The organism is Billgrantia montanilacus, assembly GCF_003336675.1.
Taxonomy (GTDB): domain Bacteria; phylum Pseudomonadota; class Gammaproteobacteria; order Pseudomonadales; family Halomonadaceae; genus Halomonas; species Halomonas montanilacus.
Genome location: NZ_QPII01000003.1, coordinates 165,555 through 280,897, shown reverse-complemented (window position 1 = coordinate 280,897; position 115,343 = coordinate 165,555). Strand labels below are relative to the sequence as shown.

The window sequence follows — 115,343 nt, the reverse complement described above, 5'->3', positions numbered from 1 at the left end:
GTCTAGCGATCGGAATGCTGACCCTGAGTGGGTGTGTCGGTATGGTGACCTCGCCTGAAGGACTGGAAGGCGCTCCGGCGACCCTGACCCCAAGGTCCGGTACCTATAACGACCTGGTCAGCCTGCCACGTCCCAGCTCACCCATCTATACCGCCGTGTACGACTTCCGGGATCAGACCGGACAGTATCGACCCCAGCCAGCCAGCACCTTCTCCACTGCGGTCACGCAGGGCGGAGCCGCGATGCTGAGCTCGGCGCTGGCCGACTCCGGCTGGTTTGTCCCGCTCGAGCGCGTTGGCCTGCAGAACCTGCTGACGGAGCGTCGGATCATACGCGCCAACCTCGAGCGTACCGGCCGCACGGATGAGCTTGGGTCATTGAACGCCGCCCGTGTGCTGATGGAAGGCGGGATCATTGCCTACGACTCCAACATGAAGACCGGGGGCGCCGGAGCCGAATATTTCGGTATCGGGGCATCAGGCCAGTACCAGGTCGATCAAGTCACGGTGAACCTGCGAGCCGTGGATATAGCAACCGGGGAAGTGCTGGGCAACGTAACGACAAGCAAGACCGTCTACTCCTATGAAGTCCGGGCGGGTGTCTATCGTTTCGTCAGCTTCCGACGCTTGCTGGAAGCGGAATCGGGATACACGCATAACGAGCCGGTACAGATGGCGGTGATGTCTTCCATCGAGTCGGCTGTGATACATCTCATCGCTCAGGGCGTGGATCGAGGCCTATGGAATCTGGCAAACCCGGGCGATAGTGATAATGAGATCCTGGCTGCATACCGGAACGCACCGATTCCCATGCTGTAATAACCGCCGACGTCCTCTACTTGCGATTGGCGCCATCACGGCGCCTTTCTTTCCTTGCATTGCTCCTGTTTCTTCCCTTCCCGGCACGTAGCCAACGCTGCCGGAAGCGACCCGTGGGTGTTCTGTTCAGCCAAACATTGATGAAGCATGAGAATTCTCATCCTGTTGCTGACATCACCTACCGTCACACAGGGTCTGTCGCTACCAAAAAAGTCACACTGCAAAATGGCTATTTATTACGATGGATGACTGCCCGTTTTGTGTCGAGACTGTAACTGCCAGTAACCGGAACTCAAGAGTGTCTTGTCATGAAAACACGAATAATAACTGCTTTGATCGCTGGTGGGCTTTTTGTCCAGACAGTATCAGCAGACGATATCATGCAAGGCCTGGAGCACGATATTGCTCCTTATCAGCAAACTGCCACTATCCTGCAGTCCGGCTATGGCAACGATGCCGGGATCGTCCAGCAAGGCAGTTATAACGATATCACTATCCTCCAGCAGGGCCTAGGCAACCATGCCACCGCCAGGCAAGCAGGTAGTGGCCATGATGCACGTATATTGCAGGGTGGCGGTTACCTGGATGCATCAATCATCCAGAGTGGATATGGCCATGATGCCAGTATCGTTCAATCAGGCTACGGCAAGGAGGCTGCAATACAACAACATGGAGTCTATGGAAGAGCAGAAATTCAACAGCTCGGTACTTCTCACGCGACGCCCGTAAGCATCACACAGATTTCGCGTGGCCGAGCGGCTATTCAGGTAATACAGCACTAACAATCGTAACACGCCTTGACAAGTGAATTACTCGCAACTGTTCATTCACGAAGTGGAAATCTAAGATCGATGATCGCAGATTTCCGAACAACCACCTGGCAGCGCTATCTATAGCGGCTTTCCAGGGGACTCATAAAAGGGGAATACCATGAAACTCAAGATGACTGTTCTTGCCGCCGCAATCGCCTTCTCTGGTTCCGCCATGGCAGCCGACAACGATTCCGACGTCGATCAGACCGGCTACTATAACGACGCCACTGTCTTCCAGACCGGTAATGATCACGAATCCAATATCACTCAGGACGGCATCAGCAATGAGGCCGATGTTTCCCAGTACGGCAGCAATCAGCTGTCAGATATCGAACAGGACGGCTGGGGCAATGAGGGGGTTGTCGTCCAGCATGGCTCAGGCAATGAATCCTCCATCGACCAGACCGGCAAGAACAACTTCGCCGATACCTACCAGAATGGGAAATACAACGAAGTCAGCCATTTGCAGGTCGGCTGGGGCAATAGCTCCATCAGCGTCCAGAATGGCCGGCAAAACACTGCTAGCATTTCCCAGACCGGCTGGAACCTCAGCTCCGACGTGGCCCAGAACGGTTACAAGAATGATGCCGACGTCACCCAGACCGGCGTCAGCAACTCATCCACTATCGTCCAGGGAGGTGGCGGTTACACTCCCGGTTGGTGGATATTTCCGGGTTACTGGAGCGGTGGCCAGAACTCCGCCACCGTCAATCAGAGCGGCTACATGAACGACTCTGATATCTCCCAGTCCGGCGATTTCAACGTTGCCGAGACCACTCAGAGTGGCAAGTTCAACGAGGCAATCGTTGTACAACAAGGCAAGTCTAACGACTCAACTATCGACCAGTCTGGCTACAACGACCTGGCCGATGTCTATCAGAATGGCTACAACCACACCTCAACCGTGACCCAGACCGGCTCTGGCTGGGGTGCCTTGGCCCAGAACACAGCAACCGTGGTTCAGACTGGCAACAGCAACATGTCCAATGTGACACAGACCGGTGGCGGCAACAGTGCCTCGGTGACTCAGCAGTAAAAAGGGCACTGCAAACCCTGCAGAAAGCCCTGTAATAAAGAAAGCCCCGCCCGCTTTGGCGGGGCTTTTCTCTGTTCGCCGTATTTAATACACTCAACGTAATAACTCTGATTGACATGACATACTTTTTATTTAGTATTTCCCCCTCCGCTATTGCATTTTTCCTTGTTCTTTCTGCTCGCCACTTCTATACACTATAGAAGATACGTTTTTTTACAAACCGTTCATCATTATCTCTCTGCAGGAAGATTTTCATGCTTCGTCGCCTTGACTCCCTATGGTTGGCTTGTCTACTTACCTGCCTAATAGCGGGTACAGCGCACGGGCAGACCGCTACCGATACGCAGCGCGAGAGCCTGGTCGTTCAGGCGCGTCAGGGAGCTCTACAGAGCGCGATCGAAGGCCTGCAGACGCTCTATCATCAGACTCGCGACGAGCGTGTCCGCGAGGATCTGCTCACCCTGCTGGTTCGTGCAGACCGATATGAGGATGCCCTGGCCGCCTGCCCGTGGTGCCAGCCAGCAGATTACAGCGATGCAGAGCTGATGCATCTGGGTGGCGCGGCACGTAACGCAGGGGACTATGAGCAGGCACTGTCGCTTTTCCAGGCGTTGACACGTCGCGATCCATCCAATGTCGAAGGATGGCTTGGCCAGGCCCTGGTGCATACCGACATGGGTAGTTACACCCTGGCGGATATCACGCTACAACAGCATGACCAGGTGGCCGGGGTCACGGCCGCAGGCCTGGAAGCCCGGGGCTACCTCGCCGCCCGTACCGCCGATGCCATGCAGGAGCTGCAGGTCCGCCAGGCTCTGGTAGAGCAGAGCCCCGACAACATCGGGGAACTTCGCGCACTCTATCGGCTTGCCGTGGGCCTGGGGGCCAGCCCCGCTGCACGCCGCATTATGGAGACCAATCCGGATGTGTTCACGCAGAATGATCGCCTATGGCTTACCTACTATGAAGCCGTTACCGACATACGCCTGGGCATCCACACAGAACAACCGGAGAGAGTCCGCAGCGGATTGATGGCGTTGAATGCGGTACTCCAATCGGAGGAGGCGTCCCAGGAGCTGATCACCATCGCCGAGTACGACAAGGTCGTGGCACTCGCAGAGCTGAGACGTTTCTCCGAAGCTGAAGCGCTCGCAACGAGGCTGGAACGTCAGCATGGCCAGTTGCCCGGTTACGTGACACGCGCCAGAGCTCATGCATTGAACGGTCTAGGCCGACCAGGTGAATCCATCGCACTCTATGAAGGCCTGATACGTCAGAACCCCGAGCGTGGAACCGACCCTGACGATCCCCTCTACGAAGGGCTCTTCTACAGCTATGCCGACGCAAGGCGCTACCGAGAGGCCGACGAGCTGCTGACCGAGTGGCTCGCAGATGAGCCGGAACAGCGCTGGGATTTCACCGGAACGACACGCATAGATAACCCCAACTACCAGAAAATCCTGTCCCTCAATATCCTGCTCGATGCCTGGCGTGGACGGGCAGGAAAGGCCAGTGAACGCTTGGCCACCTATCAGAGCCAGGCCCCTGCCGATCCCTTTCTCTGGCTGCTGAAGGGTGACGTGGAGCGTGGCAGAGGCTGGCCTAGGCAAGCTGAGGAGGCCTACACGCAGGCCGAGCAACTGCTTGCACCATATCATCGGGATGCTGCCCGTCATGGTGTATTGCTCTCTCGGCTGCAGCGCGGCCAGTGGAGAGGCACGACAGCAGAGATCGCCAGGGAGCTCGACAAGGCAAGACCCAGCACGACGCGCGACAACCTGGAACGGGAATGGCGCGAGCAGCGGGCTGCCCAACTGAGTAGCTCACTCACACGCAGCGATGGCGATAGTAGCGGCTCTCAGGCCTCCCGTGACTGGCAGTATGAAGTTCTACTGGAAGGTCCGCGCAACGACAAGGGCTCACGCCCGTTCGTGCAGCGCATCGGCCATCATGGCGAGTTCAACGGCGACAGTCTCTATGCGGCCTATACCCTGGCCGGCTACGAATGGAACCTGTACCCCGCCACCCTGACATTATCAGCCGGGCAAGGAGCACAGCTCAACGACGATTTCCTCGCCATGGCAGAATTGCGATACGACGCATCGGACCATCTGTCGGCGACGCTCGGCCTCGAACTCAATACCACCAGCACCCCCCTGCGGGCGCTGCGCGATGGTGTCAACGCCGATCGTTACCGTGGAGAGCTAGCCTATCGCCGTGACGAGCGGGGATCAGGCGCGATGGGATTCATGGCAACCGACTTCGACGATGGCAACCTTCGCCAATCCCTTTACGGCTACTGGAACCAGACGCTCTACCACCTGGACCGCTGGCAGATCGAAGGGGAGATACGAGCCTCCGGATCACGCAACGATGAGGTCGAAGCCAGCTATTTCAACCCGCGGCGGGATACCAGCCTTGGCGGTATCCTGTCTGTCCATTATGCGCTTCCGCTCAAGTACCGTCACTCCTTCATCCAGACAGTCTCCCTCGGCTCAGGCCGCTACTGGCAGCAGGACTACGACAGCGAAAACACCTGGTCGCTGGGCTACCGGCATCGCTGGGATCTGGCTCCTGCGTTGAGCATCGAGTACGGCATCGCCAGAGAAAGGGCCATCTATGACGGCGTACCGGAATACGACAACATCGTCTCGGCAAGCCTGGTATGGAGGTTTCTGTGACACATAGACGCATCTTGGCCTTGTGCATTGCCCTACTGGTCATGGTCAGTCTCCAGCAGGCCCATGCCGCACGCTCGCCGGGTGACTTCGTCGTCATCAGCTACCATGATGTGGTGGACATCAGCGTCACACCGGACCGGCCCATCTACCCCCAGACCATTACACGCAGCCGGCTGATAGAGCATTTCAACCTCATCGCCGAGGGCGGGTACCAGCCCGTCAGCCTGCAGCAGATACTGGACGCCAGGTCGGGTCGGCGGCCACTGCCGGACAAGGCGGTGTTGCTGACCTTCGACGATGGATATCGTAGCTTCTACGACGTTGTCTTTCCCCTGCTCAAGCTCTATGGCTTTCCCGCCATTCAAGCGGTGGTGGGCAGTTGGATGGATGTCCCTCCCGGTGGACAGGTGCCCTATGGGAACATCTCCCTGCCCCGCGAACGCTTCCTCACCTGGCAGCAAGTCGAAACGCTACATGAGTCGCCTCTCGTGGAGGTCGCCTCCCACACCTATGACCTTCACCATGGGGTTATCGGCAACCCCATAGGCAACCAGCAGGCTGCCGCCGTCACCAGCATATGGAAGCCCCAAGGCGGATACGAAAGCGAGGAAACCTATCTCGAGAGGGTAAGGCAGGACATGGCGCAAACGCGTCAGCAGTTCCAGGAGCGAATTGGCCAAGTCCCCAGAATCATGATCTGGCCCTATGGGGCCTATAGTGAGGCAACGCTGGATATGGCCGCCGAGTATGGCATGACCTATACCTTCAGTCTGCTGAGTGCGCCCAACCAGCTCCATGATGAGAAGCGCGTCATGAATCGCTATCTCATCAGTCAGGAAACCAGCCTGCAGACCTTCGACGAAATTCTCTCCAACCGCGTATGGGAACGCGAAGACCTCCGTATCGTTCATGTGGATCTGGATTACGTCTACGACCCTGACCCGCAGCAGCAGGAGAGAAACCTGGACAAACTGGTCGAGCGTATTGCCCAGTATGGCGTCAGCACCGTCTATCTGCAGGCCTATGCGGATCCGAACGGGAATGGCGTTGCCGAAGCGCTCTACTTTCCCAATCGCCACCTGCCCGTGAGGGCCGACCTCTTCAATCGCGTGGCATGGCAGCTAAAGAAGCGCGCCGAAGTCAAGGTCTATGCATGGATGCCGGTACTTGCCTTTGATCTTGGCGCCGGTCATCGCTACGTCACCGATGTGAGAACTGGCCTCGAATCGCCGGAACATTATCGTCGGCTCTCGCCCTATGTGGAAGAGAACCGCAGGATCATTCGCGAAATCTACGAGGATCTCGGCAGACTCACCAAATTCGATGGCCTGCTGTTTCACGATGATGCCTTTTTCACTGACTTTGAGGATGCCAATTCCGAAGCGCTGGCGCAGTATGCCCATGCCTCACTGCCGGAGAGCATTGGTGCCATTCGCGATAATGATGGCCTGATGGCGACTTGGGCCAGCCACAAGACGGAATTTCTCACGGATTTTACCGAAGAGCTAACGCAATCCGCCAACTATTATCGCCAAGCTGACTACGAGACATTCACAACATCACGAAACCTCTATGCCATCACGATAATGAATCCACGCAGCGAGCTTTGGTTTTCCCAGAATATAGAGATCTTTTCCGATGCCTACGATTATGTCGCCGTCATGGCCATGCCCTATATGGAGGAAGCCGACAACCCCGATGCGTGGTTAACGGAACTCGCACAACGATCCCTTGAAAGGGTGGGAGCCGAGCAGCTGGTTTTCGAATTGCAGACACAAGATTGGCGTAGCCAGACTCCAATTCCCAGTGAAGAAATAGCGCGATGGGTACGCTTGCTGCGCAATCAGGGTATCAAGCATATAGGCTACTATCCGGATGATTTCCATCAAAATCATCCTGACATGAATGTCATGGTGCCTCATTTTTCCATTGGTCGTCGCTTTAGAGACCGCCCATGAACATACTCGACCTCCTGGCCATATTTACCTTATCCTATCCCAGCCTCATGGCTACCATATGGATATGTGGGGGGGTCTATTTTTATGTTCATTGGGAGCGTCAGCAGCCGTGGCCTGATGAGCATATTTCAGAATGGAACAAGAAAGCACCCAGGGTGACTGTTCTCGTGCCGTGCTATAACGAAGGGTATACTGTCGATGAAACAATAGACCATCTATTCAAACAAAACTATCCCAACATGGAAGTTATCGCCATCAATGATGGCAGCCGAGATGATACTGCCAGCCGTCTTGAAAAGCTGGTTTTATCCTACGACGGGTTGAAAGTTCTGCATCAGTCTAACCGTGGAAAGGCCAGCGCCTTGAATCATGGATTGAGTGAGGCCGAAGGCGATATTATCGTGGGCATCGATGGTGACGCCATACTCGACTACGACGCCATCAGCTATATGGCCCGGCATTTCCTCACCAGCCCGAAGGTCAGTGGAGTAACTGGCAATCCTCGGGTAAGAACACGTTCCACTACCATCGGAAAGATACAGACAGGCGAGTTTTCTGCCATTATCGGTCTGATCAAGCGAGCCCAACGCATCTATGGCATGGTGTTCACTATCTCGGGTGTGATCTGTGCATTTCGACGCACCGCACTGAATGAGATCGGTGGTTGGAACACCGATATGATAACCGAAGATATCGATGTCAGCTGGCGACTTCAGTTGGCTGGAGGCCAGGTTCGGTACGAGCCTAGAGCCCTGTGCTGGGTACTGATGCCCGAAACGCTCCGCGGACTTTTCAAGCAGCGACTAAGGTGGTCCCAGGGAGGCGGTGAAGTTTTTTTCCGCTATTTCTCTCAATCCATTCGCTGGAAAAATCGGCGCTTCTGGCCCTTGATGCTCGAATATATCATCAGTGTTGTCTGGTGCTATTCAGTGATTATCCTCCTTGTTTCCTGGGCAGTGTCTCAAGTTATCATGCCCATGTCGTGGCCAATAAATGCACATATATTATCCTACTTTGGTAGCGTACTCGTGGCCATTAGTATCATCCAATTTTCCGTCAGTTTTTATATCGATAGCCGTTATGACAAGAAAATTATACGCTGCGCCTACTGGAGCATCTGGTACCCTTTCGCCTACTGGATACTCAACATGACAACAGTGGTTATTGCTTTTCCAAAAGCAATGATGCGGCAAAAAGGGAGACTCGCCGTCTGGAACAGCCCTGACCGAGGAGAGCCATTTCATGAGAAATAAACTAGCGACTGTCATCATCGAAAATCCACGACAGATAGGCTGGGGTTATCGAATCCGTGACACCTTGATCACGCTTGCTACACTGACACTGTGGGCTCTGTTGTTGACAAGACTCTATGCCTTCTTCACTGAAGAAGGAGCCTTTCTTGAGCAAATTTATTCACTAGTGATGCTTCGAGTAGTCATTGTAGGCTTCATCGTGACATTCCTGATTTTTCACTGCTGGGCCATCTACAACCGACATATTTACACGCGCAATCTAAAGTGGCAGCATCCCGATATCGAACATTCATTTGAACAAAATACCGTGCAAACGCTAGAAGAGGCCGTGCACTGACAGTCAACCGAAATCCCATTCAGTCCAGCACGTTGATTCTGGACCGAATGGGTTCTTTTTGAAGCAACCTTACTTATTCTCACGCGGGATTATCTGACACGCAGGCGAATCTGGCTATCCTTTCCGCTTGAAGAAGAGCGACTGACATTTCCTGCCTTGCGTACTTCCACTGTCAATCGGCCTTCCGTACTGGTCTGTCGAATTTCGGCTTCAACTTCACTGCCACTGTACTCGAGGTGTCGGGGTACTTCACCCGAGAACGCGTGCGTCTCGGTTTCATCATTGTTATGTACAACCAAGTTGGCGGTAAAGTGCGTTCCGGGATCGCCATCGATGATAACAGTAATCCCACCTTGATCAGCGCCAGAACGTGAAGGATCTACTTCCTGCATGCTGGTTGCTCCTGTCGCACTTCCCGATAAGCCCATGACACTTGCCAAAAACCATGTCAGCCAAGTCTTCATACTCAATCTCCCGGTAAAGGCTAAGCGTTATGATTGATTAGGGTACAGCTTATAACCTTAGACGCTCCCGAATCAGGGCCACAAGGGTGTCCGTTGCATTCTTGGCGGCGGTGTCCAGATGAACCAGGTGCTGACGCTCTTCATCGTCGAAGGGTTCGAAGTTTGACTGCTGGCGTCGCAGTACTTCCAGGCTGCCCAGCGGCAAGGCGCCCTGCCGCTGGGCACGCCTGACAATACGCGATTTAAGGGTTTCGTCATCGGCCTCGAAGCTGACGATCAGCACCGGCAGGCCTCGCGCCTCGGCCTGCTGGCAAAGCAGCTTGCGCTGCTCGCGGGTCAGGCAGGTGGCATCCAAACAGGTGGTGAAACCGGCATCGAGCAGGGTTCCGGCAAGACCTGCCAGGCGTTGATAGGTACGAGCGGTGGCATCGGCGGTAAAGATATCCACAGGCGGCTCCTGGCCTACCGCCTGTGGATCGATCCCGTGCAGGCGCCGCCTCTCGACATCCGAGCACAGCCTGACGGCGCCCAGGTTTTCGGCCATATTGGCAGTGAAGCGGCTCTTGCCACTTCCGGATACGCCTACGCCGATGATCAGAGGAGGAAAACGGAACACCGAGATCGTCTCGGCCAGGGCGAGATAACGCCGACTCTTCGCCATGGCATCGGCCATATGGGCCAACGGCTCCCCTTCGACCGCCTCCGGGCGGCGCTGCAAGGCACGTCGGGCACCGGACAGGGCACAGGCAACCTGAAATACCGGCAGTAGCCTGGTGAGTGCGTAATCGCCGGACAGACGTAGATATCGATCCAGGGCGCGATTGGCCAGCCGAGTTTCACCGCGAATCGCCAGTCCCACCAGTAATGCTGCCAGATCGAAACCGCGGTCGAGGGGACGCATGGTCTGAGCCTCCGCTGGAGGGAGATCGAGGGCATTGACCATGACCAGGCGCCGATTGTCGCAAAGTCCCGTCGGTGAATGCCCAGACGCCCAGCTGGGCCTCGGATCTCCTCGCTCGGCAAAGCAGGCTTGAAGTCGCACCAGCTCCTGATCCAGCCATTCGCGCAAACGATCGAGCTGTACCATATCCTCCTCGCCGCGCATCCGTGAGACCAGGGCACCCAGCTCTTCCTCGACCAGGGTGCGAGTCGAGGCCAGGCATGTGGAGGGGCCGGAAAAAGGCAGCGGGTCGGCGCTCGACCGGTGCGCCACCACCAGTGAGTCGATCAGCTCATCCAGGCTGAGGGCGCCGGATGTGTGAAATGTCGACGTCACTGATGGCTTGGCCATGATGGCTCCTCGAAAGGATCGTCCCGCATCCGGTCAGCCCTGACGCACCTGATCGAAGGCCTTGACCGCAGCATCCAGGGTAACCTGGATGTCTTCCGGACTGTGGGCGCTGGACATGAAACCCGCTTCATAGGCCGATGGGGCCAGATAGACACCCTCGTCGAGCATCGCCGAGAAGAACCGGCGAAAGGCATCGGCATCGCAGGCCGTGGCCTGGGCGAAGTTGTCGACCCGCGTCTGCCCAGTGAAGAAGAGCCCGAACATGCCGCCGACACGCTGTGTAATCATATCGACACCGGCCGCATCGGCGCGTTCCTGGAGGCCATGGCAGAGTGTCTCCACCCGCTGTGCCAGCGCATCATGGAAGCCTGGTGCACGCAGCTTTGTCAGTAGCGCAATACCGGCGGCCATGGCCAGCGGGTTGCCCGACAGCGTGCCCGCCTGATAGACCGGCCCCAGCGGCGATATCTGCTCCATGACTTCGCGCTTGCCGCCGAAGGCCCCCACCGGCATGCCGCCGCCGACGATCTTGCCCAGGCAGGTCAGATCGGGGGTAATGTCATAATGTGCCTGCGCACCGCCCATGGCTACCCGAAAACCAGTCATCACCTCGTCGAAGATCAGCACGCTGCCGTTTTCAGTGCAAACCCGACGCAGGGTCTCCAGGAAGCCCGGCTGTGGCGGAATACAGTTCATGTTGCCGGCCACCGGTTCGACGATGATGCAGGCGATCTCGCTGCCGATCTCCTCGAAGCACGCCTCGACGGCATCGAGATCATTGTAGGAGAGGGTAATGGTGTGCTCGGCCAGCGAGGCGGGTACGCCGGGTGAGCTGGGCTCGCCGTGGGTCAGGGCGCCGGAGCCGGCCTTGACCAGCAGTGAGTCGGAGTGGCCATGGTAGTTGCCCTCGAACTTGACGATCTTGTCACGGCCCGTGTAGCCCCGCGCCAGGCGAATGGCCGACATGGTGGCCTCGGTGCCCGAGTTGACCATGCGCACCATCTCGATGGAGGGAATCATGTCGCAGATCAGATCGGCCATGGTGGTCTCAATGGCGGTCGGGGTCCCGAAGGAGAGACCGTTGTCGAGCCGGTCCCGCACCGCTCCAAGAACGTCAGGGTCGGCGTGGCCGGTGATCATCGGCCCCCAGGAACCGACATAGTCCACATAGCGCTTGCCTTCGACGTCGTAGAGATAGGCCCCCTGGGCCCGTTCCATGAACACCGGTGGCCGATGCAAGCCCTTGAAGGCACGCACCGGGGAGTTGACGCCTCCGGGTATGTGACGGCAGGCCTGTTCGAAGAGCTGTGCGGATGTGGTCATGAAAGCCTCTTTGCTGTCGCTGAAAAGAAGATCGAAAGGGTTCCTGCCTGACGCTGCCAGGCTGTGGATAGAATCTTGGATAACCTTGTCGTGAGTGTTGGATAACACCTGATTCACCAGCATCTCACGCGAATCGGCTATCCCTGATGTCATTCTGTCTGCCCCGGCGGGGCATGGCCAGTCCGAACGACTGCCAAGCCGCCTCTCCTTGCCACCGGTCAAGTCGAAGGAACACCCGCCGCCACTGTCCATGCGTCGGGGCAAAGACTGGTGGCTGCCCGGACGCCAGCCATTGGCCAGTGCCTGCCAGGTGAACGACTGTGCCTGCTCACAGGCAAGCGGCAGCGGCTCCCCCCACGCCAGGCGCGCCGCCAGCGCTGCGGCAAGGGTGCAGCCCGACCCATGATAGTGCCCCGGCAGCCGAGGCCATTGCCAGCGGCAGCTCTGTTCACCGGTGTAGAAAACCTGCTGTACCTGATCGGGTGCCACCTGCTCCTCGGGGTCATCGGTGCCCGTTACCAACAGCGCACGGCAGCCGAGCGCCAGCAGTCGCTTCACCCGGGCAGTATCGTCGCTCGCCTCGCTACCCGCCAGCCGGGCCAATTCCAGCCGATTGGGCGTCAGAATATCCACAAGTGGCAGCAGGCGGACGCGGAAGGCATCCAGCAGGGCGGTTGTGGATAACTCGCTTCCTCCCCCCGCCTTGAGCACCGGATCCACCACGACAGGTACACCGGGGTGAGCGCGCACGATATCCACCACCGCATCGAGCACGTCCTCGCTCGCGATCAAGCCTACCTTGATGACCGCGATGGAGAATTCGTCCAGCGCGTTGGCCATCTCGCGGATCAGTCGAGCCTCGACCGGCACTACCCGCTCGACATCGCGGCAGTTCTGCACCGTGAGCGCGGTCGGAATCGTGACGCCCCAGCCGCCGCAGGCCGCCACGGTTTCGCTATCGGCGACCAGGCCGGCGCCCCCGGAGGGGTCATGTCCCGCCAATATCAGCACGACCGGCGGAGTCTGCATACGGTCGCCCATGTCAGAACGGCTTGAGGACGGCGAGGATGACGATGGCCAGCAGAGCGATCACCGGCAACTCATTGAACCAGCGAAAGTAGACGTGGCTGCGGCTACAGCGCCCGGCGGCAAACTGTTTCAGGTAGATCAGACAGACATGGTGGTAGATCACCAGCAGCAGGACCAACAGCAGCTTGACGTGCATCCAGCCCATGCCGAGCCAGTGTGGCATCAGGTAGAGCAGCCAGATACCCAGCCCCAGCACGGCGACCATGGAAGGTGTCATGATGCCACGATAGAGCTTTCGCTCCATCACCGTGAAGTACTCGATGGCCTGCTGCTCGCCCTTGTCGCGGGCCATGGCATGGTAGACGTAGAGCCGGGGCAGGTAGAACATCGCCGCAAACCAGGTGATCACGGCAACGATATGCAGAGCCTTCAGCCACAGGTACATGGGGTCTCCTGACGGGGGCGAGTCGATAACGTATCGACTACGTGAGCGAATGCCTACTTGAGCTACTTGAGCCACAAACTATTTGAGCGAATAGTAACGCTCGATTGCGCCGCGGGTGATGATACCGGAAATCCGCTTCTGCTTCGGCCGATGTCCGTGCTCCACGAATAGCGCATCCACCGCCTGGTCGTTGAGCCGCTCGAAGGCCTCCGACAGCGTCGCCTGAAGGTGGATCGGCGCCATCTCCAGACGCTGGCCGGGCACCTCCAGCAGGTCGATCAGCTCGCTTGCGGTTTCGACCTCCTCGGCCAGCTGCTCGTCCATCAGCGCCCGTGCAAGGTCCGCTGCCTTGAGCGCCAGGGTCGGCTTGTCATCGGTCGAGCGCATGATCAGTATCCATACCGGTTTTGCATCGAGCAGGGCGCGGGCCTGCTCCCTGGTCACCATGCGTTGAGTACGCACCAAGCTGCGTTCCATAACGGCCGGCACCGATACCCGGGAGAGCGCTTGCATCAGTGGCTGCTGTAGGGGGTGAAGCCCCTGGCGGGTCACGCTGACGAAGAAGCCGTCGCAGCGGCATAGCTGCCGGGCGGTCAGCCCCGAAACGACCACCGCCAGCATGCCGGGCAAAATGATATTGGGATTATGGGTGAGCTCAAGCAGCGCCATCAGGGCGGCAAGCGGTGCCTGGAGCACCGCGCCCATCATCGCCGCCATGCCAAGCATGGCATACAAACCCGGCTCGGCGGCCAGCTGCGGCCACAGCTGGGCCCCGGCCAGTCCAGCAAGGGCTCCCGCGGCGGCACCCACCACCAGAACCGGGCCGATGATGCCGATAGGAATGCCGCTGGCTACGGTAAGGCCGGTGAGCAGCAGCTTGGCCACCACCAGGGCGAGCAGCACATCCACGGCCAGGTGACCGGTCAGTGACGCATCCAGGCTGTCATAGCCTATCCCCTGCACCTCGGGATACCACCAGGCCACGCCGGCCGTGGCTACTGCCACCAGAATCAGTCTCAGCCAGAACGGCAGTCCCCTGATGGCGGTACTCTTCGCCACATGAATGAAAAGACCGGCCAGCAGACCGATGAACAGTGCCGTAACCACGATCCAGGGCAGGTTCATCAGCGACCCCATGCTGACGCTGGGCACCTGGAAGGCCGGTTCCGAACCATAAACCAGCATGGCGACCAGGGCTCCCATGGTGGAAGCCAGGATCACCGGCATGAAACCGACGATGGTGTACTCCAGCATCACCACTTCCATGGCGAAGATGACGCCGGCGATGGGCGTGTTGAAAGAGGCCGAGATACCCGCCGCGGTACCACAGGCCACCAGCACCCGCAGGCTGTTGTGGGGCAGTCGCAGGCGCTGCCCGATACCGCTGGCTGCCGCCGCACCGAGATGGATGGCGGGGCCTTCACGGCCCGCCGACAAGCCACCGATCACTGATATCACCCCCACCCACCACTGGTTGATCCAGTTGCGCAGGGGGAAACGACCCTGGTGATAGGAGAGGCGCTCGATGACGTGGCCCACCCCCATCTTGCGAGCGGCCGCGGGCTGGCGCCACAGGAAGAGGCCGATGATCAGTACTGCCAGCAGCGGCAGTGACGAGCGCAACAGCGGCGACAGCCCCTCGAAATTCTCGGGGTCGCCGTCTGGCATGAAGGTCAGCGCACCCAGGTCCAGCAGCAGGCGGAACCCGACCATGACGGCCCCCGTCAACAGACCCGAGAGTACCCCCAGCACGCAGAGCTGGGGCAGGGCGTCCACATTGGCCAGCTTGCGGCGAAAGCCTTCCAGGGTGAGGTCGGGCAGCGACGGGAACGGCACGGCGATTTTCCTGTGCGAAGAGTTTTCCGGGGCGGCTGGGAGGTGGCCCTCTCTCTTGTGTATCATATTCGGAGACCCAACAAGAGGAGTCCATCGTGATCAAGGTCGGAATCGTCGGCGGCACCGGTTATACCGGCGTCGAATTGCTCAGGCTGATGGCCCAGCACCCCGATGTCGAGGTCGAGGCCATCACCTCGCGATCCGAGGCGGGCATGGGTGTCAGCGAGATGTACCCGAACCTGCGCGGCCATTACGACGACCTGGCCTTCAGCGTACCCGATGCCGAGCGGCTGGGAGCCTGCGATGCGGTGTTCTTCGCCACGCCTCACGGTGTGGCTCATGCACTGGCCGGGGAGCTACTGGCGAAGGGCACCCGTGTCATCGACCTCTCCGCGGATTTCCGCCTGCGTGACGCCGAGGAGTGGGCGAACTGGTACGGTCAGCCCCACGGCGCACCGGAACTGCTCGATGAAGCTGTCTATGGGCTGCCGGAAATGCATCGGGAGCGCATCCGCAAGGCGCGCCTGATCGCCGTGCCCGGCTGCTATCCCACCGCCGTGCAGCTTGGCCTGCTGCCGCTGCTCGAAGCCGGCTTGATCGATGTCGACCACATCATCGCCGACTGCAAATCCGGCGTCACCGGCGCCGGCCGGGGTGCCAAGGTGCCGTCACTGATGGCCGAGGCCAGCGAATCGATGAAGGCCTACGGCGCCGCCGGCCATCGCCACCTGCCGGAGATTCGCCAGGGTCTCGGCGACGCCGCCAGGGGGCCGGTGGGGCTGACCTTCGTGCCGCACCTGACGCCAATGATCCGCGGCATCCATGCAACCCTCTACGGCAAGCTGACCCGGGACCCCGGCGATCTGCAGAGCCTCTTCGAGTGCCGCTTTGCCGCCGAGCCCTTCGTCGACGTGATGCCGGCCGGCAGCCACCCGGAGACCCGCAGCGTCAAGGGAGCCAATGTCTGCCGCCTGGCGGTTCATCGTCCGGGCGACGGCGACACCGTGGTGGTACTGGCGGTGATCGACAACCTGGTCAAGGGGGCCTCCGGCCAGGCGATCCAGAACCTCAACCTGATGTTCGGATTCGACGAGCACGCAGGACTCGCGGCGCCGGCACTGATGCCCTGAACCGTGTAGCCTGATTAGTATGAATAGTTGACCCTTTTGCTAGGGATTAGGGATAATCCCCTGTTACCCATTCATTCAGCTCAAGGAAATGCTGAACAAATCGGCGAACGAGATGAAACGCAAGGCGCACGGAGCGCAAGAACCGGAGCATATGGGGTATATGTGAGGATTCTGAGCACCGCGCAACGCAGCGAATCGCTCGTGCAGCCATTTGAGCGGCGTTTCCACAGGGGAGGATGCCCATGAGCGGCGCAGAAACCTTCGTGCCCACTCCCATGATGCTCTCCGACAGTGCCAGAAAAAGGCTGCAGGCGCTCATCGCGGAGGAAGGCAAACCGGGACTCAAGCTGCGGGTCTACGTGACCGGTGGCGGCTGTTCGGGCTTCCAGTACGGTTTCGACTTCGCCGAGGATGTGGCGGAGGACGACGCCTTGATCGAGTTCGGTGAAGTGGCCCTGGTGGTCGACGAGCTCTCCTACCAGTATCTGGTCGGTTCCACCGTGGATTACGAAGAGGGCCTGGCCGGCGCCCGCTTCCTGGTCCAGAACCCCAACGCCACCACCACCTGCGGCTGCGGTGCTTCCTTCATGGTCTAGCCTGCCATCATTTTAGCGCTTTCTTCCTCTCCGACTTGACGCTTTTCGGGATTCTAACCATGTTGAATGGGGTGAATCCCATGAAAAACGTCCTATAACGGGGAGCTCAATGAAACGTTCTTGCTTCACTTCAGCCCGATTCAAGCAAACCCTCCTGGTCTCTTCCCTCGCGTTCGGCCTGGGTTTTTCCGCGGTCGCCCTGGCCGACAGACCCGTCGTCAAGGTGGTCACCGACCCCAGTTTCGTACCCTTCGAAATGCTGGATCCCGATACCGGTGAAATGATCGGTTTCGACATGGACATCATCAATGAGGTCGCCGACCGGGCCGGTTTCGAGGTCGACCTGACCACCATGGAGTTTGCCGGCATCATCCCGGCGGTACAGACCGGTAGCCAGGAAATCGCCATCGCCGGCGTCACCATCACCGAAGAGCGCGCCGAGATCGTCGACTTCTCGGACCCCTACTACGACTCCGGCCTGCAGATCATCGTGCGCGCCGAAAACGACAGCGTCGAGACCATAGAGGACCTCGAAGGGCTCTCTGTCGCCACCCGCATCGGCTCGACCAGCTACGACTTCCTGCAAGAGACCCTGGGCGACAGTGCAGACATCACCCCTTACCCGGGCAATAGCGACATGTACATGGCGCTGCTGGGGCGTAACGTGGACGCCGCCTTCTATGACGCCCCCAACGTCTCCTACTTCTCCCAGACCCGTGGCGAAGGCCGTACCAAGGTCGTCGGTCCCCTCTACGAAGGCCAGCAGTACGGTATCGTCTTCCACAAGGGCAGCCAGTGGGTCGAACCGGTGAACGAGGCCCTCGCCGAGATGCAGGAAGACGGCACCTACGACGAGATCTACCAGAAGTGGTTCGGCGAAGCCCCCGACGACGAATGATCCCCCAGGGCTGATCGGCCCATCCAGCGGGGCCGGGTGGCAAGACCCCCCGGCCCCGCCTGCGTCTACGTTTCAGCCTCTGCGTTTCTGGAGTGACACCCGTGGAAGTGACCTTTCAATTCGACTGGGCGGCAGCGTTCCGTTCGATCCCCCATCTTCTGCCAGGCATTCCCTGGACACTGCTGATCTCCTTCGGCGGACTGGCCATCGGCTTCTTCATCGGCATCTTCTTCGGCCTGTTGCGCATCAGCCCGATACGCTGGCTGCGCTGGCCCGCCATCCTCTATATCGAGGTGTTTCGCGGCACCCCCATCCTGGTTCAGGTGCTGTTCATCTTTTACGGCCTGCCCCAGCTTCTGGGAGGCCCCATCAATGCTCTCACCGCCGGTATCGCCGCCATTGCGGTGAACTCCGGTGCCTATATCTCGGAAGTGGTGCGCGGTGGCGTGCAATCCATCGAACGGGGGCAGCGGGAGGCTGGCCTCTCGCTCGGCCTGTCACGCAGCCAGGCATTTCGCTACATCATATGGCCCCAGGCGTTTCGGCGCATGATTCCGCCGTTAGGCAATCAGGGCATCATCAGCATCAAGGATACCTCGCTGTTCTCGGTGATCGGTGTCGGCGAACTGGTCCGCCAGGGCCAGATCTACATCGCCACGACCTTCACCGCCCTGGAGGTCTACTTCATGGTCGCATTGATGTATCTGGCCATCACCTGGAGCCTGTCCATCGCGTTGCGCATGCTCGAGCGCAAGGGCCTGGTCGGTCAATAAAGAGAAGCAAGGGAGCTTTGCATGACAGCGTCCACATCCGATCCCATCGTGCGCATGGAACGGGTCAACAAGCACTTCGGCGACCTGCATGTGCTGAAGGACATCAAACTGGCGATAAAGCCCGGCGAAGTCGTCGTCGTCATCGGCGCCAGTGGCTCCGGCAAGTCCACCCTGATTCGCTGTATCAACGGCCTGGAAGAATTCCAGCAGGGTCATATCGAGGTCGACGGCAACGAGCTGGTACCCGATGGAAAGAGTAGCAAGGCGCTGCAGCGGATTCGTACCGAAGTGGGTATGGTCTTCCAGCAATTCAACCTCTTTCCGCATCTCAGCGTGCTCGACAACGTGACCCTGGCCCCCATGAAGGTGCGCGGCTGGAACCGGGCGGATGCCACCGAGACGGCGGAAAGGCTGCTCAACAGGGTCGGTATCAGCGACCAGGCGTCCAAATACCCCAGCCAGCTGTCCGGTGGCCAGCAGCAGCGGGTTGCTCTGGCCCGGGCACTGGCCATGGAACCCCGGCTCATGCTGTTCGACGAACCCACCTCGGCACTCGACCCCGAGATGATCGGCGAGGTTCTCGATGCCATGCGTGAACTGGCCCGCGAGGGGATGACCATGATCATCGTGACCCACGAAATGGGTTTCGCCAGAGAAGTCGCCGACCGGGTGATCTTCATTGATCGAGGCGAGATCGTCGAGGAGGGACCGCCACAGCAGGTCTTCGATTCCCCTCGCAATGAGCGCACCCAGAGCTTTCTGTCGCGGGTGCTCAAGCACTGAATCTGCACAGCTTGCTTGATGAACGCGGTGAAAAAGGCCCTGTCGGGTTATCGACAGGGCCTTTTTCGGGCTGTGGATAAGATTTTTTCCGCAGGCTGACTTTTCGCTCTGCAAGCCCCATCGCAGGGGCATAGACTCATCATCGATGAGCTTGTTCACAGCCATGGTGACAAGGCGGGTAGCCGCCGGTGGACAAGCGGTGCAGGATCTCGCTTGTGCGTAACCTGCCATTTCATCCACAGCCTCGCCACCGGTAACCCTCAGGAGACGCGCCGCTTCTCACGGCACTAGTCAACAATTCAATGTGTTGAAAAATGGTGACTTTATTTAGTTACCCACAGATTTTGTCCACACTAGTAGTAACAACATCAACAGAACTACCTTTAAATCATTCTATTTATTTTATAGAAATACCGAAGAACGAGCTCTCTCGACGGACCCCGTGTGGAAAACCCCTGACGCTTACCCACAGGAGGTTTATACTGCCAGGCTGATTTTCATCCCTTACGCAATATCCGCGCATAAGCGCAACGAGGTGTACCTTGGATTACCCCGACCGCTTTGACGTCATCGTCATCGGCGGCGGCCATGCGGGAACCGAAGCCGCTCTGGCCTCCGCTCGCATGGGCTGTCAGACCCTGTTGCTGACCCACAACATCGAAACCCTGGGGCAGATGTCCTGTAATCCCGCCATCGGCGGGATCGGCAAGAGTCATCTGGTCAAGGAAATCGATGCCCTGGGCGGCGCCATGGGCTTGGCTACCGATCGGGGCGGTATCCAGTTTCGTGTGCTCAACGCGCGAAAGGGCCCCGCGGTGAGGGCGACAAGAGCCCAGGCTGATCGGGTGCGCTACAAGGCCGCCATTCGTGGCATGCTGGAAAATCAGCCCAATCTGACGCTGTTCCAGCAGGCCGCCGGTGACCTGATCGTCGACAACGACACCGTACGTGGCGTGGTAACAGAAACCGGCATCCGTTTCCTCGGCGAAACGGTGGTGCTCTGCACAGGGACCTTTCTCGGCGGCGTAATCCATATCGGTCTCGACCAGAGCCGCGGGGGTCGCGCCGGAGATCCACCCTCCAATGCCCTGGCCCAGCGGCTGCGGGCACTTCCTTTCCGGGTTGATCGTCTCAAGACCGGAACGCCGCCGCGACTCGATGCCAAGAGCGTCGATTTCTCGATACTCGAGGAGCAGCCCGGTGATACACCGACCCCGGTGATGTCCTACCTGGGAAGTCGCGAGATGCATCCGCGGCAGGTGAGCTGCCACATCGCCCATACCAACGAACGCACCCACGAGATCATCCTGGCCAACCTCGATCGTTCGCCGATGTATTCCGGGGTGATCGAAGGGGTCGGGCCGCGCTATTGCCCCTCGATCGAGGACAAGTTTCACCGCTTTGCCGACAAGGCGAGTCACCAGATATTCATCGAGCCGGAAGGGCTCGACACCAATGAGCTCTATCCCAACGGGATCTCCACCTCGCTGCCCTTCGACGTGCAACTGCAGGTCGTGCGCTCGATTCACGGGCTGGAAAACGCCCATGTCACCCGGCCCGGGTACGCCATCGAATACGATTTCTTCGATCCCCGTGACTTGAAGCACTCGCTGGAAACGAAATTTATCCACAACCTGTTCTTCGCCGGGCAGATCAACGGTACCACCGGCTACGAAGAGGCCGGCGCCCAGGGCCTGTTGGCGGGACTCAACGCCGCACGTCGGGCCAGGGAGTTGGACGCCTGGTGGCCACGCCGCGACGAGGCCTACCTGGGTGTGCTGGTGGACGACCTCATCACCATGGGCACGAAAGAGCCCTACCGCATGTTCACCTCCCGGGCCGAATATCGGCTGCTGCTGCGTGAGGACAATGCCGACCTGCGCCTCACCGAGACCGGTCGCGGACTCGGCCTGGTCGACGATATCCGCTGGGCGGCTTTCACCACCAAGCGGGAGGCGATCGAGCGCGAAAGCGCCCGGTTCGCGGCAACCTGGGTGCAGCCCGGCACCGCCGCTGCCGAGGCCATCGCCGAGAAGACTGGCAAGGCGCTTTCGCGTGAGTATTCTCTGATGGACTTGCTCAAGCGCCCCGAACTGGGCTATGACGATCTCGCCGACATGGACGGAGAGCCGGTGGTAGACGAGGCGGTGGCCGAACAGGTGCAGATCCAGGCCAAGTACAAGGGCTACATCGACCGCCAGCAGGACGAGATCGACCGGCTCAAGCGCCACGAAGCGACGCCGCTGCCGGCCGAGCTCGATTATGACCGGGTCGAAGGGCTCTCTCACGAGATTCGTCAGAAACTCGGTGACGCACGACCGGCCACGCTGGCCCAGGCGTCACGAATTTCCGGTGTTACCCCGGCGGCTGTTTCCATCCTGCTGATTCACTTGAAGAAGCGTCGACTGCTCGATGACAGCCGGGTGGCCAACGGATGACGACGGCCTCGACCACAGCGGTAGAAACGCATCTCGATCAGGGCCTCGACGCCTTGGGCATAGTCGCAACGGCGGCTCAGCGCAAGCAGCTGCTGGACCTGGTGGGGTTGTTGCACAAGTGGAATCGCGCCTATAACCTCACCGCGATACGCTCACCCGAGGAAATGGTGGCCAAGCACCTGCTCGACAGTGCCGCCGTGCTGCCTTTCGTGACCGACGAACCACTGCTCGACGTGGGGTCGGGGGCGGGGCTTCCCGGGCTCGTGTTGGCGATCCTCAAGCCCCGGCTTGCGGTCACGCTGCTCGACAGCAACGGCAAGAAAGTGCGGTTTCAGCGTCAGGCGGTGATGGAACTCGGACTCGGCAACGTCACGCCGGTTCAGGCCCGGGTCGAGTCCTTCGAACCTCCCGCGGGTGGCTATGCCCAGGTCGTCTCCCGGGCCTTTGCCAGTCTCGGCGACTTCGTGTCGCTGACCCGACACCTGCCTTCGCCCACGGGGCGCTGGCTGGCGATGAAGGGGCCGGCTGTGGATGACGAGCTGAACGGGCTGCCCGACGCGGTGGTGATACGTGAGCGTCATGGACTGACGGTACCCTTCACGACAGGAGACCGTCAGTTGCTGATCGTCGAGCGATCCGATTCCAACCCTGGCCGCCGGTGAGCGTGCCATCGACGCAAGGATGTCGCCCGTGACCCAGATAATCGCCTTGACCAACCAGAAAGGCGGCGTGGGGAAGACCACCACCGCCGTCAACCTGGCCGCCAGCCTGGCGGCGCTGGATCGTCGCGTACTGCTGGTCGACCTGGACCCGCAGGGTCATGCCACCATGGGCAGCGGCATCGACAAGCACAGCCTGGAGGGCAGCGTTCTGGACATGCTGCTGGGAGACAAGAGCGCACTGGAAGTGATGCTCGACTGCCCAGCGGCCGGCTATGCCCTGCTGCCGGGCAACGGTGATCTCACCGCCGCCGAGGTGGAACTGCTCGATCGCCCCGAAGGGCGCGAGCGCTGCCTGATCGAAGCCCTGAAACCGGTGGCCGGTGAATACGACGTGGTGCTGATCGACTGTCCTCCGTCGCTTAACATGCTCACGGTCAACGCCTTGACCGCGGCCGATGGCGTGCTGATTCCCCTGCAGTGTGAATTCTATGCCCTGGAGGGCCTCTCGGCGCTGCTCGATACCGTAGAGCAGATCAAGGATCGGGTGAATCCGGGGCTGGCCATCTACGGCATCCTGCGCACCATGTTCGACTCGCGCAACAGCCTCACCCGTGACGTCAGCAAGCAGTTGCGAGACTATTTCGGCGAAACTCTGCTCAAGACCACCATTCCGCGTAACGTCCGCGTGGCCGAGGCACCGAGCCATGGGTTGCCGGTGACCAAGTATGCTCGCTTCTCGCGAGGCAGCCAGGCCCACCGGGTACTGGCCAAGGAGCTGATACGCCGGCTGTCGCTGTAACTCGGTGGTACCACTGCCGTAACCTGCTCGTTGTGATGATGAGGGATTATAAATGACGCGAAAACGCGCCCTGGGCCGCGGCCTGGATGCCCTGATCGGTGCCGGTGCCCGTCGCCGCGAGAGCCTCGAGCTGCCCGAGGTCGAGATCCAGGCCTTCGAGGAAGGTGAGGCACCGCCCGTAGCGATCGCCGAGGACCGCCTCGAGCGACTGCCGCTGGGCCAGCTTTCCCGTGGCAAGTATCAGCCACGCCGGGACATTCAGCCCGAGGCGCTGGAAGAGCTCGCCGACTCGATCCGTGCCCAGGGGGTCATGCAGCCCATTGTGGTGCGGCCCATCGGCGAGGCGCGCTACGAGATCATTGCCGGGGAGCGTCGCTGGCGTGCGGCCCAGCTGGCGGAGCTCGACACCATTCCAGCGGTGATCCGTGAAGTCACCGACGAGGTGGCCCTGGCCCTGGCGCTGATCGAGAACATCCAGCGTGAGGATCTCAATCCCGTCGAGGAAGCCATGGCGCTCAAACGGCTGCTCGACGAGTTTGCGCTGACCCAGCAACAGGTTGCGGACGCCGTCGGGCGTTCCCGTGCCCAGGTGGCCAACCTGCTGCGTCTCTTGACGCTGGATCCGGAAGTGCAGACCCTGCTCGAACGCGGTGACCTGGACATGGGGCATGCCCGGGCTCTGCTGGCGCTCTCCGGTGCCAGGCAGCGCAAGGCCGCCCATGAGGTGGTCAACAAGGACCTGACGGTTCGCGATACCGAAGCGCTGGTCAAGCGCCTGGTGAACGGCGAACCGACGAAGACCGAGTCGACCGCGACCAGCCCCGATGTGGCTCGCCTCGAGACCCGGCTTGGCGAAGTGCTCGGAGCGCCGGTCAAGATCCAGCACGGACGCGGTGGCAAGGGGCGAGTCACGATCCGCTATTCGAGCCTGGATGAGCTCGACGGCATTCTGGAACACATTCGCTAGACGCCGTGACGGCACCGAACCGGGGTGCAGGTGTCGACAATCCTTGCACCTTTGGTCGCAAAGTCGCACCATTCGGCAGCAAAAGAGCGTTGTTCGGTTGAAGGCCCAGAGGCGCTTCCCTATAATCCGCCGTTGTTTGCCTGAGTGTCATGCTCGGTACAGCCGGCACCCGGACCCTGCCAAGGCAGGGCAGGATATGTCGACAGGATGCACAGACACGTTGCCACAAGGCGCCGGCGCCCGGATTTCACCCGCCTGTTCCTGGCTCAGGGTCTGGCTACCCTGATCGTCGCGTTGCTGGCCGGGCTGCGGCATGGCCACGAGGGGGTGCTGTCTGCCCTGCTCGGCGGTATGGTCAGCCTGGTACCCACGCTGTATTTCGTCTGGCGTGGCTTGCGCATCCGGGGCGGCCGCCGCCCGCGGGCCAGCGTGATGAATCTCTATCAGGCAGCGTTGGGCAAGTTCGGTTTGACGGTAGCACTGTTCGTGATCGTCTTCGTCACAGTGCCCCCCTCAAACCCGGCTTTTTTCTTTGTCGCATATGTGGTGGCTCAACTCATGCACTGGCTTGCACCCTGGCTCTTGCGTGACCGGCCGACCCACCGAACCTGAGGTAAGCAGCGTATGGCAGCAGGTAACGAAGTTACGGCTACGTATTACATCCAGCACCATCTACAAAACCTGACCTTCGGCCGGCACCCCGAGAACGGCTGGTCGTTCGCCCACTCCTCGGCCGAAGCCTCCGAGATGGGTTTCTGGGCCATCCACGTGGATACCATGGGTTGGTCTATCGCCATGGGTCTGCTGTTCATCTGGTTGTTCCGCAAGGCGGGGCGCATGGCCACCACCGGCGTCCCCGGTGGGCTGCAGAACGCTGTCGAGATGGTGATCGAATTCATCGAGGGACTGGTACGTTCCGCTTTCCATGGCAAGAACCCCATCATTGCACCGCTCGCGCTGACGCTGTTCGTCTGGATCCTGCTGATGAACACGCTGAAGATCATCCCGGTCGACTACTTCCCACAGCTCTTCGCGCGTCTCGGCGTCGAGTACATGAAGATCGTGCCGACTACGGACGTCAATGCGACGCTGGGCATGGCACTTGGGGTCTTCTGCCTGATTATCTACTACAGTCTCAAGGTCAAGGGCGTCGGCGGCTTCGCCAAGGAACTCTCCCTGACTCCGTTCAACCACTGGCTGTTGATTCCCTTCAACCTGTTGCTGGAAGTGATCGGCCTGCTGGTCAAGCCCTTCAGCCTCGCCATGCGTCTATTCGGCAACATGTTCGCCGGTGAGGTGATCTTCATCCTGATCGCGCTGCTGCCGTTCTGGGCCATCTGGCTGCTGGATGTGCCCTGGGCCATCTTCCATATCCTGGTGGTCACGCTGCAAGCCTTCATATTCACAGTGCTGACCGTCGTCTACCTGAGCGCCGCTCACGAGCACCACTGAACCGAGCAACGTTTGCAATCCCCTTAACCCAAACCCACTGAACCTCAACTCACGTACTAGGAGTATCATCATGGAAATGGTCTACCTTGCAGCCGCCATCATCATCGGTCTGGGCGCTCTGGCTACCGGCATCGGCTTCGCCATCCTGGGTGGCAAGCTGCTCGAGTCCACTGCCCGCCAGCCCGAGCTGGGCGACCAGCTGCAGACCAAGACCTTCATCATGGCCGGCCTGCTCGACGCCGTGCCGATGATCGGTGTCGGTATCGCGATGTACCTGATCTTCGTCGTTGCCGGTTAATGATCCTGCCGGGCGCTGAGGCGCTCGGTTTGCTCGTTTCCGGTTGCCACGAACCCGTCAGAGGTACATACCCGTGAATATCAACATGACGCTTATCGGGCAGACGATCGCCTTCGCGATCTTTGTCTGGTTCTGCATCAAGTACGTGTGGCCGCCGATCAGCACTGCGCTTCACGAGCGCCAGAAGAGAATCGCCGACGGCCTCGACGCAGCCAGCCGGGCTTCCCGCGACCTCGAGCTTGCTCAAGAGCAGGCAGCGCAGACGCTGCGTGAGAGCAAGGAGCAGGCCTCCCAGATTCTCGAGCAGGCGAACAAGCGCTCGGCGCAGATTGTCGAGGAAGCTCGTGAGCAGGCTCGTGCCGAAGGAGAGCGCCTGGTAGCCGGTGCCCGCGCCGAGATCGATCAGGAAATCAATCGCGCCAAGGAAGAGCTTCGCGCCCAGGTGGCCTCGCTTGCCATCGTTGGTGCCGAGCGTGTTCTGGAAGCCTCCATCGACGAACAGGCACACCGCAAGCTGCTCGACAAGCTTGCTGCCGAACTGTGAAGGAGGTGACCCATGGCGGAAACGTCTACTGTCGCACGACCTTATGCCAGGGCTGCGTTCGAGCATGCTCGGGACCACAAGGTGCTTGAAGCCTGGTCCGACATGCTGCTCAAGCTGGGCCAGGTCGTCGCGGAGCGTGAAGCACAGAAATTGCTGGCGAGCCCCAAGATTGCCACTGATCGCAAGGTCGATATTGTGATAGAGCTAGCCGACATCAGCGTTGATGACGCTGGTCGCCGGTTCCTCGAAGCCCTGGGTGGCAAGGGGCGGCTGTCGGCTTTAGGTGCTATCGCCGAGCAATTCGAACGCCTGCGCGCCAACCACGAGAAGCGTATCGACGTCATCGTGGTCACCGCCTATGCGCTCGACGACAAGCAGCAGAACAAGCTCTCCGGCGCGCTCAAGAAGCGGCTGAATCGCGAAATCTCCATTACCACTCAGGTGGATCCGAAGCTTCTCGGAGGCGTCGTCCTGCGCGCCGGCGATACCGTCATTGACGGGTCGGTGCGTGGTCGACTGAATCGCCTCTCTGAAGCCCTTATCGCCTGAGTCTGAGGGACATGGCATGCAGCAATTGAATCCTTCCGAGATCAGCGACATCATCAAGCAGCGTATCGAAAAGCTGGATGTCGCATCCGAAGCCCGTAACCAGGGCACCATCGTCAGCGTCTCCGACGGCATCGTGAAAATTCACGGCCTCGAAGAGGCGATGTTCGGTGAAATGATCGAATTCCCCGGCAACATCTTCGGCATGGTGCTCAACCTGGAGCGCGACTCCGTAGGCGCCGTGGTACTGGGCGACTACCTGCAGCTGGAAGAGGGCATGACCGCCAGCTGTACCGGTCGCATCCTCGAGGTGCCGGTGGGCCCCGAACTGGTCGGCCGCGTGGTCGACCCGCTGGGCAACCCCATCGACGGCAAGGGCGAGATCGACGCCAAGATGACCGACGCGGTGGAAAAGGTCGCCCCTGGCGTCATCACCCGTCAGTCGGTGGACGAGCCGATCCAGACCGGCCTCAAGTCCATCGACGCCATGGTGCCGATCGGCCGCGGTCAGCGTGAGCTGATCATCGGCGACCGCCAGATCGGTAAGTCTGCCATCGCCGTCGACGCCATCATCAACCAGAAAGGCAAGGGCGTCACCTGTATCTACGTTGCCATCGGTCAGAAGCAGTCGACCATTGCCAACGTGGTGCGCAAGCTCGAAGAGCACGGTGCCATGGAGCACACCATCGTGGTCGCCGCCGGCGCCGCCGATCCGGCCCCGATGCAGTTCCTGGCGCCCTATGCCGGCTGTACCATGGGCGAGTATTTCCGCGACCGCGGCCAGGACGCCCTGATCGTCTATGACGATCTGACCAAGCAGGCGTGGGCCTACCGTCAGGTATCCCTGCTGCTGCGTCGTCCGCCGGGCCGCGAAGCCTACCCGGGTGACGTCTTCTATCTCCACTCGCGTCTGCTCGAGCGTGCCGCTCGCGTCAATGTCGAGTACGTCGAGAAGTTCACCAACGGTGAAGTGACCGGCAAGACCGGTTCCCTGACTGCACTGCCGATCATCGAGACCCAGGGCGGCGACGTCTCCGCGTTTGTTCCGACCAACGTGATCTCGATCACCGACGGTCAGATCTTCCTCGAGACCGATCTGTTCAACGCGGGTGTCCGTCCGGCCATCAACGCCGGTCTGTCGGTATCGCGCGTCGGTGGTGCTGCCCAGACCAAGATCATCAAGAAGCTGGGTGGCGGTGTGCGTCTGGCACTGGCCCAGTATCGCGAGCTGGCGGCCTTCTCGCAGTTCGCCTCCGATCTGGACGAAGCGACCCGCAAGCAGCTTGAGCACGGTCAGCGCGTCACCGAGCTGATGAAGCAGAAACAGTACTCGCCGCTGTCCGTGGCCGAGATGGGGGTGTCTCTGTACGCCGCCAACGAAGGCTTCCTGGATGACGTGGACGTCAGCAAGGTGCTGGACTTCGAGCGTGCCCTGCACGATTACATGAAGTCCGAACATGCCGAGCTGCTCGATCAGATCAACCAGACCGGCGACTACAGCAAAGAGATCCAGGAAAGCTTGAAGTCTGGTCTCGAGAAGTTCAAGGCCACTCAGAGCTGGTAATTCCGCCGGCCCACCCCGGCGGGTGGGCCCTGGACATCTTCTGAGGGTCAAGAACGAGGTAGATCGCTATGGCAGCTGCAAAAGAGATACGCACCCAGATCGGGAGCATCAAGAATACGCAGAAGATCACCAGCGCCATGGAAATGGTGGCTGCATCCAAGATGCGTAAGGCACAAGATCTGATGAGGGCCAGCCAGCCCTATGCCCGTCAGATCCGCAACGTCGTGAGCCATATTGCCGACGCCAACCCCGAGTACCGTCATGAGTACATGATCGAGCGTGACGCGAAGCGGGTCGGCTATATCGTGGTCTCCACCGACCGCGGCCTGTGCGGCGGCCTGAACGTCAACCTGTTCAAGGCCGTGCTCAGGGATGCCAGGGCATGGCGCGACAAGGGGGCAGAGCTCGATTTCTGCGCCCTGGGCAGCAAGGCCAGCGGCTTCTTCAAGAGCTACGGGGGCAACCTGGTGGCGGCGAAGAGCGGGCTGGGCGAGTCGCCCGAGGTCGAGGATCTGATCGGTAGCGTCAAGGTCATGCTGGATGCGTATGACGAGGGGCGCCTGGATCGGCTCTACGTGGTGTACAACGAGTTCGTCAACACCATGACGCAGAAGCCGGTGGTCAGGCAGATATTGCCCCTGTCTCCCGATATGGGAGCGGATACGCATGATGAAGACAACAAGCGTCCCGGTAGCTGGGACTACCTGTATGAGCCGGATGCCAAGGCGCTGCTCGATAGTCTGCTGGTTCGTTTCATCGAATCGCAGGTCTATCAGTCGGTGGTCGAGAATGGCGCCTGCGAACAGGCAGCGCGAATGATCGCGATGAAGAGCGCCACTGACAACGCCGGCGGTCTGATCGACGACCTGGAGATGGTGTACAACAAGGCCCGCCAGGCCGCCATCACCCAGGAAATCTCCGAGATCGTCGGTGGCGCCGCCGCCGTATAGCGCCAGGGGAGGGTAGCCCTCCCGGCATGCAGGTTTCATTTTCAGGTATTTGAGAGGAACCAAGATGAGCGGACGTATCGTACAAATCATCGGCGCGGTGATTGACGTAGAGTTTCCGCGGGACGATGTTCCCAAGGTCTACGACGCGCTGAAGGTCTCGACTGCCGAGACAGTGCTCGAAACCCAGCAGCAGCTGGGCGACGGCGTGGTGCGCACCATCGCCATGGGCTCCACCGAGGGCCTCAAGCGTGGCATGGAGGTCATCAACACCGGTGCTGCCATCTCCGTGCCCGTGGGCAAGGAGACGCTGGGTCGCATCATGAACGTACTCGGCGAGCCGATCGACGAAGCGGGTGACATCGGTGAGGCCGAGCGCATGCCGATCCACCGCAAGCCCCCGACCTATGCCGAGCAGGCGGCTTCCAACGAGCTGCTCGAGACCGGCATCAAGGTCATCGACCTGGTCTGCCCGTTCGCCAAGGGCGGCAAGGTCGGCCTGTTCGGCGGCGCCGGCGTGGGCAAGACGGTCAACATGATGGAACTGATCCGCAACATCGCCACCGAGCACAGCGGTTACTCGGTGTTCGCCGGTGTCGGTGAGCGTACCCGTGAGGGTAACGACTTCTATCATGAGATGACCGAGTCCAACGTTATCGACAAGGTATCGCTGGTCTACGGTCAGATGAACGAGCCCCCCGGCAACCGTCTGCGCGTGGCCCTGACCGGCCTGACCATCGCCGAGAAGTTCCGCGATGAAGGCCGCGACGTGCTGCTGTTCGTCGACAACATCTACCGTTACACCCTGGCCGGCACCGAGGTATCCGCACTGCTGGGCCGTATGCCCTCTGCGGTAGGCTACCAGCCGACCCTGGCCGAGGAGATGGGCGTTCTGCAGGAGCGTATCACCTCCACCAAGACCGGCTCGATCACTTCCGTACAGGCCGTCTACGTGCCCGCGGACGACTTAACCGACCCGTCGCCGGCGACCACCTTCTCGCACCTGGACGCCACCGTGGTACTGGCGCGCTCCATCGCCGAGCTGGGTATCTATCCGGCCATCGATCCGCTGGACTCCACCTCGCGTCAGTTGGATCCGCTGGTCGTCGGTGAAGAGCACTACAACACCGCACGCGGTGTGCAGAACGTGCTGCAGCGTTACAAGGAGCTCAAGGACATCATCGCGATCCTGGGCATGGACGAGCTGTCCGACGAGGACAAGCTGGCCGTGTCACGGGCGCGCAAGATCCAGCGCTTCCTGTCGCAGCCGTTCTTCGTTGCCGAGGTGTTCACCGGTTCTCCGGGCAAGTACGTGTCGCTGAAGGACACCATCCGTGGTTTCCAGGGCATTCTCGGTGGCGAATACGATGATCTGCCGGAGCAGGCCTTCTACATGGTGGGCAGCATTGACGAGGCCGTCGAGAAAGCCAACCAGATGAAGTAAGGCCGTCCACCAGGGGGACTTCGCTATGGCGAACAGCTTCAAGTGCGAAATCGTCAGCGCCGAAGAGGCGATCTTCTCGGGTGACATCGAGCAGCTCGTCGCTTCCGGCATGATGGGCGACCTGGGCATCCTGCCCGGGCACGCTCCGCTGCTGACCGAGCTTCAGCCAGGTCCGATTCGGGTGATCCACGACGGTGGCGAGGAAGAAAACTTCTACGTCTCCGGCGGTTTCCTCGAAGTGCAGCCGGACGTGGTCACCATCCTCGCTGATGCTGCCTCACGGGCCGGTGACCTCGACGAGGCCGCCGCCGAGGAAGCCCGTCAGCATGCGCTGAAGGCGTTCAACGAAAAGTCGTCGGAGCTGGATTACACCCGCGCCGCCGCCGAACTCGCTGAAGCCGTGGCCCAGCTGCGTACCATCCAGCAGCTGCGCAAGAAGGCCGGCAAGGGCTGAACCTGGCCTTTACCGTGTAAAACGCCTCTCGAACACTGTTCGGGGGGCGTTTTCGTATCTGCTATGATGTCGTCCATGCGTCGGGTCGCTCCCGAACCGTCCTCATTCGCCCCGTGCTGGTGAAAGTCATCGACTTGCCTGGCGGCGCCAGGAGATGCCCATGTCACTGAACGAAACACTTCAGGAACAGAAAGATAAGCTTCTAGAGGCACTCCGGGAGGAAGAACAGGAACGCCTCGATGAGCTGTTGCCCGAGCTGCGTGCCGCCGACCTGTCCGAGATCCTGGAGGATATTCTCGAGGAGGAAGATGATCTTCCTCTCGTGCTCGAGTTGCTGGACTGTCTTCCGATCGAGCGTCGGGCCAATGTGCTTGGCTACTTGCCTGGCGACGAACAGCTTGAGATCGCAGAGGCGATCTCCGACGACATGCTGCTGCTGATTCTCGAGGAGATGGGCTCGGATGAGCGGGTCGACCTGTTCAACCTGCTGGGTGAAGACCGGCGCGAAACCCTCCTGCGGCGAATGGCTCGCCAGGAGCGCGAGGACCTCAAGCGACTGGCCAGCTACGAGGAGGGCACCGCCGGGGCGATCATGACCTCGGACTACGTGGCGATCCCCAGCGGCATGACGGTGTCCAAGGCGATGATGCGGGTGCGGCAGACGGCACCGGACGCCGAGACCGTGTATCAGCTCTATATCATCGATGCGGAAGGTCGGCTGGCTGGCACCATGTCGCTGCGTCAGCTGATGGTGGCCAGGCCGGGGGCTCAGGTCGACGACTTGATGATCAAGGATGTGATCAGTATTTCGGTCGATGAGGAGCAGGAAGAGGTCGCCCGTCTGATATCGCGTTACGACCTGCTGGCAATGCCGGTCACTGACCACGAGGAGCGGCTGGTAGGCATCGTCACCCACGATGACGCCATGGATGTGGCGGAGTCCGAGGCGACCGAGGATTTCCACAAGGGGATGTCCATCGGCCAGCTCGAGGACGGCGTCAGCCGGGTGCCGATCTGGAGCCTCTATCGCAAGCGGGTGACCTGGCTGGTGCTGCTGGTGTTTGCCAACCTCTTCTCCGGCGCCGGCATCGCTTACTTCGAGGACACCATCGCCGCCCAGGTGGCGCTGGTGTTCTTCCTGCCACTGTTGATCGGCAGTGGCGGCAACGCGGGAGCCCAGGCCGCGACCCTGATGGTGCGCGGCATGGCCACCGGCGACGTCGGGGTCAAGGACTGGAGCAAACTGCTCGGACGTGAGCTGCTGGTGGCGGGGGCGCTGGGGCTGACCATGGCGCTGGCCGTGGCCCCCATCGGTGTGATGCGTGGCGGGGAGGCGGTGGCCATGGTGGTGGCCATGAGCATGGTCACCATCGTGCTCTTCGGCAGCCTGCTGGGTATGTGCCTGCCGTTCGTGCTCAACCGGGTGGGCTGGGATCCGGCTACCGCCTCGGCGCCGCTGGTGACCACAGTGATCGATGCCTGTGGTGTGCTGATCTACTTCAGCATTGCAACGGCGATCCTGACAGGAGTTTGAGCGCCCTCGGCCTGGACTCCTGCGACATCGGTGGGCTGAGGGAAGGACAGGCCCACCGAAAGCAGCTGTCATCGACTGGCGGCGGACAACTGCCGATCAGGCGTGTATTCTCTTGAGCGTTTCATCCCTGCGTCCCAGCGGGTCTCACCACCACTGCGCACGACATCCCTGTCAGGAGACCGCCATATGGATTGGCTTCAGGTCGCTATACTCGCCCTCGTTCAGGGATTGACCGAGTTCCTGCCGATATCCAGCTCCGCCCACCTGGTTCTGGTGCCGGTGCTGACCGAGTGGGGGGACCAGGGTCTCGCCTTCGATGTGTCCCTGCACATGGGCAGCCTGGCGGCGGTGGTACTCTATTTCCGCCAGGACCTGGTACGCATGAGCGTCAGCGTGTTGGACTACCTCCGCGGTCGTACCCTCGATGCGGATGGGCGACTTGCCGGTTGGGTACTGCTGGCCACGTTCCCCGTCGGGCTCGCCGCCCTGATTTTCAAGTCACCCATCGAAACCGTGATGCGTTCACCGCTGGTGATCGGCATGAGCCTGATCGGCTTCGGTCTCCTGCTGGGTTATGCTGATTGGCAGCGGCGCTCCGGAAGAAGTGAGTACCAACTCACGTTTAAGGATGCGCTCCTGATAGGCGGGGCCCAGGCGCTGGCGCTGATACCCGGGACATCGCGTTCCGGCATCACCATCACCGCGGCCTTGCTGTTGGGGATGAGCCGGGAGGGTGCGGCACGATTCTCCTTCCTGCTGTCGATTCCGGTGATCGTGCTGGCCGGTGGCCTGGAGATCAGCGAACTGATCCGGGCCCCTGAGCCAATCGCGGTTTCAGCGCTGCTGGTGGGGGCGGTATTATCCGGTATCAGCGCCTATGTCTGCATTCACTACTTTCTGACATTCATCAAGCGGATCGGCATGCAGCCCTTTGTGGTCTATCGCATCATTCTGGGACTTTGGCTGCTATGGGTCTTCTGGTAGCCGCAAGGCGAATTCAGGCTGTTCTCGAGGAGAGCTTCATCATCATGCGTCGACTTCCCCCTCTTCTTGCCTCCGCTGCGCTGCTGTTGCTGCTGGTGGGATGCTCCGAAAGCGATCGTCCACTGGAGTCACCGGTTCACCTTGAAGGGGCCATCTTCGGCTCCTTCTACCAGGTCACCATTGCCGATTCCCTGACCCAGGGAGAAGCGCAGCGTCTCGAGCAGGGGGTGATCGAGGTACTCGAGGACGTGGATGCCGCCATGTCGATCTACCGTGAGGACTCGGAGCTGGTGGCCTTCAACCAGGCGCCGGTGGGTGAATGGCAGCCGCTCTCCAATGAGCTGATCGAGGTGCTGGCGATCAGTCGATCGGTGTCCGAGGCGAGCAACGGGGCGTTCGACGTTACCATTGGCGGGGTGGTCAACCTGTGGAGCTTTGGCTCCGAGGCACGCCCCCGGGAGATCCCGGACGGGGAGACGTTGAACGAACGCCTGGCCGAAGTGGGGATGGACAATATCGAGATCGACGAGCACGCCCTGCAGGCCCGGCGTATGACGGATGTCTTTGTTGATCTCGGCGGGGTGGCCAAGGGGCACGGCACGGACAGGGTGGCGTCCTACCTGGATGGACAGGGCGTCGAGCACTACCTGATCAATCTTGGCGGCGACCTGAGCGTGCGCGGCTATCGGGATACCGAGAGCCAGCCTTGGCGCATCGGTATCGAAGCACCTCTGGACGATCGTCAGGAAGCTCAGCATATCCTGCCGCTGGAGGTGATTTCGGTGGCCACCTCCGGGGACTACCGCAACTACTTCGAAGAAGAGGGCCGGCGCTACTCGCATACGCTCGACCCGCGTACCGGACGGCCAATCGACCATCGTCTGGCGTCGGTCACCGTGGCGCATCCCTCCAACGCCTGGGCGGATGCCTGGGCGACGGCGCTGATGGTGCTGGGTGACGAGGAGGGCATGGCGCTGGCCCGGGACCAGGGTCTCAAGGTACTGATGCTGATACGCGAAGAGGACGGCTGGGCCAGCGTGGCCACGGCGGCCTTTGCCGACCACTTCGGCCAGTCGCGAATGGCGGAAATGGAGATCGAGGTTCGCTGAAAAAAGCAACCCGTGCGGCGGCGGCCGATGCCGCAGGTTAAACTGTCGCGATACGCAATAAATCAAGGAAAAGGAGTCAAGATGAGCCTCGACGTGGTGATACTGGCCGCCGGGCAAGGGACGCGAATGCGCTCGCAGCTCCCCAAGGTACTGCACCGCCTGGCCGGCAAGCCCATGGTGTGTCATGTCATCGATACCGCTCGTAGGCTCGAGGCCGATCGTATGCACGTGGTGATTGGCCACGGGGCGGATCGGGTGCGCCAGGCACTTGGCGACTATCCCGTGCGCTTTGCCCTGCAGGCGGAGCAGAAGGGTACCGGGCACGCCGTGGCCCAGTCACTCGATGCGCTTGGCCAGGGCAAGGTGCTGGTACTGTATGGCGACGTCCCGCTGATTCGTCACGAGACCCTGTCGACATTGCTCGGCCAGGTCAACGAGTCGCGCATGGGCCTGCTTACCGTAACCCTGGACGACCCCAACGGCTATGGTCGCATCCTGCGTAACGATGATGGCGAGGTCGTCGCGATCGTCGAGCAGAAGGACGCCAGCGAGCGCGAGCTGGCGGTGTGCGAATGCAATACCGGCATCATGGCCATGACCGCCGCACAGCTGCAGCGCTGGCTGCCTCAGCTATCCGCTGACAATGCTCAGGGCGAGTATTACCTGACCGACGTGATCGCCATGGCGGCGGCGGACGGTGTGGCGATCGCCACCGCACAGCCTGCTGAGCCCATGGAAGTCGAGGGGGTCAACAATCGTCTGCAGATGGCGCGGCTCGAGCGGGCGCACCAGGCCCGTATAGCCGAGCAGCTGATGCTCCAGGGCGTGGCCCTGCTCGATCCGGCGCGGCTCGATGTGCGCGGTCGTCTGACCTGCGGCCACGATGTGGAGATCGACGTGAGCTGTGTCTTCGAGGGCGAGGTCGAGCTCGGTGAAGGTGTTCGCATCGGCCCCCACTGCGTGATTCGCGACAGCCATATCGGTGCCGAATCGGTGATCGAGGCCCATAGTGTCATCGATGGGGCCGTGATCGCCGGCCGCAACCGCATCGGGCCCTTCGCCCGGCTGCGCCCCGGCTCGCGTCTGGCGGTGGGTGCCAAGGTGGGCAATTTCGTCGAGACCAAGAACGTCGAGGTGGGCGAGGATAGCAAGATCAACCACCTGAGCTATGTGGGAGACGCTCGACTGGGTCGCAACGTCAACGTCGGTGCCGGTACCATCACCTGCAATTACGACGGCGCCAACAAGCATCGCACCGAGATCGGCGACGGCGCTTTCATCGGCTCCAATACCGCCCTGGTGGCTCCGGTCAGCGTGGGTGGCGGCGCTACCGTGGGTGCCGGATCGACGATCAGCAAAGACGTGCCCGACAATGCGCTGGCTGTCTCCCGAGGCCGGCAGATCGCCAAGGCGGATTGGCTGCGCCCCACCAAGGCAAAGGATTACTGAGGAGAGAGCGATGTGTGGAATCGTTGGTGCCGTTGCCCAGCGCAATGTGCAGAATATCTTGCTCGAGGGGCTACGGCGCCTGGAATATCGCGGCTACGACTCGGCCGGCATGGCAGTGCTTGCCTCGGCGGGGCTGCAGCGTTGCCGGGCGCTGGGTAAGGTTGCCGCACTGGAACAGCGGCTTACCTCCGAACCGCTGGCCGGTCACTGTGGCATCGCCCACACCCGCTGGGCCACCCACGGCAAGCCCAGTGAGGCCAATGCGCACCCGCACGCCTCGGGCGACCGGCTTGCGGTAGTGCACAACGGCATCATCGAGAACCACGAGACGTTACGTGCCGAACTCAAGGACGCCGGCTATGTCTTCGCGTCGCAGACCGACACCGAAGTGGTGGCCCACCTGCTGGAGCGTGAGTATCGTCTTGGCGACGGCCTGCTGGCATCGGTTCAGCGGGTGCTGAAGCGGCTGGAAGGTGCCTATGCCCTGGCCGTGATGCATGCCGATGAGCCCGATGTCATCGTCGGTGCGCGCAAAGGCAGTCCCCTGGTGGTAGGCGTGGGTATCGACGAGGCCTTTCTGGGTTCGGATCCTCTGGCCCTGCTGCAGGTCACCGACCGCTTCATCTATCTGCAGGAGGGCGATGTCGTTCGCCTCTCCGATGGAGGCCGCGTCGAGGTCGTCGATGAAGCCGGCCGGCCGGCCGCGCGGGAGACCCATACGTTCGAACACGCCGACGGTGCCGCGAGCAAGGGGGACTACCGCCATTTCATGCTAAAGGAAATCTTTGAGCAGCCGGCGGTGATCGCCGCGGCACTGGAAGGCCGGTTGGGCGACAAGTCGGTACTGGTGGAGTGTTTCGGACCCGGGGCTGAGACGCTATTCGAGCGTGTCCAGCAGATCCATATCGTGGCCTGCGGGACCAGCTACCATGCCGGGATGGTGGCGCGCTATTGGCTGGAGCGCTATGCCGGGGTTCCTGTTCAGGTCGAGGTGGCTTCAGAGTATCGCTACCGGACGGTGGTGGTGCCCGAAGACACCCTATTCGTGACGTTGTCACAGTCCGGCGAGACTGCCGACACCCTGGCCGCGCTGCGCTTTGCCCGCGAGCAGGGGTATCTGGGCAGCCTGGCGATCTGTAACGTGCCGGGCAGTTCCCTGGTACGTGAATCCGATCTGACCCTGATGACCCAGGCCGGACCCGAGATCGGCGTGGCCTCCACCAAGGCATTCACCACCCAGCTCACCGGCCTTATGCTGTTGACCCTGGCCTTGGGCCGGATCAAGGGGCTGTCCTCCGATCTCCAGGCAGAGCTGGTGTCGGGGCTACGCGGCCTGCCGCGGCTGGTGTCGCAGGTGTTGAAACTGGATGGCGAGATCGAGACGCTGTCGATGGCCTTCGCCGAGAAGCACCATGCGCTCTTTCTTGGCCGGGGAGTGCATTTCCCCATTGCGCTGGAAGGCGCACTGAAGCTCAAGGAGATCTCCTATATCCATGCCGAGGCCTATCCCGCCGGTGAACTCAAGCACGGGCCCCTTGCCCTGGTGGATAGCGAGATGCCGGTCATCTCGGTAGCGCCCAACGATGAGCTGCTCGACAAGTTGAAGTCCAATCTCCAGGAGGTGCGAGCCCGTGGCGGCGAGCTGTTCGTCTTTGCCGACGAAGCGGTGGGGATGGAAGAAGAAGAGGGGATTCGCGTGCTCAGGCTGCCCCATGTGCATGATGCCCTGGCACCGATTCTCTATACCATTCCGCTGCAGTTGTTGAGCTACCACGTGGCGGTACTAAAGGGCACTGACGTCGACCAGCCGCGTAACCTGGCCAAGTCGGTTACCGTTGAGTAGACCGGGATGGCGCCAAGCCCGCATCGGGCTCAGCGCTGTACCCAACCTCGTGCGATCAGCGGCGCAAAGAGCAGGTGCTAGAGCCGTCTCGCTACACGATGATAGTAGGTTAATATCAACCAGTTGCAGCTGACCCCCACCCGCAGTGCCATTGCCGCGGCCAGCGGGCACCGAGCATGTCCTGGGGAAATGAACACCGAGAAAGACCCGCGCCCAGGCAACCGGCACCGCCAGCAGCAGCAGGTAGTGTCCGATACGTCGGGTCTCGGCATGCAGCAGCAGGCTGAAGGCCATGGTCAGCATGATCGTGGCATGGTTGCTGGGGAAGGCGCATGTTCCAGAGCATGACAAGGTTGTCCAGACTGTATTTGGGTTTGCCCATGTGGGCCAATCCCGAGTGGTGTGGCTCCCTTTATCCGCCCTATGGGGGCCAGGAGGGCTGGCTGGCCGACTACGCCCGGGTGTTCTCTGCGGTGGAGGGCAACACGACCTTCTACAGTGGGGCGCCCCGGTCGGAGACGGTGGCAGGCTGGTCGCGCCAGGTTCCTGCCAACTTCCGCTTCTGCTTCAAGCTGCCGGCAACGTTGACCCATGAGCAGCGGCTCCAGGGTATCGAGTCGGGTTTCGATGCCTTTCTCGAAGCCCTTGCGCCGCTGCACGATCGCCTTGGCCCGCTCCTTGTCCAGCTACCGCGAAATTTCGGTTATAGCGAACTGCCTCGGCTCGAGGCGTTGCTCGCGCGCTGGCCGCCCGGCATCGGGTGCGCCGTGGAGGTTCGTCACCCCGAGTTTTTCCACAAGGGGGTGGCCGAAGTTGCCTTGAACCGCCTGTTGATAACTCACCGCGCCAACCGCGCCATGCTCGACGTCCGCGCACTCTTCTCGACGCCGGCGGAAGGCAGCCCAGACCTTGTGCGCGCCCAGAACGAAAAGCCACGATGCCCATTACACGTGCTTTCCACGGGAGAGCAACCGCTGATTCGCTTCATCGGGCATCTGGATGAGTCGGTCAACTGGCATTATTTCCAGCCCTGGATTAACCAGGTCAGGCTGTGGATAAATCAGGGGAAAACCCCTTTCCTTTTTGTGCATACCGCCAACAACCGCCAGGCCCCTCAGTTGGCCAGGAAGCTCTATCAGGCCTTTGCTGACGACATCGGCCTGTTGCCGATGGGTGACTTTGCCGGAGAGCGGCAAACGAGCCTGTTCTAAGGCCTATCGACACTGGCCTTCGAGCGTATGATCGGATAGATTTGCCGTAATTCGAGTCAAAAACCTCCCTATCTTCTGTGTTTTTGCGCTTGAGACAGACCAACAACCTGATACACAACAATAGGTGATTCATGTCTAAACTCGTCCACGCGCAGTGGTCGTCGAAGATGACCTTCGTGCTAGCTGCTGCCGGCTCCGCGGTAGGGCTGGGCAATATATGGCGCTTCTCCTATATGGTGGGGGAGAGCGGTGGCGCCGCCTTCGTACTGGTTTACCTGGCCTGTGTTGCAGTCATCGGCCTGCCGATACTCGTTGCCGAGTGGCTGCTTGGTCGCCGGGGACAAAACAACCCCGTCAATGCGATGTTGACGCTGGCCGCCAGCAACGGCCGCAGTCGGGCCTGGGTGCTGGTCGGCATCAGCGGGGTGCTGGCCGCCTTCCTGATCCTTTCCTTCTACAGCGTCATCGGTGGCTGGTCGCTCTACTACACCCTCAACTCCGTCACCGGCACGTTCACTGGCCAGGATGCCGACAGTGTCGGGGCCATCTTCGGTGGCCTGCTGGGTAGCCCGGGTGTGCTGCTGCTGTGGCATACCGCCTTCATGGCGCTGGTGGTATGGATCGTCGCTCGCGGGGTGACCAAGGGCCTGGAAGGGGCCGTGCGTACACTGATGCCGGCCCTGGTGATATTGATGATCGTGCTGGTGGGCTATGGCATGACCACGGGGCATTTCGGTGAGGCGCTGGCCTTCATGTTCAGTCCCGACTGGGGTGCCTTGAGCGGGGATATCGTATTGGCCGCCATGGGCCAGGCCTTCTTCACCCTGTCGTTGGGGATGGGCATCATGATGGCCTACGGCTCCTACCTGGGTGAGGACGTCAACCTGTTGGGGACGGCGCGCACGGTGATCATACTGGATACCGTTATCGCGCTGCTGGCGGGGCTGGCCATCTTCCCCATCGTGTTTGCCAACGGCCTGAGTGCCGGGGAAGGGCCGGGCTTGATCTTCGTCACCCTGCCGTTGGCCTTCGGCAACATGACCGGTGGCGCGATCCTCGGCCTGATGTTCTTCCTGCTGCTGACCTTTGCCGCCCTGACCTCTGCGATTTCACTGCTCGAGCCGGTGGTGGAGTTCGTCGAGGAGCGATCGCCGCTGACCCGGGTGATGGCCACCTTGGTCGGTGGCGTTGCGGTCTGGGCGCTGGGTATCGCGGCATTGATGTCGTTCAACGTCTGGGATGAGTTCCTGATCTTCGGCCTCAACGTCTTCGACCTGCTGGATACCTTCACCAGCAAGATCCTGCTGCCGCTGACCGGCCTTGGTGCCATCGTCTTCGTGGGCTGGTGCCTGGATCGCAAGAGCGTCGCCGGGGAGTTGAACCTGAGCGCTGGCAGCGAAACGGTCTGGTATGTCGTGGTGCGCTATATTGCGCCGCTGGGCGTGATCCTGGTGTTCATCAACAGCTTGCTGGGGTGACAGAACCCTGAGCCCCGCTGGGCGGGGCTTGAGCGACTGCCTTGGACGGCCGCCGACAGGCGGCCGTCGTCAATGTTTTTCGTCTTCGGCTAGATCGGCGATATTCCGCTCCAGCTGTTTGAATTCGTTGTGCAGCTCGATGCCGCGGCGCGCTCTCAGGTTGCGCTGAGCGGCGGTGCGCGAACGTCTCTCGTGTTCGGCGACTTTCAAGCTCATGAAGATGTCGAGAAGCTCACTCTTGACGGAAGTTACGCGTTCGATCTTGCTCATGATCGACTCTCCCTCTTCTTCTTTGTCGTCTCTTCTTCCCTACCGTTGTCGGCATGCCGCCACCCACCACGATGGCGGCCCAGCCTTTCTACTATACCTTACTTGACAGGATGATGACTAAGTGGGTCATTTCACGCAGAGGGCCGAAATTCCATATCGGCTTCGCGATGGGGCATACTGACCACTGCGACTGCCAACCAAGGAGTTCAGCGTGAGCCGCGCCCTGTTCGATGAAATGAGACGCCGCATGGAGCACTTTCGCCGCTCCGAGCAGAAGGTGGCGCGCTACGTTCTGCGCAATCCCGATGAAGTGATCCATATGCGCATCGTCGACCTGGCCACCGAGTCCAAGGTCAGCGAACCCACCGTGGTGCGGTTCTGCCGGGCGCTGGGCTGCAACGGCTTCCAGGACTTCAAGCTCAAGCTGGCACAGATGCTGGCTTCCGGCAGCCAGTTCGCCCAGTTCTCGATGAACGATGACGATTCGGTGGCCGAATTCTCCCAGAGCATCTTCGACTCCACCGTGGGCACCCTGCTGTCGGTGCGCGATCGGATGGACAACGAGGCCCTGAGTCGGGCTATCCAGGCGCTGGCCATGGCCAATCGGGTCGAATTCTACGGTTTTGGCGCTTCCGGTGCGGTGGCCTTCGACGCCCAGCACAAGTTCTTCCGCCTGCAGATATCCACCGCCGCTTACGCCGACCCGCACATGCAGAACATGTCGGCGGTGACCCTCAAGGAGGGCGATGTCGTAGTGGCGATCTCCCAGACCGGCCGGACCCGGGCGCTTGTCGCCAGCGTGCGCCTGGCCCGCGAGGCCGGTGCCACCGTGATCGGCCTGTGCCCCAGCGGCTCGCCGCTGGCCGAGGAAGTGACCCTGCCGCTGTATATCGACGTGCACGAGGATACCGAGATCTATACTCCGATGAGCTCGCGCATCGCCCATCTGGTGCTGGTCGACGTACTGGCGGTAGGGGTGGCCAAGACCCGTGGCCCCAGGCTCGCCGAGCAGCTAAAGGCGGTAAAGAAGAGCCTGACACCGCTAAGGTTTCCGGAGCAGGAAGGTAAGCCGTAGCCCAGCGTTGGGGATAACACTGCGGCCTCCGCCAAGGCGCCTGACGGCGCCAGTCGCGATGGAGACTCGGAGCGCCGAACCGAGCGCTCCAACAGCGATTCTACCCACCGACGATGCCACGCCGCTGTAGGAGGAAGCTTTAGCTCCGGTCCGACGCATCGGCGACTGGAGGCCAAAGGACTCCCGGCGGTGTTGCCGGTGTCTGACGATAACCACCAACGTTGCGGCCTCCGCCAGCCCCCTGCTGAGTCTTATGCGTAGTCAGGATATGCTAAGCTGAGCGCTCATTTTTCGAGCGGCAGTACCCTTTCCATGGACGACGTCACGGCGATTCTCGATCAGTTGAACCCGGCTCAGCACGAGGCGGTCAGTGCCCCCCAGGGCAACATGCTGGTGCTGGCCGGGGCGGGTTCCGGCAAGACCCGGGTGCTGGTGCATCGCATCGCCTGGCTGATGCAGGTCGAGGGCCTGTCGCCCTATGCCGTGCTCGCCGTGACCTTCACCAACAAGGCCGCTCGGGAGATGCGCACCCGCCTGGAAGCGCTGTTGGGTCTGTCGCTGCGCAACGTCTGGGTCGGCACCTTCCACTCTATCGCCCATCGCCTGCTGCGTACCCACTGGCAGGACGCCCGCCTGCCCCAGCACTTCCAGATCATCGACAGCGATGACCAGCTTCGCCTGGTCAAACGCCTGCTCAAGGAGAATCACGTCGATGACGAGCGCTATCCGCCGCGCCAGGTGCAGTCATTCATTTCCGGCTGCAAGGAAGAGGGGCTGCGTCCGCATCAGGTGGATGTCCATGGCGATGCCTACCTGGCACAGATGGTGGATCTCTATGAGCGCTACCAGCTGACCTGCGAGCGTGGCGGGCTGGTCGACTTCGGCGAGCTGCTGCTGCGCAGCCTGGAGCTGCTGCGCGACAACCCGGCGCTGCTGGCCCACTACCAGGAGCGCTTCGGCCATGTGCTGGTCGACGAGTTCCAGGACACCAATACACTGCAGTACGCCTGGCTCAAGCTGCTCTCCGGCATGAAGACGCCGATGACGGTGGTCGGCGACGACGACCAGTCCATCTACGGCTGGCGCGGCGCGCGGGTGGAGAATATCCGCCGCTTCGAGCAGGAGTTTCGCGATACTCGCACCGTTCGGCTAGAGCAGAACTACCGCTCCACCAGCGCGATTCTCGAAGCCGCCAATGCGCTGATCAGCCACAATGCCGATCGCATGGGCAAGGAGCTGTGGACGGCTGGCAGCCGCGGCGAGCCGATCTCGCTTTATGCCGGCTTCAACGACCTGGATGAGGCGCGCTTCATCGTCGATACCATCAAGGAGAAGGTCGACGAGGGGTACAATCGACGCGAGATCGCCATTCTCTACCGCTCCAACGCCCAGTCACGGGTGCTGGAGGAGACCTTGATCCGCCAGGGGATGCCCTATCGCATTTACGGGGGCCATCGCTTCTACGAGCGGCTCGAGATCCGCAATGCCCTGGCCTACCTGCGCCTGTTGCTCAATCGCGACGACGACGCCTCGCTGGAGCGCATAATCAACGTGCCGGCCCGGGGCATCGGCACCCGTACCGTGGAGATCCTGCGTGAGCGAGCCCGCCAAGCCGACGTCACGCTGTGGCAGGCCCTGCATGACGGGCTTGCCGACGCGTCGCTGAAGGGGCGAGCCGGCAACGCCATTCAGGCGTTCGCCGACCTCATCGAGCGGCTGGACAACGAGACCGCCGGCATGTCGCTGCACGAGATCATCGCCCATGTGATCGAGCATTCGTGTCTGGTCGAGCACCACCGCAGCGAGAAGGGTGAGAAGGGGCAGGCGCGGGTCGAGAACCTCGAGGAACTGATCAACGCCGCCCGCGCCTTCACCCAGGGCGAGGCGCTCAAGCCGCCGGAGACGGGAGAGGGCGGCGTGGCGCTGGAGGCCTTCCTCTCCGAGGCGGCGCTCAATTCTGGCGAGCACGAGGCCGACGAGTTCGAGGACTGCGTGCAGCTGATGACGCTGCACTCCGCCAAGGGGCTGGAGTTCCCGGTGGTGTTCATCGCCGGAGTCGAGGAGGGGCTGTTTCCGCACAAGATGTCGCTGGAGGAGCCCGGGCGTCTCGAGGAGGAGCGCCGGCTCTGCTATGTGGGCCTGACCCGAGCCATGCGCAAGCTCTACCTGACCTATGCCGAGATCCGGCGTATGCACGGCAAGGAGACCTTCCAGCGCGCCTCGCGCTTCCTGCGCGAGATCCCCGACGAGTACATGGAGGAGGTACGGCTGCGCGGACAGATCTCCCGGCCGGTCACGGCCATGCGCCCCGCGGTCGGGCTCTCGCGGCAGACCTCGGTCAATGGCGGCGGCGAGCTCCCCACTCTCAGCCTGGGGCAGCGGGTCCATCATCCGGTGTTCGGCGAAGGGGTGATCCTCAACGCCGAGGGCGAGGGAGAGCGCGCCCGGGTCCAGGTCAGCTTCGAAGGCGAGGGTGACAAGTGGCTGGTGCTGGGGTTTGCCAAGCTGACCCCCCTATAGGGAAACACCGCTACACTACTGCGCTCCCCTGATACGTTGACGTCTACGTCAAAAGACGTGGTTGCCGGTCAATTCGACGCTGACGCATACTCTCAGGCGGACACATCGCGCAATACAAGACGCGAATCAGAATAATCACCCTCGGAGTCACGTACGCCATGCAACGTCGTTATTTTCTCAAGAACAGCCTCAAGACCGTCGGCCTCGGCGCCGTCGGCGTCGCAACAGCCGCTTTCGTATCCACGGCCAGCGCACAGGAGACCATCACCTGGGACATGGTCACTTCCTGGCCGACCAACTTCCCCGCCCTGGGCACTGGTGCCAATGACTTTGCCGAGCGTATCGAGACGCTCTCCAACGGCCGCATGCGTGTACGCGTGCACGGCGCCGGTGAGCTGGTGCCGGCAATGGAGGTCTTCGATGCCGTCGCCGCCGGTACCGCTGAAATGGGCCACTCCGCCGCCTACTACTGGCGGGGCAAGGTCGCCGCGTCACAGTTCTTCACGGCAGTTCCCTTCGGTATGAACACTACCGAAACCAACGCCTGGCTTTACCATGGTGGCGGCCAGGAGCTGTGGGATGAAGTCTATGCCAAGCACAACCTCAAGCCCTTCCCCGTGGGCAATACCGGTGCGCAGATGGCTGGCTGGTTCAAGGAAGAGATCAACTCGCTCGAGGACATGCAGGGGCTCAAGTTGCGCTTGCCCGGTCTGGCTGGCGAAGCCATGAATGGCATCGGTGTCACCACCGTCAACATGGCGGGCGGTGAGATCTTCACCTCCATGCAGACCGGTGTGCTCGACGCCGCCGACTGGGTTGGCCCCTATAATGACATGGCTTTCGGCCTGCACCAGGTCGCCGATTACTACTACACCTCGCCGTGGAACGAGCCTTCCGCCGTGCTGGAGGGTACCGTCAACCTGGATGCCTGGAATGACCTGCCTGACGATCTCAAGGCGGTAGTGACCGAAGCGGCCCGTGCCTCCAACCTGGCAATGACCAGCGAGTTCGCCTATCGCAACGCCCAGGCGCTGGATACCCTGGTGGAAGAGCATGGTGTGCAGCTGCGCAGTTTCCCCGAGGACGTCATGCAGGCGCTCTACGAGTCCTCGCAGCAGGTCATTCAGAATCAGGTGGAGAGCGATCCGGATTCCGCCAAGGTCTACGAATCCTATCAGGCCTTCCAGGAGCTGGTGCGTCCGTTCCACGACGTGGGTGAATTCCACTACCTCAAGACTCGCGATAACCTCACGGACTGATCATAAGGGGTAACCGAACAGGGACGCCATACGGCGTCCCTGTCGCGTTTGGGTGCCGCTTGGCTCAGCCCGGCTGGTGAACCGCGCGGATCCGCCCCTTGTCGTCGAGTGCCACCATCACGAAGCGGGCCTCGGTGACCTTGTGGAGCTCATCCCCATCGCGCTCATGGGGCTGGCGGATCCAGACTTCCACGTCGATCTTGACCGAGCTATGGCCAATCTCGCGTACGGCAGTAAAGATATTGACGGTCGACCCCACCCGAACCGGGCACAGGAAATCCATGGTTTCGATGGCCACGGTGGCGGTGCGGCCATGGGCCTCCCGACCGGCTGCCAGTTCGGCTGCCTGGTCCATGTGGCTGACCAGCCAGCCGCCGGGTATGTCGCCAAAGAGATTGGTGTCCTGGCGAGAGGCCAGTAGCTTGAGCGTCAGCTGTCCCTGGGGAGCGGGCACGTCGTCGAGGTCGGTCATGAGTGTCGTCTGCTCGGCTTGTTGTTGTCGGTGGTTGGTTCAAGTCGGAAAAGCGTTGATTAATATTGCGCTGCAGCGCGCCTGTGCGCCATCTTATACGGCAAGGTCCCCCTTGCTCCAGCCTTGCGACAACCTGTCGCCGGGGTACTCGCTTGCCTTCACCCCTCTCACCACGAGGAAAAACCGATGCTGGATGCCTTCACGGCCCTGGTACGTGGTACTCGGCTGGCCTACGCGCCGGGCATGCGCCGTTACGTCTTCGTGCCGATCGGCATCAACCTGATGGTGTACGGCCTCATGCTTTACTACGTGGTCGCCCGTTTCGGCGGTTGGCTCGACACCTGGATGGCCATGGTCCCGGGCTGGCTGGAGTGGCTCTCCTGGCTGATCTGGCCACTGTTCGTGGTCAGTCTGGTGTTGATCGTCTTTTTCACCTTTACCCTGGTGACGCACCTGATAGCCGCCCCCTTCTATGGCTTCCTGGCCGCCAAGGTAGAGGTGGTGGCCACCGGGCGGCCGCCGCTGGACGACAGGGGGTTGGCCAGGACGGCGGTGGATGCACTGGGCCGCGAACTGGTCAAGCTCGGCTATATCCTCCCCAGGATGGCGTTGCTGTTCGCGTTGAGCTGGATTCCCGCCCTCAACCTGATCGCACCACTGCTCTGGCTCCTTTTCTCCGCCTGGATCATGGCCATCACCTATCTCGACTATCCCATGGACAACAACAAGGTCAGTTTCGCCGACATGCGGCGTCGTCTGTCGTCACGCCGTTGGCCGACGCTGAGTTACGGTGCCTGGGTTACGCTGATCACCTGGATACCGTTGGCCAACCTCTTCCTGCTTCCCGGCGCCGTGGCCGGTGCGGTGCTGATGTGGAACAGCCACTATCGGGGCCTGCCAACCCCCTGAACCGGGCAGGCAGCGTCAGGGAACTGCTACCCTCACGGATGTCTGAGTGTATTCGCAAGCAGCACAAGGATTTCACCATGCGTTTCATGTTTTTGCTGATGCTGGCTGCCGCTCTGTCGATGGCCGGTCCGGCCATGGCACAGGAGTATCGGCTGGATGACCTGATCATCACCCACCCCTTCGCGACACCGTCTCCTCCCAGCGTCGATCATGCCGCGGTCTACGTGGATATCTCCATCGCCAGCGGCGAGTCGGACGCATTGGTGGGGGCGAGCACGCCCGCCAGCGAGACCGTCGAGCTTCATGACATGGCCATGGAAGGCGGCGTCATGCGCATGTTTCCGGTGGATGAGATCGAAGTGCCGACCAGCACCTTGCTGACCATGCGCCCGGGTGGCGGGCATCACCTGATGCTGAGCGACTTGACAGCACCGCTGCGCGAGGGGGATAGCTTTCCGCTAACCCTGACGTTTGCCGAGCGGGGAGAGGTCGACATCCATGTGCGGGTCCAGAGCGCAGGCGATGGCGGTGCCGATGCAGGGGAGCTACTGCATCGGCACCGCCACTGATGTGCCAGCGAGTGCCTGGCAAGTGGCGCCAGGCCGCTCGCTCTTGCTACAGCCGCCGCTCTACGTCGATGGCGGTCGCCTGCACGGTCTGGCTGACCGGTGAGAGCGCCAGGCTGGCTACGTAGTAGATCACGGCGCCAAGAATCGAGCCGGTAAACCAGCCATAGTCGTAGAACCAGAACATGGTGCCGGTGGTCAGCGATAGCAGGGTCAGCGAGACGGGTATGCCGAAAGCGATAAATCCGGCAATGTTGATGGCGGGATAAGCCTTCCCGTCCTGATAGAGGCTCGGCACGTCGAGTCGTTGGCGCTTGATCAGGAAGTAGTCAACCGCCATGATGCCGGCGATTGGTCCCAGCAAGCTGGAATATCCCAGCAGCCAATTGGAGTACATGCTCTCGAGGGATACGCCGGAGGTGAGGATCCCCGCCTTCTGCATCAGGTCGTAGCCCATCAACGCCACCCCGAATGCCCCGGTGATCAGAACGCCGCGAGTGTGGTCGATGTAGCGTGGCGCAACGTTCTGGAAATCATTGGTTGGCGATACGATATTGGCCGCCGTATTGGTCGAGATAGTGGCGATGATGATCATTACCATGGCGAGGCTGACCCAGAACGGATTGTTGATCATGCCGATCAGGCTGACCGGGTCGGCGACGGTCTGGCCGACCAGCGATTCCGAGGCCGCTGTCATGACCACACCAAGGGCAGCGAAGAAGAACATGGTCAATGGTAGGCCCAGCACCTGGCCGACGATCTGGTCTTTCTGGCTCTTGGCGAAGCGACTGAAATCGGGAATGTTGAGCGACAAAGTAGCCCAGAAGCCGACCATGGCCGTCAGGCCGGCGAAGAAGTAGCCATAGACCGGCGCCCCTTCGGGGCGGGATGGCGGCTGCAGCAAGAGCTCGGTCATCGACATGTGTGGCCAGGCCCAGAACATCAATCCGATTCCAACCGCCAGCAGCAGCGGGGCTGCCAGTGTCTCCAGCCACTTGATCGATTCGGCGCCGCGGATCACCACATAGAGGTTCATGGCACCAAAGATGAAGAAGCCTATGACTTCGCCGATCCCTCCCAGCGCCTGCCAGGGGGGAACGATCGTCGACAGCAACAGGTGGATGGCAAGGCCCCCGAACATCGTCTGCACGCCGAACCAGCCGCAGCCGACCAGCGCCCGGATCAGGCAGGGTACGTTGGAGCCGAGAATTCCGAATGATGAGCGCAGCACCACGGGGAAGGGAATGCCGAACTTGGTGCCGGGGAATGCATTGAGGGTAAGGGGAATCAACACGATGACATTCGCCAGCAGGATCGCAAGCAGCGCCTCACCAACGCTGAGCCCGAAGTAGGCGGTCAAGACACCGCCAAGAGTATAGGTCGGCACGCAGATCGACATACCCACCCACAGAGCGGCAATGTTCCATTTCGACCAGGTGCGCTCGTGCGCCTTGGTGGGTGCAATATCCGCATTGAAACGAGGACTGTCACGAACGTCTTCGCCTTCCTCGAGTTCGATCAAGCCCTGCTTGTCCAGCATCCTTGATGACTTGGTGGTCATTGTTGTTCTCCACGTCACTAGATGGGTTCATGAACTGCCGGTAGCCCTACCGAGCAGCAAGCAATAAGCGTGCCCAAGTTATGTCATTTCCCTTGAATCTCCCTCCCTAGAGTGACCTTTTTCCTCTTCGGATGCGCTTTTTCAAGGTCATCACCAACTCGATAGCTCAAAAAGCTGACGAAATCGACAGGATTTAATGAGGTCGATGGAAGCCGGACTGAACGACGTCGTTTTCACGCTTCATGTCAGGCTAGTCAAGTTTCATAATGGTTCAAGATTTGTTAACGAGCTAATAAAATACGTGAGGTATGTAAAATAAATTGTTGTTTTTATTGATTTAAAAAGAATTGCTAGAGGCACCACCCTGAAGCAAAGCCTCACCATAATGAAGCTCAGTGACAGGGAGAATTCTTGTTTTTCTTTGAAAACAATAGGTTGCTTCAAGCTCCCGTTGGCGATGAAAAAGATCTTGAAGGAGCCCCGATCACCGACTAGTTTTGAAAAAGCTGACTGAAGTGACAGCTTTATTGTTTTCTGAATTTTACCTTGGCTCTCGCCGACGTCGTGCCCAGTCGCATGAGCCCGACAACAAACACAACCTTGGGTAAGTGATCATGCAGAAAATGAAAATCGGCCTGATACAGATGGGCCTGAAGGCGAGTACCGACCTGGAACCCGCGGCGATTCGCGATGCCATGAACGAGGCCCACCTGCCGCTGATCCAGCAAGCGGCGGATGCCGGTGTGCAGGTCCTGTGCTTCCAGGAGGTCTTCAATCAGCCCTATTTCTGTCCCAGCCAGGATCCCAAGTGGTATGCCGCTGCCGAACGGGTGCCCGAGGGGCCGACCTGCCAACTGATGCAGAAGCTGGCCGCCAAGCACCGCATGGTGATGGTCGTGCCGGTCTACGAGGAAACGGTGACCGGCATCTACTACAACACTGCGGCGGTGTTCGATGCCGACGGCAGTTATCTCGGCAAGTATCACAAGACGCATATCCCGCAGGTTGCCGGTTTCTGGGAGAAGTTCTACTTCAAGCCCGGCAAGTCCGAGTGGCCGGTCTTCGATACCGCCTACGGCAAGATCGGCGTCTACATCTGTTACGACCGCCACTTCCCCGAAGGGTGGCGTGCGCTCGCCTTGAATGGCGCCGAGGTGATCTTCAACCCCTCCGCCACCGTAGCCGGCCTCTCCCAGTATCTGTGGGAACTCGAACAACCCGCGTCGGCCGCGGCCAACGGCTGCTTCATCGCTGCCATCAACCGGGTCGGTACCGAAGCGCCATGGAACATCGGGGAGTTCTATGGTTCGAGCTACATCGTCAACCCCCGCGGCCAGATCGAGGCCCAGGCCAGCGACAGGGAGGATGAGCTGCTCATCCATGAGATCGACCTGGATATGGTGCGCGAGGTGCGCAACAACTGGCAGTTCTTCCGCGACCGCCGCCCGGATGCTTACGCCCGACTGACCGACGGCGAATGATCCCGACACCAGGAGACGCACCATGAGCCTATTGATTCGCGGTGGCACCGTGGTCACCGACTGCGACACCTACCGCGCCGACGTCCTCTGTGAAGACGGCAAGATTCAAGCCATCGGCAACCGTCTCGATGCGCCGCCGGGCGGCGATGTCATCGACGCCGAGGGCATGTATGTCATGCCAGGCGGCATCGATCCTCACACCCATATGCAACTGCCCTTCATGGGCACCGTGGCCAGCGAGGATTTCTATACCGGCACGGCGGCGGCGCTGGCCGGCGGCACCACCTCGATCATCGATTTCGTGATCCCGAGCCCCGGGCAGTCGTTACTGGAGGCCTTTGATATCTGGCGAGGCTGGGCGGAAAAAGCCGCCTGCGACTATGCCTTCCACGTTGCCATCACCTGGTGGGATGACAGTGTCAGGGAGGAGATGGGAGCCCTGGTGCGTGAACATGGAGTGAACAGCTTCAAGCACTTCATGGCCTACAAGGGAGCCATCATGGCCACCGATGACATCCTGGTGCAGAGCTTCTCGCGCTGCCTGGAACTCGGCGCAGTGCCCACGGTGCATGCGGAGAACGGCGAGCTGGTCTACCACATGCAGCAGAAGCTGCTGGCCGAGGGCATGACCGGGCCGGAGGCCCACCCCCTGTCGCGCCCGCCCCAGGTAGAGGGAGAAGCCGCCAGCCGGGCGATTCGCATCGCCAGCACCCTCGGGGCGCCGATCTACCTGGTGCACGTCTCCACCAAGGACGCCGTCGACGAGATCGCCTATGCCCGCCAGCAGGGTCATCCGGTCTATGGCGAGTGCCTGGCCGGCCATCTGGTGCTCGACGATAGCGTCTATCAGGATACCGACTGGGGGCGAGCCGCCGCCCATGTGATGAGCCCGCCATTCCGGCCCAAGGGCCACCAGGAGGCGCTTTGGCAAGGCCTGCAGTCCGGTAACCTTCAGACCACCGCCACCGACCACTGCTGCTTTTGTGCCGAGCAGAAGGCTGCCGGCAGGGAAGACTTTACCAAGATTCCCAATGGCACCGCCGGGGTCGAGGACCGCATGGCGGTGCTATGGGAGGAGGGGGTCAACAGCGGCAAGCTGTCGAAGCAGGAATTCGTCGCCCTGACCTCCACCAACACCGCCAGGATCTTCAATCTCTATCCGCGCAAGGGAGCGGTGCAGGTGGGCTCCGATGCCGACCTGGTGGTGTGGGACCCCGATGGCACCCGCACCATCTCTGCCACGACCCACCATCAGAACGTCGACTTCAACATCTTCGAGGGCAAGACGGTGCGAGGCATCCCCCGGCATACCGTGAGCCAGGGTAAATGGGTGTGGTGCGATGGCGAGCTGCGTGCCGAACGAGGCGTCGGACGCTACCTGGAACGCCCGGCCTACCCTGGCGTGTTCGAGCTGCTCGAGCGTCGGGCAGAGCTCAATGCACCCAAGCCCGTACAGCGGGCCTGATCCCGCAAGGTGCGGCCACACACCGCCCGCGACAGCGAGGCGGTGATGACAACAAGATGCGAAACCACCATGAGAGGCCACGACCGTGACCCACTATCTCGACCATCTACCCCGCGTGGCGGATAACCCCGGGGCGACGCCACAGGCGCTTGCCGACAACTTCAGTGACCTGCATCCTCCGCTCACCGAGCGCCAGGCAATCATCGAAAGCCAGCGCTGCCTTTACTGCTACGACGCCCCCTGCATCGAGGCCTGCCCGTCGGATATCGACATCCCGCGCTTCATTCGCCAGATCAGCGAGGACAATATCAACGGCGCCGCTCACACCATCCTCGAACAGAACATCCTGGGCGGAAGCTGCGCCCGGGTCTGTCCGACCGAGATTCTCTGCGAGCAGAGCTGTGTGCGTAACCACGATGCCGAGTGCCAGCCGGTGCTGATCGGCCTGCTCCAGCGCCATGCCACCGACAACATGCAGTTCGAGCAACACCCCTTCCAGCGCGCGGCGGATAGCGGGCGTCGCGTGGCAGTGGTGGGGGCTGGTCCGGCGGGGCTGGCCTGCGCCCATCGCCTGGCGATGTTCGGTCACCGGGTGAGCCTCTTCGAAGCCGAGGCCAAGCCCGGTGGCCTCAACGAGTTCGGCATCGCCCGCTACAAGATGACGGATGATTTCGCCCGCAGGGAGGTGGAGTTCCTGCTCGAGATCGGCGGCATCGAGATTCGCTATGGCCAGCGGCTGGGCGACAACCTCAGTCTCGAGCAGCTGCGTGACGAGTACGACAGCGTTTTCCTGGGGCTGGGCCTGGGCGCCAGTCGAAGGCTGGGGCTGACCGGCGAGGACGCGCCGGGCCTCATGCCTGCTGTGGACTACATCAGGGAGCTACGTCAGGCAGAGGAGCTCGCCGACCTGCCGCTGGCCCGGCGCTGCGTGGTGATCGGTGCCGGCAACACCGCCATCGACATGGCGACGCAGATGGCCCGGCTGGGTGCCGAGGAGGTGACCCTGGTCTATCGCCGGGGCGTCGAGTCCATGTCGGCCACCGGCCATGAGCAGGAGATCGCCAGGGCCAACGGGGTGCGCATGATGACCTGGGCCAAACCCCTGGAGGTATTGCTCGATGGGGAAGGCAGGGTGGCCGGCATGCGCTTCGAGAAGACGCGGGAGGACGGTGGTCGGCTGGTCGGTACCGGCGAAACCCTCGATATCGCCGCGGACGGTGTCTTCAAGGCCATTGGCCAGGGATTCGACGCGGACAGTCTGACCGACCCGCTGGCGGCACAGCTCGCCCGGGATGGCGAACGCATTCAGGTCGACGGCAACTTCCAGACCTCGCTTCCCCGGGTCTATGCCGGCGGCGATTGCGTCGCACCGGGCCAGGACCTCACGGTACAGGCCGTACAGCACGGCAAGCTTGCCGCCCACGCGATCCACCAGGCCCTGATGGCCAAGCAGGAGGCCGCATGACGACTTTCTCAAACGGGTTCAACGGTATCGACCTCAGCGTCGACTTCGCCGGCATCAAGGCGCCCAATCCCTTCTGGCTGGCTTCGGCGCCGCCTACCGACAAGGCCTACAACGTGGTACGTGCCTACGAGGCGGGCTGGGGAGGTGTGGTCTGGAAGACCCTCGGCGAGGACCCGGCGGCGGTCAATGTCTCGTCGCGCTACTCGGCGCACTTCGGCAAGAATCGCGAGGTGCTGGGCTTTAACAACATCGAGCTGATCACCGACCGCTCCCTCGAGATCAACCTGCGCGAGATCGCCGCGGTCAAGAAGGCATGGCCGGACCGGGCGCTGGTCGTGTCGATCATGGTGCCCTGCGAGGAAGCGGCCTGGAAACACATCCTGCCGCTGGTGGAAGCCACCGGCGCCGACGGCATCGAGCTCAACCTGGGATGCCCCCACGGTATGCCGGAGCGCGGCATGGGCGCCGCGGTGGGCCAGAACCCGGACCTGATCGAGAAGGTCACCCGCTGGTGCAAGCAGTATTACCCCAAGCCGGTGATCGTGAAGCTCACCCCCAACATCACCGACATTCGGGCCCCCGCCCAGGCTGCCCTGCGCGGCGGGGCCGATGCCGTGTCGCTGATCAATACCATCAACTCGATCACCAGCCTCGATCTCGATGCCATGGTGGCCAGGCCCACCGTGGGCAGCCAGAGCACCCACGGCGGCTATTGCGGCAGCGCGGTCAAGCCCATCGCCATGAACATGGTCGCCGAGATTGCCCGCGACGCCGCCACCCGCGATCTACCCATTTCCGGGATCGGTGGCATTTCCAACTGGCGGGACGCCGCGGAGTTCATCGCCCTGGGCGCCGGTAGCGTGCAGGTATGCACCGCCGCCATGCTGCACGGTTTTCGTATCGTCGAGGAGATGAAGGACGGCCTGTCACGCTGGATGGCGGAGAAGGATTACCGCACGATTGCCGACTTCTCCGGCAAGGCCATTCCCAACACCACCGACTGGAAGCACCTGGACATGAACTTCCAGACCATTGCCCATATCGACCAGGACAAGTGCATCGAGTGCGGGCGGTGCTATATCGCCTGCGAGGATACCTCGCACCAGTCGATCGCCAAGCTGGTCGATGCCAGTGGCGCCCGGCGCTACGAGGTGATCGAGGAGGAGTGCGTGGGCTGCAACCTGTGCCAGATCACCTGCCCGGTACAGGACTGCATCACCATGGTGCCCCAGGAGACCGGCAAGCCCTACATGAGCTGGAACGAGGATCCGCGCAACCCTTACCGGGTGGCGAGCTGAGCCAGCGGCCTGGCACTGTTCACGGTGTCAGGCCGATTCCCCGCAGGATGACCGAGGTCACCGACTGCACCGCCTTCTCGAACTGGATATCGTCCAGCGGGCGGTCGTCGTTCAGCAGGGCGATCTGATAGTCGAAGTCGGCGTAGTGCTGGGTCGAAGCCCAGATCATGTACAGCAGATGCGAAGGCTCCACCGGCAGGATCCGTTCGGCCTCGATCCATTCACGGATCTTGGCCTCCTTGAGCTTGGCCCACTCGTAGAGATTATCGCGAAGGTCTGTCTGGAGAATGGGGGCGCCCTGCATGACCTCCGCCGCCCACACCTTGGAACCATGGGCCCGGTTGCGTGAATGCTGCATCTTGGCGCGGATATAGGTGGAGAGCACGATGCGAGGATCGTCATAGAGCTCGAAACAGAGCGCATCCTGCTTCCACACCTCCAGCAGCTCCAGCAGCACGGCACGGTACAGTGCTTCCTTGGTGGAAAAGTAGTAATGGACGTTGGACTTGGGGAGGTCGGCCAGCTTGGCGATATCGCCCATGGAGGCGCCAGCGTAACCTTTTTCGGCGAAGATGCACTCGGCGGCAAGCAAGATCTTTTCCCTGTTCTGGCGTCTAATATCATCCTGTTTTCTTGCCATCTATGGGAGCACCTTGCAGCCGTCCTGGATAACCGATCAATCATTCCGTAATCCTAAGCATACACAAGGAGGCACCACAGCAATAGCGGTGGTGCCTTGGTTCAGTCGTGCATCGGCTCAAGCGACCGGCGTGATTCAGCTGCCGCTGGAGGGGAAGGAGAACTCCGCCGAACTGGCCTCGAAGCTCGAGGGCCAACGCTGTGAAACGGCCTTGCGCCGGGTATAGAAGCGCACCGAGTCGGGACCGTAGGCGTGCAGGTCGCCGAACAGCGAACGCTTCCAGCCGCCGAAGCTGTGGTAGGCGACCGGTACCGGCAGCGGCACGTTGATGCCGACCATGCCGACCTCGATGCCATCGGCAAAGCGTCGTGCGGCTTCGCCATCCCGGGTGAACAGGCAAGTACCGTTGCCGTATTCGTGGGCATTGATCAACGCCATGGCCTCGTCGAGGCTGGCGACGCGAACCACGCAGAGCACCGGGCCGAAGATCTCTTCCCGGTAGATACGCATCTCGGGGGTCACCCGGTCGAACAGGCAGCCGCCGACGAAGTAGCCATCCTCGTGCCCCGCCACCTTGATCCCGCGTCCATCGGCAACGAGCTGGGCGCCCGAGGCGACGCCGTCCTCGATATAGCCGAGTACCTTGTCGCGATGCTCGGCGGTGACCAGGGGGCCCATGTCGAGGCCGCGCTCGGTGCCGGCACCGACCTTCAGACCGGCGATCTTGGGCAGCAGCGTCTCCACCAGGCGATCGGCGGTCTCGTCACCCACACAGACCGCCACGGAGATCGCCATGCAGCGCTCACCGCAGCTGCCGTAGGCGGCTCCCATCAGGGTAATGGCGGCGTTCTCCAGATCGGCATCCGGCAGGACCACGGCGTGGTTCTTCGCGCCACCCAGGGCCTGGACGCGCTTGCCGTTGGCGCTGCCGCGGGTATAGATCGCCTCGGCCACGGGAGTGGAGCCGACGAAGGAGATCGCCTTGACGTCGGGGGCGTCCAGCAGCGCTTCGACAGTCTCGCGGCCTCCGTGTACCACGTTGATCACCCCGTTGGGCAGGCCGGCCTCGTGCAGCAGCTCGGCCACGGCGAGTGTCGACGTGGGGTCCTTCTCTGAGGGCTTGAGAATGAAGGCATTGCCGCAGGCGATGGCCATGGGATACATCCACAGCGGGACCATGGCGGGGAAGTTGAACGGCGTGATGCCGGCGACGATCCCCAGCGGCTGGAAGTTGGACCAGGCATCGATGCCGGGGCCGGCATTGTGGGAGTACTCGCCCTTGAGCAGTTCCGGCACGCCACAGGCGTACTCGACGTTCTCGATGCCGCGCTTGAGCTCACCCATGGCGTCTTCCAGGGTCTTGCCGTGCTCTTCGCTGATCAGCTGGACCAGGCGGTCGGCGTGGGTCTCGAGCAGCTGCTTGAAACGGTACATCACCTGGGCGCGCTTGGCCGGCGGGGTGTCGCGCCAGGCGGGAAAGGCCGCCCGTGCTGCGGCTATGGCCTGCTCGACCGTGGCCTGGTCACCGTTCGCCACCTGGCGAACGGTTTCGCCGGTGGAGGGATTGGTCACCGGCAGGGTGTTGGGGCTGTGGCACTTTTCACCGTTGATCAGGTGGGAAACGAGGTCCATCGGGCGCTCCTTGTGGCTAGGCTTCAAGTCAGGGAATCGAGGGTCGTGGCCACGGCGTCGAAGAGCCGCTCGAGCTCCGCTTCCGTCGAGCCGAATGGCGGGCCGAACTGCAGGGTGTCGCCGCCGTAGCGCACATAGAACCCCGCTTGCCAGAGCGCCAGGTGGGCGTCGCGGGGCCGCACGGTGGGATCACCGTCACGTGGGGCCAGCTGAATCGCACCGGCCAGCCCGTGGTTGCGGATATCCACCACGTGGGGCCGACCCTTGAGGGCGTGGAGCTTCTCCTCGAACACCGGGGCAATGGCGCGAACCTGGCCGGGGAAGTCCTCCCGCTCGAGCAGGTCGAGGGAGGCCAGGGCGGCGGCACAGGCCACCGGGTGGGCGCTGTAGGTGTAGCCGTGGGGAAATTCGATGGCGTGCTCGGGCCCGCCAGCGTGCATGAAGGTATCGAAGATCTCGCCGGAGGCGATCACCGCGCCCATGGGCACCGCACCGTTGGTGAGCTGCTTGGCGATATTCATCATGTCCGGCGTCACGCCGAAGGCCTCGGCACCGGTGGTCGCACCGCTGCGGCCGAAGGCGGTAATCACCTCGTCGAAGATCAGCAGGATGTCATGGGCGCTGCAGATTTCGCGGAGTCGTTCGAGATAGCCTTTCGGCGGTACGATGACGCCGCCGGAGCCCGACATGGGCTCGACGAGGACTGCCGCGATATTGGAGGCGTCGTGCAGGGCGATCTGGTCGAGCAGGGCATCGGCGAGCTCGGCGCCGCTCTCGGCCTGGCCACGGGTGAAGGCGAGGTGGGGCTGCAGGGTGTGGGGCAGGTGGGTCACGTCGAGCAGCTGCCCGTAGTGCTTGCGGTTGCCGCCGATCCCGCCGAGGCTGGTGCCGCCGACGTTGACGCCGTGGTAGCCCTTGGCCCGGCCGATCAACCGGGTCTTCTCCGGGCGGCCCTTGAGCCGCCAGTAGGCCCTGGCCATCTTCACCGCGGTGTCGGCGGCATCGGAGCCGGAGTTGGTGAAGAAGACGTGGTCGAGGCCGGCAGGGGTCAGGCTCGCCACCTTCTCGGCGAGTTCGAAGGCCAGCGGGTGGGCGACCTGGAAGCCCGGCGCGAAGTCCAGGCTGCCCAGCTGGCGGCTCACCGCCTGCTGGATCTCCATCCGGTTGTGTCCCGCACCGCTGGTCCAGAGACCCGACAGCGAGTCGAACAGGCGCCGACCCCGGTCATCGACGTAGTAGCGGCCTTCGGCGCCGGTGATCATGCGCGGATTGGCGTGGAAATCACGGTTGGAGCTGAACGGCATCCACAGGTGCCGATTGAGCCCCGGATGCCCCGCTGCCGCTTCGCGGCCGGCGGATGAGGTTGTGGCTTGTTGGGTATCGACCTCGTACATGGTCCTGTCCTCTGCTGCCTGTCGGATGTTGTTCACCCGCGTTGTGCCTACAGGATGGACCGGAAAAAAGGTTTATAAAATCAAACTATACTGTCGTTAACGTCAGGTTGATGATACGTGATTGACGCCTCGCGGAGCGAGGCTCAGCCGTTCAGGATGGGCCAGAGGCTGAGAGCGATGCCGGCGAAGACCAGCAGGCCCGACCAGTGGTTGTTGAGGAATGCCTGGAAGCAGCGATCCCGATCCCGAGTACGAATCAGGGTCTGCTGATGCACGAAGGTGGCCGCCATGGCCGCAAGGCCCAGCCAGAAGAATAGACCCAGCCCCAGGCGCAGGCCGACCCAGGCCAGCAGTGCCAGGGTGGCCCCCTGCAGCAGGCCGATTATCAGCCGGTCGGCGCGGCCGAACAGCACGGCGGTGGACTTGATACCAATGCGCAGGTCGTCGTCGCGGTCGACCATGGCGTACTCGGTATCGTAGGCCACTGTCCAGGCCACATTGGCGCAGAACAGCAGCCAGGCCTCCACCGGCACGTGGCCCAGCACGGCGCCGAAGGCCATGGGAATCGCCCAGGAGAAGGCGGCACCGAGGAAGACCTGGGGCAGGTGGGTGTAGCGCTTCATGAACGGATAGATGAAGGCCAGCACCACCCCGACCAGCGACAGCATCACCGTGAACAGGTTGGTGAACAGCACCAGTACGAAGGACGCCAGCACCAGCATCACGAACAGCACCTGGGCCTCGCGCTCGCTGATGCGACCGGTGGCCAGGGGGCGGTTCTTCGTCCGCTTGACGTGCCCATCGAAGTGACGGTCGGCGTAGTCGTTGACCACACAGCCGGCCGCCCGCATCAGGTAGACGCCGGCGATGAAGATCAGCAGTACGTTGCGCCCAGGGATGCCCTCGGCAGCTACCCACAGCGCCCAGAGGGTGGGCCACATCAGCAGCCAGGTGCCGATGGGGCGGTCCAGACGCATCAGGTGCAGGAAGTCGGGCACGCGGGCCAGGCCGGTGGGATGCAGCAGGGATCGGTCCATCGGAGCCTCCTCAATCGATGGCGCTCATCCTAACGTGAAGGCAGCGCCAGTTCATCCGCCATGGCGTCGAGGAAGAACTCCTGCACCAGAACGGCGAAGCGACCGTGGCGAAATACCGAGCGGCGGCCCCAGGGGCCGCTCTGGCAATGGAAAGGGGGCGGGGAGGCCGTCACTTCGATGGGGCTGCGCTCCAGACCCGGCTGTCGAAACAGCCAGCTCCCCAGCGAGCGTTCCCCGAGCCGGTCGAGGCGTTGCCCACGCAGCTGCGCAAGCGGCGCCACCGAGCGCGCCACCACCCAGGGGCGTTCGTCCAGGCAGAGCGCCACTTCGCGAAGCCAGGCGAGGCGACCGAGGGGCAGGCCCAGGGCCCTGGCCTCGTCGGGGCGTGGCCGCCCCGGGCGCTGGTCGAGCAGGCGCACGCGGAAGGCCTTCTCGCCACCGGCCTCGATCAACCGGGCGGTGAGGGAATCCCGCGAGGCGACCCAGGCCCACCAGGCCGGGCTCATGGCCGGCTGGCCAGCCGCCAGCGGCCGCCAGCTTACGGCTTTCGGGGTCAAGCGGGTGGGGTCGTGGCGCACCGCATGTCTCCGGGTCACCTTGCTCTCCAGGTCGATCGAGGGGCGCATAGTGTAACATGCGGTTCTGACTCGATTCCCTGTAGTGGGCGGTATCGAACGCGTGCCAGCCCCGTGATACGGCAAGGAGTTTCATGACCGCTCCCCTGATCATTGTCGGCTCCGGCATGGCGGGCCTTGGCCTGGCCCGGCAGGTGCGCGCCCGGGATACGGCGCGCCCCATCACCCTGATCACCGCCGATAGCGGCGATGACTACGCCAAGCCGCTGCTCTCCACCGGCTTCGCCAAGGGTCTGCCGCCCACTCGGTTGGCCACCCGCTCGGCGCTGGAAGCGGCCGACCAGCTGGGAGTGGTGATGCGCACCCATACCCGGGTGGAGGGTATCGACATTCAGGCGCGTGCGCTGCTCATCGGTGAGGAGCGTCTGCCCTGGAGCGAGTTGGTACTGGCTACCGGGGCGGCACCGGCGGTGCCCTTCAAGATTCCCGAAACAGTGGCCGGGCGTGTCTTCACGATCAACGACCTCGACGACTACCGTCGATTCCACGCTGCGCTGGAGACGTTGGGCCGCCGGGCCCGCGTGGCCATCGTTGGTGCGGGCCTGGTGGGCTGCGAATTCGCCAACGACCTGATCGCCGGCGGGCACGAAATCACCCTGGTGGCGCCGGAGAGTGCACCGCTGCCACGACTGCTGCCGGAGCCGCTGGGGCGTGCATTGGGGGAGGCCTTCGTCGAAGCCGGCATGACGCTGACGCTGGGACGCAGCCTGGCAGCGCTGGAAAGCGTCGGCAGCGCTATCGGAATCACGCTCAGCGACGGAAGCCGGCTTGAGGCCGACCTGGTGCTGGTGGCCACCGGGCTGCGTCCGCGGACGGAACTAGCCGCGTCGGCAGCCATCGAGGTCGGCGCGGCAGGCATCCTGGTGGATCGCCGGCTGGCGACGTCGGCACCCGCGGTATACGCCCTGGGGGACGTGGCCTGCGTCGACGGGGTCAACGCCATGTACGTACAGCCGCTTCAGGCCAGCGCCAAGGCGCTGGGGCGAACATTGACCGGCGAGCCTTGCGAGGTGGCCTTCGGGGCCTGGCCGATACTGGTCAAGACACCGCTGCTGCCTGTCGTGGCACTGCCGCCGACCCGGGCACCGGCGCGTTGGCGAATCGAAGGGGAAGGCCGTGATCTGGCGGCCTTTGCCGAGACACAAGACGAACGTTTGATCGGTTTTGCGTTGACAGGGAGCTGCGTGCGTCGGAAAGTTGAGCTGGCGCGAGCCACACCGCCGTTGCTAGGCTAGTGACGTCGGCGACACTGCGGGTCATATGGCCTGCAGCTGGCGACAGCATCACCTCGCATGGACGTTTTCCGGGGGCAAGGGTTTCATACGTAGTACATCAGGGGCTTCATACCCGGAAGCGGCAGGCGGTTCATGCTGCATGAATCGATCGCGCGAATAACAACACACCGGCGCCCAGCGTCGGGATTTAGCCAAAACCAGGAGGGGCTTTATGCGCAAACCAGAACTTGCTGCGGCAATTGCCGAGCGTGCGGAACTTTCGAAGGACAAAGCGAGCCAGGTGCTCAACGTCATTCTCGACGAGATCACCGGTAGCGTGGCTCAGGGACAGGACGTCTCACTGATCGGTTTCGGGACTTTCACCGTGCGCGAGCGAGCCGCCCGCACCGGCAAGAACCCGCAGACGGGCCAGCCCCTGGCCATCCCGGCCAGCAAGACCGTGGCCTTCAAGCCCGGAAAGGGGCTCAAGGATGCTGTCGGCAAGGGCTGACGCCACGCTGCGTGCTTCCGTGGCGCGGCCTGCCTTCATTGCAGGCCGCGGTTTCTTCCTGTTCCTGTTTGAAGCGGATTCGCCATGAAGCTGCGACTCATGCTGTGGCTGCTGGGCTTGTTGCTCAAGCGCGCCCTGCGCCGCAAGCCGCGCTTTCGCGAAACCCTGACCGAGATGCGTAGCCTCGACTGGGGTATCGCCACCGAGAATCTCTCCATCGCACGGCACTACCGCATGTCCCCCAAGGGCATTCATGCGGGGTCGGGCCTTCCCGTGGATCTCGACCTGGAGCTGCGTTTCGAGGACGAGGCCACCGCCATCAAGGTGCTTCGCAAGCCGACCCAGCAAGCCTTCCTCGACGGCATGATGGCCGGTAACGTTCGCCTGGTCGGAGACTCCAGCGACCTCAACAAGCTGCAGAAGCTGTTGAAGCACTTGTAGGCCGCCACTCACCATCCTGACAATGGCGCACGGACATCGCGTCATTAGGCTTTGTACGAAAACTGCCTGCGCTTGGCCATGCGGCGTTAAAAAGCGGCTCAACATGCTCATTTACACCCCGTAAACTCGAACGCGAGCCCGGTCCTTTTTTCGCCGATTTTTGCCTTGCCTGACCATCGCTCGCCGACTTTTCGTACATAGCCTAGCGGTGCCGCTCGTATCAGCCATTCCCCGTCAGCATTCATCATCAGCATTCTTCGACCAACATCCAGCGACAGACGGGCATCACACCTGCCCGTACCGCCCCGCCTGCTCGCCCAGCCAGCGGCGAATCAACGGCTGGCTGGCCTCGGGGTGGCTGGCGAGCAGCGCATCGGCCAGCGGCGAGACTCGTTCCAGCAGGTCGGCGTCGCGCTCCAGGTCGGCGATCTTCATCTGGGCGAGTCCCGTCTGGCGGGTGCCCAGTACTTCGCCGGGGCCGCGCAGCTCCAGATCCTTCTCGGCGATGCGGAAGCCATCAGTGGTTTCGCGCATGACGCCGAGCCGTTCCCGGGAGTGGGCCGACAGCGGGCCATGGTAGAGCAGTACGCAGAAGCTCTCGGTGGAGCCCCGCCCGACCCGGCCGCGGAGCTGGTGAAGCTGCGATAGTCCCAGCCGCTCCGGGTTCTCGATGATCATCAGGCTGGCGTTGGGCACATCGACCCCGACCTCGATCACCGTGGTGGCCACCAGCAGGTCGAGCTCGCCGGCCTTGAAGGCATCCATCACCGCGGCCTTCTCCGTCGCCTTCATGCGCCCGTGGACCAGACCGATGGCTAGTTCGGGCAGCGCCTCGCCGAGCTCTGCGTGGGTCGCCTCGGCGGCCTGGCACTGCAGGGCTTCGGACTCCTCGATCAGGGTGCAGACCCAGTAGGCCTGGCGGCCCTCGGCGCAGGCATGGCGGATGCGTGCCACCACGTCGGGCCGGCGCTCGTCGGGAACCACCACCGTCTTGACCGGGGTGCGCCCGGGGGGCAGCTCGTCGATCACGGAAACATCCAGGTCGGCATAGGCGCTCATCGCCAGGGTGCGGGGGATCGGCGTAGCGGTCATCACCAGCTGGTGGGGGGTCAGGCCGCCGGCTTCGCCCTTCTCGCGTAGCGCCAGGCGCTGGTGCACGCCGAAGCGGTGCTGTTCGTCGACAATGGCGAGGCCCAGGCGCTGGAAGTGAACGTCGCCCTGGAACAGCGCATGGGTCCCCACCACCATGCGCGCACGCCCGTCCTGGATGGCCGCCTTGGTATCCAGCCGTGTCTTGCCCTTGAGCTTGCCGGCCAGCCATGCCACATCGATGCCGAGCGGCTCGAACCAGGCGCGGAAGGTACGGTAATGCTGTTCGGCCAGGATCTCGGTGGGAGCCATCATCGCCGCCTGGCAGTCGCCGGCGATGGCCGACAGTGCGGCCATGGCCGCCACCACCGTCTTGCCCGAGCCCACGTCGCCCTGGACCAGGCGCAGCATGGGTACCTCGCGGGCCAGGTCGGCGCCGATTTCGTCGAGGACTCGACGCTGGGCGCCGGTCAGCGAGAAGGGCAGCTGGGTGAGGAAGCGCGTCTGCAGACCGCGCCCGCTGGGCAGTGCCGGGGCGCCGTCCTGCTGGATGCGCAGGCGGACCTCGCGCAGGCTGAGGCGGTGGGCGAGCAGCTCTTCAAGGGCCAGCCGTCGGCTGGCGGGGTGCATGCCGCTGGCCAACTGCTCGGGGTTGGCATCCGGCGGTGGCTGATGCAGCACCTTCAGGCAGTGGTGCAGCTCGGGCAGGCCGAAGCGCTGTCGTAGCGAGTCGGGTAGCCAGTCGGGCAGCGCCCCGGGGGCGGCGTCGAGCTGTGCCAGCGCCTGCTCGATCAGCGCGCGCAGTCGCGTCTGGTGCAGCCCTTCGGTGGTGGGATAGATCGGAGTCAGGTGATCCTCCACCGGCGGGGCGTCGTCGCTCAGCAGCCGATACTCGGGATGATAGATCTCGAGTCCGGTGGCGCCGGCTCGAGCCTCACCGAAGGCGCGTATCCTCGCGCCTGGATGGAATTGTTGCTGTTGGGCCGGCGAAAAGTGGAAAAAGCGCAGGCTGAGGATGCCCGAGCCGTCTCGAAGCCGCACCAGTAGGCTGCGACGCCGACCGCGCACCACTTCGCTGGCCATGACCTCCCCCTCCACCACGGCCTCGTGTCCGGCACGCAGGGTGCCGATGGGCGTGATGCGGGTACGGTCTTGATAGCGCAGCGGCAGGTGGAAGAGCAGGTCCGCCACGCATGCCACGCGCAGCCGGGCCAGCTTCAGCACCAGCGCCTCGCCAACGCCCTTGAGAGAGGTGACCGGCGCGTCGAGTGCGTTCATGTCAGCGTTCATGCCGTCTCGGGGAGTGCCTCATGACACTGTGTGATGGCATTGGTCACGGCGTCGATGGCGCGCGGTCGAGGGAAGCTGGCACGCCAGGCGATGGCCACGGTGCGCGAGGGTGCCGGGGCGCTGAACGGTCGGCTGGTGAGCAGCCCGGTCTCGTAATGGACGGTACCGATGGCCGAGCGGGGCAGTACTGTAATGCCGAGCTTGGAGGCCACCATATGACGGATGGTCTCCAGGGAACCCCCTTCTGCCGTCAGGGTATTGTTCGGACTGTTGAGCTTGTGGCTGATGGCCGGACATGCCTCGAGGATCTGGTCACGGAAGCAGTGCCCCTCACCCAGCAACAGCAGGCGCTCGCTGAGGAGGTCTTCCTTGTCGATGTGCTCGCGCTGCGCCCAGGCATGATCAGCGGGGATCAGCACCTCGAATTCCTCGTCGTAGAGCGGCTTGGTGACGACATCGGTCTCGTTGAACGGCAGCGCGATGATGATGGCGTCGAGCTCACCGCTCCGCAGCTTGTGTCTCAGGCTGGCAGTGAAACCCTCCTCGATATAGAGCGACATCTGCGGTGCGCTGCGTGCCAGTGCCGGGACCAGATGCGGGAACAAATAGGGGCCGATGGTGTAGATGGCGCCGATGCGCAGCGGGCTCGCTAACTGGTCCTTGCCGGCATTGGCCAGCTCCTTGATCACGCTGCTCTGCTCCAGCACGCGCTGGGCCTGCTCGACGATCCTCTCGCCCATGGGGGTCACCTGAACGGTGGACTTGGAGCGCTCGAAGAGTGCCACCCCCAGCTCCTCCTCGAGTTTCTTGACCGCCACCGACAGGGTTGGCTGGGAGACGAAGCAGCGTTCGGCGGCGCGGCCGAAGTGGCGCTCCTGAGCCAAGGTTACGATATAGCGAAGTTCTGTTAGAGTCATGGTTGGTGCCCGCCGGGCATCCTCTCGGACGATAGATGTATGGATTTCAATAGGGACTTTTTATCAGGGGGCGAGAGAAAGGTGAAGAAAACGACACTGATTCTAGGTTGTGGCGATATCGGCATGGTGCTGGGCGGCGAGTTGATCGCGGCCGGCCATCGGGTTATCGGCGCCCGACGCGGCGTAGCGGCGCTGGAGGGCAGCGGCATCGAGCCCCTGGCGCTGGACCTCAGCGACGAAGCCGCCTTGGCCAAGCTGCCCAATGCCGACTTCGTGGTCTATGTGCTCAGCGCCGACCGCTTCGAGGAGGCCGCCTATCGTGCCGCCTATCTCGATGGACTCCAGGCGGTGCTGCGCACCTACGAGGGGCGCGATAGCGCCCCTCAGCGAATTCTGTTCGTCTCATCCACCAGTGTATACAGCCAGAAGGAAGGCGAGCTGGTGAACGAAGAGAGCCCTGCCGAGGCACCCGGCTTCTCCGGCGTATTGATGCGGGAGGCGGAACAGGCTCTGCATGATAGCCCGATACCCGGTACGGCTGTGCGTTTTTCCGGCATCTATGGCCCGGGCCGTGACCGCCTTATCCGCCAGGTACTGGAAGGCCGCATTGCGCCTGCGACCCCGCCCATGTACTCCAATCGCATCCATCGCGACGACTGTGCCGGCGTGCTGAAGCATCTGATCGAACTCAGCGAGGCAGGAAAGCCGCTGGAGGACCTCTACCTGGGCAGCGACTGCGCCCCGGACCCGCTCTATGACGTGATGGCCTGGATGGCAGGGAAACTCAAGGTGGAGCCCACCGAAGTGATCCAGGCGCCGCTGCGCAAGCGTGCCAGCAAGCGCTGCGACAACACCCGCCTGCTCGAGACGGGCTACACCTTCCGCTACCCCAGCTACCGTGACGGCTACAGCCAGGTGATGAAAGAGGGCGGCTTCCTGCCCGAGCCGGTCTAGATCGGTTCGCCGGTCGCATGTGGCATCAAAGTGCCCAGCGATAGCCCAGGGCCAACACCTCGAAGCCATCGTTGGGTCGCTTGATGCCGCCGTTGGAGTAGTGGGACAGGCTCAGTGCCAGCTCTCCACCGCCTAGCGGCAGGCCCGCCGCGATGCGGTCCTGGAATTGGAAGGCGGTGGAGAGCTCCCGCGACTCGTGTCGTGTATTGAGGAAGAGGGCGCCACCGATGCCTGCCTCGATGAATGCGCTGCGTTGCCCGGCGAAGGTATAGCGCAGTGCCGGGGTCAGCAGCCAGGCGGCGTTGGCGTCCTTCTCGCGACTGGATAGCAGTAGCAGGCCGGTGGCCAGGCGCAGGTCGAGCTGCGGGTGCAGGCGCTCGAGCCCGACCATGGTGTCGAGTTCGATGCGCAGGGCCGCGGTCGATTCGCTGGTGGCACCGCCGGCAACATAGAGATCGGCCAGGCCGGCTTGGCTACCCGCCATTGCCAGGCAGGCGAAGAGTCGAGCAATTAGTGTCCTTGCGCGAAGCAACGTGTTCTCCTTTTTCTTGTGCGCCAATAATTAGCGAGCCAATTGATGGTGCGCTTCCGCCTTGAAAGCTCATCCTGGCGATACGGCCAGGGTGCGGTAACGTGCCCCGCGCTCATCGGTGAAGGATTGGATCAGCTCAAGCTGATTATACGACCATGCCAGGTCGATGGGGGGAAGATCGTGCCGCTGGCTTGTGCTGGCCCGTCGCAGCAGGGTGACATGGGGAACGAACCGGTCGGGACGGCCGGTCAGGCCGCGGGCCTCCAGGCCTTGCCAGAGTTCGTGCTGCAGCTCTGCCAGCGCCGGGGCGGATGCCTGGCTCCCGACCCAGACGATACCGGGGCGCTTGAAGTAGCCCCAACCATCGAGGCGCCACTCGCCGGGCGCGATGGCAAGGCCCTGCACCCATTCGGCGAGCTCGAGGGCCTGCGCCTCCTCCACCTCGCCGAGAAAGGCGAGCGTCAGGTGCAGGCTCTCGTCCGGCATGCGTCGCCCGCCGCAGCGGGCGTGGGCGAAGTCCGCCAGCTCACCGAGCCGCCTGCGCAGCTCGGGCGGCGGGGTCAGGGCCAGGAAGAGTCGCATAGGGTCGAACCCCATTAAAGCCGAAAAGGATCTCGAGCGCAGTAGCGAGTCCGCCTTTCCTAGTCGCCGATGACCATAACGGCTTCAGCCTCGAACTGGGCGCCCTTGGGCAGCGCCTTGACGCCCACCGCGGCGCGGGCCGGATAGGGCTTATCGAAGAACTCCTCCATTACCTGGTTGACGATGGCGAAGTTGCCCAGGTCGACCAGGTAGAGGTTGAGCTTGACGATTTCACCCAGCGAGCCGGCAGCCTCTTCGCAGACGGCCTTGAGGTTGGTGAAGACCTGCCGGGCCTGGGCCTCGAAGTCGTCGGAGACCAGCTCCATGGTGGCCGGATCAAGGGGAATCTGACCGGAGAGGTAGATGGTATTGCCAGCCTTGATCGCCTGGGAGTAGGGGCCGATGGCGGCGGGTGCCTTGTCGGTATTGATGACTGCCTTGTTGCTCATGGAAGGTCTCCTTCTGTTCGTTGCGAATGAGAAAACGGAATCGTCGAAACGACACTGCTGTTGTCCGCCGCCAGGGACGGTGAGCAGGTCGATGGGGTCAGTTGCCTACGCGGGTGATCTTGCCGACCTGCGGGAGGTTGCGGATGCGCTTGATGATGCGGGCGAGGTGTACGCGGTCACGCACCGCCAGGGTCAGGTGGACGATGGAGAGTCGCACGTCGCGCTCCTCGATGCCGATGCGTTCGATATTGGCATCGGCGTCGGTAACCAGGCTGGCCAGCTCAGCCACCAGGCCGCGGCGACTCTCGATTTCCAGGCGCAGGGCCACGGGGAAATCCTCGTCGATCTCGGCGGACCACTCCAGGGCGAGCAGCTTGTCGGGGTCGCTCTTCAGCTCGTCGAGATTGCGGCACTCGGTCCGGTGCACCACGATGCCCTTGCCCACCGACAGGTGTCCGATCACGGGGTCGCCGGGCAGCGGATGACAGCAGCGGGCGAACTTGATCACCATGCCCTCGGCACCGCTGATCACGATGGGACCCTGGGGCTGAAGGGTGCGCTGCCTGCCGTCGACGCCTTCACCGTGGAGGGCATCGACCAGGTGCCTGGCGACCACGTAGGCTACGCGTGTTCCCAAGCCGATGGATTCCAGCAGGGCATCCTCGTGCTTGAGCGACAGGTCGTCCAGCACCTGTGGCAGGACCTGCTCCGGGAGCTCCTCCAGGCTGGTCTCGAATTCTCCCAGAGCCTTGTTGAGCAGGCGTCGGCCCAGCTGTACGGCTTCGGTATGCTGCTGGTGCTTGAGCGCGTGACGAATTGCCGAGCGCGCCTTGGCGGTGACCACGAAATTGAGCCAGGCGAGATTGGGCTTGGCGCCGGGGGCGGTGATGATTTCCAGGGTCTGGCCGCTCTCCAGGCGGGTGGAGAGCGGTGCCAGATGACGGTCGATGCGACAGGCGATGCAGTTGTTGCCGATGTCGGTGTGCACCGTATAGGCGAAGTCGATGACCGTGGCCCCCTGGGGCAGTTCCATGATGTCGCCGCGGGGCGTGAAAACATAGATGTCGTCGGGAAACAGATCGTTCTTGACGTGCTCGATGAACTCCAGCGAATCGCCGGCATGGCGCTGCATCTCCAGCAGCCCCTTGACCCACTGCCGTGCGCGGGCGTGACTGCCCTCGGCAATGGGGTGGTCGGTCTGGCCGGCCTTGTAGAGCCAGTGGGCGGCGATGCCGTTGTTGGCCATGGCCTCCATCTCGCGAGTACGGATCTGCACCTCGATGGGCATGCCGCCGCTGCCGAACAGGGTGGTATGCAGGCTCTGGTAGCCGTTGGCCTTGGGAATGGCGATATAGTCCTTGAAGCGCCCGGGCACTGGCTTGTAGAGGTTGTGCACTACGCCGAGGATACGGTAGCAGCTGTCGACGTCCTCGGTGATGATGCGAAAGCCGAAGACGTCCATGATCTCGGCGAACGGCTTGCGCTGGTCGCGCATCTTCTTGTAGATCGACAGCAGGTGCTTCTGGCGGCCGATCACCGTGCCGGACAGTTGCTCGTCGTCGAGGCTCTGCTGCAGCGCGTGCTGGATCTGGCGGATCGCCGAGCGACGATGGCCGCGGGCGCTTGAGACGGCGCGCTTGATGCGCTCGGCGCGCATCGGGTGCAGCGCCTGGAAGGAGAGATCCTCGAGCTCCACGCGGATGGTGTTGATGCCCAGGCGGCTGGCGATACGGGCGTAGATCTCCAGCGTCTCGCGAGCGATGCGGCGCTTCTTCTCGGGGCGCAGGGCGCCCAGGGTGCGCATGTTGTGCAGGCGATCGGCGAGCTTGACGATGATGACGCGGATATCCCGCGACATCGCCAGCACCATCTTCTGGAAGTTCTCGGCCTGGGCGACCGCCTTGTCCTCGAAGGTGATCTGGGTCAGCTTGGAAACCCCATCGACCAGCTCCGCCACCGGCTTGCCGAACTGCTCGGCCAGTGCCTCCTTGGAGACACCGGTATCCTCGATCACGTCGTGCAGCATGGCCGACATCAGGCTCTGATGGTCCATGTGCATGTTGGCGAGGATATTGGCCACGGCCAGGGGGTGGGTGACGTAGGGCTCGCCCGAACGACGCCGCTGGCCGTCATGGGCCTGCTCGGCGTAGTAGAAGGCGCGCTTGACCTGCTGGATCTCGTCGGGAGGTAGGTAGCCGCCGAGTCGGTCGGCCAGGTCGTCGATGGTGAACATTAGCGCGCCTTGAGTGCTTGCCTTACTCCTCGATGGCGATGCCCGGCTCGCCCTCATGGCGAATTCGGACCGGCGCCTCGATCGGCTCGTCCAGTACGCTCTTGTCGACCAGGCCGGCGGCGATCTCGCGCAGGGCCATCACGGTGGGTTTGTCGTTTTCCCAGGGCAGCTGGGCGTCGCGGGAGCCGCGCGCGAGTTGACGAGCGCGCTGGGTGGAGATCATCACCAGCTTGAAGCGATTCTCGACGTTTTCCAGACAATCTTCGACGGTGACACGCGCCATGTAAGTATTCCCGAAAAGCTGTGGACATCCCCGACCGTAGCCGGAAATTCGAAATGGAACAGGACAGTCTAGATTACTCGACGCCTGGCATCCCTGACAAGCGCCTGCGGCCGGGGTCAGGACAACAGCGCCGCCAGCAGGGGGCCGTGCTCCTTCTGCACTCGCGCGACGCTCAAGCGTCGACTGATCACCAGCGACTGCAGTTCGCGCAGGGCGGTGGTGAAGTCGTCGTTGACCACCAGGTAGTCGTACTCGTCGTAATGCGACATCTCGCTGACCGCATCGCGCATGCGTCGGGCGATGGTGGCGTGCTCATCGGTGCCGCGGCTGGCCAGGCGGCGCTCCAGCTCGTCCCGGGAGGGAGGCAGGATGAAGATCGAAACCGCATCCGGCATCTGCTGGCGAACCTGGCGGGCACCCTGCCAGTCGATCTCCAGGATCACATCCTGCCCGGCATTGAGCATCGCCTCCACCGATGGGCGCGATGAGCCGTAATAGTTGTCGAACACCCTGGCGTATTCGAAGAACTCGCCACGCTCGATCATGGCCTCGAAGGCCGCCACGTCGACGAAGTGGTAGTTCACCCCGTCGACTTCGCCGCGGCGCTGGCTCCGGGTGGTATGAGACACCGAGACCTGGATGCCGTCGAGGCTTTCGATCAGCTCGCGCACCAGCGTGGTCTTGCCGGCACCGGAGGGGGCGGAAATGATGAAGAGCGTACCCTGGGGCATGGTCAGCATCCCTGATTGGCAACTGGGTGAAGCGGCGTGTGCCGTGAGAAAAGTGCGAAGTATCGCATGAATCCGCATCGCGCTGAATCACGTCGGGTCTTGTAAACTCCTCAAGGCCGATTGATGAAGGCATCTGGAGGGTCCATGAGTCAGCAACGGAACACCAGCGAATTCTAGGTAGGAGAGGTCCACTGGTCACGGAGGGGGGCATTCCGTCACCAAGAGCGCCACCCCTGAAGCCTGTACCAATGGATATAGCCTAGCTGAATAGCAGCAGGATGTTTGCGTGATAGGGTATCTCACAGGAAGAACATGATCATCAGGGGCTGCTCGATTTTCGATATTGCCTAGGGGTTAGGCCTGTCCATGTTTTAAACGCATGATTAAATGCGCTTTGCTCTGAATATCCCAGCAGCAGAGCAATCTCGGATATGGGAATTGTAGTGCTGGTTAAATAGCCCTTGGCCATCTCCTTCTTTACCTCACGAACAATTTCTTGAAACCTGACTCCCTCTGATTTTAGCCGTTGTTGAAGTGTCCTCGAGCTGATACCAAAATTGCGGGCCACCGTGTTTATATCCATATTCAGGGACAGTCCAGGGTGAGACACTATCGATCTAATCTTCTTTTTCCATGAGTCGGGTTCCTGCAGCGCGTCTAATTGAGTGTCTGCGTACTGGAGCAAGGTAGAGAGCAAAAGTTCGTCTGCGTAGGGAATGGGTGTGTCCAAGGTGGCATTGGCAAACTCAAGGGCTGTGATACTCGAATCGAAATGCACCGGGGCTTTTAACACAGACTCATGTGCCGCGGTGTAAAAAGGAGAGGGCCACGAAAAATGCACAGCACTTGGAGAAACCGGTTGCTTGCATAACACATCAAGGATCGTCACGATTGCGGAAAACATGCATTCACACATGTGCCGCCTCACAGCTTCATCAGCACCGATGGCAGGGTCGGTAACAGTAATGGCCGCAGTGTTTGGTCGTCGTACCAGTTTCGGGTGATACACGTCGGAGTACAGCTCATGATACTGGCAAAAATGTTCCAAAGCCTCACCAACGGTCTTGCTGTTGGCGGTCAACGTTGTCAGAAAGTGCCCGTTGAGATGTTGTACTAGAGCTTTTCCAGCATTAAGGCCAAGGTGTTCATCATCGCTTAAATTCAGCGCTAGCTCCCATATTTCATGGGCCTCCTTTTCCAGCAGTGCGGCTTCTATCGGAGGATTCGTTGCCTCGGGCTCGCTGATGCCCCGGCGCTGCCATTTGTGATACGCACCGATGATTTGTATAGCGAACTTGGAGTGGTTTTCTTTGAGGGCATGACCCCTCTGGTCCGACACCTTATCCATGATGGCCATACTCCACAGCTGATGTCTTATCCGTGTTTTCGTGAATTATCAAATTTCTTGGCTTAAATATCAATACGCCGTCGGTTCGAGAAAGTAGGCTAGGTAGCAGTTTTCAGCGGAAGATTTGCGCCTATGAAACCGAAGAGCTGGATGGCAAACATCGCCGGTTGGACCTTCGACCACCCGCTGGTGAGCCTGCTTCTCGTGCTTGGGATGAGCCTGGTCTTGGGTGCGGGCCTGCTAAGGCTAGAGATGGATTCCAGTAATGAGTCCCTATTCCAGAAAGGCGACCCGACGCTACAAGCTTACCAGTCTTTCCAGCGTGAGTTTGGCCGCAACGACGTGGTAGTGGTTGCCGTAACCACCGATGAGCCCCGTACCGCTGCGTTTATGGATCAGCTGCAGCAGTTGCATCGAGACCTGGAGGATCGGGTGCCCTGGCTCGACGATGTGACCAGTCTGGTCAATGCGGACTGGATGGCATCCCAGGGAGGTGACGGGCTACGCGTGGGTGATCTGGGCGACTTGTGGCCGGATGAGGGTAGCCTGGAGCAGGCGCGCTGGAATGAAATCGTCACGAGCTCCTTGTACCGGGATACGCTGGTGTCCAGCGATGGAACAATGGTCTTGCTGGTAGTGCGCGCCATGGCGCAGGCCCCTGATGAGGTTGACCAGACTAATCAAGACGATTTTTTCAGCGCCGAGACTCAAGCTACAGACCAAGCAAGAAATGCTGTGGATGAACAACCACGGTTATCCAGCCCGCAATTAAACGAGTTTGCTAGCACAATCCAGGATGTCGTCGCCGAGTACGAAGCGCAAGGCGTGCAGGTTCGTGCAGCGGGCGGGCCCTTGCTGGACAAGCTTCATCACGATGCCATCCTCCACGATGTAGCAGTTCTAATGTCTGCTGCCCTGTTCACAATCATACTTGCGCTTTACGTTCTTTTCAGGCGCATCACTGCCGTGGTTATCCCGGTAGCAGTCATTACCTTGGCTCTTGCCAGCACGCTGGGCCTTATGGGCTGGACTGGGATTCCGTTTACGCCGGTTACCCAGGCACTGCCGGCCCTGTTGTTAATGGCCGGCGTATTGGATGCCGTGCACCTAATCGGCCTGTTCTATGTAGAGAGGCGCAAAGGTACCGATACGCGCAGTGCAATTTTGAGTGCCGTGACCCACAGCGGTATGGCGGTGTTGTTCACCAGCTTGACTACGGCAGCGGGATTCCTCGCCTTCACTGTGGCACGCATGAAGCCCATTGCAGACTTCGGTTGGCTCGCTGCGTTCGGGATTATGCTTATTTTTGTATACACCCTCGTGCTCTTGCCAGCGTTTATCAGGATCATCCCCGGGCGGGTTTCCGCATCAGATAAGGCCACTCACACGCTCTGGCCTCGGCTGACGGGAAAAATGATAGGGCTTTCGGCGATAGGGGTAAGGCATCCATTGAAAATCATGACGGTTGTTGCGGTGCTAATTATCGGGGCTATACCAGGCGTCATGAAAGTTGAGTTTTCCTACGATGTGCTCAACTGGTTTCCCGAAGACACTCCGATAAGAGTCGATACCCTTGCGATCGACGAAAAAATTCAGGCAACGGTGCCGCTGGAAGTGATTGTGGATACGGGCCAGGAGGATGGCATTCTCACGCCTGAATTCATGGCAGCACTGAGAGAGTTCCAGAATTACTCTGAGTCACTTGACCCAGGGACGGTGAAAGTGGGTCGGGCGACCTCCATTGTCGATGTTTTGGAAAGAATTCACTCACAGCTGACTAATGTGCCGCCGGGGCAGGTGATGATTCCCGTGACCCAAAATCTAATACATCAGGAGATGCTCCTATACGAAAGTGGCGGTCCTCGAGAGATAACGCGGCTTGTTGATCGCGACTACTCCAAGGCTCGCATAACCCTTCGTCTTGCCTACGCGGATGGCCGTGACATGGTACCTCTGCGCCAAGCAGTTGAAGACAGGGCACAGGAAATTTTCTCAGGGTTGGGAGAGGTTACCGTGACCGGGACCGTGGATCTCGTGGCAACAGGTACTATCGACCTTATTGCAAGCATGACAGATAGCTATTTATTCGCTGCAATCAGCATCAGTTTAATGCTGGTCATTCTTTGGAAATCGATAAAGTTAGGTGTCTTGGCCATTATTCCCAATTTTATTGTGATCTATCTGGCGCTGGCAGCCATGGGATACGCGGGTATGGACATTAACTTGATAACGGTACTCCTAGGCGGGATCGCGTTAGGTCTGGTCGTGGACGACACCGTACACCTGATCAACGGCATACAATACAAGATACGTCGCTCCGGGCATTCTCTTGAAAGAGCCGTACGTGAGACGATCAGTGTGATAGCGCCTTTGCTTCTAATCACTAGCGTTGTCCTGGCTGGAGGCTTCTCCCTATTTTCTCTGTCGATGATGTCGGCGTTACAAAGCTTTGGTATTCTTTTGGCTTTCACGATATTGCTGGCTTTTTTATTCGACTTGATTGTGATTCCGGCGATTATGGCGATATTCGCTGCCCGATCTAATGAGCTTGCTACGCAAGCTGATGGTTCGACACATGACGACATAGATCAACAAGTCAAATAGCGTTGGAGTGATGATTGCTATGCTTTGCTTAAAAAATGTAGTTTCAGCCACCTTCATTGCCTTTTTTGTTTCCTTGGGTTTAGGTGTTTCTTCTGGGCTACATGCTGATGAAGAAGGCTTTCGAATAATGACGGATGTTGATAACCGATACCGTGGCGATAGCTGGTCCATGGATGTCTATTTGTTATTGACGGATGAAAATGGCAGAGAAAGAGAGAGAACCCTGCGCATGCTGGGCAAGATGTACGGTGACGATGAACGAACCCTTACCTATGTGAGGGCACCTTCGCGCCTACGAGGAACTGGCATTCTAACCTACGATTGGGCCGAACCCGGACGAAACAATGAATCCTGGCTTTACCTGCCAGACCTTGGAAGGGTAACTCGCCTGACAACCGCCAACCGTGCTGATTATTTTCTGGGTACCGATTTTACCTATGGTGACTTGGAAGGCCTCGAAGTGGAAGATTTTTACTATGAAGTAGACAGCGAGCTCAGCAATGATAATGAGGTTGTTGTTGTCGCGACACCAAAAAGCCGCGAAATTGTCGATAAATACGGCTATACCAAGATCCAGTACTGGGTCGACACAGAGAAGGATGTGTACACTAAAGCACAGTACTGGCTGGAAAATGAGGGCTGGATAAAATATTACAGTCAGTTTGATTTTGAGCAAATTGATGGTGTCTGGCTTTCTGGAAGAGAGCAGATGGTAATGACAAGAAATAATAGGAGGGTTCACTCCACTATTCTTACGCGAGGTGAGGTTGCGATAAATCCCGATATTCCCGACAATACTTTTACGACTAATGGCTTGGAGAGGGCTGCAGAATGACCTTGCGAAACTGGTCCGCTGCAATGCTTTTATTTTTCTGGGGGTATGCTGCGGCAGCTGAGGATTTCTTCCAGATAACTGAAGACAAACCCAGTCGCGCTGTTGAAGACACAGGCGGAGGTGTCGAATTTTCTGGTTCTCTTACCCATCGTTTTCACTACGCCCTCACTAACCAAAGAGATCAATTTGCTTTTCGTCGTGAAGGTACAGGAGCAGTTTCCAATCGTTACGATCTGTTGCTGGAGGCACGATACAGGAGCGAAAACAACGTAAATATGCAGTTGGCTGGGCTTGCGAGTTATGATGCAGAGCTCGAGGATGCTTCTTATATGGAAGTGGATCAGTCTTACATCGAGTGGGGGCCCACCCCTTCGCTAAATATTAAATCCGGCCGCCAGATCATCTCCCTTGGAGAGTCTAACTATTTTCAGCTTGCTGATCGAATTAACCCCGTTGACGAGAGAGCCTTCGGGCTTTCAGAGCTGAGTGAGACACTCTTGCCCGTAGCAGCATCTCGTTTAAGTTATTATCAATCAAGATGGGGCGTTGATTTGATTGCTCTGCATGAATTCCGCCCTAATCATTACGACGAACCTTATGGGGATTTCGATCCCTATATTGAGTTTCGCGATATGCCCTTGGAGATTCAAGAGAATCGACCCGATGTGAGCCTTACTTCGCCAGATGTGGCCGGTCGATTTTTTCTATCGCGACCCTGGGGAGATATAGCCCTCTTTGCATCAAGGTTGCATGGTCGCGAGGCAAGGCCTACGGCCGTCAGTGAAAACACTCTGCACTTTGACTATTCAGAACTCACCTTGATGGGCGCCAGTGCCAATCGCGTCCTAGGAAGCTGGCTGCTTAAAAGTGAGTATGCGTATAGCGATGGAGATCTTTATCTTCGTGACTACAGTGGCGAAAGAGCAATGCAGGATTCCAACGCATTATCCGTGACAGGGTCCACGCATCGCTGGATGGTTGGGGGGCGTTATACGGGGGCTCGCAACTTGACCTTGGACCTTGAGATCTTGAGTTCTCACATTGTCTCAGTGGATGGTCCCTTGGGAGAAGACAGGACACAGCTCAAGGGAGTCGCTAGTATTGAACGGCAGATGTTGAATGAGAAGCTTGTGGCGAACCTAACCTATATGGGCTGGGAGGACAACCTTGCTTCAATGGTTCGGGTGCGGCTGGATTACGCGCTACAGGATGACGTTGTCGTGTTTGCTGGTGCGGTCAATTACAGTGCCAGTGCAGAGGATCAAATGTTGGCGCCGTATAGAAATAATGACCGCATGTTTGTAGGGTTTACGCTGAGTTTCTAGCTGTCGAGAGGAGGCCACCCACGGAAGTATACAAAGGCAACGTGAAGTCTTGCTTGGGTGGGGCTGGTTATCACTCGATATTCTGGATCTGCTCGCGCATCTGTTCGATCAGCACTTTCAGCTCCACCGCGCAGCGGGTGGTGTTGGCGACCACGGACTTCGACGACAGGGTGTTGGCTTCGCGGTTGAGCTCCTGCATCAGGAAGTCCAGTCGGCGGCCCATGGGGCCCTTCTGTCCCAGCTGGCGCTCCACTTCGCTGACGTGTGTCGCCAGGCGGTCGAGCTCCTCGTCGACGTCGGCCTTCTGGGCCAGCAGGACCAGTTCGGCCTCGAGGCGCTGGGGGTCGAGCTCCGCCTTGACCGAATCGAGGCGCTCAAGCAGTTGGGTGCGCTGGCGCTCCAGTATCGTCGGCATCAGGCGGCGAACCTCGGTCACCTGCTCGCGTACGCCGACCAGCCGGTCACGGATCAGGGCGGCGAGTTTCTCACCCTCACGGGCCCGTGACTCGATCAGTTCGTCGAGAGCCGCCTGGAAGAGCGCATTGGCCTCGGCCTTTACCGCATCCAGGTCCACGCCCTGGGCATCGAGCACCCCAGGGTGGTCCAGCAGCACCAGGGCGTCCGGCATGGGCGCCTCGGGCAGGGCTTCACGCACTTCGCCGAGGGCGTCGGCAAGGGCGCTGAGACGTGAGCGGTTGACCGCCAGGGTTTCACTGACGCTGGTAGGGTCGAAGCGCAGGTTGCACTCCACCTTGCCGCGGGCCAGCCGGGTGCGCAGAGTCTCGCGGAAGACGGTCTCCAGATCGCGCAGGGCTTCGGGCAGCCGGAAATGCGGCTCCAGGTAGCGCTGGTTTACCGAGCGCAGCTCCAGCTGCAGGCTGCCCCACTCGTCTTCCCGGCTCTGGCGGGCGAAAGCGGTCATGCTGTGAACTCTGTTGCGGCTGTCAGCCATAGCGACTCCCCGATACAGCGAGCTGCGGCCATTCAGCCGCAGCGGGTGAAATGTCTGGCAAGGAGTGTACCCGATTCGGGGCGCCGACCGTGTAGAATGGCCGCTTTTCCGACGTCGGGGCGGCTGTCGATTCCAAAGACGGCGGCCGGCGTCACTCCTAATCCCCTATGTATTGAGAGGTAACATGGCTTCCGACCTCAAGCGCTCCAGTGGACGACGGCCCGACCAGCCTCGCGAGATCCGGCTCACCCGTGACTATACACGCCATGCCGAGGGTTCCGTGCTGGTGGAGTTCGGCGACACCAAGGTGCTGTGCAACGCCAGCGTGGAAGCCGGGGTCCCCCGCTGGCTGCGTGGCAAGGGGCAGGGGTGGGTGACGGCCGAATACGGCATGCTGCCGCGTGCCACCCATACCCGCAGCGGGCGTGAGGCGACGCGGGGCAAGCAGGGGGGCCGGACGCTGGAGATCCAGCGCCTGATCGGACGCTCGCTGCGTGCCTCGGTGAACCTCAAGAAGCTAGGCGAATTCACCATTACCGTGGATTGTGATGTCATTCAGGCCGATGGCGGTACCCGCACCGCCTCGATCACGGGCGGCTGCGTGGCGTTGATCGATGCGATCCGTTACCTGCAGCGCGAGAAGAAGATCAAGGGCGACCCCTTCGAGCAGCTGGTCAGCTCGGTGTCGGTGGGTATCGTCAAGGGCGTGCCGGTGGTCGATCTGGACTACCCTGAAGACAGCGGCGCCGATACCGACATGAACGTGGTAATGGCCCAGAAGGGCGGCTTGATCGAAGTGCAGGGCACCGCCGAGGCGGGCACCTTCTCCCGTGCCGAGCTCAACGCCATGCTCGACCTGGCCGAGAAGGCCGGCGCCGATCTCTTCGCCCACCAGCAGGAAGCGCTGGGTATTCGTCGCTGAGAACGCCTGTCCTAGCACCGGATAAGATGAGCGCCGGGGGCGAGGCGGAGCGAGGGTCTTTTGCCATGGATGGCAAAAGTAGCACCCATGGATGGGTTCACAGCGCCCTCGCGCAGCCTTGTCGCCGGTAAAGCTCACCCCTGCGCTGCAGGTTCAGGAAGCTTCATACGCATTGCGCCGGCCTGATAGGGCCGGCGCAATGCGTTCCGGGCAGGCCCGGCCGCGACGTAAGGGAGCGTCAGAGCGTCAGGTCGTACTCGACGAATAGCGGGGCGAACTCGCTGAAGGTGGCGTCGTAGTCGATCCAGGCGTCGGTCACGTGTCGACGCAGGTTGGGGCCGACGATCTGGTAGTCGATGCGCCAGCCTCCCTGGCGCGAGCGTGGCTCGTCCTGGTCGAGCTTTGGCCACCAGGTGTATTCACCGGCGTCGCGGTTGATCTCGCGAAAGGTATCGATGAAGCCAGTGGGGCCAAACACCTGATCCATCCAGGCGCGCTCCTCGGGCTTGAAGCCCGGGGTGGTCTGGTTATCCGCCCAGTTTTCCAGATCGATGGTCTTGTGGGCGATGTGCCAGGTGCCACAGATGATGTACTCGCGGCGCTTGCGAGCCATCTTCGACAGGTATTCCTGATACTGCGCCATGAAGGCCTGCTTGGCGGCATAGTCGCTGCCGTCGGGCATCAGGAAGCTGACGATGCTAAAGCGGTCGTAGTCGGCCTGCAGGAAACGGGCTTCATGGTCGCACTGGGGAAAGCCCAGTCCGTACATGATCGCCTTGGGGATCTTGCGGCAGTAGATACCCACGCCGGAGAAACCGTCCTGCTCGGCGTCCAGGAAGTAGCCTTCGTAGCCTTCCGGATAGAGGATACTGTCGTCCAGCTCGAAGCTCTTGGCCTTGAGATTCTGGACGCAGATGACATCGGCATCCTGTTCCGCCAGCCAGTCGAGGAAGCCTCGGCCGACGGCTTCTCGGATACCGTTGACATTGATGGTGGCAATTTTCATACATGGTCCCTTTGACGTCGCGCGTGTATGATACCCGACGTTTCGACGTTTGGGTAAATGGCCCGCAGTGATAATCGTGATAAGGCGCAGATTCCAGCGAATTTCGGGCCTGTAGAGAGTGAGGGAAGCGCCGTGTCGGCCAGCATGCAAGCCTACCAGCGGAATTTTATCGAATTTGCCATCGAACAGGGCGTCCTGAAGTTCGGTGAGTTCACACTCAAGTCGGGCCGTGTCAGCCCCTATTTCTTCAATGCCGGCCTGTTTCGCAGCGGCCGCGCCTTGGCCCGCCTTGGTCGTTTCTACGCCAGTGCCATCGAAGCCAGCCAGTTGCCGGTGGACGTGCTGTTCGGCCCCGCCTACAAGGGCATTCCCCTCGCTGCCACGACCGCGGTGGCGCTGGCCGATCATCATGACCGCGACCTGCCCTTCGCCTTCAATCGCAAGGAGGCCAAGGCGCACGGCGAGGGTGGTAATATCGTCGGTGCCGAGCTGGCGGGGCGTATCCTCATCATCGACGATGTGATCACCGCCGGCACCGCCATCCGCGAAGTCATGGCTCTGATCGAGGCCGCCGGCGCCGAGGCGGTGGGTGTGGTGATCGCTCTGGATCGCCAGGAGCGTGGGGCTGGGGATGGTGAAGGTGAAGGAAACGCCCGAAGCGCCATCCAGGAGGTCGAGGCACGTTACGGTATGCCGGTCATCAGTATCGTGACGCTGGATATGGTGCTCGCCTATCTGGAAGAGCAGGGCGGCGAGGTGTTCAGCGGACATGCCGAGGCCATCCGCGACTACCGTGCCCGCTACGGTATTGCCGTCGATTAGTCGTTGTCGATGAGATGTCGTGACGCATGCTTTGCGTTGATTCAATAAGGAGCCTTCGATGAAGACCCTCACTAGACAGTTTGCCCTTGCCACCTTCGCTGTTGCCCTCCTGGCAACGACCGGGGCATACGCGGCTTCCGGCAGCCTGGACTTGAACCTGGGCCCGGATGCGGTGCAGTTCGAGGCCAACGGCGAGCTGATACAGGGTGTCGCCCTGGGGGGCGGCGTGCTTCACAGCGACTATCGTGGCGATGCCACGATCTATCATGCCCAGCTGCTGGGCGTTCAGCGCAATCGCGACCGGGATATCGGCGTCGGGGCCCGCTGGACCCAATTCGATACCGATCATGGCGACGGCGGTGGTTTGGGCCTGGGCGGCTACGGTTATGTCTTCCTGCCCCAGATGCCCGACGTCTCGGTGGGAGGCTACGGCTTCTATACGCCCAGCGTGGTGACCAGCAGTGACCTGGACGACGGCTACGAGGTGGGTGTTCGTGCCCGTTACGCCTTCACCCCCAACGTGGATGGCTACGTGGGCCTGCGCCAGGCGGCGGCCGACTTCGACAATGGCCGTGGCAACCGCACACTGGACCGGGGCGCGCAGGTGGGCGTGCGCCTGAGCTTCTGATACCGGCCATTTCCCCTTGTGTCGGCGGGCCCCTGCGGGGGCCCGCATGCGTTCTCACTGGCAGGTCGCCATGCTCGATGTCGTGCTGTACGAACCGGAAATACCGCCCAACACCGGCAACCTGATTCGGCTGTGTGCCAATACCGGCTTTCGCTTGCACCTGATCGAGCCGCTGGGCTTCGTGCTTGACGACAAGCGCCTGCGGCGCGCAGGGCTCGACTACCATGAGTGGGCCGCGGTCACGGTCCATCGCGATTGGCCGGCCTTCCTCGACACGGTGGCACCCTCGCGGGTGTTCGCCGTTTCGACCCGGGGCCGCACCGGCTATCATGAGCCGGTCTACCGCGAGGGCGATGCACTGCTCTTCGGTCCCGAGACCCGAGGCTTGCCACAGGCAATGCTCGATGCCTTGCCCGAGTCCCAGCGCCTGCGTATCCCAATGCTGCCCGACAGCCGCAGCCTCAATCTTTCCAACGCCTGTGCGGTGATCGTCTTCGAGGCCTGGCGTCAGCTGGGCTATCGGGGGGCGCTCGATACCGCCGGCAAGGAGTGAATCATGTCGATCAAGCAGCGCCTGGCCAAGCTCAACCCTCGCCAGCAGGAAGCGGTGCGCTATATCGACGGCCCCTGCCTGGTGCTGGCCGGCGCCGGTTCCGGCAAGACCAGTGTGATCACCACCAAGATCGCCTACCTGGTCCAGGAGTGCGGAATGAGCGCGCGCCGCATCGCCGCGGTGACCTTCACCAACAAGGCCGCTCGGGAGATGAAGGAGCGCGTGGGGCAGATGCTCAAGGGCAAGGAGGGCCATGGCCTGACGGTCTCGACCTTCCACACCCTGGGGCTCAATATCATCCGCGGTGAGCTCAAGGCACTGGGCTACAAGCCGGGCTTCTCGCTGTTCGACCCCGAGGACGCCAAGGCGCTGCTGCGCGACCTGATGAACAAGGACGCACAGGTCGACGCCGATCAGATCAACCAGGTCCAGCATCAGATTTCCGAGTGGAAGAACGACCTGATCCTGCCCGGGCAGGCGCTTTCACATGCCGCCGACGAGAACGAGCAGTATGCCGCCAGGGTCTACGAAGCCTATGTGCGCCACCTCAAGGCCTATAACGCCGTGGACTTCGACGACCTGATCCTGCTGCCGGTGGTGCTGCTGCGCGATAATCCAGAGGTGCTGGCACGCTGGCGGCGCAAGATCCACTACATGCTGGTGGACGAGTACCAGGACACCAATGTCTCGCAGTACCTGCTGGTCAAGCTGCTGATGGAGGAGCGCAAGACCTTCACCGTGGTGGGCGACGACGATCAGTCGATCTACGCCTGGCGTGGCGCCCGGCCGGAGAACCTGGTGACCCTGGGCGAGGACTTTCCGCGTCTCAATGTCATCAAGCTGGAGCAGAACTACCGCTCCACCGGCACCATACTGCGCGCAGCCAACACCCTGATTGCCAACAATCCCCACGTCTACGAGAAGACCCTGTGGTCGGAGATGGGCGACGGGGCGGCGATTCGCGTGGTGGTCAATCGCCATGAAGAGGCCGAGTCCGAGCGGGTGGCCAGCGAGATCCTCACCCGGCGCATCAAGGAGCGGGCGGAGTGGCGCGACTTCGCGGTGCTCTATCGAGGCAACTTCCAGGCGCGGCTGCTCGAGCTCAAGCTGCAGCACTACCAGATTCCCTACAAGCTTTCCGGCGGCACCTCCTTCTTCTCGCGCAACGAGATCAAGGACACCATGGCTTACCTGCGGCTGCTGATCAATCCGGCCGACGACAACGCCTTCCTGCGTATCGTCAACGTGCCGCGCCGGGAGATCGGCCCCGGCACCCTGGAGAAGCTGGCCAACTATGCCACCGAGCGCGGTGCCTCGCTGTTCGCCGCCTGCCACGAGCTGGGCCTGGAGCAGCAGCTGCCGGCCCGTGCGGTGGAGCGACTGGGGCGCTTCACCCACTTCATCGACGGGGTCCGGCGTCGGATGGACGGCGGAGACGCCATTGCCGCCATCCGCGGCATGCTGCACGAGATGGACTACGCGGCGTGGCTCTACCAGAACGCCAGCGCGCCGACCATCGCCGAGAAGCGCATGGGCAATGTCTGGATTCTCATCGACCAGCTCGAGAAGTCGATGCGAACGGATCCTGAAGACATCAGCCCCGATGAGAGCACCGCCAGCGAGGAAACCGAGACGGATACGGTGGAAGCCGCCATCTCCCGGCTGGTGCTGCGCGATATCCTCGAGCAGCAGGCCGAGGAGGACGACACGGATCGGGTACAGCTGCTGACCATGCACGCCTCCAAGGGACTGGAGTTTCCTCACGTTTATCTGATGGGGCTCGAGGAGGAGCTGCTGCCTCACCGCAACGCCATCGAGGCGGGCACCGTGGAGGAGGAGCGACGCCTGGCCTATGTGGGTATCACCCGGGCGCGGCGTACCCTGACCCTGACCCTGGCGCGCCAGCGCAAGGCCTTCGGCGAGCTGATGGACTGCGCCCCCAGCCGGTTTCTCGATGAACTGCCGCCAGAGGATCTCGACTGGGAAGGCCAGCCCGACCGGGAGGATCCCGAGAAGAAGCAGGCGCGGGGCAAGGACGCCATTGCGGGGCTGCGCTCTTTATTGGGCTGAAGGCTCTTGCCACCAACGCAAACGGGGCGCCAATGGCGCCCCGTTTGTATTAACGCAACAATCGAATCAGCGAGTCGGCTCGACCAGGTAGTCGGTGGCGGCCCGGACCTCGTCATCGGACAGGTTGACGTGACCGCCCTTGGCCGGCATGGCGCCGATGCCATTGATGGCGTGGTCATAGAGAGTGTCCATGCCCTGCTCCATGCGATCGCCCCAGGCACCTTCGTCGCCACGAACCGGTGCACCGGCGGCACCGGTCATGTGACACGCCATGCAGGCCTGGTTGTAGATGGCTTCGCCATCGATACCGGCGTGGGCCGGCTCGTCGCCAGTGGCCTCTTCTTCGGCAGCGGCTTCCTCAATGGCTTCTTCTTCGACCGGAGCGTCTTCGACAGCTACGGCAGCAGCCTCGGCCTCTTCTTCCAGCGGGCCCTCTTCGGTCACGGCTTCGTCTTCAGCGGCCGCGTCCTCCGCCGACGCCTCATCAGTCGGCGCTTCCTCGGTAGCGGGCTCCTCAGCAGCGGTTTCTTCGCCACCCACTTCCGGCACGTCCATCACCGGCTCGAGCAAGTGAGCCGTGGCAGCGGCGACTTCCTCGTCGGAGAGGTTCGGGTTGCCACCGCGGGCAGGCATGGCATTGAAGCCGTTGATGGAGTGGTCCAGCAGGGTATCCCAACCCTTGTCGATGCGCTCGGCCCAGCCGTCCTCGTCGCTGCGTACCGGCGCACCGGCAGCACCGGTCTCGTGACAGGCTGCGCAGACATTGCCATAAATGGTTTCGCCATCGAGACCGTTTGCAGCTGTGTCGCCTTCCGCTTCGCGGGCGGCAGCGGTACCGCAATCCTCATCCTGCAGGCAGAGGTTGCCGGCCGGTTTCAGGCGTTCGGCAATGGCATCCCGGTCCACTTCGGCGTAGACGGACGAGGCGCCTGCGGTCAGGCCCAGGGTGGCCAGACACCCCATGATCAACTTGCTGGATTTCACTCTCACCACCTCCCGACGGTCCTGTAATCGTTATCAGCTCGTGGCGGCGTCGGCACACGAAGCCGCAGACACCATGAAACGCACAATGCAGCGTAGTATACCGATAACCCAAACCGCTGGAAAACGCCGTTGCCCATGTCTTTGGCATGAGAGGGGGGCCACGATCCTGTTGCGGCCGTCGCAGGGAGGCACCCGGGCGCTTCCTGGCAGAGTTCTATGGCAGCTGCGGCCTGCGACAGGGTATCGTTGGGAACCTATCCTGATATGACTCGATGACGACAGGGGCGCGCGTGCACGACTTCATTATCATTGGCGGCGGCATCCTCGGGCTTTCCACTGCCATGCAGCTGATCGAACGCTTTCCTGAGAAGAAGATCGCACTGCTGGAGAAGGAGGATGGGCCTGCCCACCACCAGACCGGCCATAACAGCGGCGTGATCCACGCGGGCGTCTATTACGCCCCCGGCAGCCTCAAGGCGCGCTTCTGCCTGGAGGGCAACCGCGCCACTCGCGAATTCTGCGAGCGTCACGCCATCGACTACGAGATCTGTGGCAAGGTGCTGGTGGCGACCAATGGCCAGGAGATGCAGCGCATGGAAGCGCTGTGGGAGCGCACCGCGGCCAATGGGCTGGAGCGGGAGTGGCTCTCGGCCGAGGCACTCAAGGAGCGCGAGCCCAACATCACCGGCATCGGCGGGATATTCGTGCCCTCCAGCGGCATCGTCAACTACGCCCGGGTCGCCGAGGCGATGGCGGCCGAATTCGAGCGCCACGGCGGTCAGATCCGCTATGGCCATGCCGTGACCGGGCTTGCCGAGCGTACTGGCGAAGTGATCGTCACCACCTCTCAAGGGGAATTCAACAGCCGCTACCTGGTGAGCTGCTCGGGATTGATGGCCGACCGGGTCGTACGCCTGCTGGGGCGCAACCCGGGCTTCACCATCTGCCCGTTTCGCGGCGAGTACTATCGGCTGCCCGACCGGCACAGCGGTATCGTCAACCATCTCATCTATCCCATCCCCGACCCCTCCATGCCGTTCCTGGGTGTTCACCTCACCCGGATGATCGATGGTTCAGTGACGTTGGGGCCCAATGCGGTGCTGGCACTGAAGCGGGAAGGCTACCGCAAGGGCGATATCTCGCTGCCCGACATGGCGCGCATGTTCACCAATCCTGGGGTGCTCAGGGTGCTGGGCCGCAACCTGAAGCCGGGCCTGGTGGAGATGAAGAACTCCCTGTTCAAGAAGGGCTATCTCGCGGAAGTGCGCAAGTACTGCCCCAGCCTGACCCTGGACGACCTCGAGCCCTGGCCCGCGGGCGTGCGTGCCCAGGCCGTCTCGCGTGATGGCCGGTTGATCGACGACTTTCTGTTCGTGAACACCCGCCGTACGGTGAATGTCTGCAACGCCCCTTCGCCGGCGGCCACCTCTGCCATTCCTATCGGCCGCCATATCCTCGGAAAGGTCAGCGAGATGGTGGAGGCCACCTGAGGGTTGCGTCGGTCCTGCCGTTGCCGAGCGCGATATCGCAGGCTTGGCAACAGCACGACACGGGGGTAGCTACATGACCAGGCTCGCAAATGCAGGATGGTGGCTCCTGCTTCGTCGTGATGGCCACCTGGCCCTGGTCGTGCTCCTGCTGCTGCTCTGGACGCTGGCCGGGTCCGGTCTCTCTGACCTGCTGTTGCTTCCGGCCTGGGTCATCATGGCCCAACTGATCTTTGCCGGCGGCCTGGAGGCCGCACGGCTGCGGCGCCGCGCCTGGCTGGGTCAGTACCTCCAGGCCGCCTCACCCTGGCAGCGCTGGCTGCGTGGCGGACTGGTGATGGTCGCCTGGCATCAGTTGCTGGGCATCCTGCTGGCACTGCTGATCTTGGTGAAACTACGCCTGCTCTCGCCGGTCTACTGGCCATTGCTGCTGGTTGGTGTCGTTGGCCTGGTCCTGTTGCGCCGCGTCATGCGTCGGCGTCTGGCGCGCCACGTCGTCGCCGAGTATGTGCCGGGGGTGACGCGACGCCTGCTCGCATGGCCACTCGGTGTCCTCCTGGCGGTGTCGCTGGTGGTGTTGGCGCTGTGGCTGCCACAGCCCTACCTGGTGGGGCTAGGCTGGGAGGAGGCGCTGATGCGCCATGTTCCCGGCGATGGCCACGATTCCCTGCTGGGGTTCTTCGAGCGGTTGGCCAGGGCGCTCGAGGTCACCCAGTACTGGGCGATGCAGAACGCCGCCGAGCGAGGCGAGCTCAACGAGAGCCTGGTGCTGGTGGGCTGGCTCCTGCTGTTGCTGGTGCAGAGCGCCTTTGCCTGGGCCTACGTGCGTCTATTGTTGGGTGCGGAAGCCCTGCGCGGTGCGATCCTGGAGGCGCTGGGCAAGCCGGTGGACAGAGAGCTAATGGACAGGGAGCCGATGGGCAGGGCTGATGAATAGGCTCGATGGATAGGGACGATGGATAGGGCCGGTGAAAAGAGGAGTGGGGCACGAATGACGACATCAGGAGGGCGAGGTGGGTTCGGGGGCGCGCATGGCTGGCTGCCATGGGGCGTCTCCCTGTTGCTCGTCGTACTGCTGATGGTGGCATTGACCCAGGGGTACCAAGCCCTGCAGAAACGGAGTGACGCCCCACTGTTCCAGGTCGTGGTCAGCGGTGAAACGCTGATCCTGGATACCGAGACCCATGCCGCCTTCGGTCGTGAACTTGCCGAGCTCACCCAGGGAGCGGAAGCCCGTCTGCAGCAGGAGATGCACCCCTGGATCGACGAGCGGGTCGATGCCAGCTTTGCCCCTCTCGAAGCGGCCGTGCCGGCTTATCTCGACTGGTACTTCTCGCCGCGGGGCAGCTATCACCGGTTGGGCGTTGCCATTGTCGGCGATCTGGATGAATGGCTCGAAGCGCAGCTCTCCGAGCGACTCATCGAGGAGAGCGGCTTCGCATCGGCGTTGGCTGAGCTGAAGGCGGATTTCCCGGCCCAACTGGCGCTGACCCACCAGGCCCTGGCGCTGGATATCGGCCGGACGCTGCATGCCCGCTTCGCCGACCGCCAGGCAGCGGGAGCCTCGGCCAGCGCCGATGCGATCCACACCATCGATCTCGACCTGTCGCTGAGCCAGGCCTTCCAGGGGCAGTGGGATACGGCCCGCTGGGGCACGGCCGGGGCTGGTGCGGTGGTGGGCTTCGTCACCAGTCGCGTCCTTGTCCAGCGGCTCGCCTCCGGTGCCGCCGCGAGGGGCGCGCGAGTGGTGGCCGGCAGGATCGTGGCGCGGTTGGGCGTTCATGGCGCCCGCTCCCTGGCCACCGGCGGCACCGCGGCTGCCGCCACCGCACCCACCGGTCCGGGTGCGCTGCTGGCCGGCGCGGCGACGACGGCGGTGGCACTGGCCGGCTTCGCCGGTACGGAGTACGCCCTGCTCAAGGCCGAAGAGGGGCTGTATCGCGCCGACATGGCGGCGGAGCTCGAAGCCGAGGTGGCCCGGGCCCGGGCCGAGGTGAAGGGGATGCTCGAGAGTGGCACGGCGGGCAGCGCTGTCGTTCTCGCGCAGCAGCTGGAAGGGGCAACGCGCCGTGCCGAGGAGTCCGGCGGGGTAAGTGAGCGGTACCGTATCTTCGGGGGCGACGGATAACAACGGCTGCGGGACGACCAGGCTGGACAGTCCGTGCGCTGACGGTTACGATGTTGCCGCTTCATAGCAAGCAAGCGCCCATAGCTCAGCTGGATAGAGTACTGCCCTCCGAAGGCAGGGGTCGAAGGTTCGAATCCTTCTGGGCGCGCCACGAATTCAAGGGCCCACGACGCTTGTCGTGGGCCCTTTCTGTTATCTAGTACCTTACCTTCTGCTACCTCCCTTCTAACACCGCCTCGACACGGCCCCGGTAACGGAGCCTCTTCCCTGATGGAATACCCTCCTCAGGTGGCACTTCGGCGACCGTAAATGCCAACAGTTCCCCTCCAACCCTATGAAATACCTGGGCATTGCCGTGGCCAATGGACCGATTTGCACTAGTCATTGGTGCTGCCTCCTTCCGCTGGCCATATTCGTCCGTACAGCAGAACCGTACGCAATGAAGCATTTCAGGTTGGGTCAAAACCCCGCGGCGCAAGTCGCTTGAGGATGAAGGAGATAACAAGATGCAACTTCCATCGATGATCGAGATTCCCAATGGGGAAAAGGTTGTTCCCACTTTCTCGGACGCCGAGATGCAAGGAAGGCTGGCACGCCTCAGGAAGACCATGGCAGCCAATGATATTGACGCCGTGGTGATGACGTCATATCACAACATCAACTACTTCAGCGATTTCGTCTATTGCAAGTTTGGGCGTGATTATGGCCTTGTCGTCACTCAAGACCGATTCACGACCGTGACAGCCAATATCGACGGCGGTCAGCCTTGGCGGCGCAATCGCCTGGGCGACAATATCGTCTATACCGACTGGCAGAAGGACAACTTCTTCAAGGTGGTCAAGCAGCTCTGCGAAGGTCGCCGCCGGGTTGGCGTCGAGTTCGATCACCTGACGCTGCAGAACCAGCAGAAGCTGTTGACGGCCCTGGGTGACGTGGAGCTGGTGGATATCGGCGTGCCGAGCATGCAGATGCGCATGATCAAATCCTCCGAGGAGATCGCGCTGATTCGCCAGGGTGCGCGGATTGCCGACGTGGGCGGGGTGGCCGTGCGCGATGCCATTGCGGCCGGGGTGCCGGAATACGAGGTCGCCCTGGCGGGCCAGCGTGCCATGGTGCGCGAGATCGCCAAGACCTATCCCAACAGCGAGCTGATGGATACCTGGGTCTGGTTCCAGTCGGGTATCAATACCGACGGCGCCCACAACCCGGTGACCAGCCGTCGCGTCCAACCCGGCGATATCCTGAGCCTGAATACCTTCCCGATGATCTCTGGCTACTACACTGCCTTGGAGAGGACCCTGTTCTGCGAGCACGCCTCCGACGAGCACCTGCGGCTGTGGGAGGCGAACTGCGAAGTCCACCGGCGTGGCCAGGAGCTGATCAAGCCCGGGGTGCGCTGCTGCGATATCGCACACGAGCTTAACGATATCTTCGCCAGGCATGACCTGCTCAAGTACCGCACTTTCGGCTACGGGCACTCCTTCGGTACCTTGAGCCACTACTACGGTCGCGAGGCTGGCCTGGAGCTGCGCGAAGACATCGAGACGGTGCTCGAACCCAACATGGTGGTCTCCATGGAGCCGATGATCACGATTCCGGAAGGCAACCCAGGTGCCGGTGGCTATCGAGAGCACGACATCCTTGTGGTCAACGAGCACGGTGCCGAAAACATCACCGGGTTCCCGTACGGCCCAGAGCACAACATCGTCACGTAGCATAGAAGGGGGCATGGCCCCCTTTTTGCGTACAAGAACAATATCATAGGAGTGTTCGGTATGGTCCTTCACTCAGGCCCCTTCAGGGGGGTTAATCCACTGGTTACTCTGGTGTCTGTCGCCCTCATAGCGGCTTTCATCGCGCTCGCCATCCTCTTCCCTCAAACGACCACCGAGCTGATCGACAGGGGAAGAACCTATGTGACCTTCTACTTCAACTGGTGGTATGTAGGATTGGCAGCAAGTTTTCTTATCTTTCTCGTCGGCCTGGCGTTAAGCAAGTATGGAAGCTTGAAGCTTGGCAACGATGAAGATAAGCCGGAGTTCGGCTACTTCACCTGGTTTGCCATGCTCTATGCTGCCGGGCAGGGCATTGGTATCATCTTCTGGTCCATTGCCGAGCCGATCATGCATCTCTCCCACGGCACACCCTTTTCCTCGGCAGTAGGAGATGGAGAAGCCGCTGACGTTGCAATGCGCCTGGCCTATTTCCACTGGGGACTTAATGCGTGGGCCATCTACTGTATCGTTGCTCTGAGCCTGGCGCTGATGGCCTATCGCTACGGGAAACCACTCAGCATTCGCTACACGCTCTATCCAATCCTGGGAGAGAGGGTCAATGGGTGGATTGGTAACCTCATCGATATCATTGCAGTCTTTGCCACCCTCTTTGGTATTGCTACCTCCCTGGGGCTTGGTGTCCAGCAAATCAATGCTGGTCTCAATTATCTGTGGGGTGTGCCTGTCAGCAGCTTGGTGCAGGTCGCGCTGATTGGTGTGATCACCGTGCTGGCTCTGATCTCCGTGCTTACCGGTTTGAAGCGGGGCATCAAGTATCTCTCCCAGGCCAATATGTGGCTCACCTTTCTGCTGCTTGCCTTCTTCTTCATCTTCGGTCCGACTCGCTACATTATCGGTGGTTTCCTGGATTCCATGGGTGACTACCTGAGAACGGTGATTCCCTTGAGCTTCTATACCGGCAGCAACGCCACGGCTGCCAATGGGGTCGATTCCTGGCAGGACTCCTGGCAGGGCTGGTGGACCGTTTTCTACTGGGGATGGTGGATGTCCTGGGCCCCGTTTGTCGGCGTCTTCGTGGCTCGCGTCTCCAAGGGTAGGACTATCCGCGAATTCATCTTTGGTGTGGTAGGTGTCTCTTCACTGCTCTCCTTCGTATGGCTGTCCGCCTATGGCGGCACGGCACTCTTCGAGGAACTGTTCGGCAGTGGGGGAATTTCCGATGCGGTCTCCAATGATGTATCCCTTGCACTTTATGCAACGTTCTCGGCGATGGATTTGGGTATTGTAGGTGTGTTGGCAGGATTCTTCGGCACTATATTGGTGGCGACTTACTTCATCACCTCGTCTGACTCGGGCACCCTGGTTATTACCACCATACTGAGCGAAGGGGATCCGCATCCGCTGTCACGGCACCGTATCTTCTGGGGCGTCATGGAGGGAGGCATCGCCGCCGTGCTGCTGCTGGTAGGCGGTACTTGGGCACTGTCGACCCTGCAGACGGCAGCCATCCTCTCGGCGCTTCCCTTCTCGGTGATCATGGTACTGATGGCGTTCTCGATCCTGCGTGCCGTACAGCAAGATAGCTTCTTCCGTGAGCAATACTCACTAAAGTCCATTCCGGAGGGGAAAAGCCGATGAATAGCATCAAGGTGGCCGAGCTGGACTGGATGTCCTATCGAGACAGGGTGGCGGATGGCGCCTGCAGGATATTGCTGCCCGTCGGTGCGATCGAACAGCACGGGCCGCATATGTCATTGAATCCCGATGTCCTGATTCCTGAGCATATTGCCTGCCGGGTGGCCGAGCGTAGTGGCAACATGTTGGTCGCCCCGCCGATTGCCTATGGCTACAAGTCGCAGGTCAAGTCGGGGGGAGGCAACTTCTTTCCTGGAACCACCTGCGTAAGCGGGCGCTCCTTGGAAGAGTACGCGTATGACGTGATCCTCGCCTTCATGGAGCACGGCAACCGTGAGTTCATCGTGCTCAATGGTCACTACGAGAATTCGATGTTCCTGGTGGAGGCGGCCGACCGTGCCGTGAAGCATGCCAAGCTAGCCGGCATCGAGATCAAGGTCGTACTGCTTTCCTACTGGGATTTCATCAGCGAAGCCACCATCGAGAAGGTATTTCCTGACGGCTTCTCGGGTTGGGCAGTCGAGCATGGCGGTGTGCTGGAGACGTCGATCATGCTGAAGATACGCCCCGACCTGGTGGACATGTCGAAGGTAGTCGATATGTCACCGGCAGCGTTCCCGCCTTACGATGTCTTTCCGCCTGATCCGAATTGGGTGCCGAGCTCGGGTACGCTGTCGTCCCCGGTGAAGTCAACGGCCGAGAAGGGCGAGCGGATACTCGATGAGTGCATAGAGAAGATTTCTCGAACCTTCGGTTAAGCCACCGGCATTGTCAGCCCGCTTTGGGTTGGCAATGCTGCCCTCATAGGTTACCCAGTCCCGAGCGAAGGAAGTCGAGTACGTGTCGCGAGGCAATGTTGAGTTCACGCTCCTTGTAGTGCAGGCCGATGCAGACACTTTCGAGTTCCGGCAGGTCCTTGGCACTGCTGGCATGTTTCAAGTTTTCGGGAATGACCGATTTGGCCATCGCGGTGATACCCAGCCCTTCCTCGACGGCAGAGAAGATCCCCAGCAGGCTGGTGCTCGTATACATGAACCGGAAGGGGTGTTGCTTTCCCTGCAGGGCTTCCTCCATGATGGATCGATACACACAGCCTTGCGGATAAGCGACCAAGGGGATGGGCTCATCATCCCCATCGATGAGGCGACTGTCCTTGTAAACCCAATCCAAGCTCTCTAGCCGGTAATCACGGGCATCTCTATCCTCATTTTCCTTGGCGCGCTCCATGGCCAGTGCAATGTCGTAGTGGCCCTTCTGGTATCGCTGAAGGATCACCTTGCTGATTTCACAGTCTACCTCCACGATGATATTCGGGTAGACGCGCGAGAGACTCCTCAGTGCCTTGGGAAGAAAGGCCAACTCGAAGTCGTTGGGTATGCCAAGCCTCACCTTGCCGGAAACATTGTCTCCTCTTACCTTGGCAATGATCTGATCGTTGATCTCCAGGATATTACGTGCGGACTCATAGAGGTATTCACCATCCTCGGTCAGTTCGAGACTCGATCCGCGCAGAAATATCTTGGTATTCAGGATCTCTTCCAGCTTCTTTATCTGGAGGCTGATCGCCGGCTGGGAGCGACCGAGTAGCTCGCCGGCGCTGGTGAAGCCTCCCAGGTCCTTTATCGTGACGAAGGTCCTCAGCAGGTCTGTAGGTATATTCGTCATTGTCTTACCCTTTTCATGTCTGATGTGTCCGATTCGGTGTCAGAAGGGTACGGGGTGTTTTTTCTTCGCACGCTTCTGGACGCGCCGGGCCATCGAGCTGGGCAACACCACCATTCCCGAGTATACCGCACAGAGCCACGCCAGCGGCGCCACGGGCGGGTACCGCCCGGTGGGCGTTGCGAGTCCCCAGGCGTGGGAGGGGGCAGCATGCGGGAGGCTCCCTTTGAGCGCATACTGGTTGCCCGCCGTGGTGAATGCGTTAGAGTCGTGAAATGAACGAGATCAAAGGCACTACCCGTGCTGCAGACCGAGCCCATAAGAGCGCCTCCTTGATCGATATGGCAACAGGGGCGTCGCTCTCCGTCGGTTTCGTCTTGCTGCACCGCTTCACCCTGTTCCCCTTTGCGGCCTTTGTCGACTGCCTGCGCCTGGCGGCCGACGAGGGCGATCGCAGCCGCCAGCTGCGCTGTCACTGGACCTTCATGACCAGCGCCGGCCAGGAGGCCGTTTCCAGCTGCGGTGCCGCGGTCTCACCCTGCCGGACGTTCCAGGATCCCGATGAATTCGACTACATCGTGGTGATCGGCGGCGTTCAGGACCAGCAGGACCGGGTCGACACCACCGCGCTGGCCTACCTGCGCCAGTCGGCGGCTGCCCAGGTGCCGCTGGTCGGGCTGTGCACCGGGGTCTTCGCGCTTATCCAGGCGGGGCTGATGAAGGAGCGGCGCTGCTGTGTCAGCTGGTATCACCATCACGACATGGTTCAGCGCTTTCCCACCATCGAGCCGGTGGCCGACCGGCTTTTTATCGATGATGGTGATCGCATCACCTGTGCGGGGGGGGCGGCGGGGGCGGATCTGGCCGCCTACCTGGTCGAGCGGCACCTGGGGAAAGCGTGGGCCATGAAGAGCCTGCATATCATGCAGCTCGATGAAGGGCGCACCGGGGTTCATCCGCAGCCGCAGCCGGTGGTGTTCGGCAAGGTCGAGGATCGCCTGGTGCGTCGCTCCATCGCCCTGCTCGAGCAGCATCTGGGTGAGGCCATTTCCATGGAGGTGCTCGCCGAACGCGTCGGTACGTCGCGTCGAAACCTGGAGCGTCGCTTCCGTGAGGTGCTGGGCGTCGGCCCCCAGAAGTTCGCCCGCGACCTGCGTCTGCGCTATGGGCTCTGGCTGCTGCACTACACCGGCAAGAGCATCACCGAGATCGGCGAGCGCTGCGGTTTTGCCGATACACCGCACTTTTCCCGTCACTTCCGCAGCGCCTTCGGTATGACACCATCGGAGATGCGCAAGCGTGCCAGCGAGCCGGGCGGCGATAAGGTCGACCCCTTTTTCCTGCATGTCGAGGGCCGCCCGGCGCTCTAGGCCGCCTTGCCCCTTCGCCCGGCTCCCGCGGCATCAAGCCAATTTTCCCAAGCGACGCCCAGCCCGACGATCCGGCTCTGCCCGCGTTGTGGACCAGTGCGCACGTTCAGGGAGTCTGTCGCATTTATTCAATCTTTCTCTCTCCCGCAGGCCTTTAATCGCAGCATGAGCCGAATACCCTGCGCGCCGATTATCTGCGCATAAGGATTTCAAATTTTTCATGCAGGCAGGTTGCCGATAGATTCGAAGACACATCCTGCTCAGTACCGATAACAACAGGAGTCAGTCATGAACCAGGTTGGTCTCACCACCTTCGATTCCCAGATTGCTGCAGCCATCGCCGAGGAAGTGGCCCGTCAGGAGGCCCATATCGAGCTGATCGCATCGGAGAACTACACCAGCCGCGCGGTGATGGAAGCCCAGGGCTCCCAGCTCACCAACAAGTATGCCGAGGGCTACCCGGGCAAGCGCTACTACGGTGGCTGCGAGTTCGTCGACAAGGTCGAGGCGCTGGCCATCGAGCGCGCCTGCGACCTCTTCGGCGCCGACTATGCCAACGTCCAGCCCCACTCCGGGGCCCAGGCCAATGCCGCCGTCTTCATGGCGCTGGTCTCCCCGGGTGACACCGTGCTGGGCATGAGCCTGGCCCACGGCGGCCACCTGACCCACGGCGCCGCACCGAACTTCTCCGGCAAGCACTACAATGCCGTGCAGTACGGCCTCAATGCGGAAACCGGCGAAATCGACTACGAAGAAGTCGAGCGCCTGGCGCGCAGCCACAAGCCGAAGATGATCATCGCCGGTTTCTCCGCTTACTCCCGGGTGGTGGACTGGCGTCGTTTCCGCGCCATCGCCGATGAGGTGGGCGCCTGGCTGATGGTGGACATGGCCCACGTCGCCGGCCTGGTCGCCGCCGGCCTCTACCCGAGCCCGCTGCCCCATGCCCACGTGGTGACTACCACCACCCACAAGACGCTGCGCGGCCCGCGCGGTGGCCTGATCCTCTCCGCCCATGGCGATGCGGATCTCTACAAGAAGCTCAACGGTGCGGTCTTCCCGGGCCAGCAGGGCGGCCCGCTGATGCATGTGATCGCAGCCAAGGCGGTGGCGTTCAAGGAGGCCATGAACCAGGACTTCGTACGCTACCAGCAGCGGGTGATCGACAACGCCCGGGCCATGGCAGGAGTCTTCATCGATCGCGGCTATGACGTGGTCTCCGGCGGCACCGACGACCATCTGTTCCTGGTCTCGCTGATTCGTCAGGGTGTGACCGGCAAGGACGCGGACGCCGCCCTGGGCCGCGCCCATATCACGGTCAACAAGAACTCGGTGCCCAACGATCCCCAGAGCCCCTTCGTCACCTCCGGCCTGCGTCTCGGCACCCCGGCGGCCACCGCCCGCGGCTTCAATGCCCAGGAGTGTGGCGAACTGGCCGGCTGGATCTGCGACATCCTCGACGTGCTGGCCGAGCGCGGCAACACCGACGCCGTGGAAGCCGAGGTGCGTGAAAAGGTCGCCGAGCTCTGCGAACGGCACCCGGTCTACGGTGCCGCCGCCCCGGCAACGGCGCAAGACACCGCCACCGCCTGAACCCGTTTGGTCCGGTCCCGCCCAGCGGGACCGGTCGAGGAGAGAGAGTATGCAACGCTATTCAGGATTCGGGCTGGCCAAGCACGCCCTTAGCCACCACGAGAACTGGGAGCGCCAGTGGCGCAATCCCACGCCGAAGAAGCAGTACGACGTGATCATCGTCGGCGGCGGCGGCCACGGCCTGGCCACCGCCTACTACCTGGCCAAGGAGTTCGGCGTCAAGAACGTGGCGGTGATCGAGAAGGGCTGGCTGGGGGGCGGTAACACGGCGCGTAATACCACCATCGTGCGTTCGAACTACCTGTGGGACGAGGCGGCGGCCCTCTACGAGCATGCCATGAAGCTGTGGGAAGGGCTCTCCCAGGACCTGAACTACAACGTGATGTTCTCCCAGCGGGGCGTACTCAACCTGGGCCACACCCTGCAGGACATGCGCGATATCCAGCGCCGGGTCAATGCCAACCGTCTGAACGGTATCGACGGCGAGGTGCTGGACGCCAAGGGCGTGCAGGAGCTGGTGCCGATCATGGACTGCTCTTCGCGCGCCCGCTATCCGGTGATGGGCGCCTCCTGGCAGCCGCGCGCCGGCGTGGCCCGCCACGACGCCGTGGCCTGGGGCTATGCCCGGGGTGCCGATGCACACGGGGTGGATATCCTCCAGCAGACCGAGGTCACCGGCTTCAAGATCCGCGACGGCCAGGTCTATGGGGTGCACACCAACCGCGGCGACATCGAGGCCAAGACCGTGGGCTGCGTGGCCGCCGGTAACTCCAGTGTGCTGGCCAAGATGGCCGGTTTCAATCTGCCGCTGGAGTCGCATCCGCTGCAGGCCCTGGTCTCCGAGCCCCTTAAGCCCATCCTCGATACCGTGGTGATGTCCAACCATGTGCACGGCTATATCAGCCAGTCCGACAAGGGCGACCTGGTGATCGGCGCCGGTATCGATGGCTACAACGGCTATGGCCAGCGCGGCAGCTACCCCACCGTGGAGCATACCCTGCAGGCCATCGTCGAGATGTTCCCGATCTTCTCCCGGGTTCGCATGAACCGCCAGTGGGGCGGCATCGTCGACACCTGCCCGGATGCCTGTCCGATCCTCTCCAAGACCCCGGTGAAGGGCCTGTTCTTCAACTGTGGCTGGGGCACCGGTGGCTTCAAGGCCACGCCGGGCTCGGGTCACGTGTTCGCCGCCAGCCTGGCCAAGGGCGAGATGCACCCCATCGCCGAGCCCTTCTCCATGTTCCGTTTCCATAGCGGGGCCCTGATCGACGAGCACGGCGCCGCCGGCGTGGCCCACTAAGGAGAATTCGCCATGTTCTATATCTATTGCCCCTACTGCGGCGAACACCGTGAGGAAGAGGAGTTTCACCCCAAGGGCCAGGCGCATATCGAGCGACCCAAGGAGCCCGAGGCGTGCAGCGACGAGGAGTGGGGCGACTACCTCTTCTTCCGTGACAACCCCCGGGGCGTGCATCACGAGCTGTGGGTGCACGCGGTGGGTTGCCGCAAGTTCTTCAACGTCACGCGTCACACCGTGACCTACGAGATCCTCGAGACCTACAAGATGGGCGAGCAGCCGTCGATCACCGCCGACAGCCAGAATCAGGTCGCCGCGGCAAGCCGTCAAGAAGGAGTGCGCGCATGAGCCAGTCCAACAAGCAAGAGCACCGCCTGGCCAAGGGCGGTCGTATCGATCGCTCCCGCACCCTGAGCTTCACCTTCAATGGCCAGAGCTACCAGGGACATCCGGGGGATACCCTGGCCTCGGCGCTGCTGGCCAACGGCGTGGATATCGTCAACCGCAGCTTCAAGTACTCCCGGCCTAGGGGCATCGTCGCCGCCGGCGCCGAGGAGCCCAATGCGGTGGTCCAGCTGGGCAGCACCGAGGCGGGCCAGGTGCCCAACGTGCGTGCCACCCAGCAGGCGCTGTTCGCCGGCCTCACCGCCCGCGGCACCAACGGCTGGCCCAATGTGCAGCGCGACATGATGGGCCTGGTCGGCAAGCTGGGTGGCAAGTTCATGCCCCCGGGCTTCTACTACAAGACCTTCATGGCCCCGGCCTCGATGTGGATGACCTACGAGAAGTACATCCGCAAGAGCGCCGGCCTGGGGCGCAGCCCTATGGAAGCCGATCCGGACACCTACGACCACCTGCACCAGCACTGCGATGTGCTGGTGGTGGGCGCTGGTCCTGCCGGCCTGGCCGCGGCCCTGGCCGCCGCGCGCAGCGGTGCCCGGGTGATCGTCGCCGACGAGCAGGAAGAGATGGGCGGCTCGCTGCTGGATAGCCGCGAGACCCTGGACGACAAGCCGGCGGACCAGTGGGCGGCCCAGGTGCTCGAGGAACTGGCCGGGTGCGAGAACGTCACCCTGCTGGCGCGCACCACCGCCAACGGCTACCACGACCACCACTTCGTCACCCTGCACGAGCGGCGCACCGAGCACCTCGGCGAGACCGCGCCCCTGGCCAACGGCCGCCGTCAGGTGCGCTCGCGCATGCACCGGGTGCGTGCCGGCCAGGTGATCCTGGCCACCGGTGCCCACGAGCGTCCGCTGGTCTACGCCGGCAACGATGTGCCGGGCAACCTGCTGGCCGGCGCCGTTTCCACCTATATCCGCCGCTACGGTGTGGCGCCGGGCAACAAGCTGGTCCTCTCCACCAGCAACGACTACGGCTATCGTGCCGCCCTCGACTGGAAGGAGGCGGGTCGCGAGGTGGTGGCCATCGTCGACGTCCGTCAGGCCCCCGCCGGCGAATGGGTGGAAGCCGCCCGCGCCCAGGGCATCAAGATCATCACCGGTAGCGCCGTGATCGAGGCCAAGGGCGGGAGCCGCGTCAGCGCAGCGCGGGTCGCCAGGATCGATATCGACGCCTTCAAGGTTACCGGCCAGGCCGAGACGCTGACCTGCGACACCATCGCCAGCTCCGGCGGCTACAGCCCGGTGATCCACCTGGCCTCCCACACCGGCGCCCGGCCCACCTGGCGCGACGATCTCCTCGGCTTCGTGCCGAGCCTGGTGAAGGGTGTGCAGGCCTGCGGCGGTGCCAACGGCACCTATGCCCTGGGCGAGGTGCTCGCCGACGGCGTGGAGGCCGGCATCAAGGCCGCCGCCGCTACCGGCCATGCCGCCCCGGCGGTCAGCCTGCCCCAGGCCAAGCAACTCGAGCAGGGCCCTGCGGCGGCGCTCTTCCAGGTGCCCCACGAGAAGCCGACCCTGCGTGCGCCCAAGCAGTTCGTCGACCTGCAGAACGACGTCACCGCAGCGGGCATCGAGCTGGCCACCCGCGAGGGCTTCGAGTCCATCGAGCACGTCAAGCGCTACACCGCCATGGGCTTCGGCACCGACCAGGGCAAGCTGGGCAATATCAACGGCATGGCCATCGCCGCCCGCTGCCTGAACAAGTCGATCCCCGAGGTGGGCACCACGGTGTTCCGCCCCAACTATACCCCGGTGACCTTCGGCGCCATCGTCGGCCGTCACTGCCGCGATCTATTCGATCCCGAGCGCTACACCGCCCTGCACCAGTGGCATGTGGAAAACGGCGCCGAGTTCGAGGACGTGGGCCAGTGGAAGCGTCCCTGGTACTACCCGCAGCGCGTCAACGGCAAGGTCGAGACCATGCACGAGGCGGTGGCTCGGGAGTGCAGCGCGGTGCGCGAGAAGATCGGCATTCTCGACGCCTCGACCCTGGGCAAGATCGACATCCAGGGCCCCGACGCCCGGGAATTCCTGGCGCGGATCTACACCAACAAGTGGGAGAAGCTGGCGGTCGGCAAGTGCCGCTACGGCCTGATGTGCAAGGACGACGGCATGGTCACCGACGACGGCGTGACCAGCTGCCTGGCCGAAAACCACTTCCTGATGACCACCACCACCGGCGGCGCCGCGGCGATCCTCGAGTGGCTGGAGCTGTGGCACCAGACCGAGTGGCCGGAGCTGGACGTCTACTTCAGCTCGGTGACCGACCACTGGGCCACCATGACCATCACCGGCCCCGAGGCGCGCAAGCTGCTGGCCGAGATCACCGATATCGATCTCGACAAGGAGAGCTTCAAGTTCATGGACTGGCGTTCCGGCAAGGTGGCGGACGTGCCGGCGCGGGTCTATCGCATCTCCTTCACCGGCGAGCTGACCTACGAGATCAACGTCCAGGCCAACTACGCCATGCAGGTGTGGCAGACCCTCTTCAAGCACGGCGAGAAGTACGGCCTGACCCCCTACGGCACCGAGACCATGCACGTCCTGCGTGCCGAGAAGGGCTTCATCATCGTCGGCCAGGAAACCGATGGCTCGGTGACCCCGGAAGACCTGGGCATGCAGTGGTGCGTGGGCTACGACAAGCCCTTCTCGTGGATCGGCAAGCGGGCCCTGACCCGTTCCGACACCAAGCGCGAGAACCGCAAGCAGCTGGTGGGCCTCAAGCCCAAGGACCCCAAGGTGGTGCTTGAGGAGGGTGCGCAGATCGTCTTCGATCCCAAGCACGCCATCCCCATGCCGATGGCCGGGCACGTGACCTCCAGCTACTACAGCCCGACCCTGGACTCCGGCTTCGCCCTGGCGGTGGTCAAGGGTGGCCACAACAAGCTGGGCGAGACCGTCTACCTGCCCATGGCGGACGGCCAGACCCATGAGGCCGAAATCGTCAGCCCGATCTTCTACGACCCCAAGGGAGAGCGCCAGCATGTCTAACGCGGCCACCTTCGATACCCGTACCGATAGCGCCATCCCGGTGGAGCCGCCGCTGGCCTACAGCTACCGCCGCAGCGGTGCACCGGCGGCCGGCCCCGAGAGCCGCGTCATCCTGCGCGAGCGCGCCCTGCTGGGTCACCTGGTCCTGCGCGGCGGCGCCATCGTCCTCGATGAGGCGGTGCGCGAGGTGCTGGGCCTCAACCTGCCCGGCGAGCCCCAGGGGCTGGTCCAGGACGAGCGCGGCGAGCGCTCGATCCAGTGGCTCTCCCCGGACGAGTGGCTGGTGATCGTCCCCGGCGGCGAGGAGTTCGAGCTGGAGACCCGGCTGCGCGAGCGCCTGGGGGACGCCCACTACGCCATCAGCGACGTCAGCGGCGGCCAGACCCTGCTGGAGCTTTCCGGCGAGGCGGCCCGTGAGCTGCTGATGAAGACGGTGATCTATGACGTCCATCCCAGCCACTTCCCGGTGGGCAGGGGCGTGACCACGGTCTTCGCCAAGGCCACCACCATCCTCCGCCGCCCCTCCGAGGAGCGCTGGGAACTGGTGGTGCGCCGCAGCTTTGCCGACTATTGCTATCGCTGGCTGCTTGACGCCGGCGAGGAGTACGCCATCGGCGTGGTACGCTGAAACCAGGCTTGCTCCACGTCGGCGAAACTTGCCCTTGTGGGAGCGCGGGGCTCCAGCGTTCCGCGCGATAAGCCGGGGACCTACCCCTCCCCGGCACCATCCGGGGGCCCATTGTGGCCCCCTGTTTTTTCGAGTGAGGCGCCAATTATGAGCCAAGCATCTTCCACCTGGATCCTGGCCGCCCAGTGCCCCAGCCGACTGGGCACCGTGGACGTGGTCACCCGCTTCCTCAAGGAGAACCGCTGCTATATCACCGAGCAGCAATCCTTCGATGACCGGCTCAGCGAACGGTTCTTTATTCGCACCGAGTTCCGTCCCCTGGACGACGACTTCTCCGCCGAGACCTTCCAGGCCGCCTTCGCCGAGCGCGCCGACGAGTTCGCCATGGCGTTCGAGCTGACCCCGCCGGGGCGGCGCGTGCCGGTGGTGATCATGGTCTCCAAGGCCGACCACTGCCTTAACGACCTGCTTTACCGCTACCGCACCGGGCAGTTGCCCATCGAGATTCGCGCCATCGTCTCCAACCACCCGGACCTGGCGCCCCTGGCGGAGTGGCACGATATTCCCTATCACCACTTCCCCATCACCCCCGAGACCAAGGCCGAGCAGGAGGCCCAGGTGTGGGAGGTGATCGAATCCAGCGGCGTCGAACTGGTGATCCTGGCGCGCTACATGCAGGTGCTCTCCAGCGACCTGTGCACCAAGCTCAGCGGCCGGGCGATCAATATCCACCACTCCCTGCTGCCCGGCTTCAAGGGCGCTAAGCCCTACCACCAGGCCTATGACAAGGGGGTGAAGCTGGTCGGTGCCACCGCCCACTACATCAACGACGACCTGGATGAGGGGCCGATCATCACTCAGGGCGTAGAGCCGGTCGGCCATGCCGATTATCCGGAAGACCTGGTGGCCAAGGGGCGTGACATCGAGTGCCTGACCCTCGCTCGTGCGGTAGCCCTGCACGTGGAGCGGCGCGTCTTCCTCCACGCCCGCCGCACCGTGGTCTTCGACCGGTAGCAGCCTGAAGGCGCCCCCGGTCAGCCAAGGCCACCGACGCAGAGGCATTTGGGGTGCACGCATCGGCCCCATGCGCCCCTGCCACGCCGGGGGCGCGTGGGCATTCAGGCAGCCTGCGGTACCGGCTGCTACGGTGCTGTGGCCTCCTCCGCTTCGATCACTATGGGTGGCCGGAAGCCCTTGAGCCGCAGGGCATTGGTGAGTACGCAGATGCTCGAGGCGGCCATGGCCACGGCGGCGAAGACCGGAGAGAGCAGGATGCCGAAGGCGGGAAACAGCACGCCGGCGGCCACCGGGATCAGCAGCGTGTTGTAGGCGAAGGCCCAGAACAGGTTCTGCTTGATATTGCGGATGGTGGCCCGGGACAGTGCGATGGCATTGGGCACGTTGCGCAGGTCGCCTGACATCAGCACCACCTCGGCGGATTCCATGGCGATGTCGGTGCCGGTGCCGATGGCGATCCCCACGTCGGCCTGTGCCAGGGCCGGTGCGTCATTGATGCCGTCGCCGACGAAGGCCACCACGCCCCCTTCGGCCTGCAGGCGCTTCACCGCATCCACCTTGCCGTCGGGTAGCACTTCGGCCACCACCTTGTCGATGCCGAGACGGCGGGCGATGGCCTCGGCGGTGCGTCGGTTGTCGCCGGTGATCATGGCCACCTGCAGGCCTTCGGCGTGCAGGGCGCGGATGGCCGCTGGCGTGGACTCCTTGATCGGATCGGCAACGGCGATGATCGCTGCCAGGCGACCGTCGATGGCGGCATACAGCGGGCTCTTGCCCTCGTCGGCGAGACGATGCGCGGCCTTGGCGAAGACTTCCACGTCCAGACCCAGCTTGCGCATGTAGCGGTCGGCACCTACCTCTACACGGCGGTCGTTGACCAGTGCTGCGACGCCGTAGCCGGGATCGGCCTCGAAATGCTGAACGGTATCGGGCTCCATCCCGCGTGCCTTGGTCGCGTTGACGATGGCCTCGGCGATGGGATGTTCCGACTGGCGCTCCACGGAGGCCACCAGTTGCAGCACCTCGGCCTCGGTGAAATCACCGGCTACCACCAGGTCAGTGAGCTCTGGCCGGCCCTTGGTCAGGGTCCCGGTCTTGTCCAGGGCGATGACCGTGGCGTCACGCAGCGACTGCAGCGCTTCGCCCTTGCGGAACAGTACGCCCATTTTCGCGGCCTTGCCGGTGCCCACCATGATAGATGTGGGGGTGGCCAGGCCCATGGCGCAGGGGCAGGCAATGATCAGCACTGCCACGCCATTGACCAGGGCGAAGGTCAGCGCGGGGGCCGGGCCGAAGATCAACCATACGGCGATGGTTGCCAGGGCTGCGGCGATCACGGCCGGCACGAAGTAGTTGGTGACCTTGTCCACCAGGGCCTGGATGGGCAGCTTCGAGCCCTGGGCCTGTTCCACCATGCGCACGATCTGAGCCAGCAGGGTGTCGGCACCGACATTGGTGGCCCGGAAGGTGAAACTGCCCACCTTGTTGATGGTACCGCCCACTACCTCGGCACCGGCCTCCTTGCGCACGGGGACGGGCTCGCCGGTGACCATGGACTCATCGACGAAGGAGCTGCCGTCGGTGACCTGGCCATCCACCGGGATCTTCTCGCCGGGGCGTACCAGCACCATGTCGCCCTGGAGCACCTCGTCGATGCCGATCTCCATTTCCTGGCCGTCGCGGACCACGCGGGCCGTCTTGGCCTGAAGTTTCATCAGCGCCTTTATCGCCTCGCTGGTGCGCCCCTTGGCGATGGCTTCGAAATAGCGGCCGACGAGAATCAGCGTAACGATCACCGCCGAGGCCTCGAAGTAGACATTCACCGTGCCGGCCGGCAGCACCTGGGGCAGGAAGGTGGCCACCACCGAATAGCCCCAGGCGGCGGAAGTGCCTAGCATCACCAGGGAGTTCATGTCCGGGCCGCCGCGCATCAGCGCCGGCCAGCCCTTCTTGTAGAAGCGCAGGCCGGGGCCGAACTGCACGATTGAGGCCAGCACGAAGAAGAGATAGAAGAGGTTCTGCTGGCCCACGGTCATATCCAACCAGTGATGCATCATGGGGATGAAGTGTGAGCCCATGTCCAGCACGAAGATGGGTAGGGTGAACACAGCCGCGACTGTCACGGCACGTTTCAGCTCGCCGATCTCCTGGTCGCGTGCCTCGCGCTCGCGGTCGCTGCGATCCTGCGTGTCGCCTACTGCCTCGGCATCAAAACCCGCCTTCTCGATGGCCTTGATCAGAGCATCCGCGGTCACGGTATCGGCGACGACGTGCACGGTTGCCGTCGATGTGGCGAGGTTGACGTTGGCATCGAGGACGCCGGGCACGCCGGCGAGCTTGCGCTCCACGCGGCCGACGCAGGAGGCACAGCTCATGCCCTTGACGCTCAGCTCGAGGGTGTCGGTAATGGCGGGATAGCCGGCTGTTGCCACCGCTTGTACGACTCCGGCGATGTCTGCCTCGTCGGTGGCGAACGTCACCTGGGCCCGCTGGGTGGCCAGGTTGACGGAAACACCGTCGACGCCCGGTACGCCGAGAATGGCTTTCTCCACCCGGCCCACGCAGGAGGCACAGCTCATGCCTTCGATGCCCAGGGAGTAGGAGGCGCTGGTGCCAGGAGCCTTCTGGGTGGTCAGCCCTGCCGGGCTGACTTGGTTGCGTTGCATGATCTGGCTTCCTCTCATGTGGCCCAGTTGTTAGAGTGGCAACCATAGACCTTCCCATCGTTGGAAGGTCAAGCCATGATATGAGCAAGGCCGGTGTCACGCGGCAGGTCTTGTACACAAGAGCTTGATTCAGAAGGGCTTGATACAGAAAAACGGGAGGTGGCGGATGAATATCGGAGAAGCGTCAAAAGCCTCGGGCATCTCGGGGAAGATGATTCGCTATTACGAGAGCATTGGCCTTATCCCCTCGGTTGGCCGGACCGAGGCAGGCTATCGAACCTTCAGTGACAAGGACATTCATACGCTGCGCTTTATCGCGCGGGCACGAAGCCTCGGGTTTTCCGTGGAGCAGATGTCGAACCTGCTCGCCCTGTGGCGTGATAGCAATCGTGCCAGCTCGGACGTGAAGGCCGTCGCTTACGCCCATATAGAGGAACTGGACAGCAAGATCGAGAAGCTCATCGCCATGCGCCAGACCTTGCAACACCTGGCCGAACACTGCCACGGCGACCATCGGCCGAGCTGCCCGATACTTGGGGACCTGGCAGGGGTTCCCGAGCCAGTCGGGACGCCCACCACCGCTGACGTATAAAGAGGTCCAGGCACGGTAGACTTCTTATGCCGTTTTCAATCCTCCTGGTTTTAGTAAATCCTCATGGTTGCTTGACGCGTCACTCGGCTTGAAATAGATCAAGACGCTGCACATTAAAGCCGGGTAAAATCCCTGCCGATAACCAAAAAACGATACCGCTCTGGGCAGGGGGAGCATGAACAGGACTAGACACTGGTTGACCGCTCTTGCTGCGGGGCTGGTCTTGATGGGCAGTGGTGCGGCACAAGCCAATTTCGACGTTTCCACGACGCTGGACGACGGTGTGGAACCGGCCTTTTCCCAGGCCGGGTTCCTGCACTCGCTCGATGCCTCGGCGATGCCTGCCGGCCTGGCGCCGGATGAGATCTGGGTGAGCGTGGATCTGAAGAGCCGCCTGGTGACGGTCTATCGCGGTGAATACGTGATGAAGCGAATCGAGCACCTGGCCTATGGGGCGGGGGGTGCGGCTCCGCTGCGGGCGAAGGGTAGCTCCATGACGCCGCTGGGCGAGTTCCGTGTGGACCGGATCAACCGCGCTTCCCGCTTCGGGCTCTTCTTCGGAATCGACTATCCCAATGCTGAGGTGGCCTCCGAGGCACTGCGAATCGGCAAGATCACGCCTGAGGAGTACCACTATATCGAGTCCTACCGGGCACGCCATGGCACGCCACCGCATACCACGGCCCTGGGGGGCCTGATCGGCTTGCATGGGTTGGGCAGCGGCGATCCCGATGTGCACCGGCGCTTCGACTGGACGGAGGGGTGCGTGGCCGTCGACAACTACCAGATCCGTGCACTGGACCCTTGGCTCAACATCGGGACCCGGGTCGTGATCCGAGGTTAATCCGTCTGAGGCATGGATGGCGCAACGTCGATACAGAGGCGATCCCGGCCGAGCCGCTTGGCGGAATAGAGGCTTGCGTCCGCACGCTGGACGATCTGCCAAGGGTCGCGATCGTTGACCTGGAGGTGGCTCAACCCCAGGCTTAGGGTGTAGCGGATCGGGCCGGCATCGGTATTGACTCGATGAGCACGGTTGGCTTCGAGGATGCGCTCTGCCACGCGCCGGGCTTGCTGCAAGCCTGTCTCGGGCAGCAGTATCACGAATTCTTCACCGCCATAGCGGGACAGATGGTCTTGGGTGCGCAGCGCGGTGCGGGTCACGCTGACGATCTCCTTGAGCACCATGTCTCCCACCAGGTGTCCGCACTCATCGTTGATTCGCTTGAAGTTATCCACGTCTATCAGAATGATGGACAGCGCATGGCGAGAGCGTCGGGAGCGCAGAAATTCCTGCTGCAGCTGCTGCTCGAAGAGGCGACGATTTCCCGCCCCGGTCAGCCCATCCCGGTCGGCCAGCTGCTGCAGGGCCGCTTCGGCCTCGCGACGCCGCTGGATCTCCGCCTTGAGGCGTCGGTTGGTGAGCAACAGATACCCGGCAAGGCCTGCCACCACGATCACTACGCCCATGAAGGGCAGTAACCAGCGCCAGAGTGTGAGCAGCAGAGTGGCGAGGGTCGGAGGAGCGGGCTGAAAGAGAAAGCCCTCTAGCTTATAGCCGTCGATCATGCCCATGGCCTGATACTGGTCACCGATACTCTTCCAGCGCTCCGTGTTGCTGTATCCGATCTCGATGAGTGCTGGCTGCATCAGCTCGCGAACCTGTTCTGCCTCATGCAACAGCAGGGCGCGATCGATATCGCCATGCCGCCCAGGATACGTCTCGAGGATCAGGTCGACGGTCTCCTGGATATTCTTGAAGGCATACGCCCAGCCTTTCACAACGGCCTCTCGGAAGGCGGCGACGCGCTCGGGGTGCTGTTCCACCAGGGCCTGGCGCGTGAACAGCAGGTCCCCATAGAAATCGATCCCGTAGTCGGCGGGTTGAATGATCACCGGCACCTCGCCATGTCGTCTGACGGCATAGAGGCCATCGGTCGAATAGGCCGGTACCAGCTGCGTCCGGCCCGCGTAAAGATCCTGCAGGTTCCAGCTCGGTGCGGCGTTGTTCAGGGACTCGAGATCGACCCCGGCGGCGAGAAAGGTAGCCAGCGTTTCGGCACTGATACGCTCATCCACTCCCGGCAGCGTGACGCTGATCGGGCGATCACCGACCTCCTCCAGTCGAGAGAAGCCGAAGCGCTCCAGGGTCAGGAACACCAACGGCGAGCGCTGCATGATATTGGCTACCACCATGACCGGTTCGCCGCGGGCACGATGCAGGAGCAGGTCCGAGCGCGACACACCGAAGTCAGCCCGGCCGGTGACCACCTCCCGCACAGGATCCACCGCCCGACCAGGGGAGTGGTAGCCGCCATCGCGAATTTCGACATCCAGGCCGGCTTCCTGGAAGTACCCTTGCGCCTTGGCCGCGTAGTAGCCGGCATACTGGAACTGGTGATACCACAGCAGCTGCAGGCTGACCGGCGTCAGGGGCGCTTCGTTGGCGAGTAGCGGTCGCGGTGAAGCGAGTAGCATCATCCCCAACAGCAGAGCGCCGTACACCTTCAGATGACATCTGCCGGAACGATTGCCCATGGCGCCCCCAAGTGGGTAGATGTCCAACCGAGTGTAACGAGAACGAAACAGAAAGGCAGCCATTTCAGCACCGGCGGGGCGGCAACGGGCGACAGGAAGCGCCCACGGCTGACCTGGCCCCCACTGGGCGTCAGCAGGATATCGAACTGGGCTACCGCTTCCAGGCAAGCCGGCACGGTGTCCTGCAGCTCAACCTGAGCCACACCCTGGAGCCAGGGCATGATCGTGCCGCGCGCTCGGATACCGCGGCAGTGATCAACTATCAGGTCGGGTTCTGAGTCGTTTGGAAGCCGTTTGGGAGAGTTAAAGCCGTTGAATCTCGATGAGGTGGCCGATGATGGGATAGCCGGCCTTCTTGGCCGCCTTTTCGGCCTCCAGCTGTGCCTCGAGCTTGGAAATGCTGCTGGAATGGTGTTCGAAGACGCTGTCCTGTTCGAGTGCCCTGGTACGCACGGCGAGCCTGACTAGATGACCCGTCTTGTAGGAGCTGGCCGATTGCCCTGGCGACCTGGCCTCTCTGTCGGGCGTGGGGCGAGTCGGTCGCTTGCTCTCTTCCTTGGGGTTTTGAAAGGCGCTGATTTGACGGCGCATGGACTCTTCAAATTCCTGGAGTTCTGTCTTCATTGGCTCTCTATTGTCGATAAAGATATGTCGTTAAAATAGTTAAGGCTAAGGGCGCCGTGAGTATGTGTTTCGTGACTCGAATAGTGCCAGGACAAATATTCCAGGAAAAACGAGTCATGTACGATTAACCCGAGTGCTGGTTTTTTATAGCGGCTCCGCGCCCGTATCTTAGTGTAACCTTCCATACGCTGCCTTCGCGCCAGTTTATGGCACAAGCGCCGAGCCATGTCTCGAATTGTCCGTCTCGAATTGCCAGGGCAGACACCACTCATTGAAGTTCGCGTGAAGAGCCCATCCATTCAATAACCCAGGTTATGAACTGACAGCCTTGATTGACGGATGAGGCCAAAAAATCGACACACTCAGGCGACGACTGGCTTTCAGGAGCTCGCTGCGTTTCTAGAGCATATCCAAACCTCGGTTGCCGAACAACCATGAAAAGGGGAGGTAGGTCCCTCTTCACCAAACGCTACCCGCGCGACATGATGCCGGAATTGAAGAGGGAGGCCAGCGAATCTTCAGGCGGGGTACGAGAGGGCTGCCAACTCGTGACGTATACGCCATGATGGTGAATGTGAAACCGTCATGGAGTCATCGATGCTATTACCATTCACTTTCCGCTGGGGGCTCCTGACGCCCGCCTGCCTGGCAGGCGCGCTGGTGCTCAGCTCGGTTCCCGCCCAGGCCGCCACCTGTCCCGCTCCGGGTCAGTGGCTTGAGCCAGGGGGGCAGCAGCTGACGCCGGATGCCCTCTTTTCCGAGCTGGCGGAGCGCAATGCGGTGCTGCTCGGCGAGCAGCACGACGACGCGGATCATCATCTCTGGCAGTTGCACACACTGGCGGGCCTGCACGCGCGCCGCCCCGACATGGTCATCGCCCTGGAGATGCTGCCGCGAGAGGCGCAACCGGCGCTCGATGCCTGGGTGGCGGGTGAGCTTGGCGAGCAGGCATTCATCGACCAGAGTGGCTGGCACAGCGCCTGGGGCTTCGATCCAGCGCTCTATTTTCCCATCCTGCATTTCGCTCGGCTCCATCGGGTACCCCTCAAGGCGATCAACGTGACCCCGGAGCTGCGTGGCCGGCTGGTCGAGGAGGGTTGGGAGGCAGTGCCGACGGCGGAGCGCTTTGGCATCACGGCACCGGCCGAGGCGTCGGCTGCCTATCGCGAGCGACTGGCGGAAGTGTATGCGCAGCATCCGTCCCGTGGCGGCGAGGAGGGGCTCGAGCGCTTCATTGAGGCGCAACTGGTATGGGATCGTGCCATGGCTTCTGGCCTTGCAGAAGCCGGGAAGGAGGCCGATCTGGTCGTCGGCCTGATCGGCCAGGGACATTTGCAATACCAACATGGCGTGCCGCATCAGCTCTCGGACCTCGGCGTCGACAATCAAGCGACATTGCTGCCCTGGGCTGTGGGCGGAGAGGCGTGTGGGCCACCACCGGAAGGCCTGGCCCGGGCGGTCTTTGCCTTCGATGACAGTCGGCATGAGGCCATGCCCCCTATGCAGCTGGGCGTCTACACCACACCCCATGAGGCGGGTGTTGAAGTTCACGCCATTCTCGAGGGCTCGGTCGCCGAGCAGGCGGGCCTCGAGGCAGGTGACATCATTCTCCAGGCAGCCGGGGAGTCCCTGGCGCGCCCCGCTGACCTGACCGGCCTGATACGCCAGCAGCGTCCGGGCACCCTGCTGCCGCTGGTCATTCGTCGAGATGGCGATGAGCGGGAGGTGCTGGCTCGCTTTCCGCCGCGGTCAACGTGAGAGGTCGAGGAATGTTGGGTTGTGCCTGGCGAGCGGTAACGACGCTGTTGCTGGTCTTGTCGCTGGCGCTGCTGGCCCACGGCAGTGAGTCTGCTCAGAGTGAGAGTGAGGTGCGGCTGAGCGTCTGGCTGGAGCCGTCATCGCGGCGGCTCCAGGGCGAAATGACCGTTCGTCCGCCCCCTCGCGTGGGCAGGTTCCGGCTCGATCCGGGGCTCGATATCAGCGAGGCGCTGGTCGATGACAAGGCATTGTCGCTGGAGGAGAGAGCGGCAGGGCGCTATCGCCTGTCGGTGTCACCGGAAGCCGAGGCGGTGACGTTGCGCTGGAGCGGCGTGCTCGATACCTCGAACAGCCGGTCGATGGTGTCACCGGAAGGCAGCCTGTTGGCGGGTGACGGCGGCTGGTATCCGCAGTTTGCCGAACTGGGGCCCTTTGCGCTGTATATCGAGGTCCAGGTGCCGGTTGGTCAGCGGGCGGTTGCCACGGGGTCGCTGCTTGAGGAGCCTCTTGCGGATGAGACGGGCTATCGGGTGCGGCATTACCATCCGCGAACGGCATCGATAGAGCTCGCCGCGGGGCCATGGCGAGAGCGCCAGCGGACGGTGGATGGCGTGCGCGTACGCGCCCTGTTCCCCGCCGGGCTGGATGACGACCATGCCGAGACCTATCTCGCTTACTCCGGCCGCTACCTCGCCCAGTTCAGCGAGCGTGTCGGCGACTACCCTTACGACAGCTTCACCGTTGCCGCTTCGCCGGCGCCGCTGGGGCTGGCCTTTCCCGGCTTCACCCTGCTCGGCGAGCGGGTGATTCCGCTGCCCTTCATACCGCACACCTCGCTGGCGCACGAACTGATGCACGCCTGGTGGGGTGCCGGTGTCCGGGTGGACTACCCCAGCGGCAACTGGTCGGAGGCGTTGACCACCTACCTGGCCGACTATCATCTGGATGAGTTGCGTGGTGAAGCCAGCGACACTCGTCGCCGCTGGCTCGTCGACTTGGCGGCGTTGCCCGCCACCTTCGACCGGCCGCTGGTGGATTTCCGTGGTGGCCGTGACCCCGCGCTGCGACTGATGGGCTACCAGCACGGTGCGATGCTATTTCATATGCTGCGACAGCGTATCGGTGACGAGGCGTTCGATGCCGGCATCAAGCGCTTCGCCGCAAGGCATATGCATGCTACCGCAAGCTGGGATGATCTGGCGGTGGCGTTTTCCGAGACGGCCGACGAGGACCTGAGAGACTTCCTCGGCGCCTGGCGACACAAGCCGGGACGGCCGGCACTGAACATGACGGCGGTTGAGCGCCATGAAACCGAGACGGGTTGGCAGGTGGGGGGCATACTCGACCAGGCGGGCGACCACGAGCCCTGGCCGCTTCTGGTGCCGGTGGTGGCAGAGACCCGCAGCGGCTCGGTGCGCCATGATGTCGCGCTCGAGACCCGGCAGGCCAGGTTTTCGCTATCGTATGACGCAGAGCCCCTCTCCCTTACCGTCGACCCTGGCCATGACCTGCTGCGCGAGCTCGACCCGGCGCCGTTCATCCTGAGACACGTCGTCCTGCATCCCGAAAGCCGCCTGCTGGTGCTGCCGCAGGCGCTGGAGGCCCAGGGGCGCGAGTGGGTACTACAGGCCCTGGGCCGGCCCCTGGCCCTGGCTGGCGAACCGTCGCTCGATGGCGAGGTGCCGCTACTGGTACTCGGCGACGCCGAGGATGTCGCCACCTGGCTGGCCGAGCAGGCGTTGCCCGAACCGCCGACGGCCATGGCAGCACGGGGTGAGGCGCGGATGTGGACGCTGCCGGAAAGTCGGGTGGTGGTCGTGAGTGCCGCTGAACCTGGCCAGCTGCAGCGGCTGGTGGCCTCCTTGAGACACCATCAGCATCGCAGCTATCTGGTCCAGGATGCCGAGGGAGATACCCTCGAGGCCGGCACATGGTCGCTGGACGAGGCGGGGCTGCGCGTCGAGTTCTCGTCCTTGCGCTGATGCGGAGCGGAGGGCAGGGGCGTATCGAATGCGTTATCGTACCGGGTGCGCCTTGCCCCTGGCTGGCGCCTGTTTCATTATCGGCATCGCCAATGCGATGTTGCGACCGAGTTCTGGAGGAGTATCTTGGCCATTTCCCGTTTCGCCGATCTGCTGGAGGAAGCGAATCAGCAGCCGGAGCCCCAGCGGCTGCTGTTCGTCTTCACTCGAGCCGAGCTGCCGGACAACCCCACCGCCGAGCAGCGCCAGCGCTTCGAACAGGGCGAGGGTGGGGTCCTGACCCCGGCGCTATGCGTCGACAAGTCGCCCGAGGAGCTCAGTGACATGGAGGCGCTGGTGGCGGAGTCACGCAACACCGGCATCGAGTGGGATATCGTGTTCGTGGCAGCGCTGTCCGGCAGCGGTCTGCAGCCACCCTCTGGCGAGGAAGCCGAACGTCATCTGCAGCGTATGGTCGAATCGCTCAAGATGGGTAACATAGAGAGCTTCCTGGCGCTGGATCGCCAGGGAGAGGTGGTTTCGTTTCAATAAGTTGCTCGCTACTCATAGGCGATACTTATCACCACCATGTTTGCATTCAATTTAGTCTATCGGGGCTCAGCGGTTATCATGGGCCTCGTATTCGGACCATCAACCACCGACAAGGAGCATCACTGAATGTCCCTGATCAACACTGAAGTCAAGCCGTTCAAAGCCACCGCTTTCCACAATGGCGAGTTCATCGACGTCACCGAAGAAAGCCTGAAGGGCAAGTGGAACATCTTCTTTTTCTATCCGGCCGACTTCACTTTCGTCTGCCCCACCGAGCTCGGTGACCTGGCGGATAACTACGAAGAGTTCAAGAAGCTGGGTGTCGAGGTCTACGGTGTTTCCACCGATACCCACTTCACCCACAAGGCGTGGCACGACAGCTCCGAGACGATCAACAAGATCCAGTACCCGATGCTGGCCGATCCGACCCTGACCATCTCGCGCAACTTCGAGGTGCTGATCGAGGAAGCCGGTCTGGCCGAGCGTGGCACCTTCGTGATCGACCCGGAAGGCAAGATCCAGATCGTCGAGATCAATGCCGGCAACATCGGCCGTAACGCCGAAGAG

At 62.0% G+C, this 115,343-nt stretch carries 103 protein-coding genes, 1 tRNA gene and 1 pseudogene (2 of these 105 cut by a window edge); 74 read left to right on the top strand and 31 right to left on the bottom strand.

Features of this window, described 5'->3' with window-relative positions:
- The 7 genes from DU505_RS06710 to DU505_RS06680 all read left to right on the top strand — a co-directional run.
- Nucleotides 1-818: the 3' portion of a CsgG/HfaB family protein gene (locus DU505_RS06710; RefSeq protein ID WP_181872748.1), read on the top strand. The gene continues 19 nt to the left of window position 1, outside the view; the window shows 818 of its 837 coding nt (coding positions 20-837); the start codon falls outside the window, past its left edge; its stop codon occupies nt 816-818.
- A gap of 308 nt (nt 819-1,126) precedes the next feature.
- Nucleotides 1,127-1,600 carry a minor curlin subunit CsgB gene (locus DU505_RS06705; RefSeq protein ID WP_114478209.1) on the top strand — a complete coding sequence of 158 codons (474 nt, stop codon included), beginning with the start codon at nt 1,127-1,129 and terminating at the stop codon, nt 1,598-1,600.
- Nucleotides 1,601-1,748: 148 nt separating this feature from the next.
- Nucleotides 1,749-2,666, top strand: a complete 918-nt coding sequence (locus DU505_RS06700) for a hypothetical protein (RefSeq protein ID WP_114478208.1) — start codon at nt 1,749-1,751, stop codon at nt 2,664-2,666.
- A gap of 254 nt (nt 2,667-2,920) precedes the next feature.
- Nucleotides 2,921-5,347 (top strand): poly-beta-1,6 N-acetyl-D-glucosamine export porin PgaA, encoded by a 2,427-nt coding sequence (gene pgaA, locus DU505_RS06695; RefSeq protein ID WP_114478207.1) that lies wholly within the window; start codon nt 2,921-2,923, stop codon nt 5,345-5,347.
- A complete protein-coding gene (gene pgaB, locus DU505_RS06690; protein WP_114478206.1) occupies nt 5,332-7,305 on the top strand; it encodes a poly-beta-1,6-N-acetyl-D-glucosamine N-deacetylase PgaB in 1,974 nt (657 codons plus the stop codon). The genes pgaA and pgaB overlap by 16 nt, the downstream gene beginning before the upstream one ends.
- A complete protein-coding gene (gene pgaC, locus DU505_RS06685; RefSeq protein ID WP_114478205.1) occupies nt 7,302-8,558 on the top strand; it encodes a poly-beta-1,6-N-acetyl-D-glucosamine synthase in 1,257 nt (418 codons plus the stop codon). Before pgaB ends, pgaC begins: the two co-directional genes overlap by 4 nt.
- Nucleotides 8,548-8,895 (top strand): hypothetical protein, encoded by a 348-nt coding sequence (locus DU505_RS06680; RefSeq protein ID WP_114478204.1) that lies wholly within the window; start codon nt 8,548-8,550, stop codon nt 8,893-8,895. The genes pgaC and DU505_RS06680 overlap by 11 nt, the downstream gene beginning before the upstream one ends.
- A gap of 89 nt (nt 8,896-8,984) precedes the next feature.
- Here the strand turns inward: DU505_RS06680 and DU505_RS22265 are convergent, their stop codons facing one another.
- The 6 genes and pseudogenes from DU505_RS22265 to DU505_RS06660 form a co-directional block, all read right to left on the bottom strand.
- The gene (locus DU505_RS22265; RefSeq protein ID WP_147273047.1) at nt 8,985-9,359 is read right to left on the bottom strand and encodes a hypothetical protein; all 375 of its coding nucleotides are present in this window, start codon (nt 9,357-9,359) and stop codon (nt 8,985-8,987) included.
- Between the two features lie 49 nt (nt 9,360-9,408).
- Nucleotides 9,409-10,650, bottom strand: coding sequence for a P-loop nucleotide/nucleoside kinase family protein (locus tag DU505_RS06675; RefSeq protein ID WP_114478203.1), 1,242 nt, complete (start codon nt 10,648-10,650; stop codon nt 9,409-9,411).
- A gap of 33 nt (nt 10,651-10,683) precedes the next feature.
- On the bottom strand, nt 10,684-11,973 hold the full coding sequence (gene hemL, locus DU505_RS22690) for a glutamate-1-semialdehyde 2,1-aminomutase (protein ID WP_220250437.1): 1,290 nt from the start codon (nt 11,971-11,973) through the stop codon (nt 10,684-10,686).
- A 252-nt stretch (nt 11,974-12,225) separates the two neighbouring features.
- A pseudogene (thiD, locus tag DU505_RS22685) lies at nt 12,226-13,014 on the bottom strand (bifunctional hydroxymethylpyrimidine kinase/phosphomethylpyrimidine kinase); the annotation flags it as partial.
- Between the two features lies 1 nt (nt 13,015).
- The gene (gene hemJ, locus DU505_RS06665) at nt 13,016-13,447 is read right to left on the bottom strand and encodes a protoporphyrinogen oxidase HemJ (RefSeq protein WP_114478201.1); all 432 of its coding nucleotides are present in this window, start codon (nt 13,445-13,447) and stop codon (nt 13,016-13,018) included.
- Between the two features lie 78 nt (nt 13,448-13,525).
- The gene (locus DU505_RS06660; protein ID WP_245947794.1) at nt 13,526-15,283 is read right to left on the bottom strand and encodes a chloride channel protein; all 1,758 of its coding nucleotides are present in this window, start codon (nt 15,281-15,283) and stop codon (nt 13,526-13,528) included.
- Between the two features lie 95 nt (nt 15,284-15,378).
- Between DU505_RS06660 and argC the strand changes: the two genes are divergently transcribed.
- The 23 genes from argC to glmS all read left to right on the top strand — a co-directional run bounded on the left by argC (nt 15,379) and on the right by glmS (nt 38,497).
- Entirely contained in the window at nt 15,379-16,413 is a 1,035-nt protein-coding gene (gene argC / locus DU505_RS06655) for an N-acetyl-gamma-glutamyl-phosphate reductase (RefSeq protein WP_114478199.1), read from the top strand.
- Between the two features lie 242 nt (nt 16,414-16,655).
- On the top strand, nt 16,656-17,009 hold the full coding sequence (gene erpA / locus DU505_RS06650; RefSeq protein ID WP_114478198.1) for an iron-sulfur cluster insertion protein ErpA: 354 nt from the start codon (nt 16,656-16,658) through the stop codon (nt 17,007-17,009).
- 109 nt (nt 17,010-17,118) lie between these two features.
- The gene (locus tag DU505_RS06645; protein WP_114478197.1) at nt 17,119-17,907 is read left to right on the top strand and encodes a transporter substrate-binding domain-containing protein; all 789 of its coding nucleotides are present in this window, start codon (nt 17,119-17,121) and stop codon (nt 17,905-17,907) included.
- 101 nt (nt 17,908-18,008) lie between these two features.
- Entirely contained in the window at nt 18,009-18,680 is a 672-nt protein-coding gene (locus DU505_RS06640; protein WP_114478196.1) for an amino acid ABC transporter permease, read from the top strand.
- A gap of 21 nt (nt 18,681-18,701) precedes the next feature.
- Nucleotides 18,702-19,463 carry an amino acid ABC transporter ATP-binding protein gene (locus tag DU505_RS06635; RefSeq protein ID WP_114478195.1) on the top strand — a complete coding sequence of 254 codons (762 nt, stop codon included), beginning with the start codon at nt 18,702-18,704 and terminating at the stop codon, nt 19,461-19,463.
- 542 nt (nt 19,464-20,005) lie between these two features.
- Nucleotides 20,006-21,901: a tRNA uridine-5-carboxymethylaminomethyl(34) synthesis enzyme MnmG gene (gene mnmG, locus DU505_RS06630; protein WP_114478194.1), complete on the top strand. Its 1,896-nt coding sequence runs from the start codon at nt 20,006-20,008 to the stop codon at nt 21,899-21,901.
- Entirely contained in the window at nt 21,898-22,563 is a 666-nt protein-coding gene (gene rsmG, locus DU505_RS06625; protein ID WP_114478193.1) for a 16S rRNA (guanine(527)-N(7))-methyltransferase RsmG, read from the top strand. The genes mnmG and rsmG overlap by 4 nt, the downstream gene beginning before the upstream one ends.
- 28 nt (nt 22,564-22,591) lie before the next feature.
- A complete protein-coding gene (locus DU505_RS06620; RefSeq protein ID WP_114478192.1) occupies nt 22,592-23,362 on the top strand; it encodes a ParA family protein in 771 nt (256 codons plus the stop codon).
- Between the two features lie 52 nt (nt 23,363-23,414).
- Complete coding sequence (locus DU505_RS06615) at nt 23,415-24,329, top strand: ParB/RepB/Spo0J family partition protein (protein WP_114478191.1); 915 nt, start codon at nt 23,415-23,417, stop codon at nt 24,327-24,329.
- A gap of 207 nt (nt 24,330-24,536) precedes the next feature.
- Nucleotides 24,537-24,941, top strand: coding sequence for an ATP synthase subunit I (locus DU505_RS06610; RefSeq protein WP_114478190.1), 405 nt, complete (start codon nt 24,537-24,539; stop codon nt 24,939-24,941).
- Nucleotides 24,942-24,953: 12 nt separating this feature from the next.
- Nucleotides 24,954-25,781: a F0F1 ATP synthase subunit A gene (gene atpB, locus DU505_RS06605; RefSeq protein ID WP_114478189.1), complete on the top strand. Its 828-nt coding sequence runs from the start codon at nt 24,954-24,956 to the stop codon at nt 25,779-25,781.
- A 70-nt stretch (nt 25,782-25,851) separates the two neighbouring features.
- Nucleotides 25,852-26,079, top strand: a complete 228-nt coding sequence (gene atpE / locus DU505_RS06600) for a F0F1 ATP synthase subunit C (protein ID WP_114478188.1) — start codon at nt 25,852-25,854, stop codon at nt 26,077-26,079.
- Between the two features lie 73 nt (nt 26,080-26,152).
- Entirely contained in the window at nt 26,153-26,623 is a 471-nt protein-coding gene (locus tag DU505_RS06595) for a F0F1 ATP synthase subunit B (RefSeq protein WP_114478187.1), read from the top strand.
- A 12-nt stretch (nt 26,624-26,635) separates the two neighbouring features.
- Nucleotides 26,636-27,172 (top strand): F0F1 ATP synthase subunit delta, encoded by a 537-nt coding sequence (locus DU505_RS06590; RefSeq protein WP_114478186.1) that lies wholly within the window; start codon nt 26,636-26,638, stop codon nt 27,170-27,172.
- Nucleotides 27,173-27,188: 16 nt separating this feature from the next.
- Entirely contained in the window at nt 27,189-28,733 is a 1,545-nt protein-coding gene (atpA, locus tag DU505_RS06585) for a F0F1 ATP synthase subunit alpha (protein WP_114478185.1), read from the top strand.
- Between the two features lie 68 nt (nt 28,734-28,801).
- On the top strand, nt 28,802-29,683 hold the full coding sequence (gene atpG / locus DU505_RS06580; protein ID WP_114478184.1) for a F0F1 ATP synthase subunit gamma: 882 nt from the start codon (nt 28,802-28,804) through the stop codon (nt 29,681-29,683).
- Between the two features lie 64 nt (nt 29,684-29,747).
- Complete coding sequence (atpD, locus tag DU505_RS06575; RefSeq protein ID WP_114478183.1) at nt 29,748-31,124, top strand: F0F1 ATP synthase subunit beta; 1,377 nt, start codon at nt 29,748-29,750, stop codon at nt 31,122-31,124.
- 25 nt (nt 31,125-31,149) lie between these two features.
- Entirely contained in the window at nt 31,150-31,578 is a 429-nt protein-coding gene (locus DU505_RS06570; RefSeq protein WP_114478182.1) for a F0F1 ATP synthase subunit epsilon, read from the top strand.
- Between the two features lie 160 nt (nt 31,579-31,738).
- Nucleotides 31,739-33,112 carry a magnesium transporter gene (gene mgtE, locus DU505_RS06565; protein WP_114478181.1) on the top strand — a complete coding sequence of 458 codons (1,374 nt, stop codon included), beginning with the start codon at nt 31,739-31,741 and terminating at the stop codon, nt 33,110-33,112.
- 186 nt (nt 33,113-33,298) lie between these two features.
- Nucleotides 33,299-34,096, top strand: a complete 798-nt coding sequence (locus tag DU505_RS06560) for an undecaprenyl-diphosphate phosphatase (RefSeq protein ID WP_114478180.1) — start codon at nt 33,299-33,301, stop codon at nt 34,094-34,096.
- A gap of 44 nt (nt 34,097-34,140) precedes the next feature.
- Complete coding sequence (locus DU505_RS06555) at nt 34,141-35,205, top strand: FAD:protein FMN transferase (protein ID WP_114478179.1); 1,065 nt, start codon at nt 34,141-34,143, stop codon at nt 35,203-35,205.
- An 81-nt stretch (nt 35,206-35,286) separates the two neighbouring features.
- Nucleotides 35,287-36,654: a bifunctional UDP-N-acetylglucosamine diphosphorylase/glucosamine-1-phosphate N-acetyltransferase GlmU gene (gene glmU / locus DU505_RS06550; RefSeq protein ID WP_114478178.1), complete on the top strand. Its 1,368-nt coding sequence runs from the start codon at nt 35,287-35,289 to the stop codon at nt 36,652-36,654.
- A gap of 10 nt (nt 36,655-36,664) precedes the next feature.
- Nucleotides 36,665-38,497, top strand: a complete 1,833-nt coding sequence (gene glmS, locus DU505_RS06545; protein ID WP_114478177.1) for a glutamine--fructose-6-phosphate transaminase (isomerizing) — start codon at nt 36,665-36,667, stop codon at nt 38,495-38,497.
- Here glmS and DU505_RS22810 read toward each other — a convergent pair.
- Nucleotides 38,438-38,848, bottom strand: coding sequence for a phosphatase PAP2 family protein (locus tag DU505_RS22810; protein ID WP_340148254.1), 411 nt, complete (start codon nt 38,846-38,848; stop codon nt 38,438-38,440). The genes glmS and DU505_RS22810 overlap by 60 nt on opposite strands.
- 29 nt (nt 38,849-38,877) lie before the next feature.
- Here DU505_RS22810 and DU505_RS06535 point away from each other — a divergent pair, with 29 nt between their 5' ends.
- Complete coding sequence (locus DU505_RS06535; protein ID WP_245947793.1) at nt 38,878-39,708, top strand: DUF72 domain-containing protein; 831 nt, start codon at nt 38,878-38,880, stop codon at nt 39,706-39,708.
- A gap of 131 nt (nt 39,709-39,839) precedes the next feature.
- On the top strand, nt 39,840-41,186 hold the full coding sequence (locus DU505_RS06530) for a sodium-dependent transporter (RefSeq protein ID WP_114478176.1): 1,347 nt from the start codon (nt 39,840-39,842) through the stop codon (nt 41,184-41,186).
- Between the two features lie 69 nt (nt 41,187-41,255).
- Here the strand turns inward: DU505_RS06530 and DU505_RS06525 are convergent, their stop codons facing one another.
- The gene (locus tag DU505_RS06525) at nt 41,256-41,456 is read right to left on the bottom strand and encodes a PA3496 family putative envelope integrity protein (protein ID WP_043517401.1); all 201 of its coding nucleotides are present in this window, start codon (nt 41,454-41,456) and stop codon (nt 41,256-41,258) included.
- Between the two features lie 211 nt (nt 41,457-41,667).
- Between DU505_RS06525 and hexR the strand changes: the two genes are divergently transcribed.
- From hexR to DU505_RS06510, 3 genes are all read left to right on the top strand, one after another.
- Nucleotides 41,668-42,531, top strand: coding sequence for a transcriptional regulator HexR (hexR, locus tag DU505_RS06520; protein WP_114478175.1), 864 nt, complete (start codon nt 41,668-41,670; stop codon nt 42,529-42,531).
- Nucleotides 42,532-42,843: 312 nt separating this feature from the next.
- Nucleotides 42,844-45,051, top strand: a complete 2,208-nt coding sequence (gene uvrD, locus DU505_RS06515) for a DNA helicase II (RefSeq protein WP_114478174.1) — start codon at nt 42,844-42,846, stop codon at nt 45,049-45,051.
- 158 nt (nt 45,052-45,209) lie between these two features.
- A complete protein-coding gene (locus DU505_RS06510; protein ID WP_114478173.1) occupies nt 45,210-46,310 on the top strand; it encodes a TRAP transporter substrate-binding protein in 1,101 nt (366 codons plus the stop codon).
- Nucleotides 46,311-46,374: 64 nt separating this feature from the next.
- Here DU505_RS06510 and DU505_RS06505 read toward each other — a convergent pair whose 3' ends face one another.
- The gene (locus tag DU505_RS06505; RefSeq protein ID WP_114478172.1) at nt 46,375-46,782 is read right to left on the bottom strand and encodes an acyl-CoA thioesterase; all 408 of its coding nucleotides are present in this window, start codon (nt 46,780-46,782) and stop codon (nt 46,375-46,377) included.
- A gap of 186 nt (nt 46,783-46,968) precedes the next feature.
- On the opposite strand from DU505_RS06505, the gene cysZ reads away from it, so the two are divergent.
- Together cysZ and DU505_RS06495 are read left to right on the top strand one after the other, a co-directional pair.
- Nucleotides 46,969-47,691, top strand: coding sequence for a sulfate transporter CysZ (cysZ, locus tag DU505_RS06500; RefSeq protein ID WP_114478171.1), 723 nt, complete (start codon nt 46,969-46,971; stop codon nt 47,689-47,691).
- A gap of 77 nt (nt 47,692-47,768) precedes the next feature.
- Nucleotides 47,769-48,260 carry a copper chaperone PCu(A)C gene (locus DU505_RS06495; RefSeq protein ID WP_114478170.1) on the top strand — a complete coding sequence of 164 codons (492 nt, stop codon included), beginning with the start codon at nt 47,769-47,771 and terminating at the stop codon, nt 48,258-48,260.
- Between the two features lie 46 nt (nt 48,261-48,306).
- Here the strand turns inward: DU505_RS06495 and DU505_RS06490 are convergent, their stop codons facing one another.
- Nucleotides 48,307-49,818, bottom strand: a complete 1,512-nt coding sequence (locus DU505_RS06490; RefSeq protein ID WP_114478169.1) for an NCS1 family nucleobase:cation symporter-1 — start codon at nt 49,816-49,818, stop codon at nt 48,307-48,309.
- A gap of 614 nt (nt 49,819-50,432) precedes the next feature.
- Here DU505_RS06490 and DU505_RS06485 point away from each other — a divergent pair.
- The 4 genes from DU505_RS06485 to preA all read left to right on the top strand — a co-directional run bounded on the left by DU505_RS06485 (nt 50,433) and on the right by preA (nt 55,527).
- Nucleotides 50,433-51,299, top strand: coding sequence for a nitrilase-related carbon-nitrogen hydrolase (locus DU505_RS06485; RefSeq protein WP_114478168.1), 867 nt, complete (start codon nt 50,433-50,435; stop codon nt 51,297-51,299).
- Nucleotides 51,300-51,321: 22 nt separating this feature from the next.
- Entirely contained in the window at nt 51,322-52,764 is a 1,443-nt protein-coding gene (gene hydA, locus DU505_RS06480; protein ID WP_114478167.1) for a dihydropyrimidinase, read from the top strand.
- Nucleotides 52,765-52,849: 85 nt separating this feature from the next.
- Nucleotides 52,850-54,229 carry an NAD(P)-dependent oxidoreductase gene (locus DU505_RS06475; RefSeq protein WP_114478166.1) on the top strand — a complete coding sequence of 460 codons (1,380 nt, stop codon included), beginning with the start codon at nt 52,850-52,852 and terminating at the stop codon, nt 54,227-54,229.
- Nucleotides 54,226-55,527 (top strand): NAD-dependent dihydropyrimidine dehydrogenase subunit PreA, encoded by a 1,302-nt coding sequence (preA, locus tag DU505_RS06470; RefSeq protein WP_114478165.1) that lies wholly within the window; start codon nt 54,226-54,228, stop codon nt 55,525-55,527. The genes DU505_RS06475 and preA overlap by 4 nt, the downstream gene beginning before the upstream one ends.
- A gap of 19 nt (nt 55,528-55,546) precedes the next feature.
- Here the strand turns inward: preA and DU505_RS06465 are convergent, their stop codons facing one another.
- From DU505_RS06465 to DU505_RS06445, 5 genes are all read right to left on the bottom strand, one after another.
- Entirely contained in the window at nt 55,547-56,167 is a 621-nt protein-coding gene (locus tag DU505_RS06465) for a TetR/AcrR family transcriptional regulator (protein WP_043518641.1), read from the bottom strand.
- 135 nt (nt 56,168-56,302) lie between these two features.
- Nucleotides 56,303-57,799: a CoA-acylating methylmalonate-semialdehyde dehydrogenase gene (locus tag DU505_RS06460; RefSeq protein WP_114478164.1), complete on the bottom strand. Its 1,497-nt coding sequence runs from the start codon at nt 57,797-57,799 to the stop codon at nt 56,303-56,305.
- 23 nt (nt 57,800-57,822) lie between these two features.
- A complete protein-coding gene (aptA, locus tag DU505_RS06455) occupies nt 57,823-59,193 on the bottom strand; it encodes an omega-aminotransferase AptA (protein ID WP_114478163.1) in 1,371 nt (456 codons plus the stop codon).
- A 143-nt stretch (nt 59,194-59,336) separates the two neighbouring features.
- The gene (ubiA, locus tag DU505_RS06450; RefSeq protein WP_114478162.1) at nt 59,337-60,230 is read right to left on the bottom strand and encodes a 4-hydroxybenzoate octaprenyltransferase; all 894 of its coding nucleotides are present in this window, start codon (nt 60,228-60,230) and stop codon (nt 59,337-59,339) included.
- Between the two features lie 29 nt (nt 60,231-60,259).
- Nucleotides 60,260-60,826 (bottom strand): chorismate--pyruvate lyase family protein, encoded by a 567-nt coding sequence (locus tag DU505_RS06445; RefSeq protein ID WP_245947792.1) that lies wholly within the window; start codon nt 60,824-60,826, stop codon nt 60,260-60,262.
- 113 nt (nt 60,827-60,939) lie between these two features.
- On the opposite strand from DU505_RS06445, the gene DU505_RS06440 reads away from it, so the two are divergent.
- The 3 genes from DU505_RS06440 to DU505_RS06430 all read left to right on the top strand — a co-directional run bounded on the left by DU505_RS06440 (nt 60,940) and on the right by DU505_RS06430 (nt 63,031).
- Nucleotides 60,940-62,100 (top strand): FAD-dependent oxidoreductase, encoded by a 1,161-nt coding sequence (locus DU505_RS06440; RefSeq protein ID WP_114478161.1) that lies wholly within the window; start codon nt 60,940-60,942, stop codon nt 62,098-62,100.
- Between the two features lie 211 nt (nt 62,101-62,311).
- Nucleotides 62,312-62,590 (top strand): HU family DNA-binding protein, encoded by a 279-nt coding sequence (locus tag DU505_RS06435; RefSeq protein ID WP_010625919.1) that lies wholly within the window; start codon nt 62,312-62,314, stop codon nt 62,588-62,590.
- An 84-nt stretch (nt 62,591-62,674) separates the two neighbouring features.
- On the top strand, nt 62,675-63,031 hold the full coding sequence (locus tag DU505_RS06430; protein WP_114478160.1) for a hypothetical protein: 357 nt from the start codon (nt 62,675-62,677) through the stop codon (nt 63,029-63,031).
- A 285-nt stretch (nt 63,032-63,316) separates the two neighbouring features.
- Here the strand turns inward: DU505_RS06430 and recG are convergent, their stop codons facing one another.
- On the bottom strand, nt 63,317-65,398 hold the full coding sequence (recG, locus tag DU505_RS06420) for an ATP-dependent DNA helicase RecG (RefSeq protein WP_114478158.1): 2,082 nt from the start codon (nt 65,396-65,398) through the stop codon (nt 63,317-63,319).
- Nucleotides 65,399-65,406: 8 nt separating this feature from the next.
- Nucleotides 65,407-66,327 (bottom strand): hydrogen peroxide-inducible genes activator, encoded by a 921-nt coding sequence (locus tag DU505_RS06415; protein ID WP_114478157.1) that lies wholly within the window; start codon nt 66,325-66,327, stop codon nt 65,407-65,409.
- An 81-nt stretch (nt 66,328-66,408) separates the two neighbouring features.
- Here DU505_RS06415 and DU505_RS06410 point away from each other — a divergent pair, with 81 nt between their 5' ends.
- Nucleotides 66,409-67,281, top strand: coding sequence for an NAD-dependent epimerase/dehydratase family protein (locus tag DU505_RS06410; RefSeq protein ID WP_181872746.1), 873 nt, complete (start codon nt 66,409-66,411; stop codon nt 67,279-67,281).
- A gap of 25 nt (nt 67,282-67,306) precedes the next feature.
- Here the strand turns inward: DU505_RS06410 and DU505_RS06405 are convergent, their stop codons facing one another.
- From DU505_RS06405 to DU505_RS06375, 7 genes are all read right to left on the bottom strand, one after another.
- A complete protein-coding gene (locus DU505_RS06405) occupies nt 67,307-67,813 on the bottom strand; it encodes an acyloxyacyl hydrolase (protein ID WP_114478155.1) in 507 nt (168 codons plus the stop codon).
- A 69-nt stretch (nt 67,814-67,882) separates the two neighbouring features.
- The gene (gene thpR / locus DU505_RS06400) at nt 67,883-68,395 is read right to left on the bottom strand and encodes an RNA 2',3'-cyclic phosphodiesterase (protein ID WP_114478154.1); all 513 of its coding nucleotides are present in this window, start codon (nt 68,393-68,395) and stop codon (nt 67,883-67,885) included.
- Nucleotides 68,396-68,454: 59 nt separating this feature from the next.
- Nucleotides 68,455-68,844 (bottom strand): RidA family protein, encoded by a 390-nt coding sequence (locus DU505_RS06395; RefSeq protein ID WP_114478153.1) that lies wholly within the window; start codon nt 68,842-68,844, stop codon nt 68,455-68,457.
- Between the two features lie 97 nt (nt 68,845-68,941).
- Nucleotides 68,942-71,077 (bottom strand): RelA/SpoT family protein, encoded by a 2,136-nt coding sequence (locus DU505_RS06390; protein WP_114478152.1) that lies wholly within the window; start codon nt 71,075-71,077, stop codon nt 68,942-68,944.
- 22 nt (nt 71,078-71,099) lie between these two features.
- Entirely contained in the window at nt 71,100-71,360 is a 261-nt protein-coding gene (gene rpoZ, locus DU505_RS06385) for a DNA-directed RNA polymerase subunit omega (protein WP_066449048.1), read from the bottom strand.
- A gap of 116 nt (nt 71,361-71,476) precedes the next feature.
- Nucleotides 71,477-72,091 carry a guanylate kinase gene (gene gmk / locus DU505_RS06380; protein ID WP_114478151.1) on the bottom strand — a complete coding sequence of 205 codons (615 nt, stop codon included), beginning with the start codon at nt 72,089-72,091 and terminating at the stop codon, nt 71,477-71,479.
- Nucleotides 72,092-72,410: 319 nt separating this feature from the next.
- Entirely contained in the window at nt 72,411-73,439 is a 1,029-nt protein-coding gene (locus DU505_RS06375) for an AraC family transcriptional regulator (protein WP_181872745.1), read from the bottom strand.
- Between the two features lie 132 nt (nt 73,440-73,571).
- On the opposite strand from DU505_RS06375, the gene DU505_RS06370 reads away from it, so the two are divergent.
- Genes DU505_RS06370 through DU505_RS06360 form a run of 3 tightly spaced genes read left to right on the top strand, consistent with a single transcriptional unit; the run spans nt 73,572 to nt 78,203 of the window.
- The gene (locus tag DU505_RS06370; RefSeq protein ID WP_114478149.1) at nt 73,572-76,043 is read left to right on the top strand and encodes an efflux RND transporter permease subunit; all 2,472 of its coding nucleotides are present in this window, start codon (nt 73,572-73,574) and stop codon (nt 76,041-76,043) included.
- Nucleotides 76,044-76,053: 10 nt separating this feature from the next.
- Complete coding sequence (locus DU505_RS06365; RefSeq protein ID WP_114478148.1) at nt 76,054-76,878, top strand: outer membrane lipoprotein-sorting protein; 825 nt, start codon at nt 76,054-76,056, stop codon at nt 76,876-76,878.
- The gene (locus tag DU505_RS06360) at nt 76,875-78,203 is read left to right on the top strand and encodes a DUF1302 domain-containing protein (protein WP_147273046.1); all 1,329 of its coding nucleotides are present in this window, start codon (nt 76,875-76,877) and stop codon (nt 78,201-78,203) included. The genes DU505_RS06365 and DU505_RS06360 overlap by 4 nt, the downstream gene beginning before the upstream one ends.
- 70 nt (nt 78,204-78,273) lie before the next feature.
- On the opposite strand, the gene DU505_RS06355 is transcribed toward DU505_RS06360, so the two are convergent.
- On the bottom strand, nt 78,274-79,155 hold the full coding sequence (locus DU505_RS06355; RefSeq protein ID WP_114478146.1) for a YicC/YloC family endoribonuclease: 882 nt from the start codon (nt 79,153-79,155) through the stop codon (nt 78,274-78,276).
- A gap of 184 nt (nt 79,156-79,339) precedes the next feature.
- Here DU505_RS06355 and rph point away from each other — a divergent pair, with 184 nt between their 5' ends.
- Nucleotides 79,340-80,077: a ribonuclease PH gene (gene rph, locus DU505_RS06350; RefSeq protein ID WP_114478145.1), complete on the top strand. Its 738-nt coding sequence runs from the start codon at nt 79,340-79,342 to the stop codon at nt 80,075-80,077.
- A gap of 238 nt (nt 80,078-80,315) precedes the next feature.
- Here the strand turns inward: rph and DU505_RS06345 are convergent, their stop codons facing one another.
- Complete coding sequence (locus DU505_RS06345; protein WP_114478144.1) at nt 80,316-81,083, bottom strand: exodeoxyribonuclease III; 768 nt, start codon at nt 81,081-81,083, stop codon at nt 80,316-80,318.
- Between the two features lie 144 nt (nt 81,084-81,227).
- Here DU505_RS06345 and pyrE point away from each other — a divergent pair, with 144 nt between their 5' ends.
- From pyrE to rep, 4 genes are all read left to right on the top strand, one after another.
- Nucleotides 81,228-81,905, top strand: coding sequence for an orotate phosphoribosyltransferase (gene pyrE / locus DU505_RS06340; protein ID WP_114478276.1), 678 nt, complete (start codon nt 81,228-81,230; stop codon nt 81,903-81,905).
- Nucleotides 81,906-81,963: 58 nt separating this feature from the next.
- On the top strand, nt 81,964-82,533 hold the full coding sequence (locus DU505_RS06335) for a YfaZ family outer membrane protein (RefSeq protein ID WP_114478143.1): 570 nt from the start codon (nt 81,964-81,966) through the stop codon (nt 82,531-82,533).
- 70 nt (nt 82,534-82,603) lie between these two features.
- Complete coding sequence (gene trmL / locus DU505_RS06330) at nt 82,604-83,086, top strand: tRNA (uridine(34)/cytosine(34)/5-carboxymethylaminomethyluridine(34)-2'-O)-methyltransferase TrmL (RefSeq protein WP_114478275.1); 483 nt, start codon at nt 82,604-82,606, stop codon at nt 83,084-83,086.
- A 3-nt stretch (nt 83,087-83,089) separates the two neighbouring features.
- A complete protein-coding gene (gene rep / locus DU505_RS06325; protein WP_114478142.1) occupies nt 83,090-85,156 on the top strand; it encodes a DNA helicase Rep in 2,067 nt (688 codons plus the stop codon).
- 66 nt (nt 85,157-85,222) lie between these two features.
- Here the strand turns inward: rep and DU505_RS06320 are convergent, their stop codons facing one another.
- Nucleotides 85,223-86,140: a c-type cytochrome gene (locus tag DU505_RS06320; protein ID WP_114478141.1), complete on the bottom strand. Its 918-nt coding sequence runs from the start codon at nt 86,138-86,140 to the stop codon at nt 85,223-85,225.
- A gap of 290 nt (nt 86,141-86,430) precedes the next feature.
- On the opposite strand from DU505_RS06320, the gene lhgO reads away from it, so the two are divergent.
- The 7 genes from lhgO to DU505_RS06285 all read left to right on the top strand — a co-directional run bounded on the left by lhgO (nt 86,431) and on the right by DU505_RS06285 (nt 93,884).
- Nucleotides 86,431-87,630, top strand: a complete 1,200-nt coding sequence (gene lhgO / locus DU505_RS06315; protein WP_114478274.1) for an L-2-hydroxyglutarate oxidase — start codon at nt 86,431-86,433, stop codon at nt 87,628-87,630.
- A 73-nt stretch (nt 87,631-87,703) separates the two neighbouring features.
- On the top strand, nt 87,704-88,564 hold the full coding sequence (locus DU505_RS06310) for a hypothetical protein (RefSeq protein ID WP_114478140.1): 861 nt from the start codon (nt 87,704-87,706) through the stop codon (nt 88,562-88,564).
- 54 nt (nt 88,565-88,618) lie between these two features.
- On the top strand, nt 88,619-89,755 hold the full coding sequence (locus DU505_RS06305; protein WP_114478139.1) for a hypothetical protein: 1,137 nt from the start codon (nt 88,619-88,621) through the stop codon (nt 89,753-89,755).
- A gap of 74 nt (nt 89,756-89,829) precedes the next feature.
- A tRNA-Arg gene (locus DU505_RS06300) sits at nt 89,830-89,906 on the top strand.
- A gap of 355 nt (nt 89,907-90,261) precedes the next feature.
- Nucleotides 90,262-91,470, top strand: coding sequence for a M24 family metallopeptidase (locus DU505_RS06295; RefSeq protein WP_114478138.1), 1,209 nt, complete (start codon nt 90,262-90,264; stop codon nt 91,468-91,470).
- Nucleotides 91,471-91,581: 111 nt separating this feature from the next.
- Entirely contained in the window at nt 91,582-93,129 is a 1,548-nt protein-coding gene (locus DU505_RS06290) for a BCCT family transporter (protein WP_245947790.1), read from the top strand.
- Complete coding sequence (locus DU505_RS06285) at nt 93,126-93,884, top strand: creatininase (protein ID WP_114478136.1); 759 nt, start codon at nt 93,126-93,128, stop codon at nt 93,882-93,884. Before DU505_RS06290 ends, DU505_RS06285 begins: the two co-directional genes overlap by 4 nt.
- A gap of 43 nt (nt 93,885-93,927) precedes the next feature.
- Here the strand turns inward: DU505_RS06285 and DU505_RS06280 are convergent, their stop codons facing one another.
- The gene (locus tag DU505_RS06280) at nt 93,928-94,791 is read right to left on the bottom strand and encodes a LysR family transcriptional regulator (protein WP_114478135.1); all 864 of its coding nucleotides are present in this window, start codon (nt 94,789-94,791) and stop codon (nt 93,928-93,930) included.
- 272 nt (nt 94,792-95,063) lie between these two features.
- On the opposite strand from DU505_RS06280, the gene DU505_RS06275 reads away from it, so the two are divergent.
- The 7 genes from DU505_RS06275 to purU all read left to right on the top strand — a co-directional run bounded on the left by DU505_RS06275 (nt 95,064) and on the right by purU (nt 104,082).
- Nucleotides 95,064-96,158, top strand: a complete 1,095-nt coding sequence (locus DU505_RS06275; RefSeq protein ID WP_245947789.1) for a GlxA family transcriptional regulator — start codon at nt 95,064-95,066, stop codon at nt 96,156-96,158.
- 288 nt (nt 96,159-96,446) lie between these two features.
- On the top strand, nt 96,447-97,748 hold the full coding sequence (glyA, locus tag DU505_RS06270; protein ID WP_114478134.1) for a serine hydroxymethyltransferase: 1,302 nt from the start codon (nt 96,447-96,449) through the stop codon (nt 97,746-97,748).
- A 49-nt stretch (nt 97,749-97,797) separates the two neighbouring features.
- The gene (locus DU505_RS06265) at nt 97,798-99,048 is read left to right on the top strand and encodes a sarcosine oxidase subunit beta family protein (protein WP_114478133.1); all 1,251 of its coding nucleotides are present in this window, start codon (nt 97,798-97,800) and stop codon (nt 99,046-99,048) included.
- A gap of 12 nt (nt 99,049-99,060) precedes the next feature.
- Nucleotides 99,061-99,393, top strand: a complete 333-nt coding sequence (locus tag DU505_RS06260; protein ID WP_114478132.1) for a sarcosine oxidase subunit delta — start codon at nt 99,061-99,063, stop codon at nt 99,391-99,393.
- Entirely contained in the window at nt 99,390-102,440 is a 3,051-nt protein-coding gene (locus DU505_RS06255) for a sarcosine oxidase subunit alpha family protein (RefSeq protein WP_114478131.1), read from the top strand. The genes DU505_RS06260 and DU505_RS06255 overlap by 4 nt, the downstream gene beginning before the upstream one ends.
- Nucleotides 102,433-103,068: a sarcosine oxidase subunit gamma gene (locus DU505_RS06250; RefSeq protein WP_114478130.1), complete on the top strand. Its 636-nt coding sequence runs from the start codon at nt 102,433-102,435 to the stop codon at nt 103,066-103,068. Before DU505_RS06255 ends, DU505_RS06250 begins: the two co-directional genes overlap by 8 nt.
- 147 nt (nt 103,069-103,215) lie before the next feature.
- Nucleotides 103,216-104,082 (top strand): formyltetrahydrofolate deformylase, encoded by an 867-nt coding sequence (purU, locus tag DU505_RS06245; protein ID WP_114478129.1) that lies wholly within the window; start codon nt 103,216-103,218, stop codon nt 104,080-104,082.
- 128 nt (nt 104,083-104,210) lie between these two features.
- On the opposite strand, the gene DU505_RS06240 is transcribed toward purU, so the two are convergent.
- Nucleotides 104,211-106,751 (bottom strand): heavy metal translocating P-type ATPase, encoded by a 2,541-nt coding sequence (locus DU505_RS06240; protein ID WP_245947788.1) that lies wholly within the window; start codon nt 106,749-106,751, stop codon nt 104,211-104,213.
- A gap of 166 nt (nt 106,752-106,917) precedes the next feature.
- Between DU505_RS06240 and cueR the strand changes: the two genes are divergently transcribed.
- Nucleotides 106,918-107,343, top strand: coding sequence for a Cu(I)-responsive transcriptional regulator (gene cueR, locus DU505_RS06235; protein ID WP_114478128.1), 426 nt, complete (start codon nt 106,918-106,920; stop codon nt 107,341-107,343).
- A gap of 175 nt (nt 107,344-107,518) precedes the next feature.
- Nucleotides 107,519-108,187, top strand: coding sequence for a L,D-transpeptidase (locus tag DU505_RS06230; RefSeq protein ID WP_114478127.1), 669 nt, complete (start codon nt 107,519-107,521; stop codon nt 108,185-108,187).
- On the opposite strand, the gene DU505_RS06225 is transcribed toward DU505_RS06230, so the two are convergent.
- Nucleotides 108,184-109,881, bottom strand: coding sequence for a GGDEF domain-containing protein (locus tag DU505_RS06225; protein WP_181872744.1), 1,698 nt, complete (start codon nt 109,879-109,881; stop codon nt 108,184-108,186). The genes DU505_RS06230 and DU505_RS06225 overlap by 4 nt on opposite strands.
- Nucleotides 109,882-109,892: 11 nt before the next feature.
- On the opposite strand from DU505_RS06225, the gene DU505_RS22505 reads away from it, so the two are divergent.
- A complete protein-coding gene (locus DU505_RS22505) occupies nt 109,893-110,159 on the top strand; it encodes a hypothetical protein (protein WP_181872743.1) in 267 nt (88 codons plus the stop codon).
- A gap of 25 nt (nt 110,160-110,184) precedes the next feature.
- On the opposite strand, the gene DU505_RS06220 is transcribed toward DU505_RS22505, so the two are convergent.
- Nucleotides 110,185-110,472 carry a hypothetical protein gene (locus tag DU505_RS06220; RefSeq protein WP_147273045.1) on the bottom strand — a complete coding sequence of 96 codons (288 nt, stop codon included), beginning with the start codon at nt 110,470-110,472 and terminating at the stop codon, nt 110,185-110,187.
- A gap of 630 nt (nt 110,473-111,102) precedes the next feature.
- Between DU505_RS06220 and DU505_RS06215 the strand changes: the two genes are divergently transcribed.
- The 4 genes from DU505_RS06215 to ahpC form a co-directional block, all read left to right on the top strand.
- The gene (locus DU505_RS06215) at nt 111,103-112,263 is read left to right on the top strand and encodes a ChaN family lipoprotein (RefSeq protein ID WP_220250418.1); all 1,161 of its coding nucleotides are present in this window, start codon (nt 111,103-111,105) and stop codon (nt 112,261-112,263) included.
- 11 nt (nt 112,264-112,274) lie between these two features.
- Nucleotides 112,275-114,245, top strand: coding sequence for a M1 family metallopeptidase (locus DU505_RS06210; protein WP_114478123.1), 1,971 nt, complete (start codon nt 112,275-112,277; stop codon nt 114,243-114,245).
- A gap of 126 nt (nt 114,246-114,371) precedes the next feature.
- Nucleotides 114,372-114,776 (top strand): ribonucleotide reductase subunit alpha, encoded by a 405-nt coding sequence (locus tag DU505_RS06205; RefSeq protein WP_114478122.1) that lies wholly within the window; start codon nt 114,372-114,374, stop codon nt 114,774-114,776.
- Nucleotides 114,777-114,902: 126 nt separating this feature from the next.
- Nucleotides 114,903-115,343, top strand: the 5' portion of a protein-coding gene (gene ahpC / locus DU505_RS06200; RefSeq protein ID WP_043515649.1) for an alkyl hydroperoxide reductase subunit C. Its footprint extends 123 nt past the window's final position; the window shows 441 of its 564 coding nt (coding positions 1-441); the start codon lies at nt 114,903-114,905; its stop codon lies beyond the right edge, outside the window.

Bases quoted from the DNA above. Each gene is read 5' to 3' on its own strand.
- DU505_RS06705 (WP_114478209.1), top strand. From the start codon at position 1,127: ATGAAAACACGAATAATAACTGCTTTGATCGCTGGTGGGCTTTTTGTC.
- DU505_RS06700 (WP_114478208.1), top strand. From the start codon at position 1,749: ATGAAACTCAAGATGACTGTTCTTGCCGCCGCAATCGCCTTCTCTGGT.
- pgaA (WP_114478207.1), top strand. From the start codon at position 2,921: ATGCTTCGTCGCCTTGACTCCCTATGGTTGGCTTGTCTACTTACCTGC.
- pgaB (WP_114478206.1), top strand. From the start codon at position 5,332: ATGGAGGTTTCTGTGACACATAGACGCATCTTGGCCTTGTGCATTGCC.
- pgaC (WP_114478205.1), top strand. From the start codon at position 7,302: ATGAACATACTCGACCTCCTGGCCATATTTACCTTATCCTATCCCAGC.
- DU505_RS06680 (WP_114478204.1), top strand. From the start codon at position 8,548: ATGAGAAATAAACTAGCGACTGTCATCATCGAAAATCCACGACAGATA.
- DU505_RS22265 (WP_147273047.1), bottom strand. From the start codon at position 9,359: ATGAAGACTTGGCTGACATGGTTTTTGGCAAGTGTCATGGGCTTATCG.
- DU505_RS06675 (WP_114478203.1), bottom strand. From the start codon at position 10,650: ATGGCCAAGCCATCAGTGACGTCGACATTTCACACATCCGGCGCCCTC.
- hemL (WP_220250437.1), bottom strand. From the start codon at position 11,973: ATGACCACATCCGCACAGCTCTTCGAACAGGCCTGCCGTCACATACCC.
- hemJ (WP_114478201.1), bottom strand. From the start codon at position 13,447: ATGTACCTGTGGCTGAAGGCTCTGCATATCGTTGCCGTGATCACCTGG.
- erpA (WP_114478198.1), top strand. From the start codon at position 16,656: ATGAGCGGCGCAGAAACCTTCGTGCCCACTCCCATGATGCTCTCCGAC.
- DU505_RS06645 (WP_114478197.1), top strand. From the start codon at position 17,119: ATGAAACGTTCTTGCTTCACTTCAGCCCGATTCAAGCAAACCCTCCTG.
- DU505_RS06635 (WP_114478195.1), top strand. From the start codon at position 18,702: ATGACAGCGTCCACATCCGATCCCATCGTGCGCATGGAACGGGTCAAC.
- rsmG (WP_114478193.1), top strand. From the start codon at position 21,898: ATGACGACGGCCTCGACCACAGCGGTAGAAACGCATCTCGATCAGGGC.
- DU505_RS06615 (WP_114478191.1), top strand. From the start codon at position 23,415: ATGACGCGAAAACGCGCCCTGGGCCGCGGCCTGGATGCCCTGATCGGT.
- DU505_RS06610 (WP_114478190.1), top strand. From the start codon at position 24,537: ATGCACAGACACGTTGCCACAAGGCGCCGGCGCCCGGATTTCACCCGC.
- atpB (WP_114478189.1), top strand. From the start codon at position 24,954: ATGGCAGCAGGTAACGAAGTTACGGCTACGTATTACATCCAGCACCAT.
- atpE (WP_114478188.1), top strand. From the start codon at position 25,852: ATGGAAATGGTCTACCTTGCAGCCGCCATCATCATCGGTCTGGGCGCT.
- DU505_RS06590 (WP_114478186.1), top strand. From the start codon at position 26,636: ATGGCGGAAACGTCTACTGTCGCACGACCTTATGCCAGGGCTGCGTTC.
- atpA (WP_114478185.1), top strand. From the start codon at position 27,189: ATGCAGCAATTGAATCCTTCCGAGATCAGCGACATCATCAAGCAGCGT.
- atpG (WP_114478184.1), top strand. From the start codon at position 28,802: ATGGCAGCTGCAAAAGAGATACGCACCCAGATCGGGAGCATCAAGAAT.
- atpD (WP_114478183.1), top strand. From the start codon at position 29,748: ATGAGCGGACGTATCGTACAAATCATCGGCGCGGTGATTGACGTAGAG.
- DU505_RS06570 (WP_114478182.1), top strand. From the start codon at position 31,150: ATGGCGAACAGCTTCAAGTGCGAAATCGTCAGCGCCGAAGAGGCGATC.
- mgtE (WP_114478181.1), top strand. From the start codon at position 31,739: ATGTCACTGAACGAAACACTTCAGGAACAGAAAGATAAGCTTCTAGAG.
- DU505_RS06560 (WP_114478180.1), top strand. From the start codon at position 33,299: ATGGATTGGCTTCAGGTCGCTATACTCGCCCTCGTTCAGGGATTGACC.
- DU505_RS06555 (WP_114478179.1), top strand. From the start codon at position 34,141: ATGCGTCGACTTCCCCCTCTTCTTGCCTCCGCTGCGCTGCTGTTGCTG.
- glmU (WP_114478178.1), top strand. From the start codon at position 35,287: ATGAGCCTCGACGTGGTGATACTGGCCGCCGGGCAAGGGACGCGAATG.
- glmS (WP_114478177.1), top strand. From the start codon at position 36,665: ATGTGTGGAATCGTTGGTGCCGTTGCCCAGCGCAATGTGCAGAATATC.
- DU505_RS06535 (WP_245947793.1), top strand. From the start codon at position 38,878: ATGTGGGCCAATCCCGAGTGGTGTGGCTCCCTTTATCCGCCCTATGGG.
- DU505_RS06530 (WP_114478176.1), top strand. From the start codon at position 39,840: ATGTCTAAACTCGTCCACGCGCAGTGGTCGTCGAAGATGACCTTCGTG.
- DU505_RS06525 (WP_043517401.1), bottom strand. From the start codon at position 41,456: ATGAGCAAGATCGAACGCGTAACTTCCGTCAAGAGTGAGCTTCTCGAC.
- uvrD (WP_114478174.1), top strand. From the start codon at position 42,844: ATGGACGACGTCACGGCGATTCTCGATCAGTTGAACCCGGCTCAGCAC.
- DU505_RS06510 (WP_114478173.1), top strand. From the start codon at position 45,210: ATGCAACGTCGTTATTTTCTCAAGAACAGCCTCAAGACCGTCGGCCTC.
- DU505_RS06505 (WP_114478172.1), bottom strand. From the start codon at position 46,782: ATGACCGACCTCGACGACGTGCCCGCTCCCCAGGGACAGCTGACGCTC.
- cysZ (WP_114478171.1), top strand. From the start codon at position 46,969: ATGCTGGATGCCTTCACGGCCCTGGTACGTGGTACTCGGCTGGCCTAC.
- DU505_RS06495 (WP_114478170.1), top strand. From the start codon at position 47,769: ATGCGTTTCATGTTTTTGCTGATGCTGGCTGCCGCTCTGTCGATGGCC.
- DU505_RS06490 (WP_114478169.1), bottom strand. From the start codon at position 49,818: ATGACCACCAAGTCATCAAGGATGCTGGACAAGCAGGGCTTGATCGAA.
- DU505_RS06485 (WP_114478168.1), top strand. From the start codon at position 50,433: ATGCAGAAAATGAAAATCGGCCTGATACAGATGGGCCTGAAGGCGAGT.
- hydA (WP_114478167.1), top strand. From the start codon at position 51,322: ATGAGCCTATTGATTCGCGGTGGCACCGTGGTCACCGACTGCGACACC.
- preA (WP_114478165.1), top strand. From the start codon at position 54,226: ATGACGACTTTCTCAAACGGGTTCAACGGTATCGACCTCAGCGTCGAC.
- DU505_RS06465 (WP_043518641.1), bottom strand. From the start codon at position 56,167: ATGGCAAGAAAACAGGATGATATTAGACGCCAGAACAGGGAAAAGATC.
- DU505_RS06460 (WP_114478164.1), bottom strand. From the start codon at position 57,799: ATGGACCTCGTTTCCCACCTGATCAACGGTGAAAAGTGCCACAGCCCC.
- aptA (WP_114478163.1), bottom strand. From the start codon at position 59,193: ATGTACGAGGTCGATACCCAACAAGCCACAACCTCATCCGCCGGCCGC.
- ubiA (WP_114478162.1), bottom strand. From the start codon at position 60,230: ATGGACCGATCCCTGCTGCATCCCACCGGCCTGGCCCGCGTGCCCGAC.
- DU505_RS06440 (WP_114478161.1), top strand. From the start codon at position 60,940: ATGACCGCTCCCCTGATCATTGTCGGCTCCGGCATGGCGGGCCTTGGC.
- DU505_RS06435 (WP_010625919.1), top strand. From the start codon at position 62,312: ATGCGCAAACCAGAACTTGCTGCGGCAATTGCCGAGCGTGCGGAACTT.
- DU505_RS06430 (WP_114478160.1), top strand. From the start codon at position 62,675: ATGAAGCTGCGACTCATGCTGTGGCTGCTGGGCTTGTTGCTCAAGCGC.
- recG (WP_114478158.1), bottom strand. From the start codon at position 65,398: ATGAACGCACTCGACGCGCCGGTCACCTCTCTCAAGGGCGTTGGCGAG.
- DU505_RS06415 (WP_114478157.1), bottom strand. From the start codon at position 66,327: ATGACTCTAACAGAACTTCGCTATATCGTAACCTTGGCTCAGGAGCGC.
- thpR (WP_114478154.1), bottom strand. From the start codon at position 68,395: ATGCGACTCTTCCTGGCCCTGACCCCGCCGCCCGAGCTGCGCAGGCGG.
- DU505_RS06395 (WP_114478153.1), bottom strand. From the start codon at position 68,844: ATGAGCAACAAGGCAGTCATCAATACCGACAAGGCACCCGCCGCCATC.
- DU505_RS06390 (WP_114478152.1), bottom strand. From the start codon at position 71,077: ATGTTCACCATCGACGACCTGGCCGACCGACTCGGCGGCTACCTACCT.
- rpoZ (WP_066449048.1), bottom strand. From the start codon at position 71,360: ATGGCGCGTGTCACCGTCGAAGATTGTCTGGAAAACGTCGAGAATCGC.
- gmk (WP_114478151.1), bottom strand. From the start codon at position 72,091: ATGCCCCAGGGTACGCTCTTCATCATTTCCGCCCCCTCCGGTGCCGGC.
- DU505_RS06375 (WP_181872745.1), bottom strand. From the start codon at position 73,439: ATGGATAAGGTGTCGGACCAGAGGGGTCATGCCCTCAAAGAAAACCAC.
- DU505_RS06370 (WP_114478149.1), top strand. From the start codon at position 73,572: ATGAAACCGAAGAGCTGGATGGCAAACATCGCCGGTTGGACCTTCGAC.
- DU505_RS06365 (WP_114478148.1), top strand. From the start codon at position 76,054: ATGATTGCTATGCTTTGCTTAAAAAATGTAGTTTCAGCCACCTTCATT.
- DU505_RS06360 (WP_147273046.1), top strand. From the start codon at position 76,875: ATGACCTTGCGAAACTGGTCCGCTGCAATGCTTTTATTTTTCTGGGGG.
- DU505_RS06355 (WP_114478146.1), bottom strand. From the start codon at position 79,155: ATGGCTGACAGCCGCAACAGAGTTCACAGCATGACCGCTTTCGCCCGC.
- rph (WP_114478145.1), top strand. From the start codon at position 79,340: ATGGCTTCCGACCTCAAGCGCTCCAGTGGACGACGGCCCGACCAGCCT.
- DU505_RS06345 (WP_114478144.1), bottom strand. From the start codon at position 81,083: ATGAAAATTGCCACCATCAATGTCAACGGTATCCGAGAAGCCGTCGGC.
- pyrE (WP_114478276.1), top strand. From the start codon at position 81,228: ATGCAAGCCTACCAGCGGAATTTTATCGAATTTGCCATCGAACAGGGC.
- DU505_RS06335 (WP_114478143.1), top strand. From the start codon at position 81,964: ATGAAGACCCTCACTAGACAGTTTGCCCTTGCCACCTTCGCTGTTGCC.
- trmL (WP_114478275.1), top strand. From the start codon at position 82,604: ATGCTCGATGTCGTGCTGTACGAACCGGAAATACCGCCCAACACCGGC.
- rep (WP_114478142.1), top strand. From the start codon at position 83,090: ATGTCGATCAAGCAGCGCCTGGCCAAGCTCAACCCTCGCCAGCAGGAA.
- DU505_RS06310 (WP_114478140.1), top strand. From the start codon at position 87,704: ATGACCAGGCTCGCAAATGCAGGATGGTGGCTCCTGCTTCGTCGTGAT.
- DU505_RS06305 (WP_114478139.1), top strand. From the start codon at position 88,619: ATGACGACATCAGGAGGGCGAGGTGGGTTCGGGGGCGCGCATGGCTGG.
- DU505_RS06295 (WP_114478138.1), top strand. From the start codon at position 90,262: ATGCAACTTCCATCGATGATCGAGATTCCCAATGGGGAAAAGGTTGTT.
- DU505_RS06285 (WP_114478136.1), top strand. From the start codon at position 93,126: ATGAATAGCATCAAGGTGGCCGAGCTGGACTGGATGTCCTATCGAGAC.
- DU505_RS06280 (WP_114478135.1), bottom strand. From the start codon at position 94,791: ATGACGAATATACCTACAGACCTGCTGAGGACCTTCGTCACGATAAAG.
- DU505_RS06275 (WP_245947789.1), top strand. From the start codon at position 95,064: ATGAACGAGATCAAAGGCACTACCCGTGCTGCAGACCGAGCCCATAAG.
- glyA (WP_114478134.1), top strand. From the start codon at position 96,447: ATGAACCAGGTTGGTCTCACCACCTTCGATTCCCAGATTGCTGCAGCC.
- DU505_RS06265 (WP_114478133.1), top strand. From the start codon at position 97,798: ATGCAACGCTATTCAGGATTCGGGCTGGCCAAGCACGCCCTTAGCCAC.
- DU505_RS06260 (WP_114478132.1), top strand. From the start codon at position 99,061: ATGTTCTATATCTATTGCCCCTACTGCGGCGAACACCGTGAGGAAGAG.
- DU505_RS06255 (WP_114478131.1), top strand. From the start codon at position 99,390: ATGAGCCAGTCCAACAAGCAAGAGCACCGCCTGGCCAAGGGCGGTCGT.
- DU505_RS06250 (WP_114478130.1), top strand. From the start codon at position 102,433: ATGTCTAACGCGGCCACCTTCGATACCCGTACCGATAGCGCCATCCCG.
- purU (WP_114478129.1), top strand. From the start codon at position 103,216: ATGAGCCAAGCATCTTCCACCTGGATCCTGGCCGCCCAGTGCCCCAGC.
- DU505_RS06240 (WP_245947788.1), bottom strand. From the start codon at position 106,751: ATGCAACGCAACCAAGTCAGCCCGGCAGGGCTGACCACCCAGAAGGCT.
- cueR (WP_114478128.1), top strand. From the start codon at position 106,918: ATGAATATCGGAGAAGCGTCAAAAGCCTCGGGCATCTCGGGGAAGATG.
- DU505_RS06230 (WP_114478127.1), top strand. From the start codon at position 107,519: ATGAACAGGACTAGACACTGGTTGACCGCTCTTGCTGCGGGGCTGGTC.
- DU505_RS06225 (WP_181872744.1), bottom strand. From the start codon at position 109,881: ATGGGCAATCGTTCCGGCAGATGTCATCTGAAGGTGTACGGCGCTCTG.
- DU505_RS06220 (WP_147273045.1), bottom strand. From the start codon at position 110,472: ATGCGCCGTCAAATCAGCGCCTTTCAAAACCCCAAGGAAGAGAGCAAG.
- DU505_RS06215 (WP_220250418.1), top strand. From the start codon at position 111,103: ATGCTATTACCATTCACTTTCCGCTGGGGGCTCCTGACGCCCGCCTGC.
- DU505_RS06210 (WP_114478123.1), top strand. From the start codon at position 112,275: ATGTTGGGTTGTGCCTGGCGAGCGGTAACGACGCTGTTGCTGGTCTTG.